Source organism: Mesorhizobium sp. M7D.F.Ca.US.005.01.1.1 (assembly GCF_003952545.1).
GTDB classification, from domain to species: domain Bacteria; phylum Pseudomonadota; class Alphaproteobacteria; order Rhizobiales; family Rhizobiaceae; genus Mesorhizobium; species Mesorhizobium loti.
Map to the genome: position 1 here is coordinate 1,305,803 of NZ_CP034453.1, position 111,959 is coordinate 1,417,761.

109 protein-coding genes, 2 pseudogenes and 1 riboswitch (2 of these 112 running past the window's edge) are annotated in these 111,959 nt (G+C 63.2%); of the genes and pseudogenes, 51 read left to right on the forward strand and 60 right to left on the reverse strand.

Features of this window, described 5'->3' with window-relative positions; all coding sequences use genetic code 11:
- The 6 genes from EJ076_RS06355 to EJ076_RS06380 all read left to right on the forward strand — a co-directional run.
- Positions 1-119 carry the end of a cytochrome b gene (locus tag EJ076_RS06355; RefSeq protein WP_126067302.1) on the forward strand. 454 nt of this gene lie to the left of the window's left edge, so 119 of the gene's 573 nt are visible here — the last part of the coding sequence; the start codon falls outside the window, past its left edge; its stop codon occupies positions 117-119.
- 69 nt (positions 120-188) lie between these two features.
- Positions 189-764, forward strand: a complete 576-nt coding sequence (locus tag EJ076_RS06360) for a YceI family protein (RefSeq protein WP_126067303.1) — start codon at positions 189-191, stop codon at positions 762-764.
- Between the two features lie 68 nt (positions 765-832).
- Entirely contained in the window at positions 833-1,819 is a 987-nt protein-coding gene (locus EJ076_RS06365; protein ID WP_126067304.1) for a Gfo/Idh/MocA family oxidoreductase, read from the forward strand.
- Positions 1,820-1,858: 39 nt separating this feature from the next.
- On the forward strand, positions 1,859-3,517 hold the full coding sequence (locus EJ076_RS06370) for an FAD-binding dehydrogenase (protein WP_126067305.1): 1,659 nt from the start codon (positions 1,859-1,861) through the stop codon (positions 3,515-3,517).
- A gap of 200 nt (positions 3,518-3,717) precedes the next feature.
- Positions 3,718-3,912 carry a hypothetical protein gene (locus EJ076_RS06375; RefSeq protein WP_109666906.1) on the forward strand — a complete coding sequence of 65 codons (195 nt, stop codon included), beginning with the start codon at positions 3,718-3,720 and terminating at the stop codon, positions 3,910-3,912.
- A gap of 20 nt (positions 3,913-3,932) precedes the next feature.
- A complete protein-coding gene (locus tag EJ076_RS06380) occupies positions 3,933-4,154 on the forward strand; it encodes a hypothetical protein (RefSeq protein WP_245462964.1) in 222 nt (73 codons plus the stop codon).
- A gap of 151 nt (positions 4,155-4,305) precedes the next feature.
- On the opposite strand, the gene EJ076_RS06385 is transcribed toward EJ076_RS06380, so the two are convergent.
- Positions 4,306-4,593, reverse strand: coding sequence for a hypothetical protein (locus EJ076_RS06385; RefSeq protein WP_126067306.1), 288 nt, complete (start codon positions 4,591-4,593; stop codon positions 4,306-4,308).
- Between EJ076_RS06385 and dapA the strand changes: the two genes are divergently transcribed.
- Positions 4,592-5,542, forward strand: coding sequence for a 4-hydroxy-tetrahydrodipicolinate synthase (dapA, locus tag EJ076_RS06390; RefSeq protein WP_126067307.1), 951 nt, complete (start codon positions 4,592-4,594; stop codon positions 5,540-5,542). The genes EJ076_RS06385 and dapA overlap by 2 nt on opposite strands.
- On the opposite strand, the gene EJ076_RS06395 is transcribed toward dapA, so the two are convergent.
- The 8 genes from EJ076_RS06395 to EJ076_RS06435 form a co-directional block, all read right to left on the reverse strand.
- On the reverse strand, positions 5,501-5,827 hold the full coding sequence (locus tag EJ076_RS06395) for a hypothetical protein (RefSeq protein ID WP_126067308.1): 327 nt from the start codon (positions 5,825-5,827) through the stop codon (positions 5,501-5,503). The two genes, dapA and EJ076_RS06395, sit on opposite strands and share 42 nt — an antisense overlap.
- A gap of 713 nt (positions 5,828-6,540) precedes the next feature.
- Entirely contained in the window at positions 6,541-7,479 is a 939-nt protein-coding gene (locus EJ076_RS06405) for an alpha/beta hydrolase (RefSeq protein ID WP_126067310.1), read from the reverse strand.
- A 17-nt stretch (positions 7,480-7,496) separates the two neighbouring features.
- Positions 7,497-8,279, reverse strand: a complete 783-nt coding sequence (locus EJ076_RS06410; RefSeq protein WP_126067311.1) for a carnitinyl-CoA dehydratase — start codon at positions 8,277-8,279, stop codon at positions 7,497-7,499.
- On the reverse strand, positions 8,272-10,350 hold the full coding sequence (locus EJ076_RS06415; RefSeq protein ID WP_126067312.1) for an acetate--CoA ligase family protein: 2,079 nt from the start codon (positions 10,348-10,350) through the stop codon (positions 8,272-8,274). Before EJ076_RS06415 ends, EJ076_RS06410 begins: the two co-directional genes overlap by 8 nt.
- Positions 10,351-10,353: 3 nt before the next feature.
- Positions 10,354-11,517, reverse strand: a complete 1,164-nt coding sequence (locus EJ076_RS06420; RefSeq protein ID WP_109666889.1) for an acyl-CoA dehydrogenase — start codon at positions 11,515-11,517, stop codon at positions 10,354-10,356.
- 4 nt (positions 11,518-11,521) lie between these two features.
- Positions 11,522-12,625 carry a carnitine 3-dehydrogenase gene (locus EJ076_RS06425; protein ID WP_126067313.1) on the reverse strand — a complete coding sequence of 368 codons (1,104 nt, stop codon included), beginning with the start codon at positions 12,623-12,625 and terminating at the stop codon, positions 11,522-11,524.
- The gene (locus EJ076_RS06430; protein WP_109666885.1) at positions 12,622-13,251 is read right to left on the reverse strand and encodes an HD domain-containing protein; all 630 of its coding nucleotides are present in this window, start codon (positions 13,249-13,251) and stop codon (positions 12,622-12,624) included. Before EJ076_RS06430 ends, EJ076_RS06425 begins: the two co-directional genes overlap by 4 nt.
- A 22-nt stretch (positions 13,252-13,273) precedes the next feature.
- Positions 13,274-14,191 carry a 3-keto-5-aminohexanoate cleavage protein gene (locus tag EJ076_RS06435; RefSeq protein ID WP_023775990.1) on the reverse strand — a complete coding sequence of 306 codons (918 nt, stop codon included), beginning with the start codon at positions 14,189-14,191 and terminating at the stop codon, positions 13,274-13,276.
- Positions 14,192-14,269: 78 nt separating this feature from the next.
- Between EJ076_RS06435 and EJ076_RS06440 the strand changes: the two genes are divergently transcribed.
- A complete protein-coding gene (locus EJ076_RS06440; RefSeq protein ID WP_109666883.1) occupies positions 14,270-15,250 on the forward strand; it encodes a GlxA family transcriptional regulator in 981 nt (326 codons plus the stop codon).
- 13 nt (positions 15,251-15,263) lie between these two features.
- Here the strand turns inward: EJ076_RS06440 and EJ076_RS06445 are convergent, their stop codons facing one another.
- The 3 genes from EJ076_RS06445 to xylA all read right to left on the reverse strand — a co-directional run bounded on the left by EJ076_RS06445 (position 15,264) and on the right by xylA (position 17,681).
- Positions 15,264-15,467 carry a hypothetical protein gene (locus EJ076_RS06445; RefSeq protein ID WP_109666881.1) on the reverse strand — a complete coding sequence of 68 codons (204 nt, stop codon included), beginning with the start codon at positions 15,465-15,467 and terminating at the stop codon, positions 15,264-15,266.
- A 177-nt stretch (positions 15,468-15,644) separates the two neighbouring features.
- On the reverse strand, positions 15,645-16,121 hold the full coding sequence (locus EJ076_RS06450) for an N-acetyltransferase (protein WP_126067314.1): 477 nt from the start codon (positions 16,119-16,121) through the stop codon (positions 15,645-15,647).
- 234 nt (positions 16,122-16,355) lie between these two features.
- Entirely contained in the window at positions 16,356-17,681 is a 1,326-nt protein-coding gene (gene xylA, locus EJ076_RS06455; RefSeq protein WP_126067315.1) for a xylose isomerase, read from the reverse strand.
- Between the two features lie 136 nt (positions 17,682-17,817).
- Here xylA and EJ076_RS06460 point away from each other — a divergent pair, with 136 nt between their 5' ends.
- Positions 17,818-18,180: a nuclear transport factor 2 family protein gene (locus EJ076_RS06460; protein WP_126067316.1), complete on the forward strand. Its 363-nt coding sequence runs from the start codon at positions 17,818-17,820 to the stop codon at positions 18,178-18,180.
- A 32-nt stretch (positions 18,181-18,212) separates the two neighbouring features.
- Here EJ076_RS06460 and xylB read toward each other — a convergent pair.
- Both xylB and EJ076_RS06470 read right to left on the reverse strand, forming a co-directional pair.
- A pseudogene (gene xylB / locus EJ076_RS06465) lies at positions 18,213-19,663 on the reverse strand (xylulokinase).
- 81 nt (positions 19,664-19,744) lie between these two features.
- Complete coding sequence (locus tag EJ076_RS06470; RefSeq protein ID WP_126067317.1) at positions 19,745-21,067, reverse strand: tetratricopeptide repeat protein; 1,323 nt, start codon at positions 21,065-21,067, stop codon at positions 19,745-19,747.
- Between the two features lie 225 nt (positions 21,068-21,292).
- Here EJ076_RS06470 and EJ076_RS06475 point away from each other — a divergent pair, with 225 nt between their 5' ends.
- Positions 21,293-24,076 carry an autotransporter outer membrane beta-barrel domain-containing protein gene (locus tag EJ076_RS06475; protein WP_126067318.1) on the forward strand — a complete coding sequence of 928 codons (2,784 nt, stop codon included), beginning with the start codon at positions 21,293-21,295 and terminating at the stop codon, positions 24,074-24,076.
- A 50-nt stretch (positions 24,077-24,126) separates the two neighbouring features.
- Here the strand turns inward: EJ076_RS06475 and EJ076_RS06480 are convergent, their stop codons facing one another.
- Together EJ076_RS06480 and EJ076_RS35995 are read right to left on the reverse strand one after the other, a co-directional pair.
- Positions 24,127-24,747, reverse strand: a complete 621-nt coding sequence (locus EJ076_RS06480) for a LysE family translocator (RefSeq protein ID WP_126067319.1) — start codon at positions 24,745-24,747, stop codon at positions 24,127-24,129.
- A 97-nt stretch (positions 24,748-24,844) separates the two neighbouring features.
- Positions 24,845-24,967 (reverse strand): hypothetical protein, encoded by a 123-nt coding sequence (locus EJ076_RS35995; protein WP_013528283.1) that lies wholly within the window; start codon positions 24,965-24,967, stop codon positions 24,845-24,847.
- Positions 24,968-25,206: 239 nt separating this feature from the next.
- On the opposite strand from EJ076_RS35995, the gene EJ076_RS06490 reads away from it, so the two are divergent.
- The 8 genes and pseudogenes from EJ076_RS06490 (at position 25,207) to EJ076_RS06525 (ending at position 31,990) form a co-directional block, all read left to right on the forward strand.
- Positions 25,207-25,977 (forward strand): L,D-transpeptidase, encoded by a 771-nt coding sequence (locus tag EJ076_RS06490; protein ID WP_126067320.1) that lies wholly within the window; start codon positions 25,207-25,209, stop codon positions 25,975-25,977.
- 86 nt (positions 25,978-26,063) lie between these two features.
- Positions 26,064-27,214, forward strand: a pseudogene (locus tag EJ076_RS06495) (diphosphate--fructose-6-phosphate 1-phosphotransferase).
- Positions 27,215-27,231: 17 nt separating this feature from the next.
- A complete protein-coding gene (locus EJ076_RS06500; protein ID WP_126070972.1) occupies positions 27,232-27,951 on the forward strand; it encodes an MBL fold metallo-hydrolase in 720 nt (239 codons plus the stop codon).
- 247 nt (positions 27,952-28,198) lie between these two features.
- Complete coding sequence (locus EJ076_RS06505) at positions 28,199-29,725, forward strand: DegQ family serine endoprotease (protein ID WP_126067321.1); 1,527 nt, start codon at positions 28,199-28,201, stop codon at positions 29,723-29,725.
- A gap of 151 nt (positions 29,726-29,876) precedes the next feature.
- Entirely contained in the window at positions 29,877-30,488 is a 612-nt protein-coding gene (locus tag EJ076_RS06510; protein WP_126067322.1) for a molybdopterin-dependent oxidoreductase, read from the forward strand.
- A complete protein-coding gene (locus tag EJ076_RS06515; protein WP_126067323.1) occupies positions 30,485-31,231 on the forward strand; it encodes an FAD-binding oxidoreductase in 747 nt (248 codons plus the stop codon). The genes EJ076_RS06510 and EJ076_RS06515 overlap by 4 nt, the downstream gene beginning before the upstream one ends.
- A 124-nt stretch (positions 31,232-31,355) precedes the next feature.
- The gene (locus tag EJ076_RS06520; protein WP_109667693.1) at positions 31,356-31,589 is read left to right on the forward strand and encodes an AbrB/MazE/SpoVT family DNA-binding domain-containing protein; all 234 of its coding nucleotides are present in this window, start codon (positions 31,356-31,358) and stop codon (positions 31,587-31,589) included.
- Positions 31,586-31,990, forward strand: coding sequence for a type II toxin-antitoxin system VapC family toxin (locus EJ076_RS06525; protein WP_126067324.1), 405 nt, complete (start codon positions 31,586-31,588; stop codon positions 31,988-31,990). The genes EJ076_RS06520 and EJ076_RS06525 overlap by 4 nt, the downstream gene beginning before the upstream one ends.
- Positions 31,991-32,012: 22 nt before the next feature.
- Here the strand turns inward: EJ076_RS06525 and EJ076_RS06530 are convergent, their stop codons facing one another.
- The 8 genes from EJ076_RS06530 to EJ076_RS06565 all read right to left on the reverse strand — a co-directional run bounded on the left by EJ076_RS06530 (position 32,013) and on the right by EJ076_RS06565 (position 39,743).
- Positions 32,013-33,488, reverse strand: coding sequence for a nucleotidyltransferase family protein (locus tag EJ076_RS06530; protein WP_126067325.1), 1,476 nt, complete (start codon positions 33,486-33,488; stop codon positions 32,013-32,015).
- Positions 33,485-34,177: a glycosyltransferase family A protein gene (locus EJ076_RS06535; RefSeq protein WP_245462965.1), complete on the reverse strand. Its 693-nt coding sequence runs from the start codon at positions 34,175-34,177 to the stop codon at positions 33,485-33,487. The genes EJ076_RS06530 and EJ076_RS06535 overlap by 4 nt, the downstream gene beginning before the upstream one ends.
- A complete protein-coding gene (locus tag EJ076_RS06540; RefSeq protein WP_109667690.1) occupies positions 34,162-34,914 on the reverse strand; it encodes a glycosyltransferase family A protein in 753 nt (250 codons plus the stop codon). The genes EJ076_RS06535 and EJ076_RS06540 overlap by 16 nt, the downstream gene beginning before the upstream one ends.
- Positions 34,915-34,969: 55 nt before the next feature.
- Complete coding sequence (locus EJ076_RS06545; RefSeq protein WP_164548555.1) at positions 34,970-35,722, reverse strand: glycosyltransferase family A protein; 753 nt, start codon at positions 35,720-35,722, stop codon at positions 34,970-34,972.
- Complete coding sequence (locus tag EJ076_RS06550) at positions 35,719-36,768, reverse strand: serine kinase (RefSeq protein WP_126067326.1); 1,050 nt, start codon at positions 36,766-36,768, stop codon at positions 35,719-35,721. The genes EJ076_RS06545 and EJ076_RS06550 overlap by 4 nt, the downstream gene beginning before the upstream one ends.
- Before the next feature lie 44 nt (positions 36,769-36,812).
- Positions 36,813-37,241, reverse strand: a complete 429-nt coding sequence (locus EJ076_RS06555; protein ID WP_126067327.1) for a PqqD family peptide modification chaperone — start codon at positions 37,239-37,241, stop codon at positions 36,813-36,815.
- A 121-nt stretch (positions 37,242-37,362) separates the two neighbouring features.
- Positions 37,363-38,463 (reverse strand): hybrid-cluster NAD(P)-dependent oxidoreductase, encoded by a 1,101-nt coding sequence (locus tag EJ076_RS06560; protein ID WP_126067328.1) that lies wholly within the window; start codon positions 38,461-38,463, stop codon positions 37,363-37,365.
- Between the two features lie 32 nt (positions 38,464-38,495).
- Positions 38,496-39,743 (reverse strand): aromatic ring-hydroxylating dioxygenase subunit alpha, encoded by a 1,248-nt coding sequence (locus EJ076_RS06565; RefSeq protein WP_126067329.1) that lies wholly within the window; start codon positions 39,741-39,743, stop codon positions 38,496-38,498.
- A 112-nt stretch (positions 39,744-39,855) separates the two neighbouring features.
- A riboswitch (cobalamin riboswitch) is annotated at positions 39,856-40,058 on the reverse strand.
- Between the two features lie 494 nt (positions 40,059-40,552).
- On the opposite strand from EJ076_RS06565, the gene EJ076_RS06570 reads away from it, so the two are divergent.
- From EJ076_RS06570 to EJ076_RS06585, 4 genes are all read left to right on the forward strand, one after another.
- Positions 40,553-40,756, forward strand: coding sequence for a DUF680 domain-containing protein (locus EJ076_RS06570; RefSeq protein WP_126067330.1), 204 nt, complete (start codon positions 40,553-40,555; stop codon positions 40,754-40,756).
- 72 nt (positions 40,757-40,828) lie between these two features.
- Positions 40,829-41,044, forward strand: a complete 216-nt coding sequence (locus EJ076_RS06575) for a DUF680 domain-containing protein (protein WP_126067331.1) — start codon at positions 40,829-40,831, stop codon at positions 41,042-41,044.
- 72 nt (positions 41,045-41,116) lie between these two features.
- Positions 41,117-41,365 carry a DUF680 domain-containing protein gene (locus EJ076_RS06580; protein ID WP_126067332.1) on the forward strand — a complete coding sequence of 83 codons (249 nt, stop codon included), beginning with the start codon at positions 41,117-41,119 and terminating at the stop codon, positions 41,363-41,365.
- 69 nt (positions 41,366-41,434) lie between these two features.
- A complete protein-coding gene (locus EJ076_RS06585) occupies positions 41,435-41,668 on the forward strand; it encodes a DUF680 domain-containing protein (RefSeq protein ID WP_126067333.1) in 234 nt (77 codons plus the stop codon).
- Positions 41,669-41,750: 82 nt separating this feature from the next.
- On the opposite strand, the gene ugpC is transcribed toward EJ076_RS06585, so the two are convergent.
- The 5 genes from ugpC to EJ076_RS06610 form a co-directional block, all read right to left on the reverse strand.
- The gene (gene ugpC / locus EJ076_RS06590; protein WP_109666836.1) at positions 41,751-42,863 is read right to left on the reverse strand and encodes a sn-glycerol-3-phosphate ABC transporter ATP-binding protein UgpC; all 1,113 of its coding nucleotides are present in this window, start codon (positions 42,861-42,863) and stop codon (positions 41,751-41,753) included.
- A 41-nt stretch (positions 42,864-42,904) separates the two neighbouring features.
- The gene (locus EJ076_RS06595) at positions 42,905-44,569 is read right to left on the reverse strand and encodes an alpha-glucosidase family protein (RefSeq protein WP_126067334.1); all 1,665 of its coding nucleotides are present in this window, start codon (positions 44,567-44,569) and stop codon (positions 42,905-42,907) included.
- 4 nt (positions 44,570-44,573) lie between these two features.
- A complete protein-coding gene (locus tag EJ076_RS06600; RefSeq protein WP_109666831.1) occupies positions 44,574-45,728 on the reverse strand; it encodes a carbohydrate ABC transporter permease in 1,155 nt (384 codons plus the stop codon).
- 1 nt (position 45,729) lies between these two features.
- Positions 45,730-46,743 carry a sugar ABC transporter permease gene (locus EJ076_RS06605; RefSeq protein ID WP_109666829.1) on the reverse strand — a complete coding sequence of 338 codons (1,014 nt, stop codon included), beginning with the start codon at positions 46,741-46,743 and terminating at the stop codon, positions 45,730-45,732.
- Positions 46,744-47,000: 257 nt separating this feature from the next.
- Positions 47,001-48,356 carry an ABC transporter substrate-binding protein gene (locus EJ076_RS06610; protein WP_109666826.1) on the reverse strand — a complete coding sequence of 452 codons (1,356 nt, stop codon included), beginning with the start codon at positions 48,354-48,356 and terminating at the stop codon, positions 47,001-47,003.
- 363 nt (positions 48,357-48,719) lie between these two features.
- Between EJ076_RS06610 and EJ076_RS06615 the strand changes: the two genes are divergently transcribed.
- Positions 48,720-49,742 (forward strand): substrate-binding domain-containing protein, encoded by a 1,023-nt coding sequence (locus EJ076_RS06615; RefSeq protein WP_126067335.1) that lies wholly within the window; start codon positions 48,720-48,722, stop codon positions 49,740-49,742.
- A gap of 12 nt (positions 49,743-49,754) precedes the next feature.
- On the opposite strand, the gene EJ076_RS06620 is transcribed toward EJ076_RS06615, so the two are convergent.
- A complete protein-coding gene (locus EJ076_RS06620; RefSeq protein WP_126067336.1) occupies positions 49,755-50,666 on the reverse strand; it encodes a LysR family transcriptional regulator in 912 nt (303 codons plus the stop codon).
- Between the two features lie 229 nt (positions 50,667-50,895).
- Between EJ076_RS06620 and EJ076_RS06625 the strand changes: the two genes are divergently transcribed.
- The 5 genes from EJ076_RS06625 to EJ076_RS06645 all read left to right on the forward strand — a co-directional run bounded on the left by EJ076_RS06625 (position 50,896) and on the right by EJ076_RS06645 (position 54,357).
- Positions 50,896-51,630 carry an SDR family oxidoreductase gene (locus EJ076_RS06625; RefSeq protein WP_126067337.1) on the forward strand — a complete coding sequence of 245 codons (735 nt, stop codon included), beginning with the start codon at positions 50,896-50,898 and terminating at the stop codon, positions 51,628-51,630.
- A gap of 50 nt (positions 51,631-51,680) precedes the next feature.
- On the forward strand, positions 51,681-52,433 hold the full coding sequence (locus EJ076_RS06630; protein ID WP_126067338.1) for a glucose 1-dehydrogenase: 753 nt from the start codon (positions 51,681-51,683) through the stop codon (positions 52,431-52,433).
- A 98-nt stretch (positions 52,434-52,531) separates the two neighbouring features.
- The gene (locus tag EJ076_RS06635; protein WP_126067339.1) at positions 52,532-53,131 is read left to right on the forward strand and encodes an NAD(P)-binding domain-containing protein; all 600 of its coding nucleotides are present in this window, start codon (positions 52,532-52,534) and stop codon (positions 53,129-53,131) included.
- An 80-nt stretch (positions 53,132-53,211) separates the two neighbouring features.
- Positions 53,212-53,625 (forward strand): nuclear transport factor 2 family protein, encoded by a 414-nt coding sequence (locus EJ076_RS06640; protein ID WP_126067340.1) that lies wholly within the window; start codon positions 53,212-53,214, stop codon positions 53,623-53,625.
- A 99-nt stretch (positions 53,626-53,724) separates the two neighbouring features.
- The gene (locus EJ076_RS06645) at positions 53,725-54,357 is read left to right on the forward strand and encodes a class I SAM-dependent methyltransferase (protein ID WP_126067341.1); all 633 of its coding nucleotides are present in this window, start codon (positions 53,725-53,727) and stop codon (positions 54,355-54,357) included.
- Between the two features lie 291 nt (positions 54,358-54,648).
- Here the strand turns inward: EJ076_RS06645 and EJ076_RS06650 are convergent, their stop codons facing one another.
- The 14 genes from EJ076_RS06650 to puuE all read right to left on the reverse strand — a co-directional run bounded on the left by EJ076_RS06650 (position 54,649) and on the right by puuE (position 70,967).
- Positions 54,649-56,082, reverse strand: coding sequence for a S8 family serine peptidase (locus EJ076_RS06650; protein WP_126067342.1), 1,434 nt, complete (start codon positions 56,080-56,082; stop codon positions 54,649-54,651).
- Complete coding sequence (locus EJ076_RS06655; protein ID WP_126067343.1) at positions 56,072-56,740, reverse strand: anti-sigma factor; 669 nt, start codon at positions 56,738-56,740, stop codon at positions 56,072-56,074. The genes EJ076_RS06650 and EJ076_RS06655 overlap by 11 nt, the downstream gene beginning before the upstream one ends.
- Entirely contained in the window at positions 56,737-57,303 is a 567-nt protein-coding gene (locus EJ076_RS06660; protein ID WP_126067344.1) for a sigma-70 family RNA polymerase sigma factor, read from the reverse strand. Before EJ076_RS06660 ends, EJ076_RS06655 begins: the two co-directional genes overlap by 4 nt.
- 170 nt (positions 57,304-57,473) lie before the next feature.
- Positions 57,474-58,313: an alkaline phosphatase family protein gene (locus EJ076_RS06665; RefSeq protein ID WP_109665548.1), complete on the reverse strand. Its 840-nt coding sequence runs from the start codon at positions 58,311-58,313 to the stop codon at positions 57,474-57,476.
- Between the two features lie 99 nt (positions 58,314-58,412).
- A complete protein-coding gene (locus EJ076_RS06670; protein ID WP_126067345.1) occupies positions 58,413-60,002 on the reverse strand; it encodes an ABC transporter substrate-binding protein in 1,590 nt (529 codons plus the stop codon).
- A 251-nt stretch (positions 60,003-60,253) separates the two neighbouring features.
- Complete coding sequence (locus EJ076_RS06675) at positions 60,254-61,909, reverse strand: ABC transporter ATP-binding protein (RefSeq protein WP_126067346.1); 1,656 nt, start codon at positions 61,907-61,909, stop codon at positions 60,254-60,256.
- Positions 61,909-62,733 (reverse strand): ABC transporter permease, encoded by an 825-nt coding sequence (locus EJ076_RS06680; protein WP_109665561.1) that lies wholly within the window; start codon positions 62,731-62,733, stop codon positions 61,909-61,911. Before EJ076_RS06680 ends, EJ076_RS06675 begins: the two co-directional genes overlap by 1 nt.
- A gap of 9 nt (positions 62,734-62,742) precedes the next feature.
- On the reverse strand, positions 62,743-63,702 hold the full coding sequence (locus EJ076_RS06685) for an ABC transporter permease (protein WP_013528249.1): 960 nt from the start codon (positions 63,700-63,702) through the stop codon (positions 62,743-62,745).
- Between the two features lie 16 nt (positions 63,703-63,718).
- Entirely contained in the window at positions 63,719-65,305 is a 1,587-nt protein-coding gene (locus EJ076_RS06690) for an ABC transporter substrate-binding protein (protein WP_109665565.1), read from the reverse strand.
- Positions 65,306-65,459: 154 nt separating this feature from the next.
- Positions 65,460-67,442, reverse strand: a complete 1,983-nt coding sequence (locus EJ076_RS06695) for a CocE/NonD family hydrolase (protein ID WP_126067347.1) — start codon at positions 67,440-67,442, stop codon at positions 65,460-65,462.
- Positions 67,443-67,524: 82 nt separating this feature from the next.
- Positions 67,525-68,118: a nucleoside deaminase gene (locus EJ076_RS06700; RefSeq protein ID WP_109665571.1), complete on the reverse strand. Its 594-nt coding sequence runs from the start codon at positions 68,116-68,118 to the stop codon at positions 67,525-67,527.
- 68 nt (positions 68,119-68,186) lie between these two features.
- Positions 68,187-68,678 (reverse strand): ureidoglycolate lyase, encoded by a 492-nt coding sequence (locus EJ076_RS06705; RefSeq protein WP_126067348.1) that lies wholly within the window; start codon positions 68,676-68,678, stop codon positions 68,187-68,189.
- On the reverse strand, positions 68,675-69,538 hold the full coding sequence (locus tag EJ076_RS06710; RefSeq protein ID WP_126067349.1) for a bifunctional allantoicase/(S)-ureidoglycine aminohydrolase: 864 nt from the start codon (positions 69,536-69,538) through the stop codon (positions 68,675-68,677). Before EJ076_RS06710 ends, EJ076_RS06705 begins: the two co-directional genes overlap by 4 nt.
- Before the next feature lie 10 nt (positions 69,539-69,548).
- Complete coding sequence (puuE, locus tag EJ076_RS06715; RefSeq protein ID WP_126067350.1) at positions 69,549-70,967, reverse strand: allantoinase PuuE; 1,419 nt, start codon at positions 70,965-70,967, stop codon at positions 69,549-69,551.
- 203 nt (positions 70,968-71,170) lie between these two features.
- Between puuE and uraH the strand changes: the two genes are divergently transcribed.
- From uraH to EJ076_RS06740, 5 genes are all read left to right on the forward strand, one after another.
- Complete coding sequence (gene uraH / locus EJ076_RS06720; RefSeq protein WP_126067351.1) at positions 71,171-71,545, forward strand: hydroxyisourate hydrolase; 375 nt, start codon at positions 71,171-71,173, stop codon at positions 71,543-71,545.
- Between the two features lie 3 nt (positions 71,546-71,548).
- The gene (xdhA, locus tag EJ076_RS06725; protein ID WP_126067352.1) at positions 71,549-73,030 is read left to right on the forward strand and encodes a xanthine dehydrogenase small subunit; all 1,482 of its coding nucleotides are present in this window, start codon (positions 71,549-71,551) and stop codon (positions 73,028-73,030) included.
- Positions 73,030-75,375 (forward strand): xanthine dehydrogenase molybdopterin binding subunit, encoded by a 2,346-nt coding sequence (gene xdhB, locus EJ076_RS06730; RefSeq protein ID WP_126070974.1) that lies wholly within the window; start codon positions 73,030-73,032, stop codon positions 75,373-75,375. The genes xdhA and xdhB overlap by 1 nt, the downstream gene beginning before the upstream one ends.
- A gap of 74 nt (positions 75,376-75,449) precedes the next feature.
- On the forward strand, positions 75,450-76,442 hold the full coding sequence (gene xdhC / locus EJ076_RS06735) for a xanthine dehydrogenase accessory protein XdhC (RefSeq protein WP_126070975.1): 993 nt from the start codon (positions 75,450-75,452) through the stop codon (positions 76,440-76,442).
- Between the two features lie 89 nt (positions 76,443-76,531).
- Positions 76,532-77,368, forward strand: a complete 837-nt coding sequence (locus tag EJ076_RS06740) for a PhzF family phenazine biosynthesis protein (protein WP_126067353.1) — start codon at positions 76,532-76,534, stop codon at positions 77,366-77,368.
- 12 nt (positions 77,369-77,380) lie between these two features.
- Here EJ076_RS06740 and EJ076_RS06745 read toward each other — a convergent pair whose 3' ends face one another.
- The 3 genes from EJ076_RS06745 to EJ076_RS06755 form a co-directional block, all read right to left on the reverse strand.
- The gene (locus EJ076_RS06745; protein WP_126067354.1) at positions 77,381-78,640 is read right to left on the reverse strand and encodes an LLM class flavin-dependent oxidoreductase; all 1,260 of its coding nucleotides are present in this window, start codon (positions 78,638-78,640) and stop codon (positions 77,381-77,383) included.
- A complete protein-coding gene (locus EJ076_RS06750; protein ID WP_126067355.1) occupies positions 78,637-79,653 on the reverse strand; it encodes an LLM class flavin-dependent oxidoreductase in 1,017 nt (338 codons plus the stop codon). Before EJ076_RS06750 ends, EJ076_RS06745 begins: the two co-directional genes overlap by 4 nt.
- Before the next feature lie 103 nt (positions 79,654-79,756).
- Positions 79,757-80,677: a LysR family transcriptional regulator gene (locus EJ076_RS06755; RefSeq protein ID WP_027039874.1), complete on the reverse strand. Its 921-nt coding sequence runs from the start codon at positions 80,675-80,677 to the stop codon at positions 79,757-79,759.
- A 132-nt stretch (positions 80,678-80,809) separates the two neighbouring features.
- Between EJ076_RS06755 and EJ076_RS06760 the strand changes: the two genes are divergently transcribed.
- From EJ076_RS06760 to EJ076_RS06775, 4 genes are all read left to right on the forward strand, one after another.
- Positions 80,810-82,027 carry a urate hydroxylase PuuD gene (locus EJ076_RS06760; protein WP_126067356.1) on the forward strand — a complete coding sequence of 406 codons (1,218 nt, stop codon included), beginning with the start codon at positions 80,810-80,812 and terminating at the stop codon, positions 82,025-82,027.
- Position 82,028: 1 nt separating this feature from the next.
- Positions 82,029-83,342 carry a guanine deaminase gene (gene guaD / locus EJ076_RS06765; RefSeq protein WP_126067357.1) on the forward strand — a complete coding sequence of 438 codons (1,314 nt, stop codon included), beginning with the start codon at positions 82,029-82,031 and terminating at the stop codon, positions 83,340-83,342.
- A 78-nt stretch (positions 83,343-83,420) separates the two neighbouring features.
- The gene (locus tag EJ076_RS06770; RefSeq protein WP_109665623.1) at positions 83,421-83,924 is read left to right on the forward strand and encodes a heme-degrading domain-containing protein; all 504 of its coding nucleotides are present in this window, start codon (positions 83,421-83,423) and stop codon (positions 83,922-83,924) included.
- The gene (locus EJ076_RS06775; RefSeq protein WP_126067358.1) at positions 83,921-85,186 is read left to right on the forward strand and encodes a glycerate kinase; all 1,266 of its coding nucleotides are present in this window, start codon (positions 83,921-83,923) and stop codon (positions 85,184-85,186) included. Before EJ076_RS06770 ends, EJ076_RS06775 begins: the two co-directional genes overlap by 4 nt.
- A gap of 4 nt (positions 85,187-85,190) precedes the next feature.
- Here the strand turns inward: EJ076_RS06775 and EJ076_RS06780 are convergent, their stop codons facing one another.
- The 3 genes from EJ076_RS06780 to EJ076_RS06790 are packed head-to-tail and all read right to left on the reverse strand — an operon-like array spanning position 85,191 to position 88,726.
- Positions 85,191-85,871, reverse strand: coding sequence for a UdgX family uracil-DNA binding protein (locus EJ076_RS06780; protein WP_126070976.1), 681 nt, complete (start codon positions 85,869-85,871; stop codon positions 85,191-85,193).
- A gap of 57 nt (positions 85,872-85,928) precedes the next feature.
- Positions 85,929-87,335 (reverse strand): glutamine synthetase family protein, encoded by a 1,407-nt coding sequence (locus EJ076_RS06785; RefSeq protein ID WP_126067359.1) that lies wholly within the window; start codon positions 87,333-87,335, stop codon positions 85,929-85,931.
- Between the two features lie 11 nt (positions 87,336-87,346).
- Complete coding sequence (locus EJ076_RS06790) at positions 87,347-88,726, reverse strand: aspartate aminotransferase family protein (protein ID WP_126067360.1); 1,380 nt, start codon at positions 88,724-88,726, stop codon at positions 87,347-87,349.
- Between the two features lie 158 nt (positions 88,727-88,884).
- Here EJ076_RS06790 and EJ076_RS06795 point away from each other — a divergent pair, with 158 nt between their 5' ends.
- Positions 88,885-89,337 carry a hypothetical protein gene (locus EJ076_RS06795; RefSeq protein WP_126067361.1) on the forward strand — a complete coding sequence of 151 codons (453 nt, stop codon included), beginning with the start codon at positions 88,885-88,887 and terminating at the stop codon, positions 89,335-89,337.
- 8 nt (positions 89,338-89,345) lie between these two features.
- Here EJ076_RS06795 and EJ076_RS06800 read toward each other — a convergent pair whose 3' ends face one another.
- The 3 genes from EJ076_RS06800 to EJ076_RS06810 are packed head-to-tail and all read right to left on the reverse strand — an operon-like array spanning position 89,346 to position 91,744.
- Positions 89,346-90,320, reverse strand: a complete 975-nt coding sequence (locus EJ076_RS06800) for a WD40 repeat domain-containing protein (protein ID WP_126067362.1) — start codon at positions 90,318-90,320, stop codon at positions 89,346-89,348.
- Positions 90,298-90,672 carry an Imm45 family immunity protein gene (gene imm45 / locus EJ076_RS06805; RefSeq protein ID WP_126067363.1) on the reverse strand — a complete coding sequence of 125 codons (375 nt, stop codon included), beginning with the start codon at positions 90,670-90,672 and terminating at the stop codon, positions 90,298-90,300. The genes EJ076_RS06800 and imm45 overlap by 23 nt, the downstream gene beginning before the upstream one ends.
- Before the next feature lie 10 nt (positions 90,673-90,682).
- The gene (locus EJ076_RS06810) at positions 90,683-91,744 is read right to left on the reverse strand and encodes a GTP-binding protein (RefSeq protein ID WP_126067364.1); all 1,062 of its coding nucleotides are present in this window, start codon (positions 91,742-91,744) and stop codon (positions 90,683-90,685) included.
- Between the two features lie 200 nt (positions 91,745-91,944).
- Here EJ076_RS06810 and EJ076_RS06815 point away from each other — a divergent pair, with 200 nt between their 5' ends.
- Together EJ076_RS06815 and EJ076_RS06820 are read left to right on the forward strand one after the other, a co-directional pair.
- Complete coding sequence (locus tag EJ076_RS06815) at positions 91,945-92,691, forward strand: intradiol ring-cleavage dioxygenase (RefSeq protein ID WP_126067365.1); 747 nt, start codon at positions 91,945-91,947, stop codon at positions 92,689-92,691.
- Between the two features lie 217 nt (positions 92,692-92,908).
- Positions 92,909-93,379 (forward strand): MarR family winged helix-turn-helix transcriptional regulator, encoded by a 471-nt coding sequence (locus EJ076_RS06820; RefSeq protein ID WP_109666695.1) that lies wholly within the window; start codon positions 92,909-92,911, stop codon positions 93,377-93,379.
- Between the two features lie 24 nt (positions 93,380-93,403).
- Here EJ076_RS06820 and EJ076_RS06825 read toward each other — a convergent pair whose 3' ends face one another.
- Positions 93,404-94,276 (reverse strand): AraC family transcriptional regulator, encoded by an 873-nt coding sequence (locus tag EJ076_RS06825; RefSeq protein ID WP_126067366.1) that lies wholly within the window; start codon positions 94,274-94,276, stop codon positions 93,404-93,406.
- 50 nt (positions 94,277-94,326) lie between these two features.
- Between EJ076_RS06825 and EJ076_RS06830 the strand changes: the two genes are divergently transcribed.
- The 6 genes from EJ076_RS06830 (at position 94,327) to EJ076_RS06855 (ending at position 99,024) form a co-directional block, all read left to right on the forward strand.
- Positions 94,327-94,734, forward strand: a complete 408-nt coding sequence (locus EJ076_RS06830) for a DUF2000 family protein (RefSeq protein ID WP_126067367.1) — start codon at positions 94,327-94,329, stop codon at positions 94,732-94,734.
- 199 nt (positions 94,735-94,933) lie between these two features.
- Positions 94,934-95,818: a DMT family transporter gene (locus tag EJ076_RS06835; RefSeq protein ID WP_164548558.1), complete on the forward strand. Its 885-nt coding sequence runs from the start codon at positions 94,934-94,936 to the stop codon at positions 95,816-95,818.
- A gap of 77 nt (positions 95,819-95,895) precedes the next feature.
- Positions 95,896-96,918: a LacI family DNA-binding transcriptional regulator gene (locus EJ076_RS06840; protein ID WP_109665662.1), complete on the forward strand. Its 1,023-nt coding sequence runs from the start codon at positions 95,896-95,898 to the stop codon at positions 96,916-96,918.
- Entirely contained in the window at positions 96,915-97,898 is a 984-nt protein-coding gene (locus tag EJ076_RS06845) for a 2-hydroxyacid dehydrogenase (protein ID WP_126067368.1), read from the forward strand. Before EJ076_RS06840 ends, EJ076_RS06845 begins: the two co-directional genes overlap by 4 nt.
- A 15-nt stretch (positions 97,899-97,913) precedes the next feature.
- Positions 97,914-98,501: a hypothetical protein gene (locus EJ076_RS06850; protein ID WP_109665671.1), complete on the forward strand. Its 588-nt coding sequence runs from the start codon at positions 97,914-97,916 to the stop codon at positions 98,499-98,501.
- A gap of 118 nt (positions 98,502-98,619) precedes the next feature.
- The gene (locus EJ076_RS06855) at positions 98,620-99,024 is read left to right on the forward strand and encodes a hypothetical protein (RefSeq protein WP_109666697.1); all 405 of its coding nucleotides are present in this window, start codon (positions 98,620-98,622) and stop codon (positions 99,022-99,024) included.
- Here the strand turns inward: EJ076_RS06855 and EJ076_RS06860 are convergent, their stop codons facing one another.
- Positions 99,025-99,798 carry a gamma-glutamyl-gamma-aminobutyrate hydrolase family protein gene (locus EJ076_RS06860; RefSeq protein WP_126067369.1) on the reverse strand — a complete coding sequence of 258 codons (774 nt, stop codon included), beginning with the start codon at positions 99,796-99,798 and terminating at the stop codon, positions 99,025-99,027.
- Between the two features lie 265 nt (positions 99,799-100,063).
- Between EJ076_RS06860 and EJ076_RS06865 the strand changes: the two genes are divergently transcribed.
- Complete coding sequence (locus tag EJ076_RS06865) at positions 100,064-101,173, forward strand: TRAP transporter substrate-binding protein (protein ID WP_126067370.1); 1,110 nt, start codon at positions 100,064-100,066, stop codon at positions 101,171-101,173.
- A 119-nt stretch (positions 101,174-101,292) separates the two neighbouring features.
- Here the strand turns inward: EJ076_RS06865 and EJ076_RS06870 are convergent, their stop codons facing one another.
- From EJ076_RS06870 to EJ076_RS06890, 5 genes are all read right to left on the reverse strand, one after another.
- Positions 101,293-101,667, reverse strand: a complete 375-nt coding sequence (locus EJ076_RS06870; RefSeq protein ID WP_126067371.1) for a VOC family protein — start codon at positions 101,665-101,667, stop codon at positions 101,293-101,295.
- A gap of 362 nt (positions 101,668-102,029) precedes the next feature.
- Entirely contained in the window at positions 102,030-103,058 is a 1,029-nt protein-coding gene (locus EJ076_RS06875; protein WP_164548825.1) for a zinc-dependent alcohol dehydrogenase family protein, read from the reverse strand.
- Between the two features lie 19 nt (positions 103,059-103,077).
- Positions 103,078-104,859 (reverse strand): TRAP transporter large permease subunit, encoded by a 1,782-nt coding sequence (locus EJ076_RS06880; protein WP_109665686.1) that lies wholly within the window; start codon positions 104,857-104,859, stop codon positions 103,078-103,080.
- Positions 104,859-105,443 (reverse strand): TRAP transporter small permease subunit, encoded by a 585-nt coding sequence (locus EJ076_RS06885; protein ID WP_126067373.1) that lies wholly within the window; start codon positions 105,441-105,443, stop codon positions 104,859-104,861. The genes EJ076_RS06880 and EJ076_RS06885 overlap by 1 nt, the downstream gene beginning before the upstream one ends.
- Positions 105,444-105,631: 188 nt before the next feature.
- Entirely contained in the window at positions 105,632-106,537 is a 906-nt protein-coding gene (locus EJ076_RS06890) for a branched-chain amino acid ABC transporter permease (protein WP_126067374.1), read from the reverse strand.
- Positions 106,538-106,689: 152 nt separating this feature from the next.
- Here EJ076_RS06890 and EJ076_RS06895 point away from each other — a divergent pair, with 152 nt between their 5' ends.
- From EJ076_RS06895 to EJ076_RS06910, 4 genes are all read left to right on the forward strand, one after another.
- Complete coding sequence (locus EJ076_RS06895; RefSeq protein WP_126067375.1) at positions 106,690-107,301, forward strand: CGNR zinc finger domain-containing protein; 612 nt, start codon at positions 106,690-106,692, stop codon at positions 107,299-107,301.
- Complete coding sequence (locus tag EJ076_RS06900) at positions 107,294-107,830, forward strand: hypothetical protein (protein ID WP_126067376.1); 537 nt, start codon at positions 107,294-107,296, stop codon at positions 107,828-107,830. Before EJ076_RS06895 ends, EJ076_RS06900 begins: the two co-directional genes overlap by 8 nt.
- 221 nt (positions 107,831-108,051) lie before the next feature.
- Positions 108,052-111,546, forward strand: a complete 3,495-nt coding sequence (locus tag EJ076_RS06905; protein WP_126067377.1) for an indolepyruvate ferredoxin oxidoreductase family protein — start codon at positions 108,052-108,054, stop codon at positions 111,544-111,546.
- 145 nt (positions 111,547-111,691) lie between these two features.
- Positions 111,692-111,959, forward strand: partial view of an EAL domain-containing protein gene (locus tag EJ076_RS06910; protein ID WP_109665708.1) — the start only. It continues 2,045 nt past the right edge of the window; only the first 268 of its 2,313 coding nucleotides appear in the window; the start codon lies at positions 111,692-111,694; its stop codon lies beyond the right edge, outside the window.

Sequence of the window (111,959 nt, forward strand, 5' to 3'; positions counted from 1 at the left end):
TCGCCTATGCCGGCATCGCCCTGGTCGCTCTCCATGTCGCGGCGGCACTGCGGCATCATTTCCAGCTCAGGGATAGCGTGCTCACGCGCATGATCACGCCTTCGTCAGATCAGGAATAGAGCGGGCAGTTCATTCGTTCGTGGGGGTGAGGGCGCAGGAAATGCGCTGCCTCCAACAAGGAACACCCCATGTACACGCGCATCCTCGGATTTGCGGCGGTCGCCGCTTGCCTTGCCATGCCTGTCTCAGCGGCCGTCGCGCTTGGTGACGCCGCCGGCAGCTATTCGATCAGCCCGGTCAGCTCCAGCATCCGCTTTTCCATCGGCAAGGTCGGCGGCGGCGGCCTCAATGGCGCGTTCGCCCGCTTCAAGGGCTCGATCCGTATCGACAACAGCGATGTCGGGCGCTCGCAGGTTAATTTCACCATCTTTCCCGAAAGCGTCGGCACCGGCCAAGGCCGCATCGATGCCTTCCTGCGCTCCGACGCGGTGTTCGATGCTGCCAACAGCCCGGAAATCCAGTTCCGCTCGACCAGCGTGACCCGAACCAGCGACACCACGGCCCTTGTCACCGGCCGGCTGACGGCGCGCGGCAAGACGTTCCCTGAAAAATTCACGGCCGAGCTTGGCGGTCTCAAGGCCGGCACGATAAAATTCCATGTCACCGGCAAGGTGCTCAGGTCACGCTACGGCATGGATGTCGGCACGCCGATCTATTCGAACATCGTCGACTTCGACATGACGCTGATGGGCAAACGCGGCTGACCTTGTCATTGGCTTTTCTCCTGTTTTCGGGCAAACCTCATCGCCTGTAATCGCGATGGAGAAGCCTGATGTTCCGATGGGGTGTGTTGTCGACGGCCAAGATCGGCCGCGAGCATTTGTTGCCGGCGATGGTCGAGGCGGAGAACGGCGTGCTGTCGGCGATCGCCAGCCGCGACCTGTCGAAAGCCAAGGCGCTTGCCGAGCGCTTCGGTGCACGCCATGCCTTCGGCTCCTATGAGGAACTGCTTGCCTCCAACGAGGTCGACGGCGTCTACATCCCGCTGCCGACCTCGCAGCATGTCGAATGGACAGCCAAGGCCATCGAAGCCGGCAAGCATGTGCTGGTCGAAAAGCCGCTGGCGCTCGACGCCAAGGACATTCTCCCGCTGATCAAGCTGCGCGATGCCAAAAAGGTGCTGGTCTGCGAAGCCTTCATGGTCATCTACCACCCGCAATGGATCAAGGTGCACGATCTCATCGCCAGTGGTGCCATCGGCCGGCTGCGCCATGTGCAGGGCGCCTTCTCCTATTACAATGTCGATCCCAACAACATGCGCAACCAGCTCGACCTCGGCGGCGGCGCGCTGCCCGACATCGGCGTCTACCCGACCGTGTCGACGCGCTTTTCCACCGGCAAGGAGCCGCTGCGCGTCCAGGCGACGATCGAGCGCGACAAGAAATTCGGCACCGACATCTACTCCTCGATCCGCGCCGATTTCGGCGACTTCGAACTGTCCTTCTACCTGTCGACGCAGATGGCGGCGCGCCAGGTCATGGTGTTCCACGGCGAGAAGGGTTTCATCGAAGTGTTCTCGCCCTTCAACGCAGGGCTCTACGACCACCACCGCGTCGAACTGCACAACCAGAACCACACCGAGGCGCAAGTGTTCCGCTTCCCCGGAACACAGCAGTACCGGCTGGAGGTCGAGACCTTCGCGCGTGCGGCACAGGGCGGCAAGGAGCGTGTTTTCACGCTGGAGGAATCCGTGCTCAACCAGAAAGTCATCGACGCCATCTTCCGCGCCGGTGGCACGGACGGCTGGGAGACCGTCTGAGCCTTACAATAAGATAGCCGGCTAATTCTGGGAGGAAAAATGGCTGACGATGCGGACGTGATCATTGTCGGCGCCGGCCTTGCCGGGCTGGTTGCTGCCGCCGAGCTTGCCGAGGCCGGCAAGAAAATCATCATCGTCGACCAGGAGCCGGAGCAGTCGCTTGGCGGCCAGGCGTTCTGGTCGTTCGGCGGCCTTTTCCTTGTCGATTCGCCCGAGCAGCGGCGCATGCGCATCCGCGATTCGCATGATCTGGCGCTCGAAGACTGGATGGGAACGGCCGCATTCGATCGGCCGGAGGATTTCTGGCCGCGCAAATGGGCGCAGGCCTATGTCGGCTTCGCCGCCGGTGAGAAACGCTCATGGCTCCTGCAGCGCGGCCTGAAATTCTTTCCTGTCGTCGGCTGGGCCGAGCGTGGCGGCGGCAACGCTATCGGCCACGGCAATTCGGTGCCGCGCTTCCACATCACCTGGGGAACCGGCCCCGGCGTGCTCGAACCTTTTGTCCTGCGCGTGCGCGAGGCTCAGAAGCGTGGATTGATCAGCTTCAAATTCCGCCACCGCGTCAATGAATTGACCCGGACGGGCGCTGTTGTAACCGGCGTGCGTGGCGATATCCTGCAGCCGAGCACTGTCGAGCGCGGCCACAAGAGCGCGCGCGAAGTATCAGGCGATTTCGAGCTTCACGCGCAAGCGGTGATCGTCGCCTCCGGCGGCATCGGCGCCAACCATCAACTGGTGCGGGAGAATTGGCCGCAGCGGTTGGGCGTGGCGCCGAAGCGCATGATCACCGGTGTTCCCGACCATGTCGACGGCCGCATGCTGGCGATCACGGAACAGGCCGGCGGCTCGATCATCAACCGCGACCGCATGTGGCACTATGTCGAAGGCATCAAGAACTGGGCGCCGATCTGGACCGACCATGCCATCCGCATCCTGCCCGGTCCGTCATCGCTGTGGCTCGATGCACGCGGCAAGCGCCTGCCGGTGCCGCTCTATCCCGGCTTCGACACGCTCGGCACGCTCAGCCACATCATAAGCACCGGCTTCGACTATTCCTGGTTCATCCTGACCAAAAAGATCATCCAGAAGGAGTTCGCGCTGTCGGGCTCCGAGCAGAACCCCGATCTGACGGGCAAGAGCTGGCGCCAGGTGCTCGGCCGCGCCACATCAGGCATTCCGGGTCCGGTCAAGGCGTTCATGGAGAAGGGCGAGGATTTCATCGTCGAGGCCGACCTGTCGACGCTGGTCGCGCGCATGAACGCGCTGGCCGGTGGCGAGCCGCTGCTCGAGCTGGCTGAGGTCGAGCGCGAGATCCGCGCCCGCGACCGGCAGCTCGACAACCCGTTCTCCAAGGACATGCAGATCACCGCCCTGCGCGGTGCGCGCGCCTATCTCGGCGACCGGCTGATCCGCACGGCCAAGCCGCACAAGATGCTTGACCCGGCAAATGGCCCGCTGATCGCGGTGCGCCTCAACATCCTGACCCGCAAGACATTGGGCGGCCTGCAGACCGATCTCGACAGCCGCGTGCTGGGTGCCGACGGCCAGCCGGTCGCGGGGCTCTATGCCGTCGGCGAAGCCGCCGGTTTCGGCGGCGGCGGCGTGCACGGCTATGCGGCGCTGGAAGGCACCTTCCTCGGCGGCTGCATCTTTTCCGGCCGCAGCGCCGGTCGGGCGGCTGCTGCCTCGGTGGCCTGAAACGGCGCCGTCGCGGTCTGAATTCCGACCTGGGTCCCATATGCGCCCAGGCGATAAACATATGACTTTTTTATATTTTTCAGTTTTGAGCCGCCTCGAATACAAATGCGGATGCTTTTATCTTTCTGGGTGCAGCTGGTCCTGAGCCGCTGCAGGCAGTCATCACCTCGTGGTGACAGTTAGAAAGAAGGAAGTCTCCGATGTTCCTCTCAGACGGGCTCTATCTGCCCACCCATCGTCCGTTGCCGAAGTCGCAGCTCGAACAGGCGCGGCTGGCGGCCAACAGCAATCGCCGCCGGCCGGTCGGCTTGCTCGCGCCATTTACAGCCACGTGGTGGCTGCTGGTCGTCGGCGCCTTGCTGGCCGCCGCCGCGATCGCTGCTCAGCTTTCCTGATAGCAAGGCAGGAGATGACGATGCAAACCTCTCATATTTCCCCTGACGGAGAGACCCTTCACCGCTTCGTCGTCGGACGCGATGGCGAAGGCCACTGGATCGCGCGCGACGAAGAAGGCCAGACTGGCGGCGTTTTCGCCGACAGGAGTTCCGCGGTACGTTTCGCCACGATGGAGAGCGGTCACAGGGTCGGCGCGATACGCTTCGCACCGGCGAGCGTCCGACTTTCCCTGTTCAACTGATCGCGCCCGGTTCCGTCCTCATCGGAACGATCTGGCCATGGACAATTCCAACGCTGCCGACCTGACCGGATTGCTCGATCGTCTCCCGCATGTCGGCAGATTGCTCGAACACCAGCTGTGGGAAGCCGCACGCGGCCTGTCGCTTGACAGATCATCCCGACAAGGCCGCCGGTTTGCCCAGCTGGTCGAGGCCGGCGCCACGCTCGACGCCGTCCTCTTGCTCGTCGCCGTGTCGAAGCCGGAGTGTTCGGTGTCGTCGATCAGCAGGATCGGCGAGCGTTGGCTTTGCAGCCTTCAAGCCACGCCCGCGGAGGCGCCGGCCAGGCCCGACAAATTCGACGCGGATCACACTGATCTGGCTGCCGCGCTGCTGTCGGCCCTGCTTTCCTCGCATCTCGAACAGGCAGCGCATCCAAAAAATCACCCAGGAGAATCCCATGACTCCCGAACAAGCACGACTGCGCCTGACCGGTGCGATGACCGCGCTGGTAACGCCGTTCACCGACGGCGAGGTCGATCTGAAGCAACTGACCACGCTCTTGCGCTGGCAGATCGAACAAGGGATCAACGGGCTGGTCCCGTGCGGCACCACCGGTGAAGCCCCGACCTTGTCGTGGGAGGAGCGCCTCGACATCATCGCGCTCTGCGTGAAAATTGCCGGCGGCAGGGTCCCGATCATCGCCGGCACCGGCACCAACAGCACCGAGACGACGATTGCCTTTTCGACAACCGCCGAAGCTTTCGGCGCCGACGCCGCCCTGATCGTGACGCCTTACTATAACAGGCCGAGCCAGGAAGGCATTTTTCGCCATTTCGAAGCGGTCGCCCGCAAGATCAGCTTGCCGATCATCGTGTACAACGTGCCGGCACGAACCGGCGTCGACCTGTCGCTGGAGACGATCGAGCGCCTGGCGCAGATTCCAACCATCGTCGGCATCAAGGATGCTACGGGCGATGTGAGCCGGCTATCCTCGCTTCCCGCTGTGCTGAGGCGCCGTTTCATCTGTCTGTCCGGCCACGACGCAACGTCGTTCGGCTTCAACACGATGGGCGGGCGTGGAACCATCTCCGTGGTCTCCAACGTCGCGCCGCGACTGTGCGTCGAGATGCATGATGCGTGCCAGCAAGGCGATCACCACACCGCCCGCGCCATCCACCACCGCTTGCGGCCGCTGATCGCGGCGCTCGAACTGGAGAGCAATCCGGTTCCGGTCAAATATGCCTTGAGTCTGGCGCTGGGGCTGAGCCCGGACGTCCGATTGCCGATGACGGCTGTTCGCCCTGAAACCGAAACAGCTATACGGGAGGCGATGCTGGCCCTGAGCGGGAGCCCCGATGTCGCGCAATCAAACGCGGTGCTGGCTACGTCCGCGCCGTGGCGGCTTTGACGGGACGGAAGTCGCTTTGCCGTCAACGGCATAGACCAGTCCAGGCTGGACAATCCATTCGCCGGTCAGCAGCGCCTCGACGTCAAAGCGTCCGCTGCGGTCGCGCGGTGCAACGCCGACAAAATGGTATTGCAGCCCACTCGCATCGACGACCGTCTCGGCGATCGGATGGCCAGCGAGCCGGCCGATGATCGCGCCCTGTTCCCTGAGGTTTGCCAGGACGAAATACTCCGTCGGCATCCTGCGGCTAACCCGGGAGGTCAGCCAGACTGAATGTGATTTCATGTTCGTCTGAAGCCAGTTCGTCGTTCCGGCCGCCAATCAGGCGGCGGCCCGGAACTACATAGTCGCTGGCTGCATAGGAATTCGAGAGCAGGTTTTGGCCTGATTTATAAAGGCCGCATATGCCCCGCCCGATCAGGGATCCTGCCGATGCCGTCGGCGCGGCTCGATACAGTCAGGCGGCGGCCTCGTCGCAGGACCATCAGCGCAGTCCGGTCCGCCGGGTTGTACGTCCGGCCGGGGCGCACAATCAATTGCTGGTCCGCTGACGCAATCGGGACGGCCTGGGCGGTCCGGCCTATCGGGCCTATCGGGCCGATCCGGTCGGGGTGCACAATCAACTGCCGGTCCGCCGACGCAATCGGGGCGCCATGGTCGGTCCGGTCTATCAGGCCGATCCGGTCTGTCGGGACGATCGGGCCTGTCGGGGCGCCACGGCCTGTCCGGCCTCCACGGTCTGTCGGGTCGGTGGTCGCGATCCCGCCAGTGGTGTTCGCGCCAGGGGCGGTCGCGATAATCCTCCGTGTCGACGCATGCGCTAAGCGTCGCGGCGCAAATGATGAGCGCCAACGCGCTTCCGAACCTGGTCATGTCTGCGATTTCCTGCTGTCGGTCAAACCCATGGTGGTCTGCACCGCCAGCATTGCGCCTGCATTACGCCGGCCGGATCCGATCACATCTGTGCAGCCGTCTTACTCGCAGGATGGGAAAATCGTTCACCAAAGCCAGGCGCCCTGCCCAAGGGCGGCCACCGCCTCAGTGATCCGCGTAAAGCTTGCGCGGGCGCGGCCGACCGTGTGCCGGGCCCTGAGATAGCCGTGCACCAATCCCGGCTCCTCGAACCAGGTGGCGTGTCCGCCTGCCGCGACGATCAGGTCGCGATAGGTCTCGCCATCCGACGACAGCGGGTCGCACTGTGCCGTGATCAGCACTGTCGGCGGCAGGTTGGAGAAGTCGGTGTCGGCAAGCGGGGCCAGCGTCGCGTCGCCGCTGCTGTCCTGCCCGCCGGTGCGGATGTGCTTGTAGAATTCGAGATCGCGCATGGTCAGCATCGGCGCTTCGGCGTGCCGGAGATAGGATCCCTTCGACCGATCGCCGCCGAGGCCGGGATAGATCAGCACCTGGCCGATCGGTTTTCGCGGATGGCCACGCATCGCATGGCTGACGGCAGCGGCCAGATTGCCGCCGGCGCTGTCGCCGCAAAGCACGATGGGGTGCGTACGGGTGGCGGCGGCCCATTCGAAGGCGCTCATCACATCGTCGAAGGCGGCCGGATGCAGATGCTCCGGCGCCAACTGGTAGTCGACCGAAACCACCCCATAGCCGGTGCGGGCGCATAGCTCGGCACAGACATCGTCGTGGCTGTCCAAGCCGCCGAGGATGAAGCCGCCGCCATGGAAATACAGCACCGTCGCGGCTGCTTGGCGAGCGCTTCGGTACGTGCGGATCGGAATGTCGTGCGTGGGCGTTGTAATGGCGGAAGTTTCGACCGCAACGCCTTCGGGATAGCCGGCAAAGAATTCGCGGCACATGCGGTCATAGATCTCGCGCTGCTGCGCGATCGTGTAGTCGATCGTGTCGGGTGGATAATAGGAGTTGGTCCGCTCGATGAAGGCCCAGGTTTCGGCGTCGATGAGGATTTTGTAGTCGGTCATGGGCGCTGGTCTGCCGCTCATTTCCCCTTCCACACCGGATCGCGCTTTTCGGCAAAAGCGCGAAAACCTTCCATGCCGTCCTCGGAGCCATAAAGCGCATCGACCGTCGCCAACTGGCGGCGGGTCACCTTGTTCATCGCGTCCTGGAAAGTCAGCGCTTCGGCGACGCGCGCCGTCTCCTTGATCGCGGCAAAGACCAGCGGCGGGCCGCCGGCCAGCAGCCGGGCGATTTCCCAGACGCGCCCCTCGAGCTTTTCCTTGGGCAGCACTTCGTTGACAAGGCCCCAGCGATGCGCCTCGGCGACATCCATCCAGCGGCCGGTGAGTAGCAGGTCCATGGCGACATGGTAGGGGATGCGCTTCGGCAGTTTGATCGTCGCCGCGTCGGCCAGCGTGCCGGCGCGGATTTCGGGCAGCGCGAAGGAGGAATGGTCCGAGGCGTAGATCAGGTCGCAGGACAGCGCCAGTTCGAAGCCGCCGCCAACCGCCATGCCGTTGACGCAGGCGATGACCGGCTTGTTGAGGTCGCGCAGTTCCTGCAGCCCGGCAAAACCGCCGACGCCATAGTCGCCATCGACCGCATCACCGTCTGCAGCCGCCTTCAAATCCCAGCCGGCGCAGAAGAACTTGTCGCCTGATGTCTTGACGATGGCGACACGCAACTCCGGATCGTCGCGGAACGCCTTGAAGGTTTCGCCCATCAGCCGCGAGGTTTTCAGGTCGATGGCGTTGGCCTTTGGCCGGTCGAGCGTGACCTCGAGGATGGTGCCTTCGCGGCGGGTCGAAATGACGTCAGACATTCTTCTTGTCTCCCAGCACCAGCAGTGCGTCGGCGATCCAGGCGCCCTTGCCTTCGCTGCAGACGATCAGCGGGTTGATGTCGAGTTCCTCGATCTCTCCGGCATTCTTCTGCACGAAAGCGGCAATGCCCGAGATGGCATCGATGGCAGCGGCGACATCGGCTTTCGGCCGGCCGCGATAGCCTTCGAGCAGCGGGAACAGTTTCAGGCCGCGCAACGCTGCCTCGATATCGTCGCGCGTTGCCGGCAGCATCAGGGTGACGCTGTCGCGCAACAGCTCGACCAGCACGCCGCCAGTGCCCAAGGTCATCACCGCGCCGAACATCGGGTCCCGGGTGAAGCCAACGATCAGTTCGGCGACACCGTCGCGCACCATGCGTTCGACATAGAGGCCGGTGCCGAGCGGCAACAGGTCATGCGCCGCGGTGCTGACGGACTCCGCATCTTTGAGGTTGAGCCTGACAGCGCCAACCTCGGATTTGTGGGTGACGCCGAGCGCCTTCAGCGCCACCGGGAAGCCGAGCGCCATCGACGAGATCACCGCCTCGACGGCATTGGCGGCCCGTTCGCCTTTGGGCACCGGCAGGCCGGCCTCAATGAGGCGGGATTTCGCCTCGGCCTCATCAGGGGTGACGTGGTCACCGCCAGGCGCACCTGCGGCCGACGTGTCGATCGGCTGCGCCTGCGGTTCAGCCCAAGCCCAGCCGATGAAGGCTGCCGCCCCGGCTGCATCCATCGCTTCGGAAATGCCGAACAACGGCACCATGCCACGCGCCATCAGCCCGGCCGTGTATTCCTCAGGCAGGTTCTCCGGCAGCGAGGAGACGATCGCGCCTTGCGCCCTGTTGGTCTTCAGCGCCGATTCAAAGGCGCGCAGCGTCGCCCACCAGTCGGTGTCCGAGCAGCGGTCGGGTCGCGGGAAGTCGAGCACCAGCATGTTGAGGTCGAAGCCGCCCGACACCATGGCGGTGAAGGTGGCGGTCATCGCCGGCTCGTTGTTCCAGATGAAGGTGTGGTAGTCGAGCGGATTGGCTACCGCGACCAGCGGCCCAAGCGTCGATTTGACATGAGCACGGTGCGTGCCGGTCAGATCAGGGAAATTGACCCAGCGGCCTTCGGCACTGTCGGCCATGACCGAGGCCTCGCCGCCGGAGCAGCTCATCGACGACAGCCTATAGCCGGGCAAAGGTCCGGTGATGTGCAGCAGCTTCAGCGCCTCGATGAAGGCGGGGATGGAATCGACGCGCGCTATGCCGAGCCGCCTCAGGAAGGCGCCCGATGCCGCGTCCGAGCCGGCCAGCGAGGCGGTGTGCGAGACGGTCGCCTGTCTGGCCTGTTCCGAGCGGCCGACCTTCATGGCGATGATCGGCTTCTTAAGTTCGCGGGCTCGTGCCGCCAGCCGTTCGAAGCCGGCTACCGAATCGAAGGCCTCGATGTGCAGGCCGAGCGACGTGACCCGCTCGTCCTCGATCAGGCCGAGCGCCATTTCGGAAAGGCCGGTCTGCGCCTGGTTGCCGGCGGTCATCAGAAAGGCGATCGGCAGGCCGCGCTTCTGCATCGTCATGTTGATGGCGATGTTGGAGGACTGGGTGATGATGGCGACGCCCTTGCCGCCCTCGGCCAGTCTTATGCCGCCATGCTGGTCGGGCCACAGAAGCGCACCGTCGGCATAATTGATCAGGCCATAGCAATTCGGCCCGATGATCGGCATCGAGCCGGCTGCTGCGACCAGCTCGGCCTGTAGCCGCTCGCCGTCGTCGTCATAGGCCTCGGTCTCGAGGAAGCCGGCGGCAAAGCAGACGGCGCCGCCGGCGCCGCGCTCGGCCAGCGCCTTGACCACCTCGATGGTCAAATGCCGGTTGACGCCGACAAAGGCAGCGTCCGGCGCGCCGGGCAGGTCAGCGACCGAACGATAGGCCTTGCGGCCGGCGACCTCGTCCTTGGTCGGATGCACCGGCCAGATCTCGCCGGCAAAGCCCATCTTGATCGATTGCGCGACGACGGCTGCAGCCTGCGCCCCGCCGAAGACGGCAATCGATTTCGGCCGCAGGAGACGCTCAAGTTTATGCATATGTTATGCCCCGAACGGACGCAGCAGCGCCCTTGAAATAATGTGGCGCTGGATCTCTGACGTGCCTTCCCAGATGCGCTCGACGCGCGCGTCGCGCCAGATGCGCTCCAGCGGCAGGTCGTCCATCAGCCCCATGCCGCCATGGACCTGGATTGCCTCATCGGCGACAAAAGCGAGCATTTCAGTGGCCTTCAGCTTGGCCATGGCCATGTCCTGATCGGTGACGGTGCCCTGATCGTACTTCCAGCCGGCTTCGAACACCATCAGGTCGGCGGCCTTCAGTTCGGTCGCCATGTCGGCAAGCTTGAACGACACGCCCTGGAACTTGCCGATCTGCTGGCCGAACTGCTGGCGCTGCGCGGCATATTCGACGGCATGGCCAAGCGCTCGCTCGGCACGGCCGAGGCAGGTGGCGCCGACCTGCAGCCGGGTGGCGCCGAGCCAGGAATTGGCGACGTCGAAACCCTTGTGGACTTCGCCCAACACTTGGGCGGCGGGAAGCCGGCAATCGTCGAATTCAAGGATGGCGTTGGTGTAGCCGCGATGCGAGACATTGCGGTAGCCGTCGCGGACGGTGAAGCCTTTGGTGCCCTTGTCGACGAAGAAGGCGGTGATCTTCTTGCGTTTTCCACGCGCAGACTCTTCCTCGCCCGAGGCCATGAAAACGATGGCGAAGTCGGCGAGGTCGGCGTGGGAGATAAAATGCTTGGTGCCGTTCAGCACCCAGTCGTCGCCATCCTGCACGGCGGTCGCCTTCATGCCGCGCAGGTCGGAGCCGGCGCCCGGCTCGGTCATCGCCAGGCAGTCCCATTTCTCGCCACGGATGCAGGGGAACAGGTATTTCTCGCGCTGCTCCGGCGTACCGGCGAGCAGGATGTTGGAGGGGCGCGCCACGCAGGTCCAGTGCAGCGCATAATTGGCGCGGCCGAGTTCCTTTTCGTAGAGCAGCCAGGTCACCGTATCCAGGCCGGCACCGCCGACATCGGCCGGCATGTTGGCGGCATAGAGCCCGGCCTCGATCGCCTTGGCCTTGATCTCCTCGATCAGGTCGCGGCGCAGCACGCCGGTGCGCTCGACCTCGCGCTCATGCGGGTAAAGCTCGTTCTCGACGAACGCACGCGTCGTCTCGACGATGAGCCTCTGTTCCTCCGACAGCCCGAAATCCATGGTCTCAGCCTTTCTTCTTGCCGGTCTTTTTCTTCGGCTTTTCGGCTTTCTTCACCGGCTTCAAGGCCTTGGCTTTCTCGGCCGCCTTGGAGGCCGTCGGTTTCTTCGCCGCGAGCTTGGCGAGCTGCTTGGTATAGTCCTTGTGCAACGCGCCGGCGCCCCAGCCCTTGCCTTTGTTCTGCTTCGACAGCGCATCCATGATGGCGACCAGATTGTCGTCGCGGATCTTTTCCAGCTCGCGGATCGACAGGCCATGCGCCTGGTCGTCCGACTGCGTGGCGATCAAGTCGACCAGCTCATCGTTGAACTCCGGCACGTCCATCAGCTTGGTCCATGGCCATTTCAGGCACGGGCCGAACTGCGCCATGAAATGGCGCATGCCGGCCTCGCCGCCGGCGACGCGATAGACCTGGAACATACCCATCTGCGCCCAGCGCAGGCCGAAGCCATAGCGCATGATGTCGTCGAGTTCCTCGACCGTGCAGATGCCGTCTTTGATCAGCCACAGCGCCTCGCGCCACGCCGCTTCGAGCAGCCGGTCACCGACGAAGGCCTCGATCTCCTTGCGGATGACGACCGGCTTCATGCCGATCGAGGCGTACATCTCCTTGGCGACTTCGATCGCCTCGGGAAAGGTCTGCTCGCCGCCGACGATCTCGACCAGCGGCAGGAGATAGACCGGGTTGAACGGATGGCCGACGACCAGCCGCTCCGGATGCTTCTTCATCGCCACCTGCATGTCGGTCGGCTTGATGCCGGAGGTCGAGGAGCCGACAATCGCATTGGCCGGCGCATGGGCGTCGATCTCGGCCAGCACGCGGTGCTTGAGGTCGAGCCGCTCCGGCACGCTCTCCTGGATGAAATCGGCATCGGCGACCGCCTCGGCGATGGTCTTGGCGAAGGTCAGCTTGCCTTCCCTGGGCAAGCCGCCGGGCACCATCTGCTTGTAGGCGCGGCGCGCGCCCTTCATCACTTCGCCGACCTTGCGCGAGGCCTCGGGATCCGGATCGAAGATCGACACGTCGATGCCGTTGAGCAGCAGCCGCGCCACCCAGCCGGCGCCGATGACACCGCCACCGATGGCGGCCGCCTTGTTGATGATGCTCATGCTGTGGCTCCGGTTCTTGTCTTGGCTGTTGCGGGATCGATGAGAGGCACGCGCTCTCCGGCGCGGATCACGGACGCGTCGTAGGCCTTGCGGGCAAAGACTTCGAGCACGAAGGGCCGGAAGAACTCGATCGGCAGCGTGTCGTAGTCGGGGTCGAAGCTCGACTGGTCCCAGCGCTCGCAAAACTGGTCGCAATCGTCGAAATAGGCGTGGCCGGCGAAGCGGTCGCGGGCATGGCGGTTGCCGCCCAGATGGTGAGCATAATAGAGCCGCTGGAAGTCGCCATGCTTTTCCACCACCCAGGTGCATTGCTCGCGCACGAAGGGTTTCAGGATCGAAGCGGCATATTCGTCGTGATTGTAGGGCGCATAGATGTCGCCGATGTCGTGCAGCAGCGCACAGGCGATCCAGTCGGTGTCGGCGCCGTCACGCCAGGCGCGCGTCGCGGCCTGCAGCGAATGGCCGAGCCGGGTGATCTTGTAACCCGACAGGCCCTCATCGAGTTGCACCAGCGCATCGAGCAGCCGCTCGCCGGTCCTGGCGGCATAGTCGATTTCATGCGCGGTCAGGAACTCGTAGTCGTCCCGGTCGCCATCCTTCATCGCCGTGAATTTTACGGTAGTCATGCCGACCCTCCCAGCGAATAATTTATGCCGCTATCGGCGCCCGCTTGGTCAGGTTCAGCTTCTTGCGCACTTCCTCCGGGCCGATGATCCTGGCGCCCAGATTGGTGACGATGCTGGCGGCACGCTCGACCAATTGCGCATTGGTCGCCAGCACGCCCTTGTCGAGCCATAGATTGTCCTCAAGCCCGACGCGGACATTGCCGCCGGCTAGCACCGCCGCAGCGGCATAGGCCATCTGGTTGCGGCCGATGGCGAAGGCCGACCAGTTCCAGGTCGATGGCACGTTGTTGACCATGGCCATGAAGGTGTTGAGGTCGTCAGGCGCCCCCCACGGCACGCCCATGCAGAGCTGCACCAGCGCGTCGGGGTTGAGCACCTTTTCCTCAACCAGTTGCTTGGCGAACCACAGATGGCCGGTGTCGAAAGCCTCGATCTCCGGCTTGACGCCGAGCGCCGTCATCATGCCGCCCATGGCGCGCAGCATGCCGGGCGTGTTGGTCATGACATAGTCGGCCTCGGCGAAATTCATGGTGCCGCAATCGAGCGTGCAGATTTCCGGCAGGCACTGGCGCACATGTTCCATGCGGTTGGTGGCGCCGCCCATGTCGGTGCCTTTTTCGTTGAGCGGCAGCGGCGCTTCCGGCGATCCGAACACCATGTCGCCGCCCATGCCGGCGGTCAGGTTCAGCACCACATCGACATTGGCCTCGCGAATGCGCTCGGTCACTTCGCGGTAGAGATGCACGTCGCGCCTGGGCTTGCCGGTCTCGGGATCACGCACATGGCAATGCACGATCGCCGCACCCGCCTTGGCCGCGTCGATCGCCGAATCGGCGATCTGCTTGGGCGAGCGTGGCACATGCGGGCTGCGATCCTGCGAGCCGCCGGACCCGGTCACGGCACAGGTAATGAAAACCTCGCGGTTCATGGCAAGCGGCATGGAACTCTCCTCCCAATCCAGACAGACGGCGACAATGCCTGACTTGTCGGAAACTGTTTTGCGTTTTACGAAGGTGGTATGACAAAAAGCGAAAAATCGACAATCTTTCGTGCCGAGCACTCACCGCTTAAGGTGACGCTGCTGGTGTTTTCCGGGGCGTCCATAATGTGCGTGGCATGCGCAGTCGATCCGCTGCGCGCCGCCAACCGCATCGCCGGCGAAACCCTATTCGACTTCAAACTGGTCTCGGTGACGGGCGAGGCGCCGGTCACAACATGCGGCCTGCCGGTGGCGGTCAGTGGCCGGTTCGATGCGGCTGAACCAACCGATGTGCTTGTCGTCGTCGCCGGTTTCGGCACTCAGAACTATGCCACATCGGCCCTGCTGTCAGGCCTGCGCCGCGCGGCGCGAACGGCGCGCGCCTGCGGCGGTGTCGAAGCCGGCACATGGCTGGTGGCACGCGCCGGCTTGCTGGAAGGACGCAGCGCCACCACCCATTGGGAGGATATGGAGGATTTTTCCTCCGCCTTCCCGGGCGTCGACGTGCGCCCCGATCGATACATCATCGACGGGCCGGTCTTCACCACGGGCGGCGCCTCGCCAACTTTGGACCTGATGTTGCATCTGATTCGCACCCGGCTCGGCATGGCCGTGGCGCTGGATGTGGCAAGTTCGTTCATCTATGATCAGGCGCGTGCGGCGACCGATGCGCAGCCGCTGGTCTCGCTCGGCCGGCTCGACGGTTACGACCCGCGCCTTGCGCAAGCCATCCGGCTGATGGAATCGCATGTCGACCAGCCGCTGACCATAGAGGCGGTGGCAAAGCGCGCCGGGGTAACGGCGCGGACATTGGAGAGCATCTTTCGCAAGTCGATCGGCGAGACGCCGGGCGCCTATTATCTCAGGCTGCGCCTCGGCGCCGCGCGCCGGCTGGTGGTCGATACAAGGGTTGCCATGGCCGATATTGCCGGGCGGACCGGATTTTCGTCCGCCGCGGCGTTTTCGAGAGCGTTTTCAAGGGCTTTCGGCGAAGCGCCGGTCAGGCTTCGGAGGGGCTAGTTCAAAAGAAAAATCAGGCCGCGTTCTGATGGTCGCCATCGATCTGCGAGCGCATCTGTCTGGCAAGATGGGTCTCGAAGCGGCTGGCAACGGCGCGATCCCATTCGTTCGAAATCTTGGCGTCGTCGGTTTTCCTCGGCATTGCCATCAACCGGTCGATGATCGATCCGGTCTCGCCAGGTGAGAGCAGGGCGTCGATTTCACGTTCGTTCTGCATATCGGTTCGCCTCCTTCTTCCTCTCCCGCCACGAGCCAGTCTTATACGAGATACGTGACGGCAGTTTGAAGGCAAGAGCGAGGTCATTGAAGGGCGGCAAAGGGCAAAACCGTGTCGTCGGACCCGGCCTTGCGCAGAGCTGTTCCTGCGTCTGGGCAGCGCAGGTCAAGGAGAAATCTACAGCCGCTTCTCGAACAGCACCGTGGTGAAGCCACTGTCCCATTCGTCATCCGGATAGCGGTTTTTCTCGACATAGCCGACCGCCTTGTAGAGTGCTTGTGCGGGCAGGTTGAACGTGTCGGTTTCCAACCGCACCTGCGTCGACCCGGTCGCGCCGATCGCCTGTTCGGCATAGGAAAGCAATTTGCGGCCGACACCTTGCCCTTGACGGGACGCCATGACGTGCAGGGCTTCGATGAAGTCCGCGCGCCAATGGATCAGGCCGGCGACCGCGCCATCGATCTCGGCAACGGCAAATTCAGGCCAGCTCCGGTCGACATAACGCCCGCCAATATCCGTCTCGATATAGCGCTGCGCCGCTGCCTCGGTGACATTCGGCAGCCAGGTGCCTTCGAATGTTTCCTGCAGGACCCGCTTCAAAGCCGGGATATCGCTTGCCTGCGCCGGGCGCACGATGATTCGATCCTCTGCCATTTTCCGTCTCCTGCCATGCATGTCGCCCAAAAGTGCACAGCGGTTTTGGGACGACGACATGCATAAAAGTAAAGGCGGCCGTGTCGCCTTTCGGCGGCGCGGCACCTTGATCGCGTGCAGGCCGCCAAAGATCCGTCCGATCTTCGGCGGCGCGCGCGAAATGCGCTGACTAGCAGATGGTGATGGCGGCGGCTTTCAGCCAGAGGTGGCGGATGTCGGTCCAGAGATCGGGCTTCACACGTATCGGTTGACGATGTTTTCTAGCAGTTCCTGGCGGCCGGACCTTGGCTGCGGCTCGATCTTCTTCTTGACGACGCGCTCGGCGATGTCTTCCAGCGTGCGTTTGCCGGAAAGCATCGCCTTGCCCTCGGCCGTGTTCCAGCCGGCATAACGTTCGGCCAGCGGTGCGGACAGCGCCTTGTCCTCGACCATGCGAGCCGCGGCTTTCAGACCGCGTGCGCAAGAGTCCATGCCGCCGATATGGCCGATCAGCAGGTCTTGCGGATCGAGCGACTGACGGCGCAGCTTGGCGTCGAAATTGGTGCCGCCGGTCTTGAAGCCACCGGCCTGCAGGACCTGGTAGTAGGCCAGCGCCATTTCCGGCACGTTGTTGGGGAACTGGTCGGTGTCCCATCCCGACTGGTAGTCGTTGCGGTTCATGTCAATCGAACCGAAAATGCCGAGCGCATTGGCCAGCGCCAGCTCGTGCTCGAAGGAATGGCCGGCCAGGATGGCATGGCCCTGCTCGATGTTGACCTTGACCTCCTTCTCGAGCCCGAAGCGCTTGAGGAAGCCGTAAACGGTGGCGACATCGTAATCGTATTGGTGCTTGGTCGGCTCCTGCGGCTTCGGCTCGATCAGGATCGTGCCCTTGAAACCGATCTTGTGCTTGTAGTCGACGACCATGCTGAGGAAACGGCCGGCCTGTTCCTGCTCGCGGGCAAGGTCGGTATTGAGCAGCGTCTCATAGCCCTCGCGCCCGCCCCACAGCACGTAGTTCTCACCCTTCAGCCGCTTGGTGACGTCGATACAGCTTTTTACAGTCGCCGCTGCGTAGGCAAAGACATCCGGATCGGGATTGGTGGCCGCACCCGACATGAAGCGGCGATTGGAGAACAGGTTGGCCGTGCCCCACAAAAGCTTGACGCCGGTCTGCTTCATTTTTCCGGCGAAATAGTCTGATATCTCGTCGAGGCGGGCCGCACTTTCGGAAAAATCCTTGCCCTCCGGCCGCACATCGGCGTCGTGGAAGCAGAAATAGGGCGCGCCGAGCAGCGAAAACATCTCGAAGGCGACATCGGCCTTGAGCTTGGCCAGTTCCATCGTGTCGACGCCGCCTGCCTTGGGGAACCAGGGACGGTCGAAGGTCTGGCCGCCGAATGGATCGCCGCCCGGCCAAGCGAAGGAATGCCAGTAGGCGACGGCGAAACGCAGATGATCTTCCAGCCGCTTGCCGGCGACGACCTCATCGGGATTGTAGAACCGGTAGGCCAGCGGATTGGTCGAATCCGGCCCCTCATATTTGATCTTCTGGATGTCGCCGAAAAATCCGCTGCTCATGATCTTTTTCCTCTTTCGAATAATTCGCCCTGATTATCTCAGGTAATTAGCTCTGATTACCTCAGGCGTAATTGGTTTCGTTCTTCCGCTGGTCGAAAAGGCTCATGTCAAAACCGTCCAGCAAAGGAGACAGACCATGACCGACCTCAACAAGATCGCCCAGAACTACATCACTGCCTGGAACGAAAGCGATGCCGAGCGCCGGGCCGACTTGCTCAAGGCGACCTTCACCGAAAACGTCAGCTATCGCGATCCGCTCATGCAGGGCGATGGCCATGCGGGTGTCGCGGCCCTGATCGACGGCGTGCAGCAGCGCTTTGCCGGCTTCCGGTTTTCGCTGAAGGGCACGCCGGACGGTTTTGCCGACAAGATCCGCTTCTCGTGGAACCTTGGTCCGGAAGGCATTCCTTCCGTCATTGAAGGTACCGACATCGGCGTCATCGAGAACGGCCGCCTGAAGAGCGTCACCGGCTTCCTCGACAAGGTGCCGGCGCAGTGAGCTGGCAAGCCGCGGCGTGGGCGAGAAATTGCTCACGCCGTGGCGACCTTGATTGCCGGGTAGAGCGCCCGGTAGCGCTGATAGGCATCGGCATAGACGCCGCCAAGCGCCGCGTCCGGTTCGATCGTGGCATCGGTCCTCGGTGCCGTACAGATTTCAAGCGGATTGGCACCCGTAGCCGCGATCAGGCCGAGCCGTGCGGCACCAAAGGCGGCGCCGAAGTCGCCGTCGGCGGGAATGTCGACAGGCAGTTGAAGCGCGGTGGCAATTGCCTTCAGCCAGTAGCGCGAGCGCGAACCGCCGCCGATCGCCGTTACCCGCGTCAAAGTCGTGCCGGCTTTGGCCAGGGCTTCGAGGCTGTCGCGGAAGGCAAAGGCGACACCCTCCAGCACGGCCTGCGTCAGCACGGCACGGCTCGATTCATGCGCCAGCCCGGTGAACGCGCCGCGAATGGCGGAATCATTGTAGGGTGTGCGCTCACCCGAGAGATAAGGCAGGAAGGACACGCCGCTTGGCGCCTTCAATGTGTCGCTGAGTTCGGCGGTCAATTCGCCGGCGCTCCGGTGATTTCGGACAGCCAGTTGAGCGAATCGGTTGCCGACAGGATCACACCCATCTGGTGCCAGGTGTTAGGAAGCGCGTGACAGAAGGTATGCACGGCACTTGCCGGGTTGGGCAGGTAGGAAGCATTGGCGGCAAACAGCACGCCCGACGTGCCGAGCGAGACGAAGGCATGGCCGGCGCCGACCGTGCCCATGCCGCAGGCCGAGGCCGCATTGTCGCCCGCACCGCCGGCGATCGGAATGCCGGCCTGGATGCCCCATTTAGATGCCAGTTCGGCACGCAGCGCGCCTGCCTTCTCCGTACCCTCGACCAGCGACGGCATCTGATTCTCGTTGAGCGATGTCGCCGCGAGCAGGTCCGCGCTCCAGCGCCGCTTGCCGACATCGAGCCAGGACGTGCCGGCTGAATCCGACATTTCCGAAATGTGTTCGCCCGAAAGCCAGAGCCGCAGGAAATCCTTGGGCAACAGCACTTTTGCGACCTTGGCGAAGACAGCGGGCTCGTTGTTCTTCACCCAGGCAAGCTTCGGCGCGGTGAAGCCGGGAAAGACGATGTTGCCGGTCAGCGCGCGGAAGCGCGGGTCGGCATCGAGGACGGCAGCCTCGGCATGGCTGCGCGTGTCGTTCCATAGAATGCAGGGCCGCAGCACCTTGTCGGCGGCATCGAGCAGCGTTGCGCCATGCATGTGGCCGGACAAGCCAATACCCTTGACCGCGGCGAATTCCCCGGGATGCCTGGCTTTGAGGTCGGCAACCGCCTCCTCACAGGCCCGGATCCAGTCGTCGGGATTCTGTTCCGACCAACCCGGATGCAGGCGTGAAACATCGAGCGACGCATGGCCGGAGCCGATGACGGTTTGCCCGGCATCGATCAGCAGCGCCTTGACGCCCGATGTCCCGAGATCGAGGCCGAGATACATGATTTCCTCCCATGCCATTAATTTTTTCGGGTCTCGAAAAAATCTGGCTTGGCCAGTTTTTAAAACAAGATCCGCTTCGGGTCAATTCTCTGACAAATCGGCGGCGCGTCGCGAAAACAGCGCTGACAGCGGACTGTCGGGTCGCGCCATCGAACGTTCTGCCGTGAGCGCCCTGGCCAGCGCACCCTCACCGGCGCGCAGGGCCGCCTCGATCAGTGTCAGGTCGATGACGTCGCGCTGGGCGTGGCTGCCGCCGAAACGATGGGCGATCGACCGGATCGGCCGGATCAGGCGCACGGTCTCGGCGTAGCTGCCTTCACCGAACGCCTTGATGGCGAGCGTCAGCGGATGGCCGACATCTCTTGTGAAAGCCGCATTGTCGTCGTTGCCGCGCATGGCTTCGCGCTGCGTCTCGAGCAAGGCGAGGGCTGGCGCATCGAGCCCTGCACCGACAAAGGCCATCATGGCGTGGGCATCGTTGAAGGCATAAAGGCCGGCGCCGGCCTTGCGCCAGTTGGCGGCGAGCGCTCCCCAGCGGTCGCCGACATCGAAACCGCCGAGGTGGAGCCGCCACAGGATTGCCGAGGCATCGACCATGTTGAGCGCCATCGTCGATTGCACGCTGTAGATGGGGCCATCATAGAGCGCCAGCACCTCATCCGTTTCGCCGAGATCATAATGGAACAGCGCGAGGTGCCACCAATTGTGGACCTGCAGGAAACTCTCCCTTGTCCACGCTTCCGGGTTGGCGCGCATCCAGGCGATGCCATCCCTTTGCCGGCTCTGCATTTCCATGACATGGGCGACGGCATGCTGAGCCCAGCCGTCGCGCGGCTCCATGTCGACCGCCGAGCGGCCGAGCTGTTCGGCCCTGACATAGTCACCCATTTCCTCCAGCCCGAACGCCTGCATGCCGAGCATGGCGTGGTAGCCGGGCATGCCGCTTTGCCAGGCTGGCAGGGCGCGGGCGATACGGTCGCGCAGCATGCGGGCATTGCCGGTGAAGAAATCGATCTGGTGGCCGACCTGCAGCGCCAGCCCGTCGCGCGGGGTCTCGATGGTGATATCTTCAAGAATGCGGCTGGCTTGATGCCAACGCCCGTTGGCGAGGTGACCAAGGGCTGTGACATGCGCCTGCTCGCGCGTGGTCGCGGCTAGCGGCAGTGCCGCTTCATGGCAAGCCTTGGCCACCGCCGTCGCCTCCCGCTCGGTGGCGAGGCCGAAGAGATAGCCCTTGAAGACATGTGCCATGACGAAGCCGGGATCTTCCGCGATGGCGCTGTCGATGGAGGCTACGGGATCGCCGATGAAGCACTGCAGTTCACGCACCGCCTGGCTGTAGGGCGTGAATCCCGCCTCCGTAGCGCCCGAAAGCGTCAGGCCGAATGCGTCCCTGATTGCCATGCGATGTCCTTTCATCGACCCGTAACAGGCCCTCGATCCTTCGGCCCAAGGCGATCCTAAAGCATGAGCCACGGACACGCCAACCACGCGCTGCGCCAGACCATTTCAGTAGTCTTTGCAGTTTAGCAACCATGCGGGGTAGATTAGGCTTTGTAAAATCGAACGAATTGTGTCTTCATTGCGGCGCCGGGCGGGGGCTTGAAATCGCGAATCGAGAGGGACGCGATGCGGCATCTGAAGAACGGGCCTCAGAACAGTCGTTCGGAGGATGCGGAAGGAGCAGTTGCTTTGCTGCGGCGAAGGCCGCGCCAGCTACATCCATGGCTTATTAGCGTCCTCTCAACTACAGCCTTTGCGTTGCTGCCAAATTCCGCTGCGTTTGCCGCATGCGTGCTGGGACCATCCGCTGGGAACACCGTTTACACCTGCGATAGCGGCTCATCGGGCGGCAGCCTCACCGATACTGACGGCGACAACACGCTGAATTTCCCCGCCGGCGGCACCGGGCAGATATCAGGCAACGTCACCTTTGGCGTCGGCACGGACCGCATCGACATGCAGTCCGGCACCATCACCGGAACCGTCGATCAGGGCGGCGGCACGGATTTCTTCACCATTGGCGCCGGCACTGTCGCTGGCAATGTCCAGCAGGGCGCAGGCATCGACGATTTCAACATGAGCGGCGGCCAGATCGGTTCGCTCAACCAGGGCGATGGCCTCGACACCTTCACCATGACCGGCGGCCGCATCGTCGATTTCTTCGACGATGGCGACCGCGCCGTGATGACCGGCGGTCGCATCGGCCGCGTCAACATGAAGCTCGACAAGAACTATTTCAACATGTCCGGCGGGATCATCGACCGCAACCTCGTCACCGGCTTCGATGAGGACACGATCATCCTGTCGGGCGGCACCATCGGCGGCAACATCAGCGTCAGCGGCGGCAATGACAGCGTGACGGTCACCGGCGGCACGGTCGGCGGCGATATCCTGATGAGCTTTGGCGCCGACAACTTCGTCTGGAACGGCGGCGGCATCATCTATGGCGCCGTCGATCTCGGCGGCGACAACGACACCGCCAAGCTCAGCAACCTCACCAACGCCAATCTCGGTGGCACGGATGCAATAAACGGCGGTCTCGGTACCGACACGCTGACTTTCGACAACGTCGATCTGGACGGGATCGCCAGAGTCCAGAACTGGGAAACCATCAACGCCACCAACGACACCGAGCTGACGCTGGACGGCAATCTGGTGCTCGGCGACAGCGGCACCGGCACCGGATCGCTCAGTGTCGATGCCGCCAGCACGCTGTTCGGCGGCGGCTTCAACGCGGCGATCCAGGCCTTCACGGCCGGCCAGCTGGCGCAGGTCACCAACGCCGGACGCATCGACCTGACCAACGGCAGCACCGGCGCGACAGATCGGCTGACGATATCAGGCAATTATACCGGACTGGGTGGCCTGCTGCTTATCCAGACCGAGCTTGGTGACGATAGTTCCGCATCCGACCGGCTGGTCCTGTCGGGCGGAACGGCTTCCGGTTCGACCGGCATCACCGTGGTCAATCTCGGCGGCGCCGGTGCGGCGACCACGCAGGACGGCATCATGGTCGTCCAGGCGGTCAACGGCGCCACCTCCGGCGCCTCCACCTTTGCGCTCGACGCACCGGTCGCCGCCGGCGCCTTCGAATATTATCTGTTCAAGGGCGGCGTCAGCGCCGGCAGCGATGAGAACTGGTACCTGCGCTCGACACTGATCACGCCGGCGACACCGGCAGCGGCTCCACCGGCGCTCGAACCCACCCCGCCGCCGGAACCGGTGGCGCCGGAGACCGCGCCGCCACCACCGCCATCCGAGCTGCCGCCGGTGCCGGTGCCGACCGAAGGCGACATCAACAACCCGCCCGTCGATCCGACGCCGCCGGTACAGGCCAGCGATCCGGAGCCCGAACCGCCACCGCCGCCGCCCGAGGCAGCGGCCGCGGATCCGCCACCTCCGCCACCGGTGGTGCCGACGGCGGCGCCCGACCTGCCGACACCGGCCGCGGGAGAGGAAATCCTGCTCTATCGCATCGAGGTTCCGGTCTATTCGGCCTTGCCGCCGGTCGCCGAACATCTGGCGATGACCACGCTCGGTACCTTCCACGAACGGCGCGGCGAGCAGAGCCTGTTGTCGAACATGGAGCTGTCGCCGGTCTGGGGCCGCATTTTCGGTCAGGACACCAAGATGGCCTGGTCGGGAACGGTGTCGCCGTCTTTCGACGGCACACTGTTCGGCTTCCAGGGCGGCTTCGATCTGTTCGGCCGAGAAACCAGCTCCGGTTCGGTCGATCGCGCCGGCCTGTTCATCGCCTATGCCAGCATGAATGGTGATGTGCGCGGCCAGGCGCTGGGACAGGACAATCTATCCGTCGGCGGTATCGATCTCGACGGCACCAGTGTCGGCGGCTACTGGACCCGCATCGGCCAAGGCGGTTGGTATCTGGACGGCGTCTTGATGGCCACCTTCTTCGGGGGAAATGCGACATCGTCGCGTGACATCGGCATCGATGTCGGCGGCACCGGCGTCACAGCTTCGTTGGAAGGCGGTTATCCCATAGCGCTAGGACAAGGCTGGACGCTCGAGCCGCAGGCGCAACTGGTCTGGCAGCATCTGTCGCTCGACGATACCTCGGACCGCTTTGCTTCGGTTTCCTTCGATTCCGACGGCAGCGTCACCGGCCGGCTGGGCGCACGGCTGCAAGGCGAGACAACGATCAACGGCATGCTGCAGCCTTACCTCAAGGCCAACATCTGGCACGATTTCGGCGGTACCAGCCATGTCAATTTCGACACCACCGATATCTCGACCGAGGGCAAATCGACCTCGTTCGAATTCGGCGGCGGCGTGATCGCCAAGGTGACGGACAAGGTCAGCATCTTCGCCACCGGCGACTACACCACCAATCTCGGTGGCGACAAACGCCGTATCCTCGAAGGCAATCTCGGCTTCAGCGTCAAATGGTAAGGCCGATCATGACCCCGAAAAACAGTTTCGGGTCATGCCAAAAAGAGAGCCTAGTTGCTGGAACGCATCGCCACCGTGGCGATGCCGGCGCCGACCAGCAGCGTGCCGCCGGTGCGGTTGAAGATGCGGATTGCCTTGGGATTGCGCACCACGTTGCGGGCGCGTGCCGCGATCAGTGCGTAGCCGAAGGCATTGGCGAAGGCGAGCGCCAGGAGGTCGTCTCGAGTCAGCATCTGCGTCCAGAAATCGGCGTGCCGGTCGAGGAACTGCGGCAGGAAGGCGACGAAGAAGGTGATGCTTTTCGGATTGAGCGCGGTGACCAGCCAGGCATGCGCCATCATCTTGGCCGACGACACCGCATCGGTGCGTGGTTCGGCCTTCAGCGCACCGCCGGCGCGAAACAGTTTCACGCCGAGATAGATCAGATAGCCGGCGCCGATCAGCTTCAGGATGGTGAAGACGGTCGCCGAAGCCGCCAGCAGCGCGCCGATGCCCAGCATCGACAAGGTCATCGCGGTGAAGTCGCCCAGCGCCACGCCGACCGCCATCGGCAGAGCGGTGCGCCAGCCCTGGCCCAGCGCGTAGGACACGACCAGCAGGATGGTCGGGCCCGGGATGATGAGAAGGATCGTCGACGCAGCGGCGAAGGCGGCCCAGTTTTCGAAGGACATGCTCGTCTCCTTTGAGCTCAAAGAAGAGGATAAATCCTTAGGCCCGGGAGAATGTAAAGAGGCGATTTCCCCTAACTGCGCCAACGGCAGCTGGGTGTCAGTTCGCGCCGCTCAGCGTGCTCACGATATCGGCCAGGCTGACATTGGCACCGAGAACGGTTGCTGCCGCGACAATGGCAGCGGCAAAAAGCTTGATGTCGGTTTTTAACGTTTTGCACATGGAGGCCCCTCGCTGATCGCTTGAGAGGTAGGAAATGCCGGCGCCGGGATTATGACCCGTCCGAGGTCTTTTTGTGCAGCAGCTCCCAGTCAATGCTCAGGCAGGAAGGTCGAGCGCCCGCCGGGCAATGCGCAAACGCAGGCTGCGCAAGGTCTTCACGCTTTATCAACCATGAATGATGAAAATGCCCGCTATCCGGCCGGACCGTGCTTCCCGCCGACAGCGTAGGGTTTGGGTATATGCGTGAGTTGCCGCAAGGTCTGACGCCGCCGCGAAACGGCGACGCAATCGAAACCGATCATCATCATCTTTCCCGTCGTGCCATCCTGTCAGGGGCAGGGGCGCTCGCGCTGCTCAGCGCCGCCGGTTGCTCGACCTCGGGCGGCGGCCTGCCCGCACTCGAACTCGACGATACGGTCACCGGTTCCGTGCGGCCGATCCGGCCGAGCATCAGCGTCGACAAGAACATCACCAGCCCCGGCGTGATGTATGCCGCGATGACAGATGGCGGCTTCAACGTGCCGGAAGTGCCATATCTCAAGGTCAAGTCGGAATTCCGCCGCCAGATCGTCGTCGACACGACAGGCGAGGCACCCGGCACCATCGTCGTCCATTTGCAGGAGCGCATGCTCTATCTCGTGCAGCCGGGCGGCGATGCAATCCGCTACGGCGTCGGTATCGGCAAGGACGGTTTCCGCTGGTCCGGCCGCGCCAACATCCAGTACGGCAGGGAATGGCCGACCTGGACGCCGCCGCCCGAAATGATCGCGCGCAAGCCGGAACTGGTGAAATGGCAGGCCGGCCAGCCCGGTGGCCTGACCAACCCGCTCGGCGCGCGCGCCCTCTACATTTACCAGGACGGCAAGGACACCGGCTATCGCATCCACGGCTCGCCCGAATGGTGGAGCATCGGCCAGGCGATGTCGTCGGGCTGCGTGCGCCTGATCAACCAGGACATCATCGATCTCTACAGCCGCGTCTCAAAGAAAAACCCGGTCGTCGTCGTCTGACACGTCACCCGTCCCACTCTTCCGTTGCGCGATAGCGAAAGACAGGCGAATGTGCCTGCGAATTCATCGCTCGGGAGACGTCAGGAATGGCCGGAACTTTTGTTATCGCGCAGGGCGGCGGTCCAACCGCCGTCATCAACCAGACGGTGGTCGGGGCGACGCTGGAGATCCGCAAGCGGCATCCCGGTGCCAAGGTCTTCGGCTCCATTCACGGCGTGCGCGGCATTCGTGACGGCAACTATGTCGATCTCTCCGCCATCCCGGAAGACCGGCTGCGGCTGATTGCCGGCACGCCGAGTGCGGCCCTTGGCTCGACGCGCGACAAGCCGGATGCCGCCTATTGCGATGTCATCCTCAACGGCCTGAAGAAGGCCGGCGCCGACGCTTTCATCTACATCGGCGGCAACGACACGTCGGGCACACAGCAAATCCTGACCGACGCCGCCGGCGGCAAGATCGCCTTCGTCCATGCGCCGAAGACCATCGACAATGATCTCGAGGAAAACGACCACACGCCAGGCTTCATCTCCGCGGCCGAGTTCGTCGCCGGCGCTTTCCTGTCCGTCGACCTCGATTTTCGCGCGCTGCCCGGCATCTATGTCGGCATCGTCATGGGCCGGCATGCCGGCTTCCTGACCGCGGCCGCTGCGGCATGGCAGCTCGACCCCGACAGCGGACCGCACCTCGTCTATGTGCCTGAGCGCCCGTTCTCGGCCGCCGGCTTCATCGACGACGTTCGCGCCACGCTCGATCGCCACAGCGCTGCATCGTCGCCGTGTCATCGCCACCGAAGGCGCTGGTCGAAAGCCTGGTGCCGCCGGACAAACTGGAGCGCGACGAGCATGGCAACGTCAAGCTGTCGGGCAGCGACCTGCCGGCTGCACTCGAGCGTGCGCTGGCAGAAGGGCTGCCGGGCAAGCGAGCCCGCGTCGATGCCCTAGGCTACATGCCGCGCGGCAATATCGGCGCCATTAGCGCGGTCGACGCGCAGGAGGCTTTCGATGCCGGCGCTTTCGCCGTCACTGTCGCCGAACAGGGCGGCGGCTCGGTGGCGCTGCAATATGACGGCACCAAAACGGTGTTGAAGAAAGTGCCGCTGAAGAACGTCGCCGGCAAGACCCGCCACATGCCGGATGATTTCATGAAGCCCGATCTCAATCAGCTGTCGGATGCCGGCATGGCCTATCTCAAGCGGCTGGTGCCGGAAAAGTACAAGGTCGGGAAGCCCTTCGTCTGATGCCAGGCTCACACCTGATGCCGGACTGGTTCAGCAGGCGCATCGTCGACGACAAGACGACGATGCTGACCGAGCCGTTCGTGCATGAGTACCTGCGCGCCAACATCTGGCATTTGCGCGGCCGCGACGCCGATTTGCTGGTCGACACCGGCATGGGCATCTGTCCGCTGGCGCCCGAGATCGAGAGATCCGACGGCAAGCCGCTGCTGGTCGTCGCCACCCACATCCATCTCGACCATGTCGGCTCGCTGCACGAATTTCCGTTGCGGGCCGGGCCAAGGATGAGCGCCAAACAATTCGAGAGCATGGATGAGGCGGTGACCTATGCCTACATGTTCCACGATCTCGACGGCGCCGTCTCGAAACTGCCGGCGCCGGGCTGGAAGGCGGCCGACTACAAGATCCCGTCCGCTCCATTGACGCGGACCCTGGACGAGGGCGACATCGTCGATCTCGGCGACCGGCAGTTCCGTGTGCTGCATCTGCCGGGCCATTCCCCGGATTCGATCGCGCTGTTCGACGAGGTTGACGGCCTGTTCTTCAGCGGCGACGCCATCTACGACGACACGCTGATCGACGACCTGCCGGATTCGGACCGAACGACCTATATCAGTACGATGCAGCGCCTGCTCGACCTACCGATCCGCATCGGCCATGGCGGACACGGACCGAGCTTCGACGGCAAGCGTATGCGCGCGATTGCCACGACCTATCTCGGGCGAACCGCCGGGATCTGACGCCCCGGCGGGGTAGAAAATCCCCGCCTGACGACATTATGACCTGCCGTCCGGAGATTAAATCTTCGTAAGGTCGCCCGAAAACCCTAAATCGGGCCAATCTGCGCCCTAGATGCAGGCTGTCGATCCGGTCGGCTGCCATGCCAGGCGAGACGGGCAATCGCGACCCTCGACACGCCAGATGGCTGGCTTTCCTGACATGGGAGCGGCCACGGCGACGGATCAACTCTCGCCCGGACAAACGACCATGTCAGATATCCTTCGCAGACATCGCGTCGCGGCCTTGCTGGGCGCTGCGCTGATCATATCCCCCTTCGTCATGTCTTTCGCCCAAAGCGCGGGCAACGCCGTTCCGACAACCCAGACACCTGTCGCCGGCATCACTGCGCCCAATGGCTCATTCGCCCCCATCGTGGCAGCCGACAAGCCGGCGGTGGTGACGGTTACCACCGTCATGAAGGCACAGCCGGAAAGCACGGACGACGGGGTGCCTCTCGGCAACTCGCCATTCGACGACTATTTCCGCCAGTTCTTCGGCGACCAGGGCATGCCCGCTCCGCGCACGCCGCCGCAGGAACAGGCACAGCGGGCCGAAGCACTCGGCTCCGGCTTCATCGTCGCCTCCGATGGCACCATCGTCACCAACAATCACGTCATTGACGGCGCCTCTTCGATCAAGGTGACGCTCGACGACGGCACCGAACTTCCCGCGACGCTCGTCGGCCGAGACGCCAAGAACGATCTCGCCGTCCTCAAGATCAAAGCCGGCAAGTCCCTGCCGACGGTCAAATGGGGTGACTCCGACAAGTTGATGACCGGCGACCAGGTGCTGGCGATCGGCAATCCGTTCGGCATCGGCACCACGGTCACCGCAGGCATCGTTTCTGCACGCGGCCGCGACCTGCACAGCGGACCGTTTGACGACTTCATCCAGATCGACGCCCCGATCAATCACGGCAATTCCGGCGGTCCGCTGGTCGATGTAAACGGCAATGTCGTCGGCATCAACGCGGCGATCTATTCGCCCAATGGCGGCAGCGTTGGCGTGGGCTTCGCCATTCCATCGGATCAGGCGCAGAAAGTGGTCGCCAAGCTGATGAAGGACGGCTCGATCCAGTACGGCTATCTCGGCGTCGAGATACAGCCGGTGACGCCGGATGTCGCTGGTGCCATCGGCCTCGATCATCCTGGTGGCGCGCTGGTCTCGCAGGTCAATGACGGCTCGCCGGCGGCAAGCGCCGGTGTCCAGACAGGCGACGTCATCACCAGCTTTGCCGGGCAGGACGTGAAGGATCCCAAGGACCTGTCGCGGGCGGTCGCCGATGTCGCGCCCGGTGCCAGGGAGACGCTGGACGTCTGGCGCAAAGGCAAGGCGATACAGATTTTAGTCGCTGTCGGCCGCAACACCGACGATGTGAAGACCGCGTCGGCGGACGACGGGTCCGGCGCGCCAAGCGCCGAGCAAGGCTCGCGCCTTCCAGCGATGGGGCTTGGCCTGATGGACATCACCCCCGACATCCGCGAGCAGATGAATCTCGCCGACAATGAACGTGGCGCGGTGGTTGCCAGCGTCAATCCCGACAAGGCGGCCGCGGCTTCCGGAATCCAGGCCGGCGACATCATCGTCGCCGTCAATCAGGTGCCGGTGAAGAGCGCCAGGCAAGTGACGCAAGCGATCGCCCAGGCCGGCAAGTCCGGCCGCAAGTCGGTGCTTCTGCTGGTCGAGCGGGACGGCGGCCAGATCTATGTCGCAGTGCCTTTCGCCAATGGCTGAGACGTGGCGTTGACGTGAACGCAGGACCGGCGGGGTTCGTCGGTGACGATCCCCGCCGGCCTCTGCCGTCAAGATTTCGGTTGCCCGCCACGACATCTTCGAGAACATTGCATCAGGCCGATAATGGTCTGATGCAATGGGGATTGCCGCGATGGTCACCCGGGGTTTCTCTTCAGGACGGCGCCCACCAACCGATGACGATGCACGCATACCGCCCGGCCAATATCTCGAACAGGGCTTTCCAGTGCTGTCGGCCGGTCCCACGCCGCGCGTGGGCACGCAGGATTGGTCTTTCACGCTGAAACATGGGCCACGGCCGATCAAGAAATGGAACTGGGCCGAGTTCAACACGCTGCCCCTGACCAAGATGACGCGCGACATCCATTGCGTGACCGCATGGACCAAGTTCGACACGCCGTGGCAGGGCGTGCTGGTCGACGATATCCTTGCCGACGCGGGTTTGGAGCCGCCGACCGGCTTCACGCTGGCGCACGCGTTCGACGGTTACACCACCAACGTACCGGTCAAGGATCTCACCGCCGGCAAGGCCATGGTGGCGCTGCTTTACGAAGGCAAGCCGATCACGCCGGACCATGGCGGCCCGGCAAGGCTGCTCGTTCCACATCTCTATTTCTGGAAGTCGGCCAAATGGCTGAACGGCCTGCAATTCACCACGCGCGATGAACCCGGTTTCTGGGAATTGCGCGGCTACCACATCTATGGCGATCCATGGCGCGAGCAGCGCTACACGGACGATCCATGAGCGATGCGGCAGCAGTGCAATCGCCTTGGCAGGTAGCCAGGATCATCCGCATCGAAAAGCGCACGCCGCGCGTCACCAGCTTCTTTTTCCAGCCGTCTCGGCCCTTTGCCTATCGCGCCGGGCAGCATGTCGACGTCAGGCTGACGGCGCCGGACGGCTATCAGGCGCGCCGCTCCTATTCCATCGCCTCCGCACCCGAGAGTGGCGGCGTGATCGAACTGGCGATTGAAAAACTCGACGACGGCGAGGTTTCGCCCTTCTTCCATGAGGTCGCGGCAATTGGCGACGAAATCGAACTACGCGGGCCGCTCGGCGGGCATTTCGTCTGGCCAGAAGATGGGAATGGCCCGCTTGTGCTGGTCGGCGGCGGTTCGGGCGTCGTCCCCTTGATGTCGATGGTTCGCCATCGCGCCGCGCGCAATTCGAGCGTGCCCGTTGTCCTGGTCTTTTCAGCCCGGGTCTGGGACGAAGTGATCTTTCGTGACGAACTGATCACTCTCGATGATCGCCAGGACGGCTTCGATCTGGTGCTGACGCTGACGCGCGAGGCCGCACGCCGTCCCGCCGATTATTCGCGGCGGGTGGACGTTGCTATGATGGCGCAAGCGATGGCGCGGCTGCCGGAGCCGCCAGGTCTCGCCTTTGTCTGCGGCTCGAATGCGTTCGTTTCCGCCGCCGCCCAGGCGCTGATCGATGCCGGCGTTGCAGCGGAAAACATTCGCACCGAACGCTACGGAATTTGAACGGACGTTGCTAACGCATGACGTTTTGGCTCTGACTGTTCGGTCGGGGCTTGATGCTTCAAGCATTGAAATTCTACCCGCAAGGTAATACCTTGTTGAAATATGGTATTACCAGGGAATGAAGATGGCCAACACCGTTACCGCAAAGGGACAAGTGACCATTCCGAAACCGGTCCGCGATCTCCTGGGGATCGTTCCGGGCAGCAAGGTCGATTTCCGGCGCGCCGCCGATGGCAGCGTGGTGCTGGCTCGTGTTGACAAAAAGCCGCCTGCGAGCCGCTTCGCCAAGTTGCGCGGCCATGCCGGCGAAGGGCTCACGACCGACGCGATCATGGCGCTGACGCGTGGCGAAGCGTGACCTTCGTCGACACCAACGTTCTGCTCGACCTTGTCACGGACGATCCCAATTGGGCGGACTGGTCGGTTGCGCAGCTTGAGGCCGCGAGCCTTGATGGGCCGTTGCTGGTCAATGATGCGGTCTATGCCGAACTTGCCGTTCGCTACATCCGCATCGAGGATCTCGAGGCCTTTCTGGATGCGGCCGGTCTCGAAATGGCTCCGATGCCAAGGGCCGCGCTTTTCCTTGCTGGAAAGGTATTTACGCAATACCGCCGATCAGGAGGATCGAGGACCGGCGTGTTGCCGGACTTCTTCATTGGCGCCCATGCCGCCGTCGCCAGGCTTCCGCTCCTGACTCGTGATGTCGGCCGCTACCGGACCTATTTCCCATCCTTGAGGCTGATCACTCCGAGCCCCTGATGGCTGCGGATGCTTTCGCTCTTCAGCCAACCGGCGAGAAATCCGCCGACAGCAGCTGGAAAGGCAAGGCGCCATAAGCGGCCACTGTGGCCTCGTCGTTCCATTCGCGAAACTGACGCGACGGTCGCGCTTCGAGCGTCAGGGTATCCCGCGCGCCGTCGAGCGTCACCTTACCGCGAAAATGCAGCACGCGTTCCTTGCCGGATCGCCGGATGGCCATGGCGCGCAGCCGAGCGATATGGGCGTCACCGGCATTGATTTCCATTTCGATGCGGCGTCGGACCGGCGGAACACTGATCCTGACGGTGATATCAAGCATCATGTCGCCGGTCGCTTGCGGACAGGCGATGGCCTGCGAGAACGACAATGGCGCCGGTGCGGCTTGCGGTTTGCGCGCGGCCGGTCTGCCGCGCCAGGCCTTGGCGGGCGGCTCCTGTTGCAACCGGCCCTTCTTCCGCTTCAGGCGCAATTGCTTGGCAAGCCCGCGCGACAGCCAGACAAGGCCGCCGAAATCCGTGCGCGGCTTGGCTTGCAGAACCGACGACCAACGCGACAGGCCAGCCCGGTCGGCCATCTCGAAGATTCTGGCCAATGTCGGCTCCGGCACGGCAACGCCGATCTCAAACGCCAGATAGGATAATGCCACCGCCGCCGGAACGGCCAGGCCGCGTCTGCCGACGATGTCGAGGAACACGTCCCAGTCGACGTCTCCGCCATGGATGGCGACGGCGCAATCGACAAGCCAGTCGCTATGGGTGTGGGCGTCGAGGCCGCCATGGGCGATGGCCAGGGCCATGCGATCGGCCGGCGATGGCACGAAGACCGCGACACCGCTGAATTCGGCCGGGATCGCCCGTTGCCAGATCGCCAGATCGTCTTCTGCGCTCATTTGCGATCCGTCATAGCCGAGCTGGTGCAGGTCGATGTCGCCGAAACGGCCCTTGAAGAAATTCATCGACCGCAGTGACGCCAACCGTGTTCGCAGATATTGCGCGCTGACGCCCGAGGCTATCTGCCAGTCGCGATCGCGCAGGATGTCGAAGGCGGCAGCCATGTCGCGCGGGCGCACCAGTATGTCGATGTCATGCGCCACCCGGCCACGCTGCGCCGACGCATTCAAGGCAATACGGCTGGCGCCCTTTATCAGCATGATGTCGACGCCGCCGTCGGCCATTGCCTTCAGCGCCGGCTCGGCCTCGCGCATCGCCATGCGCGACTTGGTCCACAGCATCTTCTGCAGGCCAACAAGGCGCGGATAGGCGGAATGGCCGGCAAGCTTCCTGCCGAACCTGTCGGAGATGGCAGCGAGCAACCGGTGTTCTCTAAACGAGACAAGGTCGATGTCGTTCTCGTCCAGCCAGCGCGCGGCGCAGCCAGCGGCTGCGTCTTCATCGGAGAGCAGCGCCGCCTTGAGCAACTGGTCGAGCTGGCCGGTCGGCCAGGACCAACCATAGTCCGGGAAGCGACGGCCGATGCGGCGAACAGGCCTGGCTTTCAACGGGAGCCCGCCTTGTTTTGGGCTCGCCGCTGCATGGCGAGCCTTGCCACCTGGAGATAGCCGCGGTCGCGTTCCGGATCGCGGCCATAGGAAAGGCTGCCCGGCCTGATGCGGCGCAATGCAAGTACGTCGTCGAGCATGGCAAGGACAAAGCTTGCCTCACGAACCCGGGCGATCCAGTCGATCATCTCGCCGCGGCCGCCTGGGGGATCGATGATGGGACCGACGGTCGGCACCACCTCTTGGCGGATCATCATCGTCGTGCGCGACCAGCCCGCCACACTGGCCGCCTCGGGCAAATCGGGCCTGTCACCGCGAAACGTCCGCCAGTGCGTAAAAACGCCTGCTGTTGCGGGATGACGGTCGAGATAGCCCAGCTGCTTTTCGATCTTGTCCGCCAGCCACAGGTCGTCGGCATCGAGCGTCGCGACGAACGGAGTCGAGAGTGCGGCAAAACCCTTGGTCGTGGCGCTTCCGGGCCCCGCATTCTCTTGCCGCAGCACCGTCACCGGCAGGTTCATCGCGTCGATCACGGCAGCCGTATCGTCGGTCGAACCGTCATCGACCACGACGATGGTCTCCGCCTTTACCGTCTGGGCCAGAACGGAGTTCAGGGCCGCGCCTATGGTGGCGGCCGCGTTGAAAGCCGGAATGACGACGCCGTAGCCTGCCATTACAGGAATCGCCACTGCGCGAGATCCTTGAAGTCGAAGATTCCCTCCACTCGGCGCAAGTTGGGGTCGGCCCTGCGACGCTTCATCGACTTGTGAATGGCGCGCATGAACTCGCGAAAGGGCACATCGGCTTCCTTGGTCATGTTGCCGGGATGACGCCTGTAGTAGAGAGCCACCGTATCGGGCATAACGTATTTTGCTTGGCTCTCAAAGATACGCAACAGATAGTCGGTGTCCTCGGCCTGTTTGAAGTCCTCGTCGAAGCCGCCGATGCGCTCGATGAGGTCTCGCGCAAAGATCCCGGCCGACAGGTGAATCCCTCGCACGGTGATGGAGTGGCTGTCGGCGGCCGGTTCCAGCGTCTCGCCATCTATCTTGTCCACCAGCGTCATGCGCGAATAGGTCAGGTCGAGGCCAGGATCCTCTTCGAAGCAGGCGAGATCCGCCGTGAAGCGCCCCATCGGGGAGATGTCGTCCGAATCGAGAAACGACACCAGGCGAGTCTGCGGCAGCAACTGTTTCAGCCCGGCATTGCGCGCCTTGGTGACCCCGCCATTGGTCTGCTGGAAAAGACGAATGCACGGGGCCTCGTCGATGAACGACCGCACGACCGCCGCCGAGCCATCGGTCGACCCATCGTCGATGACGATGATGTCGAGATCGATATTTTCGCGTTGCCTAAGCAGTGAGCGCAGCGCGAGGCCAACGAATTGTTCGCGATTGTAGACCGGCATGATGACGCTCAGCCTCATTGGCGACGCCATGACCGTTCCGGGCTTGGCCGATGCGATCCGATCGTGTGGAGCATCATAGCATCTGCCAATCAGCGGGACTCTTCAGTTCGAAGATTCCCTGGACCTCTCGCAGCGACGGATCGGCCTTGCGCCGTCGCATTGACTTGTGGATCGCACGCAAGTGGTTGCGGACCCTGCCACTATGCTCCTTGGTAACATTCCCGGCGTGGCGCCGGTAGTAGATCGCGACGGCGTCCACCAATTCGTAGTTCGGTGCCGTTTCGAAAACGCGCAACAGATAATCAGTGTCCTCGGCCTGCTCGAAATCCTCATCGAACTGGCCCATCCGGTCGACAAGCCCCCTTTTGAACAGGGCGGTGCCCAGCGAAATTCCACGAAGTGTCATCGTGCGGCTGTCGGCTGTCGGCTCCAGCCGCTCGTCGTCGATCCGGTCGGCCAGCGTCATCAGCGAATAGGTCAGCTCGAGGCCGAAATTGGCTTTGAAGCGCGCGAGATCCGTCTTGAACCGCCCGGCCAGCGAGATGTCGTCAGAATCCAGAAACGACACGAACGCGGCGTCCGGCGGCAGTTGCCGCAGCCCGGCATTGCGCGCCTTGGCGACGCCCATGTTGGATTGCTGGAACAGGCGGATGCAGGGGGTCTCGCGCATCATCGAACGAACGGCCTCCGCCGAGCCGTCGGTCGAACCGTCATCGATGACGATGATGTCGAGATCGGCGGCGTCACGCTGCCGCACCAGCGAGCGCAATGCCGAAACGACATAGCGCTCGCGATTGTAGACAGGCATTATCACGCTCAGCTTCATGAAGCGCCCCGCGCCAGAAAGTCCGCGATCGTGCCGGCTATCTCCTGTGGCTGCGTTCCCAGCGACAGACGGTAGCATGGCAGCAAGCGGGTCAGGTCGCTGAAGAAGCGAAAGCCGCTTTCCCGCTCGCCCGGCATCTGCGCTATGCCGGACGGCGCCAAGGCAATCATGGCATCCCTGCGCGACACCGGCATGATCGAACTTGCCCCGCCACCACCGATATGTGGCACCACCAGCGCAACGATGTCCAGAGTTTCAGGCACCGGCCGAGGCGCAATGTCACCAATGTGAAACGTATGCTTGCCTTGCCAGTTGAGCGGACCATGGGTCGGCAGGCGGTTCTTCAGCCCAAGCCGCGCAAACCCCTGGGGATCCTGCTTGAGTGTTGCAAACAGCGGGCAGGCAGTCACGCCGTTGGCGAGGTCGATCAGCACATAATCGTCACCGACGCTGTCCAGGCCGTTCAGGAGGCCGGCAGCGACGGTCCCGGATTTCCCGGCGCCGCCCGCGCCGGCCAGCAGCAAGCCCTTGCCATTGGCGCCGAGCGTGCCGGCATGGGCAAGGCGCATGCCGCGCGCCGCATATTCCCAATGCAGGAAAGCCCGCAGCGGCGCTCCCGGCTCCCACGGTGGAAAGGCGTCGGCCGAGGCCATCAATTGCACGCCAACGCGACGTTGCGGATCGTAGAACTGCCAGAAGTCGAGATCGTGAAAATGGTGGCCACGCAGCCCGGTCTCAGCGAGCCGCTTGGCAAAGCCGTGCTCGGTGAAATGCGCGTCGCCCCACTTGGCCGGCTCGGGGATGCCGGGGATGCCTGGATGAACTATGAAAATGCGGCAACTGGACGTTTCAGGTTGATCGTCCCTGGTCTCGACAAAAGCATGGTCGAGCGCATCCGCCAGCACGCCGGGGCCGAGATGCGCGGTAAGCTCCAGCCGGGGCAGGCGGATCTTGCGCGCGACAGGATTGTACGTGGCCGCGCGCTCAGCGGCGGCGATGAGATATCGGGCGTAACCCGGCAAGGTTTCGAGAGTGACGCGCGACATGGCCAAGTCCAGCGCCCTTCTATCGCGATGCAGCCGGCTGCTCGTCAGGATGCCTGCTTGACCGCCGGCCAGCCAACGGGTTCCTCGACCTCATGGATAGGATCCACGATGATGAGGTCCGCCAGGTCGTCGTGAACGCTCACGGTGAGCGGCTCGCTCGTGGCGGCAAGCTCGGCAAGCAATTCGCTGGGCAGCGGCTGCGGTGGCGCATCCAGGCAAACCAGCAGCCCCAGTTCGAGCAATTGCGATACGAAGCCTTCGAGTTCAGCCGGGCCAATCGTCGAGGCTCCAGCGGTCAGCCCGATCAGAGCCTGGGCATCGACGCCGGACGATAGCGCCTGCCAGATCCTGCTGCCCGAATCGGAAAATCCGAAATACTTCCCGCTCGAAAGATCGAGCACGACGGCTTCGCCGTCGAAGGATTCAAAGACAATGTCCTTGCTCGAAATTGCGTAGACATCGGTATGATGCATTGCTCTTGGCCCCCGCAGCTGCGCGAGCAATCGTAGGTCGGCGCGGTCGCTCAGCTTATAACGCCTGTAAACACTCGATTCTTTCTTGGCAAGTCAACGTGCGGCGGCGACTCCAAGCAGATTACGCCTCGATTTCGAGCGCCGAAAGCGGTTTTGAGCAACAGGCGAGGATAAAACCATCGTCGATTTCGTGATCGAGGATGCCGCCATTGTGGCTCATCTCGACGTCGCCCGAAACCTTCCTCACCTTGCAGGTGCCGCACAGGCCGAACTCGCATGCGGCGGGAATCCGCACGCCTGAGGCTCGTGCCGTCTGCAGCACGGTCTGGCCGGCGACGCATGCGGCGTCGACATCCGAAAGCGCGAAACGGATCGGCGTCGCGGCTTCGACGATAATGGCGGCCTCGTTTTCCGCCGGCCAAGTGAACGGCGCCGGGATTTCTTCCACGACAGGCGCCGCAAAGCTCTCCTGATGGAATTTTGTCATGTCGAAGCCGGCGGAGTCCAGCATGCCGCGCACGGCGCGCATGAAGGGATCGGGGCCGCAGCAGAAGATTTCGCGCTCGCGGAAATCGGGTGCCAGCAATGGCAGCCGGATCGCATCGATGCGGCCCATATGGCCGAACCAGCCCTCGCGGCTCGACCGCTCCTCGATCATGAAGCCGAGCGACAGGCCGGGCATACGGCTGCCGAGCAGTTCGAGCTCCTTGCGGAAAATGATCTCTTCCGGGCGGCGCGCGCAGTTGACGAAGCCGACATCGGTCCATGGCGCGCAATCATTCAACCAACGCAGCATCGACATCATCGGCGTCACGCCGGAGCCTGCCGAAATGAACAGATACTTGGCCGCCGGGTGGCTGTGCAGCGAAAAATCGCCGGTCGGCCCATAGGCCTTGACGTGCGAGCCCGGCGTCAAATGGTCGAACATCCAGCGCGTGCCGACGCTGCCCGCCTGCGCCTTCACCGTCACCGCGATCGAGAACGGCCGCGACGGCGAGGACGACAGCGTATAGGTACGCATCAGCGGCCCGTCGGCGGTCGGCAGTTCCAGCGTCACGAACTGGCCGGGCTTGTAGCGGAACCAGGTCTGGTTGTCGGAGCGGAAGGTGAAGGTCTTCACATCGGGCGCTTCGTCGCTGACACCGATCACTTCCAGCACCTGCAGCCTGTCGTTCCACGGTGTCATCTGGTCGAGATGGCGATAGAGGCCAAGATCCGTCATCGCATTCATCCTCTTGTCCCTTTTGTTTTGTGCTAGGCGACGCTGCGCAGCGCCGGCCGGCCGCCCTCGGCAAGGCGCGGCCCGATGAACGACGCGTACCATTCGACGAACTGGATCACGCCACCCTCATGCAGCTCCGAATAGGGGCCGGGCTCATAGGCGGGCGACAGGATGCCGAAGGCGTTTTCCTCGACGATGCGGCGGTCCTGGTCGTTGGTCTCGGTCCAGACATGGGTGAGGTCTTCGATGGTGTAATCGATGCCCTCGACCGCATCCTTGTGCACCAGCCACTTGGTCGTCACCGCCGTTTCCGTGGCGCTGATCGGCAGCACCCGGAACGTCACCGCGTGGTCGATGAGGATGTGGTTCCAGGTCGTAGGATAGTGATAATGCATCAAGGTGCCGATCCGGTCGGCGGAGACAGTGTCGGAGAGGTTCTTCTTCACCGCCAGTTTGCCGGTCATGGTGTAGCTGACGGCATCGCGCAGCAGCGGCGCGCGGGTGGCGCGATACTGTCCGGCCGGATCGATGCGGAATTTGCTCGGCAAGCCTGATGCCTCGCATTTGGCCCAGTGCGCGACCATCTCAGGGTCGCTGTCGGCGCCGTTGACGCCGGTCACGGTCGGCGCCTCGGGGAAGGTCTTGCACAGCTCGGGATGATTGGCGGCGCAGTGGTAGCACTCGCGGTTGTTTTCCCAGACCAGCTTCCAGTTGCCTTTCTCGATGATCGTGCTCTCGAAGGCGATCTTTGCTTCGCGCAAACGGTGCGGCAAAAGATAGGGTTCGATCATCGCCCGCATCGGCGCGAAGTCCGCCGGCTCCTTGGCCAGGCAGATGAAGATGTAGCCGCCGACGCTCTCGCAGGCGACCGGCTTCAGGCTGAACTCACTCTTGTCGAAACCGTCGGCCATCTGGCGGGCAAACAGCAGACGACCGTCGAGCTCATAGGTCCACTGGTGATAGGGGCAGACGAGCTTTGCCGCCGTACCCTTCTCTGTGTTGCAGACGCGGCTGCCGCGATGGCGACAGGAATTGTGGAAGGCGTTGATCTTGCCTTGCTGGTCACGGACAAGGACGACCGGATAGTCGCCGATCTGCACGGTGATGTAGCTGCCCGGCTTCGGCAGCTCGCAATCGTGGCCGATGAACAGCCAGTCGCGATACCAGATCAGCTCCATGTCGAGCTTGAAATAGTCCGGATCGGTGTAGAAGGGCTGCTCCAGAGAAAAGCCTTGCCGGCGGCTGTTCAAGAGCCTCAGCATGTCGTTGCGGATATCCATGTCCTGTCCTCGCTTCAAGGACTGAACTGGTGGTGACGGAGGAAGGACTGGGCGCAGGCCGGCAATGCGCCGGACATGCACTATCCGCCTCTTGACCGCCCACCGCGATCAGTCGAGTCTGTACATCTCTGGCTGGTTTCCGGGCTCTGGAGTTGTCCTTGCGGACCATCGCGACACCTTCCCAGGCAGTTGCCCAGTGGTCTCCCGTTGCGACTTGAACTCCACCACCGTTGCGGGGGCAGCGCCGGATTCTGACCGGCTTCCCAATTCTCCGCCTCGTCGTCACGAAGCGGCACCTGAGATGTCATGATCTAACCACGACAGCGATTTCGACATCGGCATGAAAGCGACATCGTATCCATGCGGCGCGACACGGGATGCGAAACGTTCCGGTTGGCGATTGCGGAGCTGAAATCCCATCTCCGCCGCAGCCACTCCCCTCGAAGCCGACCCCCTGACCAGGGTCAAAAAAGGTTAACAGTTTCGAAAAGTGACTATTAGCCTGTTCTAAAATCGAACCGAACGGTTCGTTTCTGTTGACGGTGCGTGCAGGACGGTGTGAACGCTGGGCCTCCGAAACAGTTGGTGATCCATGCGCGGATTTCGCCTAACTATTTGAAATAAAAGAGAAAAATATACGACCTAGACGCCCTTGGCGCAATTTCAAGTGGTGGATTCATGGTCCACATGGAACAACTTCGTGATTGGAAAAGGCAGACCGGCCCTACCACATCGGGGCTGTCCGAACGACGCGATTTCCTCCCAAGACACGCCGCTAGACGGACGGGAAAAATACTGGAGTACATAAAATGAAAAAGATCATTCTCACTGCCGCCGCCCTTCTGGCCATTTCCGGCAGCGCCTTCGCTAATAGCGACCACTTTGGTTCTGATGGTGCCAATCAGCCAGCCATTGCCGTCGACAGCACGCACACCGCTTCGATCAAGAAGTCGGAACCGGCTGCTCAGACGCCTGCCCAGGGCAGTGACCGCAACCTCTTCGGCAACAACTAACAGCCGATTCCCAGCATACGGCGGGCTCGCCCCGCCGCTTCGCCGGAAGATGAAAATTCAGGAGTACTGGAAATGAAAAAGATTGTTCTCACCGCCGCCGCACTTTTGATCGCCGCCGGCACCGCTTACGCCGGCAACGACAACGTTGGTAGCTACGACATCAACAAGCTGGCGACTGCCAACGTCGATAGTGCACACACCTCTTCGATCAATTCGATCAAGAAGTCGGAGCCGACTGCTCAGACGCCTGCCCAGGGCAGCGGCCGCAACCTCTTCGGCAACAACTAATAGCCGATTCCCAGCATACGGCGGGCTCGCCCCGCCGCTTCGCCGGAAGATGAAAATTCAGGAGTACTGGAAATGAAAAAGATTGTTCTCACCGCCGCCGCACTTTTGATCGCCGCCGGCACCGCTTACGCCGGCGGCAACGACAATGTTGGTAACTATGACATCAACAAGCTGGCGACTGCCAACGTGGATAGCACGAACACCTCTTCCGTGCACAACGCCAACTCGCCGGTCTACAAGCTGCTCAACTCGTCGGGAGACGTCCAGAAGTCCGCTCCCCAGGGCAGCAACAGCGACCACGACGTCTTCGGCAACCATTAATCTCATCCCTGATGGAGCGGCCGGATAGCCCGCCGCTCCGCCGGAATATGAAAATTCAGGAGCACTAAAATGAAAAAGATTGTTCTCACTGCCGCCGCTCTTTTGATCGCCGCCGGCACCGCTTACGCCGGTAATGACAACGTTGGTGGCTACGACATCAACAAGCAGGCGAACGTCGATAGCACCCAGACCTCTTCGGTGCGCAACACCAGCTCGCCGGTCTACAAGCTGCTGAACTCGTCGGGCGACAACCAGAAATCTGCCTCGCAGGGCAGCGACCGGAACCTCTTCGGCAACAACTAACAGCCAGCCGAAGTCGATCTCCAAATCAAAGAGCGGCGGGCCAAGCCCGCTGCTCTTTTTACGTCCGAGACGTGGTCCAGCCTCAGGCCGCCTTTGCTTCCGGCTTTTGCAGCGCAAAGGAATGTCCGTCCGCATCGAAGATATGCAAGTCCTCGCCATTGGCGCTCAGCCGCAATGTCGAACCGCGCTTGACCTCGACATTGCCGGGCAGCTTGGTCACCAGCGGCAGATCGGCGCGGCCGATGTCGATATAAACCAGCTGGACCTCGCCGAGCTGCTCGACATAGTCGACCGTTCCCTCGAACAGATAGTCAGCGCCGCTGGAGATGATCAGATCTTCCGGCCGCACGCCGAAACTCACCGCGGTGCCCTTTGCCGAAGCCGGCGTCGTGATCGGCACGGTTGCCTTGCGCCCGCCGACATGGCTGACGACGGTCGGGTTACCGGTCTTGTCGATGGTCGCGGGTAGGATGTTCATGGCCGGCGAGCCGATGAACTGGGCGACGAACAGATTGCCGGGTTTCTTGTAGAGGTCCATCGGCGTGCCGACCTGCTCGATATGGCCTTCCTTGAGCACCACGATGCGATCGGCCAGCGTCATCGCCTCGACCTGGTCGTGGGTGACGTAGATCATGGTCGTGTTGGGCATCGATTCCTTGAGCTTGGCGATCTCGATGCGGGTGGCGACGCGAAGCGCGGCGTCGAGGTTTGAAAGCGGCTCGTCGAACAGGAACACTTTCGGATTACGCACGATGGCGCGGCCAATGGCGACGCGCTGGCGCTGGCCGCCCGACATCGCTTTGGGCAGGCGGTCGAGATATTTGGTCAGCTGCAGGATCTCGGCGGCCTGACGCACACGGCGGTCGATCTCGGCCTTGTTCTCCTTGCCGATCTTCATCGAGAACGCCATGTTGTCGTAGACGGTCATGTGCGGGTAGAGAGCGTAGGACTGGAACACCATGGCGATGCCCCGCTTCGATGGCGGCACGTCGTTGACGACCTCGCCGGCTATTTTGAGCTCGCCGGAGGTGATTTCCTCGAGCCCGGCGATCGATCTCAGCAAGGTCGACTTGCCGCAGCCAGACGGGCCGACAAAGACGATGAACTCGCCCGACTTTATATCGAGGTCGATGCCGTGGAGAATATTCAGATTGCCGTAGGACTTCTTCACCTGTCTTAGCGTGACATCGGCCATTGGTTTCCTCCCAGTAGTTTGAAATTCAAGTGATTTGAAATTCAGTCGATACGCCCGAACCAGGCGCCGTAGCCGCCGAGCTTTATGGCGCCGCTGCTCGTCTGCCCCGAAAATCCGTGTCCTGGCAAAGGTTGCAGCGATCGGTTGCCAAGGTCAACCTCGGCCGGCCTGGCGCCCAGATTGAAGACGCAGACAATCTGCTCGTTGCCGGCGCGGCGCGTGAAGGCGACGGTGTCGCCCTCACTTTCGATGAAGGTGATATCGCCCTTGGCCAGCGCCGGATGGGCGCGCCGGAAGCTGAGAAAGCGCCGGTAGTGTTCGAGCAGCGAAGTCTCGTCGCCCTGCTGGACATTGACCGCTTGCGCCAGATGCTTGGCCGGCACCGGCAGCCAGGGCTTTGCCGAGGAGAAGCCGCCGTTCTTGGCGCTGCCGTCCCACACCATTGGCGTGCGGCAGCCGTCGCGGCCCTTGAATTCAGGCCAGAAGCGGATGCCGTAGGGGTCCTGCAGATCCTCGAACCGAAGGTCGGCCTCGCCGAGCCCAAGCTCCTCGCCCTGATAGATGCAGACCGACCCGCGCAACGACATCAGTAGCGCCGAGATGACCTTGAGGTAGGCGGTCGGGTCGGCCTCATTGGCGGCCCAGCGCGAGGCCGGGCGCATCACGTCATGGTTGGAGAAGGCCCAGCATGACCAGCCGTCGCTGGCCACCTTGCCGAAGGATTCCAGCACCGAGCGGACCTTGGCCGCGCTGATCTTTTCCGGCGCCAGGAAATCGAAGGAATAGCACATGTGCACGCGCTTGCCACCGGCGGTGTAGGCAGCCACCACCTCCAGTCCGCGCTGCGAATCGCCGACCTCGCCGACCGCGGCGGTTGCCGGATATTCATCGAGCAGGGCGCGGAACCGTTCAAGGAAGCCGAGGTTCTCGGGGCGGCTCTTGTCGTAGAGATGGTCCTGGTAATTGTAGGGGTTGACCGCCGGTGCGGTCTGGTCGTTGCGCTCTTCCGGCGGCAGCGGCGGGTTGTTTTCCAGGCCCTGGCTGTGGAAGTAGAAATTGATGGTGTCGAGCCGGAAGCCGTCGACGCCGCGCTCCAGCCAGAAACGGGTGACGTCGAGCAACGCGTCCTGGACGTCGTGGTTGTGGAAGTTGAGGTCGGGCTGCTCGGCCAGGAAATTATGCAGGTAATATTGCTGGCGGCTCGTGTCCCATTGCCAGGCCGAGCCGCCGAAGATCGACAGCCAGTTGTTGGGCGGCGTGCCGTCCGGCCTGGCGTCCGCCCAGACGTACCAGTCGGCCTTCGGGTTGGTGCGGCTCGAGCGGCTTTCCTTGAACCATGGGTGGTTGTCGGCGGTGTGCGACAGCACCTCGTCGATCATCACCTTGAGGCCCAGCCTGTGTGCCTCGGCTGTCAGCGCGTCGAAATCGGCCAGCGTGCCGAACATCGGATCGACGTCGCAGTAATCGGACACGTCATAGCCGAAATCCTTCATAGGCGACTTGAAGAACGGCGAAATCCAGATGGCGTCCGCACCGAGTGCCGCGATGTAGGGCAGCCGCCCGATGATGCCGTTGAGGTCACCAATGCCGTCGCCGTTCGAGTCCTGGTAGCTGCGCGGATAGATCTGGTAGATCACCGCACCTCGCCACCAGTCGCGATCGATGGCGAGATCAGGCTTCGAGTTGGCCTTCAAAGCGGATTGCATCGTCTCAGCCTCCTTTCACCGAGCCGGCAAGCAGCCCGCGGACAAAATAGCGCTGCAGCGAGAAGAAGACGATCAGCGGCACGATGATGGTCACGAAAGCCGATGTCGTCAGGATCTCCCAGTCGCCGCCGCGTGAGCCCAACAGGGCGTTGAGCTTGGCGGTCAGCACGATCTGGTCTGCCTCTGTACCGAGGAAAACCATCGCCACCAGCAGATCGTTCCATACCCACAGGAATTGGAAGATGGCAAACGAAGCCAGCACCGGGAACGACAGCGGCAAGACGATCTTGACGAAGATCTCGAAATCGCTGGCGCCGTCGATGCGCGCCGATTCCATGATTTCGCGCGGCAGGCCGGCAATGTAGCTTCTGAGCAGGTAGATTGCGAAGGGCAGGCCGAAGCCGGTATGCGCCAGCCAGATGCCGAGATAGGTTTTCGACGGCATGCCGAAGAAAGAGCCGACGCCGTTGTAGAGTTTCAACAGCGGGATCAGCGACATCTGCAGCGGCACCACCAGCAGGCCGATAATGACCGCGATCAGCAGCGCCCGGCCGGGAAACCGCATCCAGGCCAATGCATAGGCGGCAAAGGCGGCGATCAGGATCGGGATGACGGTCGCCGGGATGGTGACGGTCAGCGAGTTCATGAACGACCGTCCGATGCCCTCCGAAAACAACACCGTCTTGTAGTTGTCGGTGGTGAATTTCGGCGGCGCCGACGAGGCATAGTAGATGCGCTGGCCGCGATCGCCTTCGAACGCCTTGGGCGAGGCCATGACGAAGCTGCCGTCGGCGTTGAGCAGCAATGTCACGCCGTCGCCGAGATCGGCTGTCGTGCCGGCGGGATATTGCGTCGGTGCCGCCGATTTGACGCCGAAGGCGCTGATGTTGCGGGCAGCACCGTCACCGAAGATGTTGCCCTGAAGGACGAACTTGCCGTCCTTTTCGACTTGCGTAGAGGCGGCCGGCAGCCGGCCGGCTTCGGTCTGGGTGGAGCTGGAGAACGAATTCCACCAGCCCGAGGCGATGATCTGGTTCTTGTCGCGCAGCGACGAGACCAGGATGCCGAGCGTCGGTATGGTCCAGATCGCGACGAAGACAAGCACGGCGATGTGGACGCCAAAGCGGCTGGCGAAGGAATTTCCGGTCGCAACGGCCATCTCAATGTCCTCCCGTCTCTTTGTTCGCCTGGCGGATGTTCCAGACCATGATCGGAATGACCGCGATCATGATGATGATGGCGATGGTGGCGCCACGGCCGAAATCGCCGCCGCCACGGAACATCCAGTCGAACATCAGATTGGCCAGCACCTGGCTGTTCCACTGGCCGTTGGTCATGGTCAGCACGATGTCGAACACTTTGAGCACCAGAATGGTGATCGTGGTCCAGACGACGGCGATGGTGCCCCAGATCTGCGGCACCATAATCTTCCAGAAGATCTGGAACGGATTGGCGCCGTCGATAACGGCGGCTTCCAGTGTTTCCTCTGGAATGCCGCGCAAGGCCGAGGACAGGATGACCATGGCAAAGCCGGTCTGGATCCAGATCAGGATCACCATCAGGAAGAAATTGTTCCAGAACGGCAGCGATATCCAGACCTGCGGCTGGCCGCCGAAATGCTGGATGACGGCGTTGAGGATGCCGATCTGCGTCTGGCCCTCGCCACGATACTCGTAGATGAATTTCCAGATGACGCTGGCGCCGACGAAGGAGATTGCCAGCGGCAGGAAGATCAGGCTCTTGGCGATCGTGCCCCACCAGATCTTGTCGGTGAGCACGGCGATGATCAGCCCGAGGAAGGTGCAGGCGGCGGGCACGACCGCCAGCCAGATGATGTTGTTGAGGATCGAGTTGCGGAACTCGCGGTCGCCGAAGGCCCATTCGTAATTGGCCAAGCCGACGAAATTGATGCCGCCGCGATCGAGGAACGACAGCCGTAGCGTCTCGACCACCGGATAGATCAGGTAGATGGTCAGGATGATCATCGCTGGGCCAACAAACAGCCAGGGACGGACCAGCCCCTGCCGGCGCAGATTGTCGATGGCCGCGGCACCGGCAACGCCGCGCGACGGGAATATCAGGTCGACCAGCTTGTTGGCGCCCCAGAAATAGGCGACGCAACCGCCGACGCCGACGATGATGACGAAAATGGCCGAGAAAATCTGAGCCGCCATGGGTCCCTCCCCCTGCGCATCATCAGCCAAAGCCGAACGGTCCGGGCGGTGAGATGCGCCGATTCAGTTGTTCAGAGCGCGATCGCCAGGCAAGACGGGTTTTCCCTTTTGCTGATCGCGCTTCATGCCGGATGTCTGTGTGCTCATGATAGTCGCTGCGGCACGGGCCGCCGGTCGGATCCGGGCCTCCAGGGCCCGGATCCACTTGGGATGGGATAGTCCAAACGTCCAACCGAACGATCGGCTGCTGTCGGCGCCTACTTGATGGCGTCCCAGCTCTTCTGGATGTCGGTGGCGACATCCTGTGCGGACTTGCCGCCGACCAGGTCGATCATGCCGGTCCAGAACGCGCCGGCGCCGATCTTGCCGGGCATCAGGTCGGAACCGTCGAAGCGGAAGGTCGAGGCGTTGGCGAGGATTTCGCCCTGCTTCTTCAGCGCGTCGCTGGCATAGGCATCCTTGTTGACCGACTTGAGCGGCGTCACGAAACCACCCTCGGCCATCCAGATCTCATGGGCGAGCGGCATCTTCAGGAATTCGATGAACGCGCGGGCACTCTTGCTGTCTTTCGTGATCATCGCCAGCGTACCGGCGCCGAGCACGGGCGTGCCCAGTTCAGGCTTGGAAGCATAGGGCGGGAAGTAGAAGAAGTCCGCGTCCTGGCCGACCTTGGTGCCTTCCGGGAAGAAGGTCGGGATGAACGATGCCTGATGGTGCAAGTAGCATTTCGGCGGCACCGAGAAGAGGCCCTTCGGGCTGTCGCGGAAATCGGTCGCCGCAACCGCCTTGGCGCCGCCGTCGACCATCTTGTCGTCGGTCGCGATCTTGCCGAAGATGTCGATGGCGTTGACCACCGCCGGATCGTTGAATGGGATCTCGTTCTTCACCCATTTGTCGTAGACTTCCGGAGCCTGGGTGCGCAGCATCAGGTCTTCGACCCAGTCGGTCGCCGGCCAGCCGGTGGCGCCGCCGGAGCCGAGGCCGATGCACCACGGCTTGCCGCCGTCGGCAATGATCTTCTTCTCGAGATCGGCGAGTTCTTCCTGCGTCTTCGGAACCGTGTAGCCGGCTTCCTTGAAATTGTCCGGTGAATACCAGACCAGGGACTTCACGTCGGCCTTGTAGGGGAACGCGAAGAAGCCCGGCTTGCCGTCCTTGTCCTTGAAGGTGCCGAGATCGACCCATGACTGGCCGGCGCCGTAATTGTCCTTGACCCATTTCGCGGTGTCGTCGCCGAGGGGTGTCAAAAGGCCCTTCGATGCCAGGTCCTGGATCAGGCCCGGCTGTGGCAGCACGGCTATGTTCGGCGGGCTGCCGGCCTGTGTGTCGATGACGATCTGCTGTTCGTAATTCTCCGAGGAGGAGTATTTGATCTCGACGCCGGTGGCTTCCGAGAAATAGTCGAGAACGCCGCGCACCAGGCCTTCGTCCTCACCGCGCCACGGTCCGAAGATCGTCAGCGTCTCACCCTTGAGATCGACTTTCTTGAGCTCTTCGTAGTTCGCCCAGTTGAAGCGCTTGTCCTCGCCCGGTTTGAACTTCAATTCGGCATGCGCGGGCGCGTTCAGGGCGAGCGTGGCAAACGCAGCACCCAGCAAAAGCATTTTCTTCATCGGTATTCCTCCCAGTGGGTCACACACACCGGACGGAACCTCCATTCCGCCCGCCGACGCCGCAGGACTGTGACTCAGTCAGAAAGGAACCGCAACCTTTCGAAGAGTCTTCCAAAGCGCTTTGGCTTTTTTGATCTCGCCATTGAATCGCCTGGAAGTCAAGAGGCTGGCGAGCTAATCGATTTAATTTCGCGCATTTGCGGCAGAAAAAGTGCGCTGCAGCATGCTTTTATGGCAGTGCAGCAGCAATTTTTGTTTCAAACCGGCCCAAACCGCGTCTATGCTTCATCCTCCTATGGACCGGCCCTTACGGCACTTGGGTCGATTCAATTTAAAAGCGCTTTGAGGGAATGGAGACCTTTCGTGAACCTCAAGCAGCTCGCCCATATGCTGGCACTTTCGCAGACCACGGTAAGCCGCGCTCTGAACGGCTATCCCGAGGTCAACGAGGAAACGCGCCGGCGGGTGATGGATGCCGCCAAGCGCCATGGCTACCGCCCCAATCCGAGCGCGCGCCGGCTGGCGACCGGCAAGACCGGCATGATCGGCTATGTCCTGCCGACCGGCGCCGCCGTCGACATCGATCCGCATTTCGTAGAGTTCCTGTCCGGCCTCGGCGACTACGCCCGCTCGCACGAACTCGACCTCGTGCTGTCGCCGGCCGACGCCGACGACCAGGAGACGACCTACCGGCGCATCGTCGCCAACCGGCAAGTCGACGCCGTCTACATCTCCTCGCCAAGGCCAGCTGACCGGCGCGTGGCGCTGGTCAACACGCTCGGCATTCCCTTCATCGTCCATGGCCGCAGCGAAGGTTTCGATTTCGACTATGCCTTCACCGACATCGACAATGAGGGCGCCTTCCACGAGGCGGCCAGGTTGCTGATCCAGCTTGGCCACCGGCGGCTGGCGCTGATCAACGGTGATGATCGCGAGACCTTCGCCATCCATCGCGAACGCGGCGTGCGCCGGGCGCTTGCCGCAAGCGGGCTGACATTAGGCGAGCGCCATGTCTGCTCGGTTGATATGACCGAGGAGAACGGCTATCGCGCCACCAGGCGTTTGCTGGAAGAGGGCGACGCGCCGACGGCGATCGCCTGCTCCAGCCTGATCATGGCGCTGGGCGTCGTGCGTGCGGTGCGCGACCTCGGCCTGAGCATTCCAGGCGACGTGTCTCTGATCGCCCATGACGATGTCTTCCCCTGGCTGAGGCCGGAGAATTTTTCGGTGCCGCTGTCGACGACGCGTTCATCCATCCGTCTCGCCGGCGCCCGCGTCGCCGAGCGGCTGGCGGCACGGATTTCGGGACTGGAGGAGGGCGCCCGCGGCGAGGTCTGGCCGGTCGACCTGGTGGTCAGGGGATCGGTCGCCGGCGCGCCGGCCTGAGGTCAGAATCGGCTACGGCTGAACCGTCGCCTCGCGCGATATGGACAGCCCCGCGAGAAGCGGAGCGTACGCGGCGAGCCTGCGGGATACGAACTCCGTGAAGAGCCGCACGCGCTTCGTCTTGCGTGTCTCCCCCTGTGTGAGAAGCCAGAGCGTTCCGTACATGTGCGGCTCGGTGCCCGGCACCCTCACCAGCAGGGGGTCGGCATCGCCAATTAAGCACGGCAGTGTCGTCATCCCGAGCCCTTGCCGTACAGCAACGATCTGCGCCTCGCCGTCCGTGGTCCTGAATAGAACCCCCGTGGTGCGAACCTCACCCTCGCTGGCCCAATCCGGGATGCCATGAATGCTTATGACGATCCACCGGATGGGATCAGGCGCGCCCGCACGCCACGCGGCCAGTCGATCGCGGGACATGTAGACGCCGCCGAACAGCTCCGGCCCCTTCAGGCCGTGAAGATTGAGCGGCAGGGTTTTGCGGTCGTAGACGACGCGGATCGCGACGTCGGCCTCTCGGTTGGTCAGATTTGCCAGCTCGCCGGACGACAAGATTTCCATCTCGATGTCGGGATGCAGACGCGCGAAATCGGCGAAGTCCGGCATGAGCAGGTGTGTCGCAAGGGTCGGTGCCAGTGTCACCCGCAGAAGCCCGCGCACGCTCTGGTCGCGACCGAAGACGCGCGTCTCCAACTGGTGCGACGACGCTTCCATCTGGTTCGCGAGCTCGAGGACCTCCTCGCCGGCAGCCGTCAGGCGGTAGCCCGAAGGCAGCTTTTCGAACATCTGCGCCCCAAGGCGTTCCTCGAGCTGGGCGATGCGTCGCAGCACGGTTGAATGATTCACCCCGAGGTGCGCGGCAGCAGCCCGCACCGAGCCTCCGCGTGCGACGGCAAGAAAGTAGCGAACGTCATCCCAGTCGATCATGGTGCATTCCTGCGCAGCGCAGTGCGGCTTGCAAAAGCCCATTCTAACACGATCAGCCGTAGTTTGCGCGGTCGTCGCGGCGTTCAATTATCTAGCTGGATCGTTTTCGCACCACCGATGTGCGCGATTGCGCACTCACCGCCCGACTTCGGCGAACCCATCTTGAGGCTCTCGCGGGACTTTCCCGTACAGCCAAAGACACGAGACGGCGAAACGAAGGATGCACGTCATGACCAGACTGAATGGAAAGACCGCCGTAATCACGGGTGGCGCGACCGGCATCGGCCGCGCGTCGGCAAAGCGCTTCATCGAGGAAGGCGCCTTCGTTTTCATCTTCGGCCGCCGGCAGGACGCGCTTGACGCCGCTTTGGCCGACCTTGGGCCCAATGCCCGCGCGGTGAAGGGCTCGGTCTCGGATGAGGCCGATCTCGACCGGCTCTACGCTGCGGTGAAGGCCGAGCGCGGCAGCCTCGACATCGTCTTCGCCAATGCCGGTGCGGGAGGTCCGCTGCCGCTCGGCCAGATCACCGCCAAGCACATCGACGAAACCTTCGACACCAATGTGAAGGGTACGATCTTCACGGTCCAGAAGGCGTTGCCGCTCATGGGCCGGGGCGGTTCGATCATCCTGACCGGATCGAGCGCCGGCACGACGGGCGCCCCGGGCTTCACTGCCTATAGCGCGAGCAAGGCGGCAGTGCGCAACCTCGCGAGGACCTGGGCGGAAGACCTGAAGGGCACCGGCATCCGCGTAAACGTGCTGTCGCCAGGGGCGACGGCGACCGAACTCGCGAAGGAGGCGTTGGGCGAGGAAGGCCAGAAGGCCTACGGCGCGATGACTCCGCTCCAGCGCATGGCTGATCCGGCGGAGATCGGGGCCGTGGCCGCCTTTCTCGCATCGTCGGACAGCAGCTTCATGACCGCCAGCGAAGTCGCCGTCGACGGCGGCCTGGCGCAGCTCTGAACCCCGGCGCGATTTCCGCGTCTGGGCAACACAACGAAGGATAGAACATCATGAAAAAACTCGAAGGTAAGATCGCAGTCATCACGGGCGGAAGCAGCGGGATCGGGTTGGCCACCGCCAAGCGCTTCGTGGAGGAAGGTGCGCACGTCGTGATCACCGGGCGACGGGAGAAAGAGTTGAAGGAGGCTGCGGGTTTCATCGAGAGAAACGTTACGACGGTCGTGGGTGACGTGTCGCGCTTGGAGGACCTGGACCGGCTCTATGCCGTCGTGAAAGAGAAACATGGTCACCTCGACATTCTCTTCGCGAACGCGGGCGCAGGGACAATCGCACCGCTCGCGGTCGCTACTGAGGCCCATTTTGACCAGACCTTCGATGTGAACGTGAGGGGTCTGTTCTTTACGGTGCAGAAGGCCCTTCCTCTCTTCAAAGACGGCGGTTCGATTATCCTGAACTCTTCAGTGTCGAACGTGTTGGGGGTTCCAGGGTTTAGCGCCTACGCCGCGAGTAAGGCTGCTGTGCGCAACTTTGCGCGCACTTGGACACTGGAGCTGAAAGACCGCAAAATCCGCGTGAACGCGATGAGCCCCGGGCCAATCGAGACCCCCGCCTTAGAGACAACGACAGGCCTTACCCCCGAGCAAGCCGAGCAAGCGGCCGCCCAGTTTGCGTCACAGATCCCAATGGGTCGCAGGGGAAAGCCAGAGGAAATTGCGGCTGCCGTCACCTTCCTCGCCTCAGATGAAAGTTCTTACATCACCGGCGTGGATCTGGCGGTCGATGGAGGCATGGCGCAGGTCTGACCCCGGCGCGGTCCCGTGGCTGGCCCTTCAGCCCCGCCAGTAGTGACCCCGCTTCTCAAACGTTAGTTCCAACACAAGATAGGAATAGGAGAAGCATTATGAGCTACGCAATCATCGGATTCGGCAATATCGGCCGAGCACTGGCCAAGGCGTTTGCCCGCAAGGGCATCGACGTGTCCGTTGCAACCACGCGCGACCCAGAAAGCTTTGCAGCCGATGCGGCCGCGGTCGGTCCCACGATCATCCCCAAAAAATTGGCGGACGCCCTCAAGGCGGACATCATCTTTTTGGCTGTCCGTTTCGAGTCGCACCCGGAGGTCGCCAAGGCGCTCGCCACCTGGCAGGGAAAGACCATCGTCGATGTGACCAATGCCTACGGCGTGCCTCCTGAAAAGCTCGGGGGAAAAACTTCTTCCAAGTTCGTTGCACAGGCATTCTCTGGTGCAAAACTAGTCAAGGGCTTCAACCATCTGGTCGCTGCCGTCCTTGACCAAGACCCGGCCGTGCATGGTGGCAGGAGAGTCGTGTTCCTGGCGAGCGACGATGACGACGCTGCGGCGGAGATTGGTACGCTCGCGGAAAATCTCGGTTTCTCGCCGATCAAACTTGGCGGACTGTCGGAAGGTGGGCTGCTAGTCCAGGCGCGCGGAAATAGCTGGGGTCATCTGATCTTCAAGGACCTGGTCAAGTTCGACTGATGAACACGACGTGCCAACCGGCAGGGCCAGGAGGCACGGATCGGATCGAGCGTGATGCGATCCGAAATGGAGAAATTCCCATGAGCATTGAGAGGAACATCCAGACCGTGAGGGACTTCTTCGCCGCGATCGGCCGCGGCGACAGGGAGGCTCTGCTGGCGCTGGTCGCCGAAGACATCGAGTGGATCATTCCGGGCGAGGACTGGCCGCTGGCCGGAACGCACCACGGACACGCCGGGCTGGCGGATTTGCTTGAGACGGCATCCAAGTCGATAGAAACGTCCACGGAACCTCGGGAGTTCGTGGCGCAAGGAGACCGGGTGCTGGTCGTCGGCGTCGCTACGGGGAGGATCAAAGCCACGAACAAGACGTTCGAGGACGACTGGATCTTCGCCATCACGGTCCGGGACGGTAGACTGACCAAAATCCGTGAATACGTTGACACGCAAGCGCTGGCCCGGGCCTCGCAGTTGGACGCGCCCGGGCCGGCTTAGAGCTGGCAGACTGCGGCCGACGGTTCGGGTGAATCAGCCGAAAACCGCCTCATTGTTCGCCGTGCACTCGTCGAATGCCCAACCGTAAAGGAGATTCCCATGTACGACCAATCCAAGCTATCCGAGTTGACCCGGTTCGCACGTATAGATGCGGGCTCCACCGTCATTGACGTGTACCCAGGCGACGGAGACTGGACGCGCCTGTTCTCCGACGTCGTGGGACCCAAAGGGCGGGTCTTCAGCTTCGTGCCGGCCGAAGTCGCCCACTTCAAGAACGATCCGGTCGGCCGCATCCAGACGCTCTCGAAGGAGCCGGGCCGAGGGAACGTCGAGGCCGTCTCAGCGGACCTCGTGGCGATGCCAGAGGTCACGCAACCAGCGGATGTGCTGTGGCTGCACCTGTTCTACCACGATCTCCACACCGCGCTGATCCAGGCGAGGGGCGCGACGGCGGCCGACTTCAATCGAGCCGTCTACGATCGGCTGAAGCCTGGTGGGTCCTACGTCATCGTAGACCACGCCGCCGGCGTCGGGGCGGGCACGAGCGACGCCCAGTCGCTGCATCGGATTGAGCCTGCATCTGTTCGCGAGGAGGTCGAGGCGGCCGGCTTCGTACTGGACGCGGAAAGCACCATCCTCGCGAACAATGATGATGCGCACTTGATCAAGGTGTTCGATCCCTCGATCAAGGGCGAGACCGATCGCTTCGCCTACCGATTTTTGAAGATCTAACACTGAGCTATTCGCCAACGATGAGGTCGGCACTCTTACGGGCGCGGCTTTGACAAGTGCGACGACCGATTGTGGGTTGGTTTCGGAACGACAGCTTACCGCAGAAGCTGGTTGAAACCGGATCGTCCGCTGTCGGCCCATCCCGGTCATTCGACAACCGGTGGCGAATGACTGTTTCTGATTTAATGTAGTTGCTGCTCGTGCCAGCCTCGGGCTTCCGCTGCCCACCCATCTCAGCCATTGGCGGCAGTCAGTTGATTGAGTTTTGACCCAAACCCACTTCGACTGACCTTACTCCTTTGCCGCCGCCTTGATATCCAGCAGCCCGTAGCCGAAATCATTGTCGCGTCCCTTGGGGCCGAGATCCCTGGCCGTTGCCGCGAGCGCCTTTTCGATGTCGTCGGCCGAGCGATCGGGCGCGGCATGGATGAGATTGGCGATGGCGCCGCTCACGATCGCAGCCGCAAACGAGGTGCCGGTGACCACGTCCGAGCCGGCGCCGCTCGGTGCCACCATCTCGACGCCGGGCGCCGAGATGAAGACATAGGCGCCGCGATTGGCCTGCGGCATCAGCCCGTCCCTGGCATCGGTGGCAGTCACCGCGATGACGCTATCGAAAGCGGCCGGATAGCCATAGGGCGCCTTGGGCCCGTTGTTGCCGGCGGCGGCGACCAGCACGATGCCGAGCGCGCGGGCATTGCGACAGGCGACGCCGAGCAGGTCGTTCTTCGGCCCGACAAAGCTCATATTGATGATGCGCACGTCCTGCTCCGCCGCCCAGTCGAGTGCAGACAGGATGACGTCCATGGTCGACTTGCCGCCCTCGAAGGCACGGGCGTGGTAGATCATGGCGCCGGGCGCCATGCCTTCCAGCGCGCCGACGCCGGCGATCAGGCCGTCGATCGACGTGCCGTGATCGCGCTTTTCGATCGGCACGTCGGGCATGGCGTCGAATTGCCCGGCAATGACGCCTGCCAGCGCCGGGTTGGTGTCGTCGATGCCGGTGTCGATCACCGCGATGCGGACGTTTTCGCCGCTGGCCTGCTTGGCATCGAGCGCGATGCGGTCGAAGGCATAGTTGACGATGCTGGCGGCCTGCTGCAGCGAATAGACATGGTTGGGCTCGCGCCGCTGGGTGCGGCCGTCGGCGGCCAGTTGGGCCAGCACGACGCCGACGGGCCGGCCGTCGGGAATTCCGAAGCGCACCAGCGTGGTGCCAAGCAGCCGCGACAGGCGCTGCGAGCGCACCTGCAGGCCGAAGGAAGCGGCGATCTGCTGGACAGTGCCGGCATCGCCGTCGACGGTCACCAGCACCTCGTCGGGCACGAAATCGCCAACCACCGCGCGCGGTGGCTGAACGGCGATGAGATCGGTCGGCGAGACGATCGGGCCGCCGGGCGGGGGGCCGGCTTGATTGTCGGCCGGTGGCGTCGCGGGCGCCGGCCGTGGCGTCGGCACCGGCGCCGGCGTCGCTGCCGGGTTGGGAAACAGGTCGACGATCAGCGCCGGCAGGAAGACAGCGCCGGGCTGCGCCGCATCCGATCCGCCCTTTGTGTCAGTGCCATCCTTGGCGCAGTCGGCTCCCGCCGCGTTGGTCCCGTTGCGGCAGTCGATTTTCGTCTGATCTGGATTGGGGTCGTTGGTTTGCGCTGACGCAGGCACGGCGGCGATTGTCATCGCCGCCGCAAGCATTGCCGCAAATCGAATGACTGCCTCAGCCGCCATCAACCGGTTTCCTTCCCTCGATCACAGTCTCCGTAAAAGGCTGGGCGGCAATAAGGCCGATTTGCTTCGTGTAGTCGGCTGCGTTGGCGGCCGGCATGCCAAGCCGGAACACGCCGTCGGCGGTCGGTCCACCGATGATCTTCAGACCGTTGCTGCCGAGGAACCCCGAAATGTCCGACATCCTTGCATCCGGCTTGAACTTGACCAGGGCGAACGGCATTTTCGCCAGATCGTCTTGCGCGCCGGCAATCTCGAAATCATTTCCCTTGCCGCCGGGCTCGATAAACGACTGCACCATGACCAGGGCCAGCAGAACCGCGGCCGCGGCCCAGGCGACACCGACCGGCACCGCCATGAAGCGGCCCCAGGCCTGCGCCAGCCAGGATGAACCTGCCGGCTTGCGCGCAGGTCCAGCCTCGGCGTCCAACGCCTTGGCGAAGCGGCTGAGTGCATCGGCCGGCGGCCGGATCGCTTCGTTGGCGGCCGTGGCGCCGGAGAATTCGGCTTCCGCCTCGCCAAGGGCGGCAAGTGCGGCCGGATCGCTGGCCAGCCATTCTTCGATCGCTTCCAGATCCGAACCTTCCAGCGAGCCGTTCAGATAGAACGGCAGCAGCGTTTCCATTTCATCGCGGCGCGACATCTTTTCAGCGGCACTCATGGCCACCCCCTGTCGTAACCGGCGGCCTTGAGGGCTTCGCCGAGTTTCTTGCGGGCGTAGAACATCCGGGTCTTGACCGTCGCGACCGGAATGTCGAGCACCTCGCTGATCTCGCTCACCGACTGTCCGTGATAATAGGCAAGGTCGATCACAACGCGATGCTCTTCCGGCAAGGCGTCGACGAAGCGTCGCAAGGCGGCGGCCTTGTCTTCCTTCATGGTGACGACTTCCGGCGTGTCGGCGCCGTCGGGCACCGCGGCGGCGGCCTCGTCGTCGATCCAGTCTTCCTTCTTCTTGCGCAGCAAGGACAGCGCCTTGAAACGGGCGATGCCGAGCAGCCATGTCGAGACTTCGGAGCGTCCCTCGAAGCCTGGCGCCTGGCGCCACAGTTCGAGGAACACTTCATTGGCGATATCGTCAGCCATCATTTCCGATCCCGTCTGGCGCGCCACGAAGCGGTAGACCCGCGCGTGGTGACGCATGAACAGGAGCCGCACGGCGGCACGGTCGCCCTTCGCGACCCGGTCGACAAGCGCGCGATCGGTCTCCGTCGCTGCCGTCATAGCCGGTCGAGCCGCCTGGCTCCTGTCTGCTCTGTCGCCGATCGGTTCAAAAAGGTTCATCCTCCGCCAAGGAATTTTTGGGAGGCTAACCGAAGTCATTGGGTGTTGCCAGAGGCAGGACCTTCCCTTCTCCCACAAGGGGAGAAGGGAAGAGCTCCGCGACCCGCTTCTCACCCCAAAAACGGCTTCGCCTTCATCGTCGCTGGCACGGGAACACCCAGCCGGCTCAGCACTGTCGGCGCCAGCTGCAGCTGGTCGAGCAGGGTGTCAGCCTGCGGACCCTTGCCGGCCCCGAAATAATACAGCGCGAAATCCTGCATCTCGTCGTCATGGCCGCCATGATGGCCACGATCGGTCTGGCCGTGGTCGGCGGTGACCATGACCTCGTAGCCGGCTTCGATCCAGCGCGGCAGGAAGGCCGCCAGCATGCCGTCCATCGCATAGACGGCATGGTCCATCTCGTGGCAGTCATGGCCGAAGCGGTGGCCCATCGAATCCAGCGTGCAGGTGTGCAGGATGCCGTAGTCGATGCCGTGGCGTTTGGTCAGCATGGTCAGGGTCGCGAATAGGTCGACGTCGCTCGGCGTCATCTGGTTGCGGGCGTTGTAGCCGGTCATGGTGTGGAAGCGGCCATGCGTGATCGGCCCGCTCGGCTCGTCGAATTCCATGTCCTCGACCAGGTCGAACGGATAGGCGCGGAAGAACTCCGACCAGTAGGAATGTGTCACCGCACCCGTCTTGCCGCCCGCCTTGCTGACTTCGGAGAAGATATCGGGCTGCGCGACGCGGAACCGGTTCTCGTTGGACAGGATGCCGTGCACCTGCGGCGAAACCCCGGTATGGATCGAGGCGTAGCAGCAGGCCGAGGTCGACGGCAGCACGGAGCGCATCTTCCAGACCCGCGCCTCGCCCGATTGCACCCAGCCTTCGAGGTTGCCCATCAGCCGGCGCCAATTGCGATAGGGCACGCCGTCGAGGATGATCAGCAAAAGCTTGGATTTGAGCGCCATGGGCTGCTCCATGCGGTTTGGCGGTTGAAACGGGAACGCCGTGTGCCGTCCTGGGCACACGGCGTTCTTGATAACTGAAATCGGACGATCAGATTTCGGCTAAGCGTTGAGCCAGCACTCGCCGAGCGCGTAGCCGTCCATCATTTCGCCGATCGGGCTCTTGGCAAAGCCGCTGATCTTGTTGGTGGCGGCAGCGTCGATGAACTGGTTGAAGAAAGGCACGATCAGCCCACCTTCGTCGCGCATCATCACCGCCATGTCGTGGTAGATCGCCTTGCGTTTGGCCTGGTCGAGTTCGCCGCGCGCGGCAAACAGCATCTTGTCGAATTCCGGCCGCTTGAACCGCGTGTCGTTCCAGTCGGCGGTTGAGACATAGCCGGTGGAGTACATCTGGTCCTGCGTGGCGCGTCCGCCCCAGTAGGAGAGCGAGAAGGGCTGCTTGTTCCAGACCTCCGACCAGTAGCCGTCGCCGGGCTCGCGCTTGATCTCGATCTTGATGCCGGCCTTGGCGCAGGACTGCTGATAGAGCTGGGCGGCATCGACGGCGCCCGGGAAGGCGACGTCTGAGGTGCGCAGCACGATCGAGCCGCTATGGCCTGACTTCTTGTAGGCCGCCGCTGCCTTCTCCGGGTCGAACTTGCGCTGTTCGATGTCGGTGGAAAACAGCGGATAGGCCTCGTTGATCGGGAAGTCGTTGCCGACCGAGCCATAGCCGCGCAGGATCTTTTCCAGCATCTCCTCGCGGTCCATGGCAAGTTTCAGCGCCATCCGCAGGTCGCTGCTGTCGAAGGGGGCTGTGTCGCAGAACATGTTGAACGGGTAATAGCCCTTGCCCGATACGTTCTCGATGGTGACGCCCGCGATGCGCTTGACCAGATCCACGACCTTGGGCTCGACGCGGTTGATCATGTGCACCTGACCACCCTGCAAGGCTGCAAGCCGTGCGGTCGCATCATTGATGACGACGATCTCGATCTGGTCGGCATGGCCGGCCTTGTCGCCTTGCCAGTAATTGGCGAAGCGCTCGCCGCCATGGCGCACGCCTGGCTGGTTGACGGTGACCTTGTAGGGGCCGGCGCTGATGCCGGCATTCGGGTTGTCCTTGCCGCCATTCGGCTGGATGACGAGATGGTAGTCGGCCATCAGATAGGGGAAGTCGGCATCGGCGTCGCCAAGCGTGACGATCACTTCCTTGCCGCTCGCCTTGACGCCCTTGATGTTCTTGAGGATGCCGAGCGCGCCCGACTTCGACTTCTCGTCGGCATGGCGCTCGATGGTGGCCGCGATGTCCTCGGCGGTGACGGTCTTGCCATTGTGGAACTCGATGCCGTCGCGCACCTTGATCGTCCAGGTCTTGGCGTCCTTGGCGGCGCCGATCTCCTCGGCGATCAGATTTGTCAGGCTGTTGTCGGGCATTAGCCGGACAAGGTATTCGCCCCACTGCTTGCCGAAGCTGTAGGTGACCTGGCTGAGGTTGAGCGCCGGGTCGAGGCTGTTGGTCGATTCGCCGCCTTGCAGGCCGGCCTTGATTGTTCCTCCCTTGACGGGTGTCTGGGCAAAAGCCTTGCCAGCCAGTGTCGTTGCCAGTGCCGCCGAGACGCCAAGGGCGGCGGTGCGGCCGAGGAAGTCGCGGCGCGATATCCGGCCCTGGCCGGCGAGCTCGGCGAGATGGTCGAGTTCAGTCTTCATGTCCTACCCCTTTTAAGAAAAAAAATTGTACGGGCGCTGCCCGTCCGCAGGACGTGTGGCGCTGTAGTGTTGCATCCGGATGACGGCCGCCGGCTCCTCTGACCCTAGCGGACCGCTGGCTTGCCAGAGCAATTCCAGGAAAAGTGTGAAACGGTTTTCCCGGGAAAAGCGCATAGCGCGCTTTCCCTTGGGAATTGCGTCAAAACAAAGAGTTAGAGCGGTTCGCCGTTTCCGTGAAACGGTGAACTGCCCTAGTTCCCCGCGCTGGCCATGCGCCGTCCCTTGATCGCCTTTTCCAGCCAGCCGATCTCCATCTCGGGGACCGATGACAAGAGAAGGTCGGTATAGGCGTCGAAGGGCGGCGCCAGCACCTGGCTCTTGGGGCCGTAGCGCACCACCTCGCCGCGATACATCACCGCGATCGAATCGGCGATCGACTTCACCGTCGCCAAGTCGTGGGTGATGAAGAGATAGGCGACGTTCTCCTCCTTCTGCAGCTCGAGCAGCAACTCGAGGATGCCGTGAGCGACCAGCGGGTCGAGCGCCGATGTCACCTCGTCGCAGATGATCAGCTTCGGCTTGGCGGCAAGCGAACGGGCGATGCAGACGCGCTGCTTCTGGCCGCCGGAAAGCTCGGCCGGGTAGCGGTCGGAAAAGCCCTTGCCCATCTCGATCTTGTCGAGCAGTTCGGCAACGCGCTTGTCGCGTTCGCGGCCGCGTATGCCGAAATAGAATTCGAGCGGGCGGCCGATGATGGTGCCGACGGTCTGACGCGGGTTCATCGCCACGTCGGCCATCTGATAGATCATCTGCAGTTGGCGCAGATCCTCCTTCGGCCGATCGGCCAGCCGGTTTGCCAGCGGGCGCCCGTCGAAGGTGACGGTGCCCTGTTCGGGCGGCAGCAGGCCGGTGATGGCGCGCGCCAGCGTCGACTTGCCCGAGCCCGACTCGCCGACGACGGCAAGCGTCTGTCCCGGATAGATGTCGACCGACACGTTCTTCAGCACCTTGATCTGGCTGCGGCCATAGGCGGCGGTGACGTTCTTCACCGACAGGAACGGCGTCATGCCGGGCTTCTGCTCGGCATGTTCGATCTCATGCACCGACACCAGCGCGTTGGTGTATTCCTGGCGCGGCTCCTTGATGATCTGCCTTGTGCCGCCCCATTCGACCAGCCGGCCATGGCGCAACACCATGATCTCGTCCGAGACCTGGGCGACGACGGCAAGGTCGTGCGTGATATAGAGTGCCGCCACGTGGGTGTCGCGGATGGCGTCCTTGATCGCCGCCAGCACGTCGATCTGCGTCGTCACGTCGAGCGCGGTTGTCGGCTCGTCGAAGACGATCAGGTCCGGCTCGGAGCACAGCGCCATCGCCGTCATCACGCGCTGCAGCTGGCCGCCCGAGACCTGGTGCGGAAAGCGCTCGCCGATGGTTTCGGGATTTGGCAGGCTGAGCTTCTTGAACAGCGCAACGGCGCGCTTCTCGGCCTCGGCACGTGTCGCCGTGCCGTGCAGCAGCGTGGCTTCCACCACCTGGTCCATCAGCCTGTGCGCCGGATTGAAGGCGGCTGCCGCCGACTGCGCGACATAGCAGACCTCGCGGCCGCGCAATTTGCGGAAGCCATCCTTGCCGCCCTTGAGGATGTCGCGGCCATTCAGGATGACCTCGCCGCCGGTGATGCGCACGCCACCGCGGCCATAGCCCATCGACGACAGACCGATGGTCGACTTGCCGGCCCCGGATTCGCCGATCAGGCCGAGCACCTTGCCCTTCTCTAACGTCAGCGAGACATCGTGCACCAGCACGATGTTCTTCGGCGGTTCGCCGGGCGGGAAGACGGTGGCCTCGATGCGCAGATTGCGGATGTCGAGCAGCAGGCCGGGTTTCGCTTTGCTGTCGGCCATCACCCGCGTCCTCCCTTGAGGCTTGTCGTCCGGTTGAGCACCCAGTCGGCGACCAGGTTGACGGAAATCGCCAGCAGGGCGATCGCCGCCGCTGGGATGAGTGCCGCCGCGATGCCGAAGACGATGCCGTCCTTGTTTTCCTTGACCATGCCGCCCCAGTCGGCGTCCGGTGGCTGCACGCCAAGGCCGAGGAACGATAGCGTCGACAGGAACAGCACGGCGTAGATGAAGCGCAGGCCGAGTTCGGATACCAGCGGCGACAGCGCATTGGGCAGGATCTCGCGGAAGATGATCCAGGCGCTGCCTTCACCGCGCAGTTTCGCTGCCTCGACATAGTCCATGACATTGATGTCGACGGCGACGGCGCGCGACAGGCGATAGACGCGAGTCGAGTCGAGAATGCCCATCACCAGGATCAGCGTCACCAAGTTGGTCGGCAGCACGGAGAGCACGACGAGACCCATGATCAGCGTCGGGATCGACATCAAAAGGTCGACGAGACGGGACAGCAGCGTGTCGAACCAGCCGCCGAAGACGGCCGCCGAGAAGCCGAGGATGGCGCCGAGCGAGAACGACAGCGCGGTGGCCAGCACCGCGATGAACAGGGTGATGCGGGCGCCGTAGATCATGCGCGAAAGCAGATCGCGGCCGAGATTGTCGGTCCCGAGCAAATGGGTCGCCGACATAGGTTCCCAGACATCGCCGACGATTTCGCCATTGCCGTGCGGCGCAATCCACGGTGCGAAGACCGCCGCCAGCACGAACAGTGCCGTCAGGATTATGCCGATCAGTGCGGGGATGGGGATGCGTTTGATATCGAGCATATCCGCCCCCTATTTCGGATGTCTGAGACGCGGATTGGCGACGATCGCCGCTATGTCCGCAATGATGTTCAGGCTGATGTAGACTGCGGCGAAGATCAGGCCGACCGCCTGGACCACCGGCACGTCGCGTTTGGTGACGTGGTCGACCAGATACTGTCCCATGCCCGGATAGACGAAGATCACCTCGACGACGACGACACCGACGATGAGATAAGCGAGGTTGAGCATGACGACATTGATGATCGGCGCGATGGCATTGGGGAAGGCGTGCTTGCGGATGACGTTGAAGGCCGACAGGCCTTTCAGTTCCGCCGTCTCGACATAGGCCGACTGCATGACATTGAGGATCGCCGCACGTGTCATGCGCATCATGTGGGCGAGCACGACCAGCGTCAGCGCCGTCGCCGGCAGCGCGATCGCCTGCATCCGCTCGCCGAACGGCATGCCGTCATAGACGGTCGAGATGCCGGGGAATATCTGCCATTTCACGGCGAAGAAATAGACGAGTACATAGCCGATGAAGAATTCGGGAAACGACGTCGAGGCGAGTGCCAGTCCGGAGATCAGCTTGTCGACCCAGCCGTTGCGGTAGCGCACCGCGATCAGGCCGAGAATGATCGCCAGCGGCACGGCGACGATCGCCGCCCAGAAGGCGAGAAACAGCGTGTTCCACAGCCGTCCCTTGATCGACGTGGCGATATCCTGCCCGCTCGACATAGCCGTGCCGAGATCGCCGGTCAGCACGCCGCCCAGCCAATGGAAATACCTGAGATAGGCTGGCTGGTTGAGCCCGAGTTGCTCGCGCAGGTTGGCGAGCGACTCCGGCGTCGCCGACTGTCCGAGAATGGCTTGCGCGACGTCGCCGGGAAGGATCTGGGTGCCGGCGAAGATCAGGACCGAAACGGCCAACAAGAGGAGAATGCCCAGCGCAACGCGCTGGGCCACCAGTTTCAAGATGGGTGAGGACATATCCGCAAGGCCAAGCTCAGGCTTCGAGCCAGCACTTCGCCAGCGCGTAGCCGTTCATCAGCTCCTGATGCGGATCGTCGACCCAGCCGCCGACCTTGGCGCCGGTCGCGTCGATGAACTGGTTGAACATCGGCAGGATCAGGCCACCGTCGTCGCGCACCATGACCGCCATGTCGTGGTACATCTGCTTGCGCTTGGCCTCATCGAGCTCGGCGCGCGCCGCCAGCACCATCTTGTCGAAATCCGGACGGATGAAACGCGTGTCGTTCCAGTCGGCGGTCGACAGATAGGCGGTCGAGTACATCTGGTCCTGGGTCGAGCGGCCGCCCCAGTAGGAAGCGCAGAAGGGCTGCTTGTTCCAGACCTCGTTCCAGTAGCCGTCGCCGGGCTCGCGCTTGATCTCGAGCGTGATGCCGGCCTTGGCCGCGCTCTGCTGGAAGAGCTGCGCTGCATCGACGGCGCCGGGGAAGGCGACATCCGAAGTGCGCAGCAGCACCGAGCCGTCGTGACCAGATTTCTTGAAGTGGAACTTGGCCTTGTCCGGGTCGTACTTGCGCTGCTCGATCTCGGTGAACAGCGGATAGGACGCATTGATCGGGAAGTCGTTGCCGAGCGAGCCGTAGCCGCGCAGGATCTTGTCCAGCATTTCCTCGCGGTCGATCGCCAGCTTCAGTGCCATGCGCAAATCGGCGTTGTCGAACGGCGCCGTGTTGCAATGCATGATGAACACGTAGTGGCCGGGACCCGCGTGGTTGCGGATGGTAACGCCCGGCAGGCGCTTAATCAGGTCGACAATCTTCGGTTCGACGCGGTTGATCATGTTGACCTGGCCGCCCTGCAGGGCGGCCGTGCGCGCCGTCGCGTCGTTGATGACGATGACCTCGATCTGGTCGGCATGGCCCATCTTGTCGCCTTGCCAGTAATTGGCGAAGCGCTCGGCGCCATGGCGCACGCCGGGCTCATTGGTCTTGACCACGTAAGGGCCGGCCGAGATGCCGGCATCTGGCTTGTCTTTGCCGCCGTTCGGCTGGACGATCAGGTGATAGTCGCTGAGCAGGTAGGGAAGGTCGGCGTTCGCCTCCTTCAGCGTCAGCACCACTTCCTTGCCACTGGCCTTGATGGTTTCGATGCCCTTCATGTAGCCGAGCGCGCCGGATTTCGACTTCTCGTCGGAATGGCGCTCGAGTGTGGCGGCCACGTCCTCAGCGGTCACCGTCTTGCCGTTGTGGAATTCGACGCCGTCGCGGATCTTCAGCGTCCACACTTTGGCGTCGTCTGACGAGCCGATCTCCTCGGCGATGCGGTTCTCGAGCTTGCCCTCGGGGGACAGCTCGACGATCATTTCGCCCCAGCACTTGCCGAAGGCGAACGGCACCTGTGTCATCATCAGCGCCGGATCGAGGCTGTTGGTGGATTCGCCGCCGACCAGGCCGGCCTTCAGCGTACCGCCCTTGACCGGGCCGGCCGCGCGCGCAGCACTTGAAAGCAGCGAGTTGGCGAAGGGTGCGGAGACACCGAGCGCTGCCGCCCGGCCGAGAAAATCACGACGGCTCAGCTTGCCCGATGCGACACGCCGGCTAAGGAATTCGAGTTCGTTTGACATATTGAGTTCCTCACTCTGTTGGTTCGACTCTGCGGTCGTTTTTCTTGTTTCTTGTGAGGAGAATAATGACCGCAAGGGAAAGCGGTAAGCAAGACCGAATGCGACATGCCGTGGCGTAAATCGTACGTCGCAATTGGACCAACGAAATCGGCGCTCAAAGAAGCGCGCGCGGCACCTTCTCCTCGAAATTGCGCTCGAAAACGAGTTTCTCGCCTTCATAGGCCTCGATTCTGGCGCTGACGATGAAGTTTTGCGCGTCCGACCGCATTTCGGCCGATGTCTCGGTGCGCACCGACCATCCATTTCGCGACAGGGTCTGCGTCCAGTGCGTCTTTCCCGAGGCCGACAGCGGATCGTCGGGATGGATCGTCCAGGTCTCGCGAGCGATGCTGCCATTGGCCAGGCCATGAGCGAGATCGCGCACCTCGCCGAAATCATCAACGATGGAAAGTGTCACGATTCCCGTTTTTTCGTCACGATCGACATGACGCTCGGAATTGGCGGCGCGGATCGTCTCTGTTGCCCAGGGGGTGGCCCCCTCCGGCTCGGCGAACGTCACTTCGTCGCCTGTCGCTAGCGGCCGCAGCGGCAAGCTGAGCGTCGCCGCCGACAAGGTGAGCTGGACCGGCTCCGGCGATGGCCAGATGGCAGGCCAATAGGTGTTCGAAACGGCAACACGCAGTCGGTGGCCGGCCGGGACGCGATAGGCGCATTGATCGAGCACGACGCGCACTGAAACGGTTTCGCCCGGTACCAGCGCTTCAGGGAATTCATGCGAATTGCGATGCGTCAGGTTGAGCACGCCGTAGGAGATCAGCTCCGAGGCACCGTCGGGATGCACGTCGCACAGCCGGACCGCGATATTGGCCTGCGGACGATCGGAGGATAGCCGCACCTCAACTTCGGGCGCGCCGACGATGTCGACGGCCTCGTTGAGTTCCGGCTGGTCGAAACACACCGACAAAGCATCGTCGGGGCGCTGATCGCCGGGCAATTCGGGGCCGAAGGTGAACGGAAAATATTCGCCGCCGGCTAGGCCGCAGCTTTGCGGCGATGCGACGATGGCGGGTTCGCCTGCGGGGATCAGATCGACCGTTTGCGTCTTGATGGTTGGCGAGGGCCATTCCTGCTCCGCCACCCAGCGGCCCGGTCGCTCGGGATGCCAGCGTGCCGGACGCACGCTGTCCATCACATAGGCGCGGTAGGCAGGGTCGGCCTCGACGCCGGTGTCGACACCCTTCAGCCAGCGGTCCCACCAGCGCAACGCCTCCTGCAGGAAGCCGATGGCGGGCTTAGGCCCGGCGTAGTGCGGGTATTTGTGGATCCACGGCCCGATGATGCCCTTGACCGGGGCTTCGATGTTGCTGGCCAGATGCGAGACGGTGTTGCGGTAGCCGTCATGCCAGCCGCCGATCGACAGCACCGCGGCTTTGACGGCGGAAAAATCCTCGCAGATCGAGCCGCGCTTCCAGTAGGCATCGCGGTGCTGGTGCTTCAGCCACAGCGGTGCCAGGAAGGACTGGTTCTCCAGCCGGGTCAGCCATAGATCGCGCCATCTGTTGTCGCCGGCCAGCAGCGGGTCCGGCGGCCGCGACGAGTAGGAGAGCATGGTCGAGGCCCAGCCGAAATTCTCGATCAGCAGGCAACCGCCCTTGTAGTGGATGTCGTCGGCATAGCGGTCGACGGTCGAGCACAGGCTGATCACCGCCTTCAGCGACGGCGGCTGCTTGGCCGCCACCTGCAGGCAGTTGAAGCCGCCCCAGGAAATGCCCATCATGCCGACATTGCCGTTGCACCAGGGCTGCGATGCCGCCCAGGCGATGACGTCGCAGGCGTCCTGCAATTCCTGCTCGGAATATTCGTCGTCCATCAGCCCTTCGGAATCACCATTGCCGCGCATGTCGACGCGGATCGAGGCATAGCCGTGGCCGGCGAAATAGGGATGCGTCAGCTGATCGCGAAAGATGGTGCCGTCGCGCTTGCGGTAAGGCAGATGCTCGAGGATTGCCGGCACCGGATCATCGCCGGCATCTTCCGGCATCCAGACCCGTGCCGACAGCCGGCAGCCATCCGGCATGACGATCCCCATATCCGGGAATTCGACGACTTTGCGAGGAAATTCGGTGACGGTTTTCATGGCATGCTCCAGGATTGCCAGATGATGGAGCCTGCCGTACCGCGTCGTGGGCCAGCCAACGAATTCTGCTGGTCAATCCGCGTCAGTTCAGCGGAATGTCGTTATCGTCCTTGTTCGCCTGATAGACGCCGGACAGATCATCGTAGCGCGCCGAAATCGCGCCAATACGTGTTTCCAGCCGTTGCCGCTCGGCCGCGGGCAAAGCTCGCACCAACCGACGTATGGAAAAGCTCTTCCAGTAGGCGTTCTCGGCATTGTAGCCGCCGGGATCGAGAGTGAAGACCTCTTTCAGGATTTTCAGATCGTGCGGGATCGCAAAACTGTCGCGCGAATCCTCATGGCTGAACAGATAGTAGAAATTGTCGAAGCCGGTCCAGGTGATCGCCGACAGGCAAAGCGAGCAGGGTTCATGCGTGGCGATGAAGATGGCGTCTTTCGTATCGACGCGCTCGGCCTTCGGCATTTCGTAGAAGCGCTTCAGGCAGTGCACCTCGCCATGCCAGAGCGGGTTTTCCATCTCGTTGTTGGTCTCGGCCAGCACCAGCGAACGGTCGTCCTTTCTCAGGATCGCCGCGCCGAACAGCTTGTTGCCATGGGCAACACCGTCGGCCGTCTTCGGCACGATGTCGTGCTCGATGACGTCGAGCAGGCGGTCGATCAGTGAAATATCGGTCATTACGGGGTCTCCTGCTGCATGTCGCCCAAAAGTGCCCCCGGTTTTGGGGTAACGACACGCACAAAAAATTAAGGGAGATGGATCTCGTAGGCGTGCGAGAAATGGAACTCTTCGAGATTGGAGCCGTCGCCGCCACGGTCGATGATCAGGAAATCCTGCGCCTCGCCAAGCGGCGTCAGCACGCCATGCCAGAGATTACGGGAATAGTTGATGCCTTGTCCGGGTGCTGTGATGAAGGCATGCGGCTCGCCCGGTCCCTGCTCACCGTCATGGCAGACGACGACCAGGAACGGGCGCGGCGACAGCGGGATGAAGGCCTGGCTGCCGAAGGGGTGGCGCTCGACCATGCCTAGCCTCAGCGGCAATTCGTATGGCGTGCCGCGCACCATCGAGATCAGCACGCGGGCGTTCGGCCCGGTCGCCTCGGCGGTTGCGAGATCGTGGTAGCGCTCGGCCCTGCCGCCATTGATCGGGTAGTGGTTGTCGCCGCCCATGTCGATGACATCGCCGAATGGGGCAAAGCTCTCGCGGGTCAGCGGCCGCGCGACGATACGGGTCATGGCGCGCGCTTTGCAATACCGGCGCCGCCGAGCTTGGCGTGCCGATTGACGTCCTTGTAGAGCAGATAGCGGAATTTGCTCGGGCCGCCGGCATAGCAGGCCTGCGGGCAGAAGGCGCGCAGCCACATATAGTCGCCAGCCTCGACCTCGACCCAGTCCTGGTTGAGGCGGTAGACCGCCTTGCCTTCCAGCACATAGAGACCGTGCTCCATGACATGGGTCTCGGCGAAGGGAATGACGGCACCCGGTTCCAGCGTCACAATGGTCATGTGCATGTCGTGGCGCAAATCGGCCGGATCGACGAAACGCGTCGTCGCCCAACGGCCCTCGGTGCCAGGCATCGGCGTTGGCGCGATTTCCTGTTCGTTGGTGAAGAAGGCTTCCGGCACATCAAGACCGTCGACCGCCTCGTAAGCCTTGCGAATCCAGTGGAAGCGGACGTCGGCCTTGCGCTCGTTGCGAACCGTCCAGCCGCTGGCCGGCGGCAGGAAGGCAAAGCCGCCGGGCCGCAAGACATGCTTCTTGCCGGCAAGCAGAACCGTCAGTTCGCCCTCGACCACGAACAGGGCGCCCTCGGCACCGGCATCGGGTTCCGGCCGATCGCTGCCGCCGCCGGGCGCGACCTCGACAATGTATTGCGAGAACGTCTCGGCAAAACCTGATAGCGGTCGCGACAAGATCCAGACGCGCGTCTTGTCCCAGAACGGCAAGACACTGGTGACGATGTCCTGCATCACCCCCCGGGGGATGACGGCATAGGCCTCGGTGAAGACGGCGCGGCCGGTCAGAAGCTCGCTCTGGCCGGGATGGCCGCCATGCGGCGCGTAATAGGTTCGGTCGGGCATCCTGATCGTATCCATGGGTTCAAACCTATTGCGGAAGCATGTCCTTGAGGCGGAGCAGCGCGATGCGCTCGACCTGTTTGCAGGCGGTCTCGAATTCGACGCCGCGGCTGTTGCCGATGCGCGCCTCGAATTCCGCCAGGATCTCCTCCTTCGTCTTGCCCTTCACCGCGATGATGAAGGGGAAACCGAAGGTGGTGACGTAGGCGGCGTTGAGCTTGGAAAACAGTTCGCGCTCCTTGTCGGTCAACGCGTCGAGGCCGGCCGAAGCCTGTTCCCTGGTCGATTCCGCCGTCAGCCGTTTGGCCTTGGCTAGCTTGCCGGCAAGGTCGGGATGGGCGTTGAGCACCGAAAGCCGCTCGGTTTCGCTGGCGGAACGGAAGACGCGGCAAAGCGCATTGTGCAGGCCGCCCGATGTGTCGTGCGCCGGACCCAGTTCCAGCTCGTAGGCGCGTTCGGCGATCCAGGGCGAATGCTCGAACACGCCACCGAAGGTATGAACGAACGTCTCGAATTCCATCTTCGATGGCCGTAGTGCCGCCGGCTTGTAAGGATTGGCCTCTTGCCAGTGGCGGGCGATGTCGATGCGCCGCGCCAGCCAGACCTTGTCGTGCGACTTCACATAGTCGACGAAGCGCTTCAGCGCCGCCACCCGGCCCGGCCGCCCGACGAGGCGGCAATGCAGGCCGATGTTCATCATGCGCGGCCGGCCGGCCTTGCCCTCGGCATAGAGCGTGTCGAAACTGTCCTTCAAATAGGCAAAGAACTGGTCGCCCGAGTTGAAGCCCTGCGGCGTGGCGAAACGCATGTCGTTGGCGTCGAGCGTATAGGGGATGATGAGCTGCGTGCCGCCCTCATGCTCGAACCAGTAGGGCAGTTCGTCGTCATAGGTGTCCGACACATAGTCGAAGCCGCCTTCTTCCGCCACAATCCGCACTGTGTTGACCGAAGTGCGGCCGGTGTACCAGCCGGTCGGGCGCGCGCCGGTCACTTCGTAGTGCAGCTTGATCGCCGCTTCGAGGTCGCGGCGCTCATCCTCGACACTGTGGTCGCGGTAGTCGATCCATCTCAGACCGTGCGAAGCGATCTCCCAGCCGGCTTCCTGCATGGCCATGACCTGGTCAGGCGAACGGGCGAGTGCTGTGGCGACGCCGTAGCAGGTGATCGGCACCTCAGCCTCGGTGAACAGCCGAAGCAGCCGCCAGAAGCCGGCCCGCGCCCCATATTCGTAGATGGATTCCATGTTCCAGTGGCGCTGGCCCACCCAGGGTGCCGCGCCGACGATTTCCGACAGGAAGGCTTCAGAGGCCTTGTCACCGTGCAGCACGCAGTTTTCGCCGCCTTCTTCGTAATTGACGACGAACTGCACGGCGACATGCGCACCGCCAGGCCATTTCGGGTCCGGCGGATTGGCTCCGTAGCCGCGCATGTCTCTTTCGTAACGCATCGTCCCTCCCGCCGGGCATGGCCCGAAGTATGATCAGGATATCGAAAGGGCTGCCTGCGCATTCCCCCGAAAATTTTTGAAAGTGTTTTTGTCGCACTCCGCTCGACCGGGACTTATGCATCGCCTTTAATTGGCGCACAATTCACTGTTGATATTTGATCGTACCGGGCCAATTCGCTCGTACCGGAGATGGGAGGCGGCCAATGGCAGAAACGTCGAAAGCCGATGGCGGGCGTCTGACGACCCATGTCCTCGACACGGCGACCGGCAAGCCGGCAGCGGGACTGTCGATTGCGCTCTATCACCTCGAGGGCAAGGCGCGGACACATCTGAAGACCGTTGTCACCAATGCCGACGGCCGTTGCGACAAGCCGCTGCTCGCTGGCGCGGAGTTCCGCACCGGCGAATACGAACTGCTCTTCGCCGCGGGCGACTATTTGCGCCAGCAGGGGTTGAGCCTGCCGAAACCCGCCTTTCTCGATGTGATACCGATCCGCTTCGGCATGGCCGAACCGGTGCATTATCATGTACCGCTGCTCGTCTCGCCCTACGGCTACTCGACCTACAGGGGGAGCTGAGGCATGGCCAAGGTCAATATCCGCAACGAGATCCGTTTCATTCTCAATGGCAGGGATGTAGCGCTTTCGTCGGTTGCGCCCGATGCGACCCTGCTCGACTGGCTGCGGCTCGACCGTTCGCTGCGCGGCACCAAGGAAGGTTGCGCCGAGGGCGATTGCGGCGCCTGCACCGTGCTGGTTGGCAAGCTCTCGGCCGGCGGGTTGGTCTATGAAAGCGTCAATGCCTGCATCCGCTTCCTCGGCTCGCTGGACGGCACCCATGTCGTGACCGTCGAGCATTTGCGGGGTTCACCCGGCCAGTTGCATCCGGTGCAGCAGGCTATGGTCGATTTCCATGGGTCGCAATGCGGCTTCTGCACGCCGGGCTTCGTCATGTCGCTCTATGGTCTGTGGATGAGATCACCCGACCCGTCGAACGCTTCCATCGAAAAGGCTTTGCAAGGCAATCTCTGCCGCTGCACTGGCTACGAGGCGATCATGCGCGCGGCCCAGGCCATCTCCAGCTACGGCAAGGCGGCAAGGGATCCGCTGGCAGCGGAGCGCAAGGCGATCACCGCGAGGCTAGAGGCCATGCATGACGGCGCCCGGATCGAGATCGGTTCGGCCAAGGCGCGGCTGGTCGTGCCGGCCGATGTCGATGATTTCGCCGCCGTGCTGGACAAGGAACCCGGCGCCACCATCGTTGCCGGTTCGACCGATGTCGGCCTGTGGGTGACCAAGCACATGCGCGATATTTCGCCGGCCATTTTCATCGGCAATCTCGACGGACTTTGCACCATCTCGGAAGACAAGGGCGTCATTTCGATCGGCGCCGGCGTCACCTACACTGACGCCTTCGCGACGCTGGCGAAGCGCATCCCGGCGATGGGGCCGTTGTTCGATCGCATCGGCGGCGAACAGGTGCGCAACATGGGCACGATCGGCGGCAACATTGCCAACGGTTCGCCGATCGGTGATACGCCGCCGCCCTTGATCGCGCTTGGCGCACGCCTCACCCTGCGCAAGGGCAAGAAGCGGCGGACCATCCCGTTGGAAACGTTCTTCATTGCCTATGGCAAGCAAGACCGGCTATTAGGCGAGTTCGTCGAGGCCGTGCACGTTCCTGTTCCCGCCAAGGGCACGAAATTCGCCATCCACAAGATCACCAAGCGTCGCGACGAGGACATTACCGCGGCCCTCGGCGCCTTCTTCCTGAGGCTGGCCAAGGACGGCACGGTCGCGGAGGTGCGCATCGCCTATGGCGGCATGGCGGCGACGCCGAAGCGGGCGTCTTCCGTCGAAAAAGCGCTGCTCGGCAAGCCATGGACCGAACAGACGGTTGAGGCAGCGATGGCCGAATATGCCAGGGATTTCACTCCGCTGACCGATATGCGGGCCTCGGCCGAATATCGCGCCCTGGCGGCGCGCAATCTCTTGCTGCGCTTCTTCGCCGAGACCAGCGGCACCAGGGAGCCGATCCAGGTCTCAAGGCACGAGGCGGCATGATGAACAAGCACGCCAGCACCAATCTCAAGGCCGAAAAGATCGTCGGAGGCGTCGCCAACGACCAGCGTCACGATTCCGCGCACAAGCATGTCAGCGGCACCGCCGTCTATATCGACGACATGCCGGAACCATCAGGCACGCTGCATGGCTGCCTCGGGCTTTCTGCCGCCACGCATGCCACGATCACCAGCATGGATCTCTCGGCGGTGCGTACAGCGCCCGGCGTTGTCGACGTGCTGACGGCCAAGGACGTGCCCGGCGAGAACGACATTTCGCCGACCGGCCGCCACGACGAGCCGGTGCTGGCCGACGGCAAGGTGCAATTCTATGGCCAACCGATCTTCTGCGTCATTGCCGAGACGCGCGAGCAGGCGCGCCGTGCTACAAGGTTGGCCAAGGTCGAATACAAGGAATTGCCCTTCGTCACCGACATTGGTGCGCTCGATCCGAAGAAGGACAAGCTCGTCACGCCGCCTCTCACGCTGAAGCGCGGCGATGCCGCCACAGCAATCCGTCAGGCGCCGCGCCGGCTAAAGGGAAAAATGCGCATCGGCGGCCAGGAGCATTTCTACCTCGAAGGCCATATCGCCATGGCCATTCCGGGCGAAGATCAGGACGTCACCATCTATTCCTCGACCCAGCATCCGAGCGAAGTCCAGCACATGGTCAGTCATGCGCTTGGCGTGCCGAGCAATGCCATCACGGTGGAAATCCGCCGCATGGGCGGCGGCTTCGGCGGCAAGGAAACGCAGGGCAATCAGTTTGCGGCATTGGCCGCGATCGCCGCAAAGAAGCACCATCGCGCCGTGAAGATCCGGCCCGACCGCGACGACGACATGATCGCCACCGGCAAGCGCCATGACTTCCTCGTCGACTACGAAGTCGGCTTTGATGACGAGGGCAATATCCTCGGCGTCGATTTCATGTTCGCGGCGCGCTGCGGTTTTTCCTCGGACCTTTCCGGCCCGGTGACCGATCGCGCGCTGTTCCACTGTGACAACACTTATTTCTGGCCAGCGGTGCACGCCCAATCGGCGCCGCTCTACACCAACACCGTGTCGAACACCGCCTTTCGTGGTTTCGGCGGCCCGCAAGGCATGGTCGGCGCCGAGCGCGTCATCGACGAGGTGGCCTTTGCCGTCGGCAAGGATCCACTCGAAATCCGCAAGAAGAATTTCTACGGCACATCGGACCGCAATATCACGCCCTACCACCAGACGGTCGAGGATAACGTCATTCAGCGCATTGTCGCCGAGCTGGAGCAAAGCGCCAGCTATGCGCGGCGGCGGCGCGAAATATCGGCCTTCAATGCCAACAGCCGTTTCATCAAGCGTGGCCTGGCGCTGACGCCGGTCAAGTTCGGCATCTCGTTCACCGCCACGCATTACAACCAGGCCGGCGCGCTGGTGCATGTCTACACCGACGGTTCGGTGCATCTGAACCATGGCGGCACCGAGATGGGACAGGGCCTCTACGTCAAAGTGGCGCAAGTGGTGGCGGAAGAGTTCCAGATCGATCTCGACCAGGTGAAGATCACCGCGACCACGACCGGCAAGGTGCCGAACACCTCGGCCACGGCAGCGTCGTCCGGCTCCGACCTCAACGGCATGGCGGCTCAGAATGGCGCTCGTCAGATCAAGGATCGGCTGATCGATTTCGCCGCCGAAAAATATCAGGTGCCGAGCGATCAGGTGCTGTTCCTGCCCAACCGGGTGCGCATCGGTAACCAGGAAATCGCCTTCGCCGATCTCATCAAACAGGCCTATATGGCCCGCATCCAGCTGTCGGCGGCCGGTTTCTACAAGACGCCTAAAATCCACTGGAACCGCGACAAGGGCGAGGGCCGTCCCTTCTATTATTTCGCCTATGGCGCCTCGTGTTCGGAAGTCTCTGTCGACACGCTGACCGGCGAATACATGGTCGAGCGCACCGATATTCTCCATGACTGTGGCCGATCTCTGAACCGAGCCATCGACATCGGCCAGATCGAGGGCGGCTTCATCCAGGGCATGGGCTGGCTGACGACGGAAGAACTGTGGTGGGACGCCAAGGGCCGGCTGCGCACGCACGCGCCGTCGACCTACAAGATTCCGCTCGCCTCCGACCGGCCGAAGATTTTCAACGTCACCTTGGCAGACTGGCCGGAAGCGAGCGAGCCGACGATCCACCGTTCCAAGGCGGTCGGCGAGCCGCCGTTCCCGCTCGGCATGTCGGTGCTGCACGCCCTGTCGGATGCGGTGGCGAGCATTGCCGACCACAAGATTTGTCCGCGCCTCGATGCGCCGGCAACGCCGGAGCGGGTGCTGATGGCAATCGAACGGCTGAAGGACGAGGCCAAGGCCTGAGTCTGGCACCAGGGTCGGCAATACGTGCAATTCAGGTCGAAAAACCTTATGTTTCCGGCACGGGAATGCGAATGATGAATTCGAAAGTGCAAAGCCTGAGAGATTTCCTTGCTGGTCAAGGCCGCATCGCTTTGGTCGAGGTGACCGGGACCAAAGGCTCGACGCCACGCGAAAAGGGCGCCTTCATGCTCGTCTCGCAGACGGCGATCTTTGGTACGATCGGCGGCGGTCAGCTCGAATACATGGCGATCGACAAGGCCCGGCAGATGCTTTTCTCCCCCCTCGAGGGGGAGATGGCCGCGAAGCGACCAGAGGGGGTACTCTCAGAAGGCACCACAAGGGCGGCGTCGAGCACTGCCGCGGCGACCCCACCCGGCGGCTTCGCCGCCACCCTCCCCCCAAGGGGGAGGGATAGCCGCGCCACCCTCGACGTCCCGCTCGGGCCGGAAATCGGCCAATGCTGCGGCGGGCGCGTCGAAGTCTTGATCCGGCTCGTCGATGCCGAGCTCGCCGCTGAGCTGGTTGCGGCTGCGGAAGCCGAGGAGGCGCACCTGCCGCATGTCTACATTTTCGGCGGCGGCCATGTCGGCCAGGCGCTGGCGTCGACGATCGCACTACTTCCCGTGCACGGCGTCGTCATTGAGACGCGGGCCGAGGCGCTGGAAGGCATGCCGGAAACCGTCGAGACGCGGCTGACGCCGATGCCCGAGGCCGAGGTGCGAAACGCCCCCGCCGGCACGGCCTTCGCCATCCTCACCCACGACCATGCGCTGGATTTCCTGATCGTCGCTGAAGCGCTAAAGCGCGATGATGCCGCCTATGTCGGCATGATCGGTTCGAAGACCAAGAAAGCGACGTTCCGGAACTGGTTCCTGAAATCGGCGGACGGCAGCCAAGCCGAGTTTGCCCGCCTCGTCTCGCCGATAGGCGGCGACACCGTCAAGGACAAGCGCCCGCAAATCATCGCGGCGCTGGCGGCGGCCGAGATCATGACGGCGCTGGTCGTCCACGCCGCAACCTCAAAGGCCGGCAATCAGGTCCTGCATGACAAAATGATGGCGGGCTAGCCACGACTGCATACAAGCCTCCCGTTTTTCCAATCGCCTGAAAAACACGTTTGCTGTATCCACCAGCATTGCAGCGTGAGGCAGGCCAAATGGACGTTCTGAAAATCGCGGCCTTTTCGGATGGCAACACCGGCGGCAACCCTGCCGGAGTCTTGATCAGCGATATCTTGCCCGATGCGGCCGACATGCAGCTTCTGGCAGCGCAGGTCGGATTCTCGGAAACCGCCTTTGCCGCTCCTGAAGGCGACGGCTGGCGGGTCCGTTATTTCTCGCCGGAAACCGAAGTTCCCTTTTGCGGGCATGCCACCATCGCGCTTGGTGCGGCGCTGGTCCGGCAGTTTGGCGATGGAGTTTTCCCGCTGACCCTGAACCAGGCCAGCATAACCGTCGAAGGGTTTCGCGATGGTGTAAATGTCGCTGCCGCGCTGCAGTCGCCGCCGACACGCAGCAAACCGGCCTCGCCTGAGCTGATTTCCGAAGCGCTGGCGTTGTTCGGTTACACCTCAAGCGATCTCGATCCGGCCATTCCACCGGCGCTGATCCATGGCGGCGCAGACCATCTTGTGCTTGCCCTCAAGTCGCGGCAGGCGCTGGCCGCCATGCGCTACGATCTGAAAGCCGGGCAAGCCCTGATGCGGCGAGAAGGGTTGGTGACGATCCTGCTGGCCTATGCGGAAACGCCGCGTCTTTTCCACACACGCAACCCGTTCGCGTCCGGCGGCGTCTATGAGGATCCGGCGACAGGGGCGTCGACAGCCGCCTTCGCCGGCTATCTGCGTGACTTTGGCTGGCCGCATGGCGGCGCGATCGATATCGTGCAAGGCGAAGACATGGGCATGCGCTCGCGCCTGCACGCCGACATTCCGCCAACGCCCGGGAGTTCGATCAGGGTTTCAGGCACCGCCCGGATGATGGACGAAGCATAGGCCCACGCATGCTCATGCCGGCCGTTTCAGACCCAGATGGTCGCGCAATGTGCGGCCCTCGTACTCCGTCCGGAACAGGCCGCGCCGCTGCAGTTCCGGCACAACGAGCGTGGCAAAGGCATCGAGTTCGCCGGGGAAGTAAGAGGGCATGACGTTGAAGCCGTCAGCCGCGCCACCTTCGAATCGCGCCTGCAGCTCGTCGGCGACCTGGGCCGCTGTGCCGACAATGCGCCAATGGCCGCGCGCGCCGGCAAAATGGCGGGCGAGCTGGCGAATGGAAAGATTGTCGCGGCGTGACTGTTCGATGACCAGAGCCTGCCGGCTCTTCATGCCCTCGCTCTCCGGCAGTTCGGGCAGCGGCCCGTCGATCGGATAGCGCCACAGGTCGGAGATGCTGAGATAGCTGGACAGCAGCGCGACCCCGACATCGTCGGGGATCAGCTCCTGCAATTCCTCGTATTTTTCACGGGCCTCCGCCTCGGTCTCCGCCACCACGGGTGCTACGCCCGGCATGATCTTGATGTCGTCCGGCTCGCGCCCGTAGGCCGCCATACGCCCCTTGAGATCGTCGTAGAAGGTCTTGGCTTCCTCGAAGGTCTGCGCCGCCGTGAACACGACATCGGCGGTGCGGGCGGCAAGGTCGCGGCCGACATCCGAAGCGCCGGCCTGAACCAGCACTGGCGCCCCCTGCGGCGAACGCGGCAGGTCGAGCGGGTCCCGCACCGAAAAGCTCTGGCCGTCGTGACCGGAAGCCGCATCGAGCTTGCCGTGCCAAAGTCCGGCAACCACCTCAGCAAACTCACGCGCGCGCTCATAACGGTCGGCATGCGGACGCAAGCCGGTCGAGCCGAAATTCGCGGCTTCGATGGGGCTGGCCGAGGTGACCAGGTTCCAGCCGGCCCGGCCGCCGCTCAGATGATCGAGCGACAGGAAGGTTCGTGCCAGCCCATAGGGCTCGTTGTAGCTTGTCGAGGCCGTCGAGACGAGGCCGATGCGGCTGGTCTGGACGGCGAGCGCCGAGAGCAGGCTGATCGGCTCGAAACCGATCGAGCGCGACGTCTGGCTGGCGATGCCGACATTGGCCTCCCGCAGCCCGGCGGCATCCTCGCAGAACACCATGTCGAACTTCGCCGCCTCCGCTGTGCGTGCCAGCTGGATGTAATGGTCGATGTCGATGCCGGCGGTCACGTGTGCCTTGGGGTGGCGCCAGGCGGCGATGTGATGACCTGTCGCCCATAGGAAGGCGCCGAGCTTCATCTGGCCAGCGGTCATTGGTCACCTCCGCCGGCAAGCCCGAGGTGCGAGCGCAAAATTGTCCCGCGATAGTTCTCTCGAAACAGGCCACGCAGCCGCAGCGCCGGCAAGACCAGATCGACGAAATCGTCGAGTGCTGAGAGTTGTGCCGGCATCAGGATGTTAAACCCGTCGCAGTTTTTCGCCCGGAAACCTTTTTCCATGCTGTCGGCAATGGTCGGCTTGGCGGTGCCATTGGTGACGAGCGAGATATTCATCAGAAGCCTCACGGCATCCGGATCGCGTCCGCAGGCGGCGACGCGGCGCTTCAGTTCGTCATAGCGTGCTTGCGCATTCTCGATCGGTTCGTCGTCAAGCAGGATGACATCGGCGGTGCGGGCGGCAATATCGAAGTCGGATTCCCGCAGGCCCGACAAGACCAGCACCGGCGTGTCCTGTGGCGACCGTGCGACGTTCAGCGGTCCGCGCACGGAAAAGAACTCGCCATTGTGCTCGAGCAGGTGCATCTTTTCGGGATCGTGGAAGCGGCCGCCGCTCTGGTCGAACAGGAGCGCGTCCGCATCCCAGCCGTTCCACAGGCCCTGAACGATGTCGATATATTCTCCGGTGCGGCGGCGGAAATCGCCTGATGAAAACCCCTCCGGCCGGCTAAAATTGGCCGCTTCGCGCGGATTCTGCGCCATGGTCGCGTTCCAGCCGGTGCGGCCATGGCTGATGATGTCGAGTGAAGCAAAACGGCGCGCCAGATTGTAGGGCTGGTGGGCAATTGTCGAGGCAGCGGCAACGAGGCCGATCCTGGTAGTCACTGTGGCCAGTGCGGCCAGCAACGTCGTCGCTTCGAAGGGCATCTGCCTACTTGCTGCATCGTTACTCGAAGCCGGCACGGAATCGGCAAGGAACACCATGTCCAGCCCAGCTGCTTCGGCCTTTTGCATGAAACCAGCCAGGCGGCTGAATTCCGGCTCCGGTGATGGATCGGCGGTTCCCGCAAACAGCGAAACGGCAAGATGCATTGTGGCGCCGTTGTCCATCGATGGTCCCTGCAAGACGAAAATCGACCTGAACTATGTTCGCCACGTCCTGGGATGGCAACCGCCGGCGCTGGGCCAACCGCCGCTCACTTGCCGGCCAGTCCTATTTGCCAGCAAGCAGATCGTTGATCAGCCGCTGGCAGCGCTCGGCCATGAAGTCGAGCAGCAGCCGCACTTTTGGATCCTGCAGCTTCTTATGCGGATAGACGGCGGCGAATTGCACCGGTGTCGGCGGCGTGCTGCTAAGGATCACCTTCAGCCGTCGGTCGCGGATAAACGGCTCGACCTCGAAGCGCGGCTTGTTGATGATGCCGCGGCCGGACAGTGCCCATCCGGTCAGCACGTCGCCATCGTCGGTGTCATACGGCCCGTGCACCTCGAATTTCTGCGGGCCCGTGGGGGTCTGCAGCGTCCACACATATTCGCGCGCGCCGGAATAGCGCAGCATCAGGCAGTCGTGTTTCTTGCCGATCAGCTCCTGCGGCTCAATTGGCTCGCCGCGCGCCTCCAGATATTTCGGCGCCGCCACCAGCACGCGTTCGCATTCCATGATGCCGCGCATCCTGAGGCTGGAATCCTCGATGATGCCGAGCCGGAAGGCGACGTCGATGCCTTCCTTCATGATGTCGACATTGTGGTCCGAGAGCCTCAGCCGCACCTCGATATCAGGATATTTGTCGTGAAAATCCGGAATGCCCGAAGCCACCAGCCGGCGCCCGAGGCCGAGGGGCGCGGTCACACGGATGGTGCCGCGCGGTTGCCCGGAAAGCGCCGAGACCGCCGCTTCCGCCTCGGTGATCGCCTCCAGCACCTGCTTGGCGCCTCCGTAAAAAACCGTGCCATGCTCTGTCGGCATCAACTGCCGTGTGGTGCGGTTGAACAGCCGCACCCCCAGATGCTTCTCCAGCTCCTTGATGCGGTTGGAGGCGACCGCTGGCGAGATGCGCATGTCGCGGCCGGCCGCCGACAGATTGCCGAGTTCAACGACGCGAACGAAGACGGCAATGTTGTCGAGATAGGCCATGCAGAGCACCTTCGCCGGTTTGCAGCGATCAGCCTAGTATTTTCCATTTTTTTTTGAAAGTCATCGTGCACCTCGCCTCTTTCCGTTTGCGCTCCAGCCCGTAAAGTCACCGGATCGGCAGGGACGACTTCAATGATGGATTTCGCGATTTTCTGGGACTGGCTGAGCTTTGCCGTGCGCTGGCTGCATGTCGTCACCGGCATCGCCTGGATCGGCTCGTCCTTCTACTTCGTCGCGCTCGATCTCGGCCTGCGCCAGCGTCCGGGCATGCCTGTCGGCGCCTTCGGCGAGGAGTGGCAGGTGCATGGCGGCGGTTTCTACCACATCCAGAAATATCTGGTGGCGCCTGCCGAGATGCCGGAACACCTGACCTGGTTCAAATGGGAATCCTACGCCACCTGGCTGTCCGGCTTCGCCATGCTGTGCGTCGTCTATTATGCCGGAGCCGATCTGTTCCTGATCGATCCGAATGTGCTGCCCATGTCTGTGCCGGTCGGTATCCTGCTGTCGCTGGCAACGATCGGGGTCGGCTGGGTGGTCTATGATCTCTTGTGCCGCTCGCCGCTGGGCAAGAGCGATACCGGGCTGATGCTGGTGCTCTACTGCGTTCTGGTGTTCATCGCCTGGGGGCTGACGCACCTGTTCACCGGCCGCGCTGCCTTCCTGCATCTGGGCGCCATCACCGCGACGATCATGTCGGCCAATGTCTTCATGGTCATCATCCCCAACCAGAAGATCGTCGTCGCCGACCTCATCGCCGGCCGCAAGCCTGACCCGAAATACGGCAAGATCGCCAAGCAGCGCTCGCTCCACAACAACTATCTGACGCTGCCGGTGCTGTTCCTGATGCTGTCGAACCACTATCCGCTGGCGTTCGGCACTGAGTTCAACTGGGTCATCGCCTCGCTGGTGTTCATCATCGGCGTGCTGATCCGGCACTATTTCAACTCCATCCATGCGCGCAAGGGCAATCCGACCTGGACCTGGATGGCAGCACTTGTCCTGTTCATCGTCATCATCTGGCTGTCGACCGCGCCGAAGGTGCTGACCGGCGAGCCCAGGGAATCGGCGGCGGCGCAAATCTATGTCGCTTCAGCGCATTTTCCGGCCGTGCGCGACACCGTGCTCGGCCGCTGCTCGATGTGCCATGCGGCGGAGCCGGTCTACGAGGGCATCTATCATGCGCCGAAGGGCGTGATGCTCGACACCGACGCTGATATCGCCAACCACGCCCGCGAGATCTATCTGCAGGCCGGCCGCAGCCACGCCATGCCGCCCGCCAACGTCTCGCAGATTACCGACAAGGAGCGGGCGCTGCTGGTGGCCTGGTTCGAAGGCGCGGGAAAATAGCATGACCTCCACGCTTCTGCGCGGCCGCACGCTGTCCTTTGTGCGTTGGCCCGAAACCATCGACGACCATTCCGCCTGGCGCTACGAGGAGGATGGCGGCCTGCTGATCCGCGACGGCAGGATCGTCGCCGCGGGCACCTATGCTGATGTTGAAAAGCAGGCCGGCGAGGAGACGAAAAAAATCGACCATCGGCCGCATCTGCTGCTGCCGGGCTTCATCGATGCGCATGTGCATTTCCCGCAGATGCAGGTCATCGCTTCCTATGGCGCAGAACTGCTCGACTGGCTGAACACCTATACCTTTCCGGAAGAAACGAAGTTCGCCAACGCGCAGCATGGCCGCCGCATCGCGCGGCTGTTCCTCGACGAAATGGTGCGCCACGGCACAACGACGGTCGCCGCCTACTGCTCGGTACACAAAGCCTCGGCGGAGGCGTTCTTTGCCGAGTCGCATGACCGCAACATGCTCAACATCGCCGGCAAGGTGATGATGGACCGCAATGCGCCGGACGGCGTGCTCGACACGCCGCAATCCAGCTATGACGACAGCAAGGCGTTGATCGCGCAATGGCATGGCAAGGGGCGCCAGCTTTATGCCATCACGCCGCGCTTCGCCATCACCTCGTCGCCGGAGCAGATGGAGATGGCGGGCGCGCTGTGCCGCGAACATCCCGACCTGCACATGCAGACGCACCTTTCGGAAAACCACGCCGAGATCGCCTTCACGCAGGAACTCTATCCGTGGTCGCGCGACTATACCGATGTCTACGAGCATTACGGGCTGTTAGGAAAGAAGAGCCTGTTCGGCCATTGCATCCATCTGTCGGAGCGTGAGGCTGATGCGCTTTCGGACTCAAGCTCGGTGGCGGTGTTCTGCCCGACTTCGAACCTGTTCCTCGGCTCTGGCCTTTTTGACTACCAACGCTTCCGCCGCCGCGACAAGCCGATCCGGATCGCCGCCGCCACCGATGTCGGCGGCGGCACCAATTATTCGATGCTGCGCACCATGGACGAGGGCTACAAGGTGATCGCGCTGAACGGCGAGAAGCTGAACCCGTTCCAGTCCTTCTGGCAGGTGACGCGCGGCAATGCCGAGGCGCTGTCGGTGGCGCAGAAGATCGGCACGCTGGATGAAGGCAGCGATGCCGACATCGTCGTGCTCGACGCCAGGGCGACGCCGGCGATGCGGCTCAGGATGGAAACGGTCGAGACGCTGGCGCAGGAACTGTTTCTCCTGCAGACGCTGGGTGACGACCGCGCCGTGCGCGAGGTCTATGTCGCCGGTAAAGCGGCGAAGACCGACATGGCGATTTAGAGCGCTCCAATGTGTTCCTTGCTTGACCCGGCGGCGGCCATCGGTCAAAGCGTGCGGCGAAGTTGACAGGGGAACGACATGGCCGTTGCTGACGACATCGCTCTGATCAAGAGACAGGAAGAAGTCCTGGTCTTCGCCGCCTTTGACGAGGCCGTTGCTTTCAGGATCGGTTCAGCCATCCGCGACCGCGCGCTCGCCGAGAACCTGCCTGTTATCGTCGATATCAGGACCTTCGACCGGCCGCTCTTCTATGCCGCGCTGCCGGGCTCGAACGCTTCCAATCCGGATTGGGCACGGCGCAAGATCAATGTCGTCAAGCGGTTCCTGAAAAGCACCTATCGCATGGTGCTGGAGCAGCAGCGCCCCGACCGCACCTTCAAGGTTGGCGAGGGTCTCGACATTTCAGACTATGTGCTGGCTGGCGGCGGCTTTCCGGTGACGGTCAAGGGCGCCGGCGTCATTGGTGTGATCGCCGTCTCCGGATTACCGGAGCGCGAGGATCACGGCGTCGTGGTCGATGCGCTGTGCGATCATTTGGGCGTTGACAAGCGCGGCCTGGCATTGCCTCGGGAAGCCGAATGACCGTACTCGACCCCAAATCGTTCCTCACCTCCATCTTCAACGCGGCCGTCGCCGCTGCCGATCCGGAACGAACCATCCGGGATCATTTGCCGGCCAAACCCAAGGGCCGCACCATCGTCATTGGCGCGGGCAAAGGCTCGGCGCAGATGGCGGCGGCGTTCGAAAAGGCGTGGGACGGCCCCATCGAAGGGCTGGTCGTCACCCGCTACGGCTATGGCGCAACCTGCGAGCGCATCGAGATCATCGAGGCGGCGCATCCGGTGCCGGACGCCGCCGGGCTCGAAGCCTCGCAGCGCCTGCTCGCCAAGGTCCAGGGACTGACGGCGGACGATCTGGTCGTGGCGCTGATTTCGGGTGGCGGCTCGGCGCTGCTGCCGTCACCCGCTGACCGCCTGACGCTCGCCGACGAGATCGCCGTCAACGAGGCGCTGCTCGCCTCCGGCGCCCCGATCGCGGCGATGAACACCATCCGCAAGCACCTTTCCGCCATCAAGGGCGGCAGGCTGGCGGCGGCCGCCTGGCCGGCCAAGGTGGTGTCGCTGGTCGTTTCCGACATTCCCGGCGACAATCCGGCGCTGGTCGCCTCCGGCCCGACGGTACCGGATACCGGCAGCCGCGAAGACGCGCTGGCCTCGATATCAGCCTATGGCATGAAACTGCCGGCCGCGGTGATGGCTCACATCAATTCGCCGGCCGCCGATGCACCAAGCCCTGGGGATGAGCGCTTTTCGCGCAACGAAGTGCATCTGATCGCCTCTGCCGGCGTGTCACTCGAAGCAGCAGCGGCGGAAGCGAAACGGCAAGGCGTCGAGGCGGTTATCCTCTCCGATGCCATCGAGGGCGAAGCGCGCGAGGTTGGCGGCGTCCATGCGGCCATCGCGCGCGAGGTGGCGACGCGCAACCGGCCATTTTCGAAACCGGTTCTGATCCTGTCGGGTGGCGAAACCACGGTGACGTTGCGGGCAAAAGGCAAGGGCGGCCGCAACTCGGAATTCCTGCTCGCCTTCGCCATCGGCATCAATGGCGTCGACGGTATCCACGCGCTGGCCGCCGACACTGACGGCATCGACGGTTCGGAAGACAATGCCGGTGCCTTCGCAGATGGCTCCACCGTGGCGCGCATGCGCGCAGCCAGCGTCGACGCCAAGGCGATGCTGGCCGGTAACAATGCCTGGACGGCGTTCAATGCCGTCGGCGATCTTTTCGTGCCTGGTCCGACCGGCACGAATGTCAACGATCTCAGGGCGATCCTGATCAGATAGCTTTTTAGGCGGCCATCAGCCGCTTGACCTGCTTCATGTCGTGCAGGAACCGCTCGCGTTCAGCTTCCTTGTCCGCCGGCTCATGGATGCGTAGGATGAAGGACGGGTGGATGGTGATGAAGACGCGCAAGCCATCCTCGCGCTCGATCACCTGGCCACGCATTTTTGTCACCGGGATCGCCTTGCCCAGCAGCGACAACGCCGCCGTTGCGCCCAGCGCTACAGCCAGCTCCGGCTTGATCAGCGCGAACTCCCTGTCGATCCACCAGCGGCAGGCCCGAACCTCGCCGGCATTTGGCTTGGAATGAATGCGGCGCTTGCCGCGCGGCTCGAATTTGAAGTGCTTGACCGCGTTGGTGACATAGATCTTTTGCCGGTCGACTCCGGCCTCATCGAGGATGGCATTGAACACCTTGCCCGCCGGGCCAACAAAAGGTTTGCCGGCGAGATCTTCCTGTTCGCCCGGCTGTTCGCCGACAAAGACCACCCTGGCATCATCAGGACCCTCGCCGAACACGGTCTGGGTCGCGTCGTGCCACAGCGGGCAGCGGCGGCAACCTTTCGCAGCCTCGCGCAGTTCCGTGATCGAGGTGGGATCGGTCTCGTCCGATATCGGCTCGGCGCGCGGCACGGAAACGCGCCGGGCCGGCATCTTCGCCTTACGCGGAAGGCCTGTGGTCGCCATCACCTTGCCTTTCCATTTCGATATTGAAAATGGACAAGGCCGAGGATGGTTCCTCCCTCACACCTCGTGCAAATAGAGGTGGTAATCCAGTTCGCTGACCGTGCGCGCCACGCGCAGATACTCGGACTGCTTGATCGCCACGAAGGTCCGGTGCAAGTCCTCGCCGAGCGCGCCTTTCAGGAACGCAGACGCCCTGGCAGCTTCAATCGCGGCGCGCCAGTCGACAGGCATCGTCGTGCGTGTGACCGCCGCCTCGTAGCCGTTGCCGGTGGTTTCCGGACCAGGGTCGAGACCTTCATCCAGACCTTTGATGATGCCGGCCAGCACCGTTGCGGCGATCAGATAGGGGTTGGCGTCAACGCCGGACGGCCGGTGCTCGATTCGCCGGTTTCTGGCATCGCCCGCCGGCACGCGTAGCGCCACCGAACGGTTGTTGACGCCCCAGGTCGGCGCCACCGGCGCATAGGATTGCGAGACGAAGCGCCGCCAGGAATTGGCGTGCGGCGCAAACACCAGCATCGATTCCGCCATCGTCTGGATCAGACCGCCGAGCCCCTGCAGCAGCGGCAGCGACCAGCTCTCGCCGCCGGCTTCCGCAAAGACGTTTCGGCCGGCCTTGTCCTGCAGCGAGACGTGGAAATGCATGCCAGAGCCGGCATATTTCTCGATCGGCTTGGCCATGAAACAGGCGGTGACGCCATGGCGCCGCGCCTGCGCCCGCACCAGCCGCTTCAGCATGACCAGGTCGTCGGCCGCCCGCATCACGTCCTTGCGGTAGTTCAGCGTCAGCTCGTACTGGCCGGGCGCATATTCCGAAATCACCGTCTCGGCCGGAATGCCTTGCGCCTTGGCCGCTGCATAGATGTCGGAAAACAGCGGCTCCATGCCGTGCAGATGGTCGACGGAATAGACTTCGGTCTTGCCCGAGACGCGGCCGTCGAGCACGGCGCGCGCCGGCTGCACCTTGCCGTCGGCATCGCGCTCATTGGCCAGCAGGAAGAATTCCAGCTCGAAGGCGCCGGCCGGATAGAGACCCTTGGCCGCCAGGATCTCGACCTGTCGCGCCAGCGCCAGCCGCGGATCCGACGACATCGGCCGGCCGTCGAGCATGTACATAGCCATCAGCAACTGGCCACGCGGCGGATTTGTGCCGTAGAGCGGCACCAGCGTGCCGGGGATCGGCCATGCCCTGAGGTCGCCGTCGCCAGTCGTCCAGATCAGCCCGGTCTCGTGCACATCCTCGCCGGTGATATCGAGGCCGAGGATCGAGATCGGCATATGGCGGCCGCCCTCGAAGATGCTCTTCAGCTCATGCCGGCGCACGATCTTGCCACGGCCGACGCCATTGGCATCGGTCAGCACGATATCGAAGGCTTCGATCTCGGGATGGGCGTCGAGAAAGGCTTGCGCCTCGGCGGGTGTCGAGCCCGAAGGTGAGGTCATCATGGCATTGGGATGGTCCATCGCCGCTTGTCTCATGCCGCAAGCTTTGCCGCAACCGCGCCGAAGGCGGTGATCAGCCGGTTGACCTGGGCACCTGACGTCGCCGGCGAAATCAGCATCATGTTGTGGAACGGGGCGATCAGCACGCCGCGATTGACCAGCGCGACATGGATTGCGGCCTCCAGTTCCGGCGCATGCGCCACTTCCGCCTCGGCGCCATTCCTCAAGGGGCCGGGCGCGCAGATGAACTCGACACGAGCGCCGACACGGGAAACATGCCAGGGCAGGCGATAGCGGTCGATCACGCCGGTCAGCCCGGCATCGAGCCGCCGCGCCAGATGATCCATCCGGTCATAATTTTCCTGCGTCATCACCTCTTCAAGCGTGGCGCGCATCGCTGCGAACTGTAGCGGGTTGGCCGAGAGCGTCGTGCCCATACCGGAATAGCCCGGTTCCTTGGCCCTGTTGTAATCTGCATAGCGCGAGGCAACGTCGTCGCTCATGCCCCACACGCTTGCAGGCACACCGCCGGCAATCGGCTTGCCGAGCACGAAGAAGTCCGGCTCCAGCCTGTATTTCCTGGTGTAGCCGCCGGGACCGGTCGAGATCGTATGTGTCTCGTCGATCAGAAGCAGTGTGCCGGCTTGGCGCGTTAGTTTGCGCAGCGCGTCATGGTAGCCCGGATCAGCCAGCACCATGCAGGAATTGGTCAGCACCGGTTCGGCGATGACGCAGGCCACATCCTTATCCCTGAGCGCGGCTTCGAGTGCTGAAACATCGTTGAACTCGATCACCTTGGCCGTGCGGGTCAGGTCGCGGAACTCGCCGGCCAATCCCGGCCGGTTGACGGGCTTGCCGTCGATCAGCCGTATCATCGTCTCGTCGACCGAGCCGTGATAGCAGCCATTGAAGACCAGGATCTTTTCCCGGCCGGTGATGGCGCGGGCAACGCGCAATGCAAAGCGGTTGGCGTCGGTCGCCGTCGTAGCGATCTGCCAGAACGGCAGGCCGAAACGCTGCTGCAGCAGCGGCCCGATGGCGAGCGCGTCTTCCGAGGGCAGCATATAGGTCAGGCCTCGCCCGGCCTGGCGGCGAATGGCGCGCGCCACCGGCGTCGGCGAATGGCCGAACATCGAGCCGGTGTCGCCAAGGCAAAAATCGTCGAGCCTGATACCGTCGATATCGGTGATGGTCGCGCCCCTGGCGCTGTCGACCAGGATCGGAAACGGCGTCGGCCAGTCGTTCATCCAGTGCATCGGCATGCCGCCGAAGAAGCCGGGCAGGCCGTTGCCGACCTTGGCTTGCGACTTTGGCCGCGCCTTGCGGAAAGCAGTCCCCTCTGTGTCGCGCAGCTCGGCAATGCGGTCGCGGCTGATGCCGCCGATGGACGTCTTGGACGTGTCGCTATGCATGAAAACCCCTCTGGTCGATCCCTCTTAGACAATCCGTGTCCGCATCCGCAATTGGCCGCGCGTCTGTCCTGCGTTGGCTCAGCCTTTGGCAGCGGCGCTTGACCATGCTGCCGAAGTCAGCGCCAATACGAGCGGGAATTGAGGTGGGGACAGCAAAAATGCGGACGATCATCTGTGTGGCAACGCTGCTGTTGTCGGCCAGCGCGGCTTTCGCCTCCGGCGGCATCTGGTGCGACGTTGACGATACGGCTGTGACATTCGATGTCGGCGCCGGCGTCACCAGAGGCATGGGCGGCCCGACCTTCAACTTTCGCGGCGATCTCGAAATCAAGGCGAGGCCCGTCGGCGATCATCTGCGCAAGACGGTGTTCGAGGATTCCAACCTGACCCAGTACTGGCTGGACGGCAAGGAGTTGCGGCTGAACATCTACCGCGAGCATCAGCTCGCAGATGCTTACAACTATGTTGAGCTGACGATCCTGACCAAGGCCAGCGACGAAGGCGTCTATGACGGGCAGTACACGCTTGCCATCTATGACAATGCCGCCGACACGGACAAGGACGGCAAGCCGGCTGAGTTGACGGGCAAGGTGTCGTGCGGGGCTGAATAAGTCCTGAACTACGCCGTGATGTCGATGACGCCGCAATCTCCGGCCGCACTGCCGAAAGCGACGCGGCGTTCTTCCTTGTCCCACATCATCGAGGTGATGGCGCCCTTGCCCGGTCGCCGCAACAGCACTTCCTTGGCGTCGGCAAAACGCACCGCCATCACCATGCCGTCATCATAGCCGATGGCGACGACATCCTGGCTCGGGTGGCAGGTGACAGCCGTCACCATGGCGTTACCGCGCGTGCCGAGTTCCAGTGGCGCCTTGCCCATTGGGCCGTCCTTGCCTGAAAACGGCCAGACGATCGCCGCCGGCGCGCCGGAACTCGCCAGCCACTTGCCCTTCACGCTCCACGACAGGCTTTTGACCTTGCCGGGATAACCGGTCATGCGCATGTGCTTGCCGTCGGCGAGCTTCCAGCCGTGCAGCGCGTTTTCCTGCATGGTGGTGACGAGGAAGGCGCCATCCGGCGAGAAGGTGATGCCGGTGTGGGCGCCGGCCCATTCGAGCTCCACCGGCTTGCCCTCGGCGGCCGGGAAATGCAGCGTCGCGCCATTGTAGCGGGCAACGCCAAAGCGCATGCCCTTGGGCGAGAAGGCCAGCCCCTCGACCGAACGCGGATGGACGAATTCCCTGGTCTTGCTATCGGCAAAGCGCACGAAGGCGGTCTTGCCCGTCGCATAGGCGATGGCGCCTTGCGGTCCAGCGGCGACGCTGGTGATCCACTTCTTGGCCGCGCTTGCCAATTCCGTGGCCTCGCCGCTCGCTTTCACGGCAAACACCTTACCGTCCTCGCCGCCGGTGATCAGCCGGTCATTGGCCGCATCATGGAAGGCGGCGAGCAGCCCGTCATTGGCCTGAACTGTCTTGTGACCATGCTCGAGCCGATGGACGGCGCCATCGGCCATCGCGAAATGCGGCACGTCGCCGAGGAAGACGGCAGCGATGCAATGGCCTTCGAGATCAAGCGGGGCGACGGTCGGCATGGCAAATCTCAACGGTCATTCGTTCGTTCCAGCGTAGGATAACGGTTTCCTCGATCGGAACCGGGCCGCCTTGATAGGTGAAGACGAACCATTTGTCCCAGTTTTCGATCAACCAAGTTCTCGAAAGCCCGGGTTTTTTCTCGAACCGGCTTTCCTCGGGCAGCACCGCGAAGACCAGCCCTGCCTTGTAACCGGATGTGACCATGAGACCGAGCCCGGCCTCGTCTTCGTGGGGATCGAAGATCAGAAGATCGACCGGGCCGGAATCCGGCCCGAGATCGTAATTCTCGGAAAGTCTGATGACATCGCCGATGGTCAGGAAATCATCGGCGAGATCGAGCAAGCGGGGCATTTTATTGCGGTCAGCCCACCTGGCAGGCGTCGAAGCTCTTCTTCAGCCGCTCGGCGTCGAGTTCACGGCCGATGAACACCAGCCGGCTCTCATGTCTCTCGCCGTCCTTCCAGGCGCGCTGGTGGTCGCCCTCGATGATCATGTGCACGCCCTGGATGACATAGCGCTCGTCGTCGCCTTTGAGCGCGATGATGCCCTTCAGCCGCAGGATGTTGGGGCCTTCCATCTGGGTGATCTTCTCGATCCACGGGAAGAACTTCTTCGGGTCCATCTCGCCGCCGCGCAGCGACACCGACTGCACTGTCACGTCATGGATGTCGGAAGCATGCGCGTGATGGTGGTGGTCGTGCCCGTCATGATCATGGTGATCGTGGCCGTCATGGTCATGGTCATGGTCGTGGTGGTCGTGATCGTCATGCGCCTCGAGGAAATGCGGGTCGTTTTCCAGCGCCCTGGATAGGTCGAAGGCACCGCGGTCGAGCACTTCGGACAGGTCGACGCCGGCGCGGGTGGTGCGATGGATCTTTGCCGCCGGATTGATGGCGCGGATCGTCGCTTCGACCTTGGCGAGCTCTTCCGGAGTGACGAGGTCGGTCTTGTTGAGCACGACGACATCGGCAAAGGCGATCTGGTCCTCGGCTTCCCTGGAATCCTTGAGCCGTAGCGGCAGGTGCTTGGCGTCGACCAGCGCCACCACCGCGTCCAGCCTGGTCTTGGAGCGTACGTCGTCGTCCATGAAGAAGGTCTGCGCCACCGGCACCGGATCGGCGAGCCCGGTGGTCTCGACGACGATGGCGTCGAAGCGGCCGGGTCGGCGCATCAGGCCCTCGACGACACGGATCAGATCGCCGCGCACCGTGCAGCACACGCAGCCATTGTTCATCTCGTAGATTTCCTCGTCGGATTCCACGATCAGGTCGTTGTCGATGCCGATTTCGCCGAACTCGTTGACAATGACGGCGTAGCGCTTGCCGTGGTTTTCCGACAGGATGCGGTTGAGCAGTGTCGTCTTGCCCGCGCCGAGATAGCCGGTGAGAACGGTTACGGGGATCTGCGTCTGTGCGTCGCTCATGGCTTGCCTCGAACTGTCTGGGCCTCGAAAAATCCGGCCTCGAAGAATGGATTGTCGGTTCCATATAGGGTGTGTGCCGCGCTTTTGCACGAGGCAAACCGATGGGCCAAACCAGCTGCCGCCATTACCGAATTTTGACTGGCGAGAGCCGCTGTGATTGCCTAGATCAGGACGCGGGAGGCCAATTCGAGAGGCAAGATATGTCCGGAGAGCCATCCTCCTTCTCATTGAGCCGGCGCCAGGCGCTCGGTTTGATCGCGGTCACCCCCGGAGGTGGAGTGTTCCTGCCGGCCTCGGCAATGGCCGCCCAATCTTCGGCTACCCAGGCCTCGCTCTATGCCGGACTGGCCCTGTTCGAAACCGGCGCCGGTGTCTGCGCCATCACACCTGAGGTGACAGAAGGGCCGTTCTATTTCGACCCAAAACTCGAACGTGCCGATGTCACCGAAGGTAAGAAGGGTATTGCCCTTGACGTCCGGCTGCAGGTTGTCGACGCGGGCTGCCGCCCGCTTGCCGGCGCTCGTGTCGACATCTGGCATTGCGACGCGCAAGGTGCCTATTCCGGCTATCCGGGACAAGGTGACGGCCGCGACGTCGACACGTCGGGCCAGACCTTCCTGCGTGGCTGGCAGAAGACCGACGCGCGCGGCATCGTTTCCTTCGCGACCATCTATCCCGGCTGGTATCGCGGTCGCACCACCCATATCCATTTCAAGGTTTTCCCCGACGACAGGTCGGTGATGACCGGCCAGTTGTTTTTCCCCGACAGTCTCAGCGAGCAGATCTTCACCTCTGTCGCGCCCTACAATGACCGGCCCGGCAAGCGCGACACCTCGAACGCTGCAGACGGCATTGCCAGGCAGGCCGGCCCGCAGTCGCAGGCCGCACTGCGCGAGGTCGAGGATGCCTATCAGGCGCTGATGATCGTCGCGGTGAAGCCCGGCTGAGCGACGTTCCCTTCCCCACCCTGCTCCCGACGAAAACTCCGGCCGCGAAAACTCGTTTGTCATCTAACTGAAATAAACATCTGGCATTAGCCACGGCGGACACCACAATGCTTGCCGGCAAAGCTGTTTGAAGCTCCGGAAACTTTTTGATCGTCGATTGCCAACCGGCCGGCTGTCTCTATGCTGCCCGCACCGGTACGGCCGAAGAGGGATGACCATGGCCAAGGCGGACAAGACTGCGACAATGAGCCGGCTGCATTCGGCGGCAAGACTGGCAAGAACCGCGCTGGCGGCTCGGCTTCTGGCGCATGGCTTCTATGCCGGCCAGGACCAGATCATGTTGGCGCTCGACCGCGAGGATGGCCAGACGCCGGGCAATCTCGCCGGCCGCCTCGGCGTGCGCCCACCCACCATCACCAAGACCATCAACCGGTTGCAGGCCCAGGGTTTCCTGGAGAAGCGCGCCTCGTCGGCGGATGCTCGCCAGGCGCATATTTTCCTCACCGACACCGGTCGCGACATCATCCACGCCATCGAGAAATCGGTGAAGAAGACCGAGAAGCAGGCGCTGAAGGGCCTCGACAAGAAGGACCAGAAGGCGCTGTTCAAGCTGCTTGCCCGCATCGAGGCCAACCTCTCGAACGAGGAACTGGTGCTCATCGACGACGACGCCGAGTCGGACGACTGATCAGCCGATCGTCGCGGCAGGCGATCAGGCTGCCTTTGCGGTGGATCCATGGACCAGCGACGACCAGCGCCCCGGCGTCATGCCGAACGCCTTCTTGAATTGCCGGATAAAATGGCTCTGGTCGCTGAAGCCGGCTTCGATAGCGATCTGCGCCAGTGGCTCGCCGGCAGCGATCATCCGCCGCGCGCGCTGAAGCCGGCGCATCACCAGGAAGCGATGCGGGCTGGTTGAGAAAGCGGCGCGGAAATGCCGTGACAAGGCGTAGCGGTCGAGCCCGGTTATCGCTTCCAGTTCGCCGGAACGCACCGGCCGGGTCAGGTTTTCCGTGAGATAGTCGCGCGCCAGTGTCGCCGCCCGCCACGCTGTCCTGGTAATCGGCTTCGCCGGTTGGCCGGCATGCCGTGTCAGGCTTTGCATCAGTTGCGTCAGGAAGTCGTCGACGAACAACTCGTCGAGTTCCTGCTCGAGCGGTCCCAGCGCCGAAAGCAGCGTCGCGCAGAAGGCGGTGTCCGTCACCACGCCATCCCTGACAAAAGGCAGCGACGCGCCGCCAAGGCAGCCGAGCATCAGCGACGGCTCCAGGTAGAGCATTCGGTAGCGCAGGCCGTCCTCGGTCCCGGCGCCGCCGTCGTGCAGCTCGTCGGGATGCAGCACGATGATCTGGCCGGGCAGGCTGTGGCGCGTAGCACCGAGATAGCGAAACGTCTGCACCCCGTGCAGCGTCACCCCGATCGAATAGGTATCGTGGCGATGCAGGTCGAACGCGCTGCCATGGAAGCGCGCCTCGATCCGCTCCATGCCGGTGGGGTCGGGGGCGGAGATGATGCAGTTCTCCGCAGCATCAACGCACAAACGTCCAAGACCCCTGAAGGCCTGGCTGTCTAGATCGTGCGACATCGTCTCCTTCAGCCTCGCATTGGGGCACAAGCTCGAATGGCCAATGTCTCATGTTCGATACGAAATTTGCAATCGTGCTCAGGGAAGATCTGCCGGTCTGGCAGAAACTCAACGTCACGGCCTTTCTGACCAGCGGCATCGTGGCCCAGTTTCCGGACATCATCGGCGGGCCCTATCGCGACCGCGCCGGCAATCTCTACAACCCGCTGTCGATCCAGCCCGTCATCGTGCTGTCCGCCGACCAGGCAACGTTGGGCACCATCCACCGGCGCACGCTGGAGCGCGGCGCGACCACCTCGCTCTATGTCGAGGAGATGTTCGCGACCGGCTTTGATGCGGCCAACCGTGCCGTCTTCGCCGAATTCGCGCCTGAAGACGCCAAGGTGGTCGGTATTGCGATACGCGCCGAGAAGAAGCTAGTCGACAAGATCACCAAGGGCGCCCGCATGCACGCCTAGTTTTCCGAAGCATGGACCAAACCCGCCTGGGCTCTTGTTATGCCAGCCGGCTTTGGTGTGGCGGCAGGCGACAATTGGCTTGCCGGGAGCCGGCAATTCCCGCAAAGGTGGGCTTCAGCCCAGCTTCCCACCCGGCCTGCAAGTGAGTGCTCCCCAAAGACATCCAGAAAGCGCAACGCCCCCGGTGGCGATCCTGTGCATGCTTTCCACCTACGTCTTCTTCACCTTCCTCGACACCTCAAGCAAATACCTCGTCCTTGCCGGCGTTTCCGTGCTGATCGTTGCCTGGGTGCGCTTTGCCGTGCATGTGGTGCTGGTCGGCACGCTGCTGCGCGGCTGGCGCCAACCGGTGCGGTTCCGCCCGGTCAACCTGCCCGCACATGTCCTGCGCGGCCTGTTCCTGTTCGGCTCGACCATATTCAACGTCCTGGCGCTGCGCTCCCTGCAACTGGCCGAGACCACCTCGATCTATTTCTTCGGGCCGATGGTAATCACGGCGCTGGCCGGTCCGCTGCTTGGCGAGTGGGCAGGCTGGCGGCGCTGGCTGGCGATCCTGGCGGCCTTCGCCGGTGTCCTCATCATCACCCGGCCGGGCGTCGGCGTTTTCGGCATCGGGCATCTTTTCGCTCTCGGCTCGATGCTGTCGAACTGCTTCTACGTCATCATGACGCGCCGCATGTCGGCGACCGAGACATCGGAAAGCCTCATCCTGTTCTCGGCGCTGGCGCCGGCGCTGCTGCTGTTGCCCTTGCTGCCATTTTCGTTTTCGCTGCCGCATGACGGCTGGCACTGGTTCGTGCTGCTCATGCTCGGCGTGTTCGGCGGCGTCGGCCACTGGCTGCTGGTCCAGGCCTACAGGCTGGCGACAACCACGGCATTGGCGCCCTATCCCTATTCGCAGATGGTATGGATGATCATATCCGGCTGGATCGTCTTCAAGCAGTTTCCCGACCGCTGGACGCTGGTCGGCGCCGCCATCATCGTCGCCAGCGGCCTCTACATCGTCCATCGTGAGCACCGGCTTCGGCTGCAGAGCCGCGCGGCCTCCGATGTCGAGGCCGAAGCGCTGGCAAAAAAACTTTGATTTGCCCCCGATCGGTGGCATAACGCCGCCTTTAAACAGTTTAGGTCTGGAAATTCAGGTCCGGGGAGCGCAAGGCGCTGGCACAGAAAATCAAGCTTTCGACGATCGCGGATGCGCTCGGCGTGTCCACGGCCACGGTCTCGCTGGCGCTGCGCGACAGCCCTCTGGTTGCCGGGGCCACCCGCGACCGCATCAAGGAACATGCCCGCGCCATCGGCTATATCTACAACCGACGCGCCGCCAGCCTGCGCACCTCGCGTTCGGGCATTGTCGGCGTCGTCGTCCATGACATCATGAACCCGTTCTTCGCCGAGATACTGCGCTCGATCGAAAGCGAGCTCGACCGCAGCCGGCAGACCTTCATCCTGTCCAACCACTATGATCAGCTCGAAAAGCAGCGCACTTTCATCGACACGCTTTTGCAGCTTGGCGCCGACGGCGTCATCATGTCGCCGGCCATCGGCACACCAGCTTCCGACATCGTGATGGCCGAGGAGAACGGCCTGCCGGCGGTGTTGATCGCGCGCACCGTCGAGGGCGCCGACGTGCCGGTCTTTCGCGGCGACGATGCCTATGGCACCGGGCTTGCCACCAACCATCTGATCTCGCTCGGCCACAAGCGCATCGCCATGATCGGCGGCACCGACCAGACCTCGACCGGCCGCGACCGCTATCAGGGTTATGTCAACGCGATGGACGCGGCCGGACTGGAAGTCAGGCCGTCCTGGCGCATTGCCGGCCCGCGCACCAAGCAAGCCGGTTTCGAGGCCGCCGGACAGTTCCTGGCGCTGAAGGACAGACCGACCGCTGCCTGCTGCTGGAACGACCTTGTCGCCATCGGCCTGATGAACGGCATTGCCCGCGCCGGCCTGGTGCCGGGCGTCGATATCTCCGTTACCGGCTATGACGATCTTGAAGAGGCGGCGATTGCGACGCCGGCGCTGACCACCGTCTGGAACGGCCAGCGCGAGGTTGGCCGCCGCGCCGCCAGCGCGCTGCTCGACAAGCTCAACGGGCAGACGGTGCGACCCTCGCAGGAATTGATCAAGCCGGAACTGCATGTGCGTCAGTCGACCGGCAAGCCGGTGGAGCGTGCATGACCAAGGCCGAACAACTGCAGACCGTCACCATTCTGGTGCCGGGCGATTTCAACGACCACGCGGTCGACCGCATCAATCACACATTCAGGCGCGTCACAGTCGAACGCGCCGATCCGTCTCTGGTCACCGACGAGATGCGCAGCAATGTGCGTGGCATCGCTTCGTTCGCCGGCATCAACGCGGCGATGATGGATGCACTGCCCAATCTCGAACTCATCGCCTCGTTCGGCGTCGGCTATGATTCGGTCGATGTAGGCCATGCGGCCGCGAACAACATCATGGTCACCAACACGCCTGACGTGTTGACCGAGGAGGTCGCCGACACCGCCATCGGGCTGCTGATCAACACTGTCCGCGACCTGCCGCGCGCCGAAACCTGGCTGCGTGACGGCAGCTGGGTGCGCAAGGGCAACTATCCGCTGAGCCGGCTGACCTTGCGCGGGCGCAACGTCGGTATCTTTGGCATGGGTCGCATCGGGCAGGCCATCGCCCGGCGTCTGGAAGCCTTTGGCCTGCCGGTCGCCTACCACAACCGGCGCCATGTCGAAGGCCTTTCCTATCCGTACCACCCGACGCTGAAAGGGCTTGCCGAAGCCGTCGATACGCTGATTTCGGTGGCGCCGGGCGGCGCCTCGACGGAGAAGGCGGTCAACGCCGAAATCCTGTCGGCGCTCGGCGCCAACGGTATCTTCGTCAACATCGGCCGCGGCAGCACGGTCGATGAGGCAGCGCTTGCGGCAGCGCTCGCCAACGGCACCATCGCCGCTGCCGGCCTAGATGTCTTTGCCGACGAACCGAACGTGCCCAAGGCGCTGCTCGACGCGCCGAACACCTCGCTGTTGCCGCATGTCGGTTCGGCCTCGGACCATACACGCCGCGCCATGGCGGATCTGTGCGTCGACAATCTGGTGTCCTGGTTCACGGAGCGCCGGCCGCTGACGCCGGTACCGGAGACGGTGAGTGTGAAGGCTCGAGGCTAGCCAAAGGGCAATCCGATGGCTGTGAAGCTGCCCGAAAACTCCACCATCTCGGTCGCAACCAGTGGCCGGGAGCAGGTCGTTTCGATCCCCTACCCAAAACCGCCCGCCGCCACCTATATGGCAGGCGTATTCATGCTTTTCTGGCTTGGCGGCTGGGCTTTCGGAGAGATTTTCGCCGCCCACCAGATCATGACGATGCCGGTTGGAGGCGGAACGGCATTTCTCGTATTCTGGCTTTGTGCCTGGACGATCGGGGGCCTCTTTGCGGTGCTGACGGTTCGCCGCGTTTTCCAGAGATCCGTGCCTGAAATGATGAAGCTGGAGGTCGCTGGGCTCGTCTATGATCCGGGAGTACCGCCCTTCAAGATGCCTAGCTCCAGGTCCTTCCCTGTATGGCCCTCTCTATTGCCGAAACGAACCGAACTCAAAATCGACCGGACGCAGCTCAAATCGCTGAAACTACGCGAGGGCGATACGTGCAACCGCCTGACAGTCGACGCGGGTGCCCAGAGGGTCCAACTTGCCTCAGCCGCCACCGATGTCGAGCGGGAGTGGCTCTTCAAGCTCCTTTCAGATCGCTATTCGTTGGCAGTCCCGCAATAGTCCGACGGTTTCGTCCTCGACATCCGTTGATATCAGGAGTGGCGCCGCCATACTTATTAACGTCAGCTTAACCCTTTGGAATCATTCTCCATCCTGTCCGTGTGCGTGGATGAAGAAGATGAAAGCACTTTCCGCATTGATCGCTGTCACAGCGCTGTTTGGCGGCGTTCAGCTGTTTCATCTAGGCAGCGGGGAAAGCGTGGCCAACGAGGCCGCCCCGTCCAACAGCTACAGGCTGGTCGCCAATGGCGATGAGGCGGCCTGTGCGGTCAGCCGCGGGGCCGAAATTTCGGACGGGTTGTCGCTGCTCACCGTTGCTCCGAAATGCCGCCGGCTCTTGCCGGGCATAGAGCAGGCGAAGTTCTGGCGCGAGCAAAACGACGGCACGGTCGCCTTCAGCGCCAACGGCGTCGATCCGATAGTTACCTTCGCGGCTGCCGACGGCGACGGCTACGAATCCTATGCCCCGGCGCTGCCGCTGCTGTCGCTGGCGGCCACCGGTGATAAGAAATCCGGCGACTGATTATTCCGCTGCGGCCCGCGCGCCAGCCTTCGCTGCGGCGTGCAGCCGAACCGCATCGCCGAAGGCCCGGAATATTTTCACCGAGTTGCTGTCCGACTTGACCCAATATTCCGGATGCCACTGCACGCCGACGGCAAAGGCGCGGGAGTCGCGCACCGAAACCGCCTCGACCGTGCCGTCGCTGGCGACGGCCTCGATCTGCAGCTTCGAGCCGAGCCGGTCGATCGCCTGGCGGTGCAACGAATTGACCTTGATGTCGCCGGCACCGAACACGCCGGCCAGACAGCTGCCTGGCTTGATCGAAATGGTCTGGTGGATGGCGAAGCGTTCGTCCTGTTTGTCGCTCACCGGCGCGCGGTGGTCGAGCGAACCCTCGCGCTCCTGGATCTCGGTGCCCAGCGTGCCGCCGAGCGCCACGTTCAATTCCTGGATGCCGCGGCAGATGGCGAGCAGCGGCACGCCGCGTTCGATCGCCCGGCGAATCAGCGGCAGCGTCGTGGCGTCGCGCGCCGGGTCATAGGGGCCATTGGCTTCGCTGGCATCGCCGCCATAGAGCGATGGATGCACATTGGATTTCGAGCCGGTGACCATGACGCCGTCGACTGACGACAGAAGTTCGTCGAAGTCGAGCCGGTCGCCAAACGATGGCACCAGCAGCGGGAACACGCCGGCGCCGGTGATCGCCGCTTCCAGATATTGCTGCGGGGCGGCATGCCAAGTGTAGTTGTCGAACTGACGGACGTCGGTCGATATGGCGACGAGCGGCTGATGCATTTTGGCTCTGTGTTCCATCTGGGCAAGGGATGTCCTGCCTCTAAAATAGGCGATCCCTGGTTATTTTTCCATGCCAAGTTTCAGCGTGTCGCATGGGCCACGAAACGGCCTGTTAGACTATAGTTGCAGGGCAGCTGGGCTTCGCTGTCAAATCGGGCCGGCGTGCTGGACTCGACTTCTTGCCTGTGTATTGTCTCGAACGAACCGACACGGAAACCGAGGATTTCCCGTACGTCGGTCTGTTGATCCAAAAGGGAGGAACTTCATGGATCGTCGTTCATTCATTCGCAAGGCCGGTGTCACCGGCGTCGGTGCCGCAGCGGCGGCGGCCACGCTGGCGGCGCCCGCAATAGCCCAGTCCAATCCCAAGGTGACGTGGCGGCTGGCGTCGTCCTTCCCGAAGTCGCTCGACACCATCTACGGCGGCGCCGAGGTATTTTCCAAGATGCTGTCGGAAGCCACCGATGGCAATTTCCAGATACAGGTCTTCGCCGCCGGCGAGCTGGTGCCGGGCCTGCAGGCGGCCGACGCCACCACGGCCGGCACGGTCGAGGCCTGCCACACGGTGGCATATTATTACTGGGGCAAGGACCCGACATGGGCGCTCGGTGCGGCCGTTCCCTTCTCGCTCAACGCGCGCGGCATGAATGCCTGGCACTACCATGGCGGCGGCATCGACCTGTTCAACGAGTTTCTCGCCACGCAGGGCCTTTTCGGCCTGCCGGGCGGCAACACCGGTGTGCAGATGGGCGGCTGGTTCCGCAAGGAGATCAACACGGTGGCTGACCTTTCCGGCCTCAAGATGCGTATCGGCGGCTTTGCCGGCAAGGTGGTGCAGAAGCTCGGCGTCGTGCCGCAGCAGATCGCTGGCGGCGATATCTATCCGGCGCTGGAAAAAGGCACCATCGACGCCGCCGAATGGGTCGGCCCCTATGACGACGAGAAGCTCGGCTTCTACAAGGTCGCGCCCTATTACTATTATCCCGGCTGGTGGGAAGGCGGCCCGACCGTCCACCTGATGTTCAACAAGGCGAAATACGACGAGCTTTCGCCGACGTACAAGTCGCTGCTGCGCACTGCCGCGCAGGCTGCCGACGCCAACATGCTGCAGAAATACGATTATTTGAACCCTGCGGCGGTGAAGCGGCTGGTGGCTGGTGGCGCGAAACTGCGGCCGTTCAGCCAGGAGATCATGGCCGCCTGCTTCGAAAAGGCCAACGAGGTCTACGCCGAAATGGAAGCCTCCAACGCCCCGTTCAAGAAGATCTGGGAATCGATCAAGGGCTTCCGCAAGGAGCATTATCTCTGGGCGCAGGTGGCCGAATACAATTACGACACCTTCATGATGGTGCAGCAGCGCAACGGCAAGCTCTAGAGCAATTCCAGGAAAAGTGCGCAGCGGTTTTCCGTCCGGAATTGCGTCAAACAAAGAGATAGAGCAGCCCATCGCCTTCATCCAAAGACCCCGGGCCTGCTCGCCTGGGGTCTTTCTTTTCAGGCCGGCGAGGAACTGACCTCGACCAGTATTCCGCCCGGCGCGTGGCAATAGAAGGTCGTCGAGCTGACGCCGCCGCGCGTCAGCTCTTGCACCTCGCCAGGCGCGAAGCCCGCATCGGCAAGCTCGGCCTGTTTTGCATGCACGATGTTCGGTTTGCCGACGAGGAAGCCGATGTGAAAGCCGCCGGGATAGCTGGCGGTCTCTCCCTTGCCCGGAATCATCAGGTTGAGGATGAAGCCATCGGTCCCGCGCAGCACGGCAAAAGCATCCTTGCCGCGCACAGCGAGAAGCTCGAAGCCGAAATGGCTGGTGAAGAAGCCGGCAAGAGCCGTGACTTCTGGCGTAACGAGATTGGCGTGGTTCAGTTTCATGGTCGTTGTCCTGTCGCGGGTTGAAATGCGGACAGGCTTGGCTGCAGACCGTGAACCGGCGGGCGTGGCATCAGGAAAGCCGGACATGACCCAACCGGCCCACGGGCTTTCGCCTCGCTTGCCGGCCGCGGGTTCTCCCGCAAATCATGCGGTGAACAGGCTTCCGCCAAGCATGATCCCGAAAAGTGGCGTCCGGTTTTTCACGGACAAACGGTTTCCGTTTGTCCAGAGATCATGCTCGAAAACAGAAACGGAAGAGACCGGACTACCGGACCGGTCATGTCTTTTTCGGCGCCCCCCAATAGCCGATCAATGGGTTGCCGGCAAGCATGCGCGCAAGGCCGGATGACGGCCCGGGCAGCTCAGTCTCGGCGCGGCACCACCAGCACCTTGACCTCGCCGGGCGCCGGTGGATTGGCGACTACTGCCGCCGCGTCTTCAAGCGGCACCTGCCTGGAGATCAACCTGTCGATCTCGATTGCACCCGATGCAATGAGTTCGGCGGCGCGGCGATGGGTGTAGGGATTGAGGAAGGAACCGAGCACTTTCAGTTCCCGGAACAGCAGGTCGAAGGGCTCGAATTCCGCTTTCATGCCTTGCGGCGTCACGCCGACGATGACGACCGTGCCACCGGCGCGGGCCAGCCGCATCGACTGCTCGACGGTCTCTCGCACGCCCGCGCATTCGAAGACGACGTCGACACCACCTGGCACCAGACCGGCCGGTCCGGCGATGGCCTTGACGACATCGGCGGCGGTCGGATCGACCGTCACTGTCGCGCCGAAATCCCTAGCAAGGGCGCGCCGCGAGGCTTGCCTGGTCGACAGGATGATGGTCGTGGCCCCGGCCAGTCTTGCCAGTTGCACGGTGAGCAGGCCGATCACGCCGCCGCCAAGCACGACCACCGAGCTGCCCGGTTTGAGCCCGGCAAGGTCCACGCCATGCAGGCAACAGCCGAGCGGCTCGCAGAAGGCACCATGTGTCGGCTTCAGATCGGCGGGAAGGACAAAAGCCTGCTTCTGCGGCAAGGCAAGATAGTCGGCAAAACCGCCATCACGATGGATGCCGATGGCGCGCAGATTGCTGCAGAGGTTGACCCGCCCGGCGTGACAATGCGCGCAACGCCCGCAGGCAATGTTGGGGTCGCCGGTGACGCGATCGCCGACGGCAAAGCCCGAGACGGATTTGCCGATCGCTTCGACGATGCCGGAAAACTCATGGCCGGGCGTCACCGGCGGCGTGCACGGGAATTCGCCGTGAAACAGATGCCGGTCCGTGCCACAGACACCGCAGGCTTCGATCCGCACCAGAAGCTCGTCCGGTCCGATGTCAGGCCTGGCGACGTCGCGCAGCGCGATGCTGCCCACCGCCTCAAGCCTCACCGCTTTCATCATCGTCGCCATGGCGGTCTCAGTTGAAGCTTGGTGGCTGCGACAGGTCCGGCTGTGGCGCTGCCGGCTTGGCCGGCGGCGCGTCGCCGAAACTCGGCGGTTGCGAAAGGTCAGGGGCTGCCGGCGCCGTGCCGCCACCAGCAGGTGCTGCACCATCCGCCGGCGGCGTACCGAGCGGCGACAGGCCGGGCACCTCCGGCACCTTGTAGTCGATGGTGCCCGGATCGACGGTCGTTCCCTTGTAGTGCATCACCATTTGCGGGAAGGTGATGGTCAGCCCGATCATGATCACCTGGATACAGACGAAGGGCACCGCGCCCCAATAGATCTGTCCGGTGGTGACCGGCGCGATCTGTTTGCCGGTGAGGCGGTCAAGATAGGGCACGCGGGCGGCCACCGAGCGCAGGTAGAAGAGCGCGAAGCCGAAGGGCGGGTGCATGAAGCTGGTCTGCATGTTGACGCCCAGAAGCACGCCGAACCAGATCAGGTCGATGCCGAGCTTGTCGGCGGCCGGCGCCAGCAGCGGTACGATGATGAAGGCGAGCTCGAAGAAGTCGAGGAAGAAGGCGAGGAAGAAGACGAGAATGTTAACGCCGATGAGGAAGCCGACTTCGCCGCCCGGCAGCGAGGTCAAGAGGTGTTCGACCCAGATGTGGCCGTTGACGCCGTAGAAGGTCAGCGAGAACACCCGCGCGCCGATCAGGATGAACAGCACGAAGGACGACAGCCGCGTCGTCGAGGTCAGTGCCTGTTTGACCACGTCCAGCGACAGCCGGCCCTTTGCCGCCGCCATGATCAGGGCGCCGACAGAGCCCATGGCGCCGCCCTCCGTCGGGGTGGCGATGCCAAGGAAGATGGTGCCCAGCACCAGGAAGATCAGCGCCAGCGGCGGGATCAGCACGATGATCACCTGCTGGGCCAGCCTGGACATCATGTTGAAGTTCAGGCCCTTGTCGGCGATCGCCACGATGTAGATGAAGAGCACCCCGGCAGTGGCGCCGAGAATGTCGGCATTGTCGCCATGTGCCGGCGCGAGATAGCGATAAGCCGCGTAGGAAATCGCGACCGTGACCGCCAATGCCACCAGTAGGGACATCACGCCATGGCCGAGCGTGCGCGCCTCCAGCGGCAGCGCCGGCACCATTTTTGGCCGGAAGATCGAAACGATCAGGATGTAGAGCGCGTAGAGGCCGGTCAGGACGAGACCGGGGATCAGCGCGCCGGCATACATGTCGCCGACCGAGCGGCCGAGCTGGTCGGCGAGCACGATCAGCACCAGCGAGGGCGGGATGATCTGGGCAAGCGTGCCCGACGCGGCAATGACCCCGGATGCCAGCCGGCGGTCATAACCATAGCGCAGCATGATCGGCAGCGAGATCAGGCCCATGGCGATGACGGAAGCCGCCACCACGCCGGTGGTTGCCGCCAACAGCGCCCCGACGAAGATCACCGCGTAGGCGAGGCCGCCGCGGATCGGACCGAACAGCTGGCCGATCGTGTCGAGCAGGTCTTCGGCCATGCCCGATCGTTCGAGCACGATGCCCATGAAGGTGAAGAACGGAATGGCCAGCAGCGTGTCGTTCGACATCACCCGGCTGCCGTAGAAATTATCCGGCAATGCGTGCAGGAGCGGCCAGGCGAGGTTGATCGACCCACCGGAATAGGGCGACAGGAGCACGCCGATGAAAAAGAACATCAAGCCGTTGGCTGCCAGCGAAAAGGCGACGGGATAGCCGATCAGCAGGAAGATGATCAGCGAGGCGAACATGATGGGCGCCATGTTCTGGGCGATGAACTCCATCACGAGCGCACCTCGTCGGCCAGCGCCTTGGCTTCGAGCTCGGCCTGCTCATGTGCCGATATGAAGGGATTGGGGTCGTCCATGTCGCCGCGCATGATGGCGATCTTCTTGATGATCTCGGAGATGCCCTGCAGCGCGAGCAGGAAAAAGCCGACGAGCAGGATTGCCTTGGCCGGCCAGATGATCAGCCCGCCGGAATTGTTGGACATCTCGCCGCTGCGAAACGACAGCGATACATAGGGAACGAAATAGACCACCATCAGCGTCACGAACGGCATCAGGAAGAAGACATGGCCGAAGAGGTCGATCCAGTGCTGCACGCGGCGTGGGAACAGGCCGTAGACGATGTCGATGCGGATATGTTCGTTCTGCTTCAGCGTATAGGCGGCGGCCAGCATGAAGGCGGCGCCGAACAGATACCACTGCAGCTCGAGCCAGGCGTTCGAGGATATGTCGAAGACCTTGCGGATGATGGCGTTGGCGGCGCTCACCAGGATCGCCAGCAGGATCAGCCACGATACCCATTTGCCGATGAATTCGTTGGCGCGATCAATGGTCCTGGATAGAGCGAGCAGCCCTGCCATGCATTCCTCCCTTGTACCGGAGGCGTGCCGGCTTCCCCCTTCTTGTCCGTCACGCCGCGTGGTCCAACGGTATGCCGCGCGTGGACTGACGGGTCAACAAGGATGGAAGCAACAAAACACCATCAAATGGATGCGAGCGCCGGCTGTGGGACGGTTGCCGCGACGTCATGCAACCAAAGTCTGATGGCTCAGGCGATCTTGCCGGTGTCGCGGCCGGCGCCGATCAGTACCAGCGTGGCGACCAGGAACAGATACATCCACGCATCGCGCCATTCGACCGGGAAATAGCCGGCCCACAGCGATTCGGCCATGCCGAAGGCGGCCGCGCCCAGCGCCGCCCTTTGCGGCGACAGATAGCCGCCGACCGCCGTCACGAACAGGATCTTCAATCCGTACACGAGGCCCGAACCGAAGCTGACATTGCCGTAATAGAGGCCGGCCATGACACCGGCCAGCGCGGCGCAGAAACCGCCGAATAGCACCGCATGCCGGAACACCGCGCGCACGTCGACGCCGCACATCGCCGCCGCCTTGGGATCGTCGGAGACGGCGCGCCAGCGCCGGCCGAAGCTTGAGCGGGCAAACGCCCAACTGGCCAGCGCGATTGCCGCCAGCGCCACCGCGCAATCGATGAGCTGGATGAGCGTGAGCGTTGCCTTAAAGGTCGCGCCCTGCGCGAAAACGATGGGCTGCGCCAGCATCGGCGGCAGCCACAGATCATGCGTATCGGCGGCGATGCGGCTCGCCTCCGACAACAACAGCAATATGCCGAGCGTCGTCACCACGATCGCGTTGGGTGTACGGTCGGCCAACGGTTCGAAGACGCTGCGCGACAGCACGTGGCTGATCAGCGCGGCATAGAGGAAAGCCGCGACGACGCCGAGCGCCACCGCCGCGAGCAGCGTGAGCCATAGCACCTGATAGCCGAAGGCAGCGGTCAGGATCATCGTCTGGCCGCAAAAGGCGAACAGCGCGCCATAGGCGAGGTTGGTGCGGTGCAGGATGCCGTTGGTCAGCACATAGCCGAAGGCGAGCAACGCGTAGAGCGCGCCCGAATGCAGCCCGTTCAGCACCTGCTGGAAGAAGTAGAGCATGCGAAACCCTCGGAGCATGTCGCCCAAAAGTGCAAAGCGGTTTTGGTACAACGACACGCTCAAGACAAAGGCTGCGGAGTCCGCGCCCGGCAGAGAACCTGCATTGCTGAATCTAACTTGTCAAATGCGATTTATCGGTTAGATTTCTGGGCATGACGGTATCCTGGACCCCGCACCGCTTCACCGGCGGCCTGCTTGCGCTCGACACGGCGAACACCGTCGTGCTGCGCGGCGATCCGGAGCGGACCTTCGACCGTTTCGATGATCCGTCCGAGATTGCCCGCTTCGCCGATGCGGCGAGCCGCTTTCGGGCCGCCGAGCTTGGCGACAGGCCGCTGGCTGCACCGTCACCGGAGACGATCGCACCCGTCGTGCTGTCGATCCGCGAGGCGACGGACCGGCTGTTTCGCGGTGCCGTGTCGACGGGCGCGGTTGTCACCACCGATCTGCCGGGGTTCCTGAGAGCCTGCGCCGAGGGTCTGGCCGGCAGCCGGACCGAGATCGGTGCGCCGGGAAGGCCGTTCGGTGATCCCCTGACGCCGATCGCCTTCGAGGCGGCGTTGGCGGTTTCCGCGCTGTCGTTGCTGCGCGACGACACCGTCGCAAGGCTCAGGATCTGTCCAAACTGCACCTGGCTGTTTGTCGACAGAAGCCGCAATTCCAGCCGCCTTTGGTGCGACATGGCGGTGTGCGGTAACCGCCAGAAGGCAAGTCGTCACTATCGTCGCCGCCGCATGGCGGCCAATGAGGTCAAGAATGCCTAAGGGTCTTTCCCGTTCGATCGTTGTCGGCGCGGCACTCATTGCCGCCGTGGCGCTCGGCGCCTGCCGCGATACCGGCAACGCCGAAGGCAAGCTGTTCGAGATTTCCGGCAAGATATTCGTCTTCAACTACCGCCTCGCCAGGGCGACCTATGTGGTGACGCTGCGGCCGCTGCAGCCGATGGGAGAGGGCCAGGTCGCGATCGCCAGCTTCCAGGATCCCGCCGGTGGCGCGCCTCTGGTGGTCGAGCAAAAGGTGTGGCCAAAGCTCGACAAGGTGACGCTGGAGAGCCCGGCGCTGACCTGCGTCGTCAAGAACAAGCCCTATGCGATTGCCATCAGCATCAAGGATGCCGACGGTGCGGTTCTGCAGAAGATCGACACCACGCTGATGTCGACGGAAGACCAGTCGGTCCTGCCCGACCGGCCACTGGTCATCGACCAGCTCTATACCGCCAATCCCGATCTCGTCGGCCATCCCGACGGCAAGCTGCCGGGCGAACCGAAGCCGGATTGCTCGAAGGGCAGCTGACGCATCGCTGCCGGCCCTGGCTGCAGCTGAAATTTTCGTGCGCCGGGAAACATCCGCTGGTCGGTTTCGTGCGGGATTCGAGATGGCCACGGACTGTTCGTTGCGCGTTGCCTGGTACCTGCGATTTTGTTTGACCTGCCTTGCAAGGGGAGAAAGGATGCGTCATCCGACCCCGACGTTGGCTGCCTGCCCCCGCGCGGCCTCCGCAGAGGAAATTCCTGATGACGCTGCATGACGTCGCGCTCGACGACAAGTTCGACCTTGGAAAGGAGCGCATCTTCCTGTCCGGCGCGCAGGCGGTCATCCGCATGCTACTGATGCAGCGCGAGCGTGATCGCCGCGCCGGCCTGAACACGGCCGGCTTCGTCTCCGGCTATCGCGGTTCGCCGCTCGGCGGCCTCGACATGCAGCTGTGGAAGGCGAAGAAGCAGCTCGCTCAGGCCGACATCGTCTTCCAGCCCGGGCTCAACGAGGAGCTTGCCGCCACCGCTTGCTGGGGATCGCAGCAGACCGAATTGCTGGGCGAGGGCACCCATGACGGTGTCTTTTCGGTCTGGTACGGCAAGGGGCCGGGTGTCGATCGCTCCGGCGATGTGTTCCGCCATGCCAATCTCGCCGGCTCGTCCAGACATGGCGGTGTGCTCGCCCTGATGGGCGATGACCATATGGCCGAATCCTCGACCAATGCGCATGCCACCGAATTCCTGTTCGTCGACACGATGGTGCCGATCCTCAACCCGGCAGGCGTCCAGGAGATTATCGACTACGGGCTCTACGGCTTTGCCATGTCGCGCTTTGCCGGCACCTGGGCGGCGATCAAATGCGTCAAGGACAACATCGAATCGACGGCCTCGGTCGATGCCTCGCTCGAGCGGCTGAACATCGTCGTGCCTGAGTTCGATATGCCGCCCGGCGGTCTCAACATCCGCCACGAGATCGACATGCTCGGCCAGGAGGAGCGGCTGCATGAGCACAAGCGCGCCGCGGCCTCGGCGTTCATCCATGCCAACGGGCTGAACCGCATCGTCTATTCGGGCGGCCGCAACCCGAAAATCGGCATCATCACGCTGGGCAAGAGCTATCTCGATGTCCGCCAGGCGTTGGAGGACATCGGCATCGACGAGGCGGCCGCCAACCGCATCGGTGTGCGGCTGTTCAAGGTCGGCTGCCCCTGGCCGCTCGATCTGCATCACATCGCTGATTTTGCCCGCGGCCTCGACACCATCGTCGTCGTCGAGGAAAAGCGCTCGCTGATCGAGGTGCAGCTGCGCGAAAGCCTTTACGGCACCGCAACGCAGCCGGTCATTGTCGGCAAGAAGGATGAGCGCGGCGACTGGCTGTTCCCGGCCAAGGGTGCGCTCGACCCCAACGAGATCGCCATCGCGCTTGGCGAGAGGATCGTCAAAACCATCGGTCCGTCCGAAGAGATCTCGGCGCGGGTGGCAAAGCTGCGCCAGTTCCAGGCAATGCTGGCCGACGCCACCGACATCGGCTCGCGCACGCCGTTCTTCTGTTCCGGTTGCCCGCACAATTCGTCCACCAAGGTGCCGGACGGCTCGATCGCCGCGGCCGGCATTGGTTGCCATTTCATGGCGCTGTGGATGGACCGCAACACCGTCGGGTTCACGGCCATGGGCGGCGAGGGCGCGCAGTGGGTCGGCCAGGCGCCGTTCTCGAAGCGTGGCCACATCTTCCAGAATCTCGGCGACGGCACCTACAACCATTCCGGCACGCTGGCGATCCGCTTCGCGCTGTCGACCGACGCCAACATCACCTACAAGATTCTCTACAACGACGCCGTCGCCATGACCGGCGGCCAGCCGCACGAAGGCGGCCTGACCGTCGACATGATCGCCCGGCAGGTACGCGCGGAGGGCGTCGACCGCATCGCCATCGTCACCGATGAGCCGGACAAATATGCCGGGAAGGCTGAATTCCCGGCCGGTGCCAGCATTCATCACCGCGACGACCTGGATCTCGTCCAGCGCCAGCTGCGCGACGTCCAGGGCGTTTCCGTGCTGCTCTATGACCAGACCTGCGCCGCCGAAAAGCGCCGCCGCCGCAAGCGCGGCACATTCCCTGATCCCGACAAGCGCGTCTTCATCAACGAGCTGGTCTGCGAAGGCTGCGGCGATTGCGGCGTGCAGTCGAACTGCGTCTCGATCCAGCCGGTCGAAACCGAATTCGGCCGCAAGCGCAAGATCGACCAGTCGAGCTGCAACAAGGATTTCTCCTGCGTCAACGGCTTCTGCCCGTCCTTCGTCACCGTGCACGGCGCCAAGATCCGCAAGGCCGAGGGCCTGGCCGGCAAGGCCGATCCGCTGGAAGGCGTGCCGGTGCCGGCCGAATTCCCGCTTGGCGAGCAGGGCTGGGCAGCGATCATCGACGGCGTCGGCGGCACCGGCGTCGTCACCGTCGGTGCGGTGCTCGGCATGGCGGCGCATCTCGAGGACAAGGGCTGCGGCATGATCGACATGGCCGGCCTCGCACAGAAGGGCGGTTCGGTGTTCACCCATGTCCGCATCGCCCGCACCCCGGACGACATCCATGCCATCCGCGTCTCGGCCGGCAGGGCCGATCTCGTGCTTGGCTGCGACCTCGTCGTCTCGGGCGCCAAGAAGGTGCTGACCGCGGTGCGTGAGGGCCACACCATCTTTGTCGCCAACACCGCCGAGATCATGCCCGGCGAGTTCGCCCGTTCGGCGGATTTTTCGTTGCCGATAGAGCGGCTGAAGAAGGCGATCCGTGCAGCCGCGGGCGACGACAAGGCGCATTTCTTCGACGCCACCCGCACCGCCACAGCACTTTTCGGCAATTCGCTCGGCGCCAACATGTTCATGCTCGGCTTTGCCTTCCAGCATGGCGGCCTGCCGCTGTCGGCCGAGGCCGTCGAGAAGGCGATCGAGCTCAATGGCGAAGCCGTGGCGATGAACATCGCCGCCTTCCGCTGGGGCCGCCGCGCCGCCCATCAGCCGGATTTCGTGCACGGCCTCGTCGCCCAGCCGGGTCCAACCGTCGCTGGCAAGACCGGCCAGGCTACCGATGTCGCCGAGACGCTGGACGATATCATTGCCCGCCGGGTCGCTTTCCTGACCGCCTATCAGAATGCCGCCTATGGCAGGCGTTATGCCGAGAAACTGGCCGTTTTGCGCGCCGCCGAAACGAAGGCCGTGCCTGGTTCGACCGTGGTGTCGGAAGCTGCCGCCAGGAACCTGTTCAAGCTGATGGCGATCAAGGACGAATACGAGGTGGCGCGTCTTTACACGGACGGCTCTTTCGCCGCTGAACTGGGAAAACAGTTCCAGAGCTACGAAAAGCTCGAATTCCATCTCGCGCCGCCGATCATGGGCCGCCGCGGCAATGACGGCAGCCCTAGGAAATCGAGCTTCGGGCCCTGGATGATGAAGGGTTTTCGCCTGCTGGCGGCGATGAAGGGCCTGCGCGGCACCGCCTTCGACCTGTTCGGCTACACCGCCGAGCGGCGCATGGAGCGGCAGCTTCTTGCTCGGTACGAGGCGGATCTGGAACTCATCGCCGGATCGCTGGCCCCGGCCAGGGTCGATGCGGCGGTTGCGCTGGCATCGGTGCCAGCTCTCATTCGCGGCTATGGCCACGTCCGCCAAGCCAGCGCGGAAAAGGCCGCCGGCGAGCGCCAAAGACTGCTCGAACGCCTGTCGGGCACGCCTGCGCGGCCGAAACTTCAAGCCGCCGAATGATCGATACGCCTTGTTTACCTGAACGACAGTTTCCTCACTTTCCGTTGCGTCACCCGGCTTGACGGCGGGGGCGTGAGGGCCTCTCTAAATCTTTCTTAAGGCGGATGTGACACTGCTTGGGTCCCCAAGGGTTGGGATTCAGGCGTTGAATCTGAGAAAAAAGAACGAGATCCCGGTCGACGTCTACATTCCGTTCGTGGAAACCCTGTTTCGCGACGGGCTGACGCTTTCGATCGGATTCTTTGCCCAAACGCTGCTGGTAGTGCTGGTTTACTGGAAAACCAGGGATCCGGCCTATCTCGCGGTCACCCTCGGATTGCTGACCGTCGCCTTCCTTCGTCTTCGCAACATCAGGAAATATCGTCACGCTCCGTCGCCTCAAAATTGGGAAGAGGCGCGTCGCCGCGAGAACG

Bases quoted from the DNA above. Each gene is read 5' to 3' on its own strand.
- EJ076_RS06905 (WP_126067377.1), top strand. From the start codon at position 108,052: ATGACGCTGCATGACGTCGCGCTCGACGACAAGTTCGACCTTGGAAAG.
- EJ076_RS06760 (WP_126067356.1), top strand. From the start codon at position 80,810: ATGATGGATTTCGCGATTTTCTGGGACTGGCTGAGCTTTGCCGTGCGC.
- EJ076_RS06395 (WP_126067308.1), bottom strand. From the start codon at position 5,827: ATGAAATCACATTCAGTCTGGCTGACCTCCCGGGTTAGCCGCAGGATG.
- EJ076_RS06790 (WP_126067360.1), bottom strand. From the start codon at position 88,726: ATGCATAGCGACACGTCCAAGACGTCCATCGGCGGCATCAGCCGCGAC.
- EJ076_RS06810 (WP_126067364.1), bottom strand. From the start codon at position 91,744: ATGAGCGACGCACAGACGCAGATCCCCGTAACCGTTCTCACCGGCTAT.
- EJ076_RS06900 (WP_126067376.1), top strand. From the start codon at position 107,294: ATGCCTAAGGGTCTTTCCCGTTCGATCGTTGTCGGCGCGGCACTCATT.
- EJ076_RS06710 (WP_126067349.1), bottom strand. From the start codon at position 69,538: ATGGATACGATCAGGATGCCCGACCGAACCTATTACGCGCCGCATGGC.
- EJ076_RS06695 (WP_126067347.1), bottom strand. From the start codon at position 67,442: ATGAAAACCGTCACCGAATTTCCTCGCAAAGTCGTCGAATTCCCGGAT.
- EJ076_RS06875 (WP_164548825.1), bottom strand. From the start codon at position 103,058: ATGAAAGCGGTGAGGCTTGAGGCGGTGGGCAGCATCGCGCTGCGCGAC.
- EJ076_RS06570 (WP_126067330.1), top strand. From the start codon at position 40,553: ATGAAAAAGATCATTCTCACTGCCGCCGCCCTTCTGGCCATTTCCGGC.
- EJ076_RS06635 (WP_126067339.1), top strand. From the start codon at position 52,532: ATGAGCTACGCAATCATCGGATTCGGCAATATCGGCCGAGCACTGGCC.
- EJ076_RS06830 (WP_126067367.1), top strand. From the start codon at position 94,327: ATGTTCGATACGAAATTTGCAATCGTGCTCAGGGAAGATCTGCCGGTC.
- EJ076_RS06510 (WP_126067322.1), top strand. From the start codon at position 29,877: ATGGTCACCCGGGGTTTCTCTTCAGGACGGCGCCCACCAACCGATGAC.
- EJ076_RS06405 (WP_126067310.1), bottom strand. From the start codon at position 7,479: ATGACCGACTACAAAATCCTCATCGACGCCGAAACCTGGGCCTTCATC.
- EJ076_RS06580 (WP_126067332.1), top strand. From the start codon at position 41,117: ATGAAAAAGATTGTTCTCACCGCCGCCGCACTTTTGATCGCCGCCGGC.
- EJ076_RS06515 (WP_126067323.1), top strand. From the start codon at position 30,485: ATGAGCGATGCGGCAGCAGTGCAATCGCCTTGGCAGGTAGCCAGGATC.
- EJ076_RS06885 (WP_126067373.1), bottom strand. From the start codon at position 105,443: ATGGCAGGGCTGCTCGCTCTATCCAGGACCATTGATCGCGCCAACGAA.
- EJ076_RS06475 (WP_126067318.1), top strand. From the start codon at position 21,293: ATGCGGCATCTGAAGAACGGGCCTCAGAACAGTCGTTCGGAGGATGCG.
- EJ076_RS06690 (WP_109665565.1), bottom strand. From the start codon at position 65,305: ATGTCAAACGAACTCGAATTCCTTAGCCGGCGTGTCGCATCGGGCAAG.
- EJ076_RS06820 (WP_109666695.1), top strand. From the start codon at position 92,909: ATGGCCAAGGCGGACAAGACTGCGACAATGAGCCGGCTGCATTCGGCG.
- EJ076_RS06445 (WP_109666881.1), bottom strand. From the start codon at position 15,467: ATGCAGAACGAACGTGAAATCGACGCCCTGCTCTCACCTGGCGAGACC.
- EJ076_RS06855 (WP_109666697.1), top strand. From the start codon at position 98,620: ATGAAAGCACTTTCCGCATTGATCGCTGTCACAGCGCTGTTTGGCGGC.
- EJ076_RS06880 (WP_109665686.1), bottom strand. From the start codon at position 104,859: ATGGAGTTCATCGCCCAGAACATGGCGCCCATCATGTTCGCCTCGCTG.
- EJ076_RS06865 (WP_126067370.1), top strand. From the start codon at position 100,064: ATGGATCGTCGTTCATTCATTCGCAAGGCCGGTGTCACCGGCGTCGGT.
- EJ076_RS06665 (WP_109665548.1), bottom strand. From the start codon at position 58,313: ATGGCGCTCAAATCCAAGCTTTTGCTGATCATCCTCGACGGCGTGCCC.
- EJ076_RS06585 (WP_126067333.1), top strand. From the start codon at position 41,435: ATGAAAAAGATTGTTCTCACTGCCGCCGCTCTTTTGATCGCCGCCGGC.
- EJ076_RS06420 (WP_109666889.1), bottom strand. From the start codon at position 11,517: ATGGATTTCGGGCTGTCGGAGGAACAGAGGCTCATCGTCGAGACGACG.
- EJ076_RS06845 (WP_126067368.1), top strand. From the start codon at position 96,915: ATGACCAAGGCCGAACAACTGCAGACCGTCACCATTCTGGTGCCGGGC.
- EJ076_RS06775 (WP_126067358.1), top strand. From the start codon at position 83,921: ATGACCGTACTCGACCCCAAATCGTTCCTCACCTCCATCTTCAACGCG.
- xdhB (WP_126070974.1), top strand. From the start codon at position 73,030: ATGAACAAGCACGCCAGCACCAATCTCAAGGCCGAAAAGATCGTCGGA.
- imm45 (WP_126067363.1), bottom strand. From the start codon at position 90,672: ATGCCCCGCTTGCTCGATCTCGCCGATGATTTCCTGACCATCGGCGAT.
- EJ076_RS06500 (WP_126070972.1), top strand. From the start codon at position 27,232: ATGCCGGACTGGTTCAGCAGGCGCATCGTCGACGACAAGACGACGATG.
- EJ076_RS06480 (WP_126067319.1), bottom strand. From the start codon at position 24,747: ATGTCCTTCGAAAACTGGGCCGCCTTCGCCGCTGCGTCGACGATCCTT.
- EJ076_RS06365 (WP_126067304.1), top strand. From the start codon at position 833: ATGTTCCGATGGGGTGTGTTGTCGACGGCCAAGATCGGCCGCGAGCAT.
- EJ076_RS06625 (WP_126067337.1), top strand. From the start codon at position 50,896: ATGACCAGACTGAATGGAAAGACCGCCGTAATCACGGGTGGCGCGACC.
- EJ076_RS06815 (WP_126067365.1), top strand. From the start codon at position 91,945: ATGTCCGGAGAGCCATCCTCCTTCTCATTGAGCCGGCGCCAGGCGCTC.
- EJ076_RS06860 (WP_126067369.1), bottom strand. From the start codon at position 99,798: ATGCATCAGCCGCTCGTCGCCATATCGACCGACGTCCGTCAGTTCGAC.
- EJ076_RS06850 (WP_109665671.1), top strand. From the start codon at position 97,914: ATGGCTGTGAAGCTGCCCGAAAACTCCACCATCTCGGTCGCAACCAGT.
- EJ076_RS06545 (WP_164548555.1), bottom strand. From the start codon at position 35,722: ATGAAGCTGAGCGTGATAATGCCTGTCTACAATCGCGAGCGCTATGTC.
- EJ076_RS06560 (WP_126067328.1), bottom strand. From the start codon at position 38,463: ATGACGGATCTTGGCCTCTATCGCCATCTCGACCAGATGACACCGTGG.
- EJ076_RS06380 (WP_245462964.1), top strand. From the start codon at position 3,933: ATGCAAACCTCTCATATTTCCCCTGACGGAGAGACCCTTCACCGCTTC.
- EJ076_RS06745 (WP_126067354.1), bottom strand. From the start codon at position 78,640: ATGACCGCTGGCCAGATGAAGCTCGGCGCCTTCCTATGGGCGACAGGT.
- EJ076_RS06450 (WP_126067314.1), bottom strand. From the start codon at position 16,121: ATGGCAGAGGATCGAATCATCGTGCGCCCGGCGCAGGCAAGCGATATC.
- EJ076_RS06430 (WP_109666885.1), bottom strand. From the start codon at position 13,251: ATGACTACCGTAAAATTCACGGCGATGAAGGATGGCGACCGGGACGAC.
- ugpC (WP_109666836.1), bottom strand. From the start codon at position 42,863: ATGGCCGATGTCACGCTAAGACAGGTGAAGAAGTCCTACGGCAATCTG.
- EJ076_RS06640 (WP_126067340.1), top strand. From the start codon at position 53,212: ATGAGCATTGAGAGGAACATCCAGACCGTGAGGGACTTCTTCGCCGCG.
- EJ076_RS06785 (WP_126067359.1), bottom strand. From the start codon at position 87,335: ATGGACCATCCCAATGCCATGATGACCTCACCTTCGGGCTCGACACCC.
- EJ076_RS06565 (WP_126067329.1), bottom strand. From the start codon at position 39,743: ATGGATATCCGCAACGACATGCTGAGGCTCTTGAACAGCCGCCGGCAA.
- EJ076_RS06435 (WP_023775990.1), bottom strand. From the start codon at position 14,191: ATGCCGCTTGCCATGAACCGCGAGGTTTTCATTACCTGTGCCGTGACC.
- EJ076_RS06895 (WP_126067375.1), top strand. From the start codon at position 106,690: ATGACGGTATCCTGGACCCCGCACCGCTTCACCGGCGGCCTGCTTGCG.
- EJ076_RS06555 (WP_126067327.1), bottom strand. From the start codon at position 37,241: ATGCATCATACCGATGTCTACGCAATTTCGAGCAAGGACATTGTCTTT.
- EJ076_RS06440 (WP_109666883.1), top strand. From the start codon at position 14,270: ATGACAAAAAGCGAAAAATCGACAATCTTTCGTGCCGAGCACTCACCG.
- EJ076_RS06505 (WP_126067321.1), top strand. From the start codon at position 28,199: ATGTCAGATATCCTTCGCAGACATCGCGTCGCGGCCTTGCTGGGCGCT.
- EJ076_RS06740 (WP_126067353.1), top strand. From the start codon at position 76,532: ATGGACGTTCTGAAAATCGCGGCCTTTTCGGATGGCAACACCGGCGGC.
- EJ076_RS06620 (WP_126067336.1), bottom strand. From the start codon at position 50,666: ATGATCGACTGGGATGACGTTCGCTACTTTCTTGCCGTCGCACGCGGA.
- EJ076_RS06685 (WP_013528249.1), bottom strand. From the start codon at position 63,702: ATGTCCTCACCCATCTTGAAACTGGTGGCCCAGCGCGTTGCGCTGGGC.
- EJ076_RS06595 (WP_126067334.1), bottom strand. From the start codon at position 44,569: ATGCAATCCGCTTTGAAGGCCAACTCGAAGCCTGATCTCGCCATCGAT.
- EJ076_RS06835 (WP_164548558.1), top strand. From the start codon at position 94,934: ATGCTTTCCACCTACGTCTTCTTCACCTTCCTCGACACCTCAAGCAAA.
- EJ076_RS06675 (WP_126067346.1), bottom strand. From the start codon at position 61,909: ATGGCCGACAGCAAAGCGAAACCCGGCCTGCTGCTCGACATCCGCAAT.
- EJ076_RS06410 (WP_126067311.1), bottom strand. From the start codon at position 8,279: ATGTCTGACGTCATTTCGACCCGCCGCGAAGGCACCATCCTCGAGGTC.
- EJ076_RS06780 (WP_126070976.1), bottom strand. From the start codon at position 85,871: ATGGCGACCACAGGCCTTCCGCGTAAGGCGAAGATGCCGGCCCGGCGC.
- EJ076_RS06385 (WP_126067306.1), bottom strand. From the start codon at position 4,593: ATGGGATTCTCCTGGGTGATTTTTTGGATGCGCTGCCTGTTCGAGATG.
- dapA (WP_126067307.1), top strand. From the start codon at position 4,592: ATGACTCCCGAACAAGCACGACTGCGCCTGACCGGTGCGATGACCGCG.
- EJ076_RS06425 (WP_126067313.1), bottom strand. From the start codon at position 12,625: ATGAGCATCATCAACAAGGCGGCCGCCATCGGTGGCGGTGTCATCGGC.
- EJ076_RS06800 (WP_126067362.1), bottom strand. From the start codon at position 90,320: ATGCCGACCGTCGCCCCGCTTGATCTCGAAGGCCATTGCATCGCTGCC.
- EJ076_RS06890 (WP_126067374.1), bottom strand. From the start codon at position 106,537: ATGCTCTACTTCTTCCAGCAGGTGCTGAACGGGCTGCATTCGGGCGCG.
- guaD (WP_126067357.1), top strand. From the start codon at position 82,029: ATGACCTCCACGCTTCTGCGCGGCCGCACGCTGTCCTTTGTGCGTTGG.
- puuE (WP_126067350.1), bottom strand. From the start codon at position 70,967: ATGCGTTACGAAAGAGACATGCGCGGCTACGGAGCCAATCCGCCGGAC.
- uraH (WP_126067351.1), top strand. From the start codon at position 71,171: ATGGCAGAAACGTCGAAAGCCGATGGCGGGCGTCTGACGACCCATGTC.
- EJ076_RS06520 (WP_109667693.1), top strand. From the start codon at position 31,356: ATGGCCAACACCGTTACCGCAAAGGGACAAGTGACCATTCCGAAACCG.
- EJ076_RS06415 (WP_126067312.1), bottom strand. From the start codon at position 10,350: ATGCATAAACTTGAGCGTCTCCTGCGGCCGAAATCGATTGCCGTCTTC.
- EJ076_RS35995 (WP_013528283.1), bottom strand. From the start codon at position 24,967: ATGTGCAAAACGTTAAAAACCGACATCAAGCTTTTTGCCGCTGCCATT.
- EJ076_RS06770 (WP_109665623.1), top strand. From the start codon at position 83,421: ATGGCCGTTGCTGACGACATCGCTCTGATCAAGAGACAGGAAGAAGTC.
- EJ076_RS06360 (WP_126067303.1), top strand. From the start codon at position 189: ATGTACACGCGCATCCTCGGATTTGCGGCGGTCGCCGCTTGCCTTGCC.
- EJ076_RS06610 (WP_109666826.1), bottom strand. From the start codon at position 48,356: ATGAAGAAAATGCTTTTGCTGGGTGCTGCGTTTGCCACGCTCGCCCTG.
- EJ076_RS06605 (WP_109666829.1), bottom strand. From the start codon at position 46,743: ATGGCGGCTCAGATTTTCTCGGCCATTTTCGTCATCATCGTCGGCGTC.
- EJ076_RS06540 (WP_109667690.1), bottom strand. From the start codon at position 34,914: ATGAGGCTGAGCGTCATCATGCCGGTCTACAATCGCGAACAATTCGTT.
- EJ076_RS06870 (WP_126067371.1), bottom strand. From the start codon at position 101,667: ATGAAACTGAACCACGCCAATCTCGTTACGCCAGAAGTCACGGCTCTT.
- EJ076_RS06645 (WP_126067341.1), top strand. From the start codon at position 53,725: ATGTACGACCAATCCAAGCTATCCGAGTTGACCCGGTTCGCACGTATA.
- EJ076_RS06650 (WP_126067342.1), bottom strand. From the start codon at position 56,082: ATGGCGGCTGAGGCAGTCATTCGATTTGCGGCAATGCTTGCGGCGGCG.
- EJ076_RS06630 (WP_126067338.1), top strand. From the start codon at position 51,681: ATGAAAAAACTCGAAGGTAAGATCGCAGTCATCACGGGCGGAAGCAGC.
- EJ076_RS06550 (WP_126067326.1), bottom strand. From the start codon at position 36,768: ATGTCGCGCGTCACTCTCGAAACCTTGCCGGGTTACGCCCGATATCTC.
- EJ076_RS06600 (WP_109666831.1), bottom strand. From the start codon at position 45,728: ATGGCCGTTGCGACCGGAAATTCCTTCGCCAGCCGCTTTGGCGTCCAC.
- EJ076_RS06370 (WP_126067305.1), top strand. From the start codon at position 1,859: ATGGCTGACGATGCGGACGTGATCATTGTCGGCGCCGGCCTTGCCGGG.
- EJ076_RS06575 (WP_126067331.1), top strand. From the start codon at position 40,829: ATGAAAAAGATTGTTCTCACCGCCGCCGCACTTTTGATCGCCGCCGGC.
- EJ076_RS06680 (WP_109665561.1), bottom strand. From the start codon at position 62,733: ATGCTCGATATCAAACGCATCCCCATCCCCGCACTGATCGGCATAATC.
- EJ076_RS06375 (WP_109666906.1), top strand. From the start codon at position 3,718: ATGTTCCTCTCAGACGGGCTCTATCTGCCCACCCATCGTCCGTTGCCG.
- EJ076_RS06705 (WP_126067348.1), bottom strand. From the start codon at position 68,678: ATGACCCGTATCGTCGCGCGGCCGCTGACCCGCGAGAGCTTTGCCCCA.
- EJ076_RS06750 (WP_126067355.1), bottom strand. From the start codon at position 79,653: ATGGACAACGGCGCCACAATGCATCTTGCCGTTTCGCTGTTTGCGGGA.
- EJ076_RS06670 (WP_126067345.1), bottom strand. From the start codon at position 60,002: ATGAAGACTGAACTCGACCATCTCGCCGAGCTCGCCGGCCAGGGCCGG.
- EJ076_RS06755 (WP_027039874.1), bottom strand. From the start codon at position 80,677: ATGGCCTATCTCGACAACATTGCCGTCTTCGTTCGCGTCGTTGAACTC.
- EJ076_RS06655 (WP_126067343.1), bottom strand. From the start codon at position 56,740: ATGAGTGCCGCTGAAAAGATGTCGCGCCGCGATGAAATGGAAACGCTG.
- EJ076_RS06825 (WP_126067366.1), bottom strand. From the start codon at position 94,276: ATGTCGCACGATCTAGACAGCCAGGCCTTCAGGGGTCTTGGACGTTTG.
- EJ076_RS06660 (WP_126067344.1), bottom strand. From the start codon at position 57,303: ATGACGGCAGCGACGGAGACCGATCGCGCGCTTGTCGACCGGGTCGCG.
- xdhC (WP_126070975.1), top strand. From the start codon at position 75,450: ATGAATTCGAAAGTGCAAAGCCTGAGAGATTTCCTTGCTGGTCAAGGC.
- xylA (WP_126067315.1), bottom strand. From the start codon at position 17,681: ATGAGCAGCGGATTTTTCGGCGACATCCAGAAGATCAAATATGAGGGG.
- EJ076_RS06460 (WP_126067316.1), top strand. From the start codon at position 17,818: ATGACCGACCTCAACAAGATCGCCCAGAACTACATCACTGCCTGGAAC.
- EJ076_RS06795 (WP_126067361.1), top strand. From the start codon at position 88,885: ATGCGGACGATCATCTGTGTGGCAACGCTGCTGTTGTCGGCCAGCGCG.
- EJ076_RS06470 (WP_126067317.1), bottom strand. From the start codon at position 21,067: ATGGCAATCAGGGACGCATTCGGCCTGACGCTTTCGGGCGCTACGGAG.
- xdhA (WP_126067352.1), top strand. From the start codon at position 71,549: ATGGCCAAGGTCAATATCCGCAACGAGATCCGTTTCATTCTCAATGGC.
- EJ076_RS06490 (WP_126067320.1), top strand. From the start codon at position 25,207: ATGCGTGAGTTGCCGCAAGGTCTGACGCCGCCGCGAAACGGCGACGCA.
- EJ076_RS06700 (WP_109665571.1), bottom strand. From the start codon at position 68,118: ATGACCGATATTTCACTGATCGACCGCCTGCTCGACGTCATCGAGCAC.